This is a genomic window from Bdellovibrio bacteriovorus, from assembly GCF_041888015.1.
GTDB lineage: Bacteria > Bdellovibrionota > Bdellovibrionia > Bdellovibrionales > Bdellovibrionaceae > Bdellovibrio.
Window position 1 is genome coordinate 3,379,257 of the sequence record NZ_CP168968.1, and the last position, 112,661, is coordinate 3,491,917.

117 protein-coding genes and 1 riboswitch (1 of these 118 only partly in view) are annotated in these 112,661 nt (G+C 48.7%); of the genes, 59 read left to right on the forward strand and 58 right to left on the reverse strand.

Features of this window, described 5'->3' with window-relative positions:
• The 3 genes in view from ACES2G_RS16055 to ACES2G_RS16065 are tightly spaced (each overlapping or abutting the next) and all read right to left on the reverse strand, a layout consistent with a single transcriptional unit that may run on beyond the window.
• A protein-coding gene (locus ACES2G_RS16055) for a protein-glutamate O-methyltransferase CheR (protein WP_347358226.1) crosses the window boundary here: on the reverse strand, positions 1-257 show its 5' portion. It extends 613 nt beyond the left edge of the window; the window shows 257 of its 870 coding nt (coding positions 1-257); the start codon lies at positions 255-257; the stop codon falls past the left edge of the window.
• Positions 254-943 (reverse strand): chemotaxis protein CheW, encoded by a 690-nt coding sequence (locus ACES2G_RS16060; RefSeq protein WP_374001911.1) that lies wholly within the window; start codon positions 941-943, stop codon positions 254-256. The genes ACES2G_RS16055 and ACES2G_RS16060 overlap by 4 nt, the downstream gene beginning before the upstream one ends.
• Positions 826-2,265 (reverse strand): chemotaxis protein CheA, encoded by a 1,440-nt coding sequence (locus tag ACES2G_RS16065; RefSeq protein WP_374000748.1) that lies wholly within the window; start codon positions 2,263-2,265, stop codon positions 826-828. The genes ACES2G_RS16060 and ACES2G_RS16065 overlap by 118 nt, the downstream gene beginning before the upstream one ends.
• A gap of 269 nt (positions 2,266-2,534) precedes the next feature.
• Here ACES2G_RS16065 and ACES2G_RS16070 point away from each other — a divergent pair, with 269 nt between their 5' ends.
• Both ACES2G_RS16070 and ACES2G_RS16075 read left to right on the forward strand, forming a co-directional pair.
• Positions 2,535-3,032, forward strand: a complete 498-nt coding sequence (locus tag ACES2G_RS16070; protein ID WP_347358228.1) for a chemotaxis protein CheW — start codon at positions 2,535-2,537, stop codon at positions 3,030-3,032.
• Positions 3,033-3,265: 233 nt separating this feature from the next.
• Positions 3,266-3,670: a hypothetical protein gene (locus ACES2G_RS16075; protein WP_347358229.1), complete on the forward strand. Its 405-nt coding sequence runs from the start codon at positions 3,266-3,268 to the stop codon at positions 3,668-3,670.
• Positions 3,671-3,818: 148 nt separating this feature from the next.
• Here ACES2G_RS16075 and ACES2G_RS16080 read toward each other — a convergent pair whose 3' ends face one another.
• Positions 3,819-5,852 (reverse strand): transketolase C-terminal domain-containing protein, encoded by a 2,034-nt coding sequence (locus tag ACES2G_RS16080; protein WP_347358230.1) that lies wholly within the window; start codon positions 5,850-5,852, stop codon positions 3,819-3,821.
• A gap of 37 nt (positions 5,853-5,889) precedes the next feature.
• On the opposite strand from ACES2G_RS16080, the gene add reads away from it, so the two are divergent.
• From add to ACES2G_RS16115, 7 genes are all read left to right on the forward strand, one after another.
• Positions 5,890-6,915 (forward strand): adenosine deaminase, encoded by a 1,026-nt coding sequence (gene add, locus ACES2G_RS16085; RefSeq protein WP_374000749.1) that lies wholly within the window; start codon positions 5,890-5,892, stop codon positions 6,913-6,915.
• Complete coding sequence (locus ACES2G_RS16090; protein ID WP_374000750.1) at positions 6,912-7,490, forward strand: DUF6624 domain-containing protein; 579 nt, start codon at positions 6,912-6,914, stop codon at positions 7,488-7,490. The genes add and ACES2G_RS16090 overlap by 4 nt, the downstream gene beginning before the upstream one ends.
• Positions 7,490-9,229: a gamma-glutamyltransferase gene (ggt, locus tag ACES2G_RS16095; protein ID WP_347358233.1), complete on the forward strand. Its 1,740-nt coding sequence runs from the start codon at positions 7,490-7,492 to the stop codon at positions 9,227-9,229. The genes ACES2G_RS16090 and ggt overlap by 1 nt, the downstream gene beginning before the upstream one ends.
• A gap of 113 nt (positions 9,230-9,342) precedes the next feature.
• Complete coding sequence (locus ACES2G_RS16100) at positions 9,343-9,498, forward strand: hypothetical protein (RefSeq protein ID WP_347358234.1); 156 nt, start codon at positions 9,343-9,345, stop codon at positions 9,496-9,498.
• A 45-nt stretch (positions 9,499-9,543) separates the two neighbouring features.
• A complete protein-coding gene (gene pip / locus ACES2G_RS16105) occupies positions 9,544-10,491 on the forward strand; it encodes a prolyl aminopeptidase (RefSeq protein ID WP_347358235.1) in 948 nt (315 codons plus the stop codon).
• A gap of 135 nt (positions 10,492-10,626) precedes the next feature.
• The gene (locus tag ACES2G_RS16110; protein ID WP_347358236.1) at positions 10,627-11,451 is read left to right on the forward strand and encodes a trypsin-like serine protease; all 825 of its coding nucleotides are present in this window, start codon (positions 10,627-10,629) and stop codon (positions 11,449-11,451) included.
• Positions 11,452-11,537: 86 nt separating this feature from the next.
• Positions 11,538-12,380, forward strand: a complete 843-nt coding sequence (locus ACES2G_RS16115; protein ID WP_347358237.1) for a serine protease — start codon at positions 11,538-11,540, stop codon at positions 12,378-12,380.
• Here the strand turns inward: ACES2G_RS16115 and ACES2G_RS16120 are convergent.
• The 3 genes from ACES2G_RS16120 to ACES2G_RS16130 are packed head-to-tail and all read right to left on the reverse strand — an operon-like array spanning position 12,360 to position 15,501.
• On the reverse strand, positions 12,360-13,127 hold the full coding sequence (locus ACES2G_RS16120; RefSeq protein WP_374000751.1) for an alpha/beta fold hydrolase: 768 nt from the start codon (positions 13,125-13,127) through the stop codon (positions 12,360-12,362). The two genes, ACES2G_RS16115 and ACES2G_RS16120, sit on opposite strands and share 21 nt — an antisense overlap.
• Positions 13,115-14,695 (reverse strand): 2-succinyl-5-enolpyruvyl-6-hydroxy-3-cyclohexene-1-carboxylic-acid synthase, encoded by a 1,581-nt coding sequence (menD, locus tag ACES2G_RS16125; protein WP_347358239.1) that lies wholly within the window; start codon positions 14,693-14,695, stop codon positions 13,115-13,117. The genes ACES2G_RS16120 and menD overlap by 13 nt, the downstream gene beginning before the upstream one ends.
• Positions 14,692-15,501: a chorismate-binding protein gene (locus ACES2G_RS16130; RefSeq protein WP_347358240.1), complete on the reverse strand. Its 810-nt coding sequence runs from the start codon at positions 15,499-15,501 to the stop codon at positions 14,692-14,694. The genes menD and ACES2G_RS16130 overlap by 4 nt, the downstream gene beginning before the upstream one ends.
• A 347-nt stretch (positions 15,502-15,848) precedes the next feature.
• On the opposite strand from ACES2G_RS16130, the gene aroF reads away from it, so the two are divergent.
• Positions 15,849-16,682, forward strand: coding sequence for a 3-deoxy-7-phosphoheptulonate synthase (gene aroF / locus ACES2G_RS16135; protein WP_347358241.1), 834 nt, complete (start codon positions 15,849-15,851; stop codon positions 16,680-16,682).
• Positions 16,672-17,382: a bifunctional demethylmenaquinone methyltransferase/2-methoxy-6-polyprenyl-1,4-benzoquinol methylase UbiE gene (ubiE, locus tag ACES2G_RS16140; RefSeq protein ID WP_374000752.1), complete on the forward strand. Its 711-nt coding sequence runs from the start codon at positions 16,672-16,674 to the stop codon at positions 17,380-17,382. Before aroF ends, ubiE begins: the two co-directional genes overlap by 11 nt.
• Before the next feature lie 51 nt (positions 17,383-17,433).
• Here ubiE and ACES2G_RS16145 read toward each other — a convergent pair whose 3' ends face one another.
• The 10 genes from ACES2G_RS16145 to ung all read right to left on the reverse strand — a co-directional run bounded on the left by ACES2G_RS16145 (position 17,434) and on the right by ung (position 26,294).
• Positions 17,434-17,625: a hypothetical protein gene (locus ACES2G_RS16145; RefSeq protein WP_347358243.1), complete on the reverse strand. Its 192-nt coding sequence runs from the start codon at positions 17,623-17,625 to the stop codon at positions 17,434-17,436.
• A 56-nt stretch (positions 17,626-17,681) separates the two neighbouring features.
• Positions 17,682-18,587, reverse strand: a complete 906-nt coding sequence (locus ACES2G_RS16150) for a hypothetical protein (protein WP_374000754.1) — start codon at positions 18,585-18,587, stop codon at positions 17,682-17,684.
• A gap of 179 nt (positions 18,588-18,766) precedes the next feature.
• A complete protein-coding gene (locus ACES2G_RS16155; RefSeq protein WP_347358245.1) occupies positions 18,767-19,666 on the reverse strand; it encodes a 1,4-dihydroxy-2-naphthoyl-CoA synthase in 900 nt (299 codons plus the stop codon).
• A gap of 9 nt (positions 19,667-19,675) precedes the next feature.
• Entirely contained in the window at positions 19,676-20,704 is a 1,029-nt protein-coding gene (gene aroC, locus ACES2G_RS16160) for a chorismate synthase (RefSeq protein WP_347358246.1), read from the reverse strand.
• On the reverse strand, positions 20,701-22,521 hold the full coding sequence (locus tag ACES2G_RS16165; RefSeq protein ID WP_374000755.1) for a shikimate kinase: 1,821 nt from the start codon (positions 22,519-22,521) through the stop codon (positions 20,701-20,703). The genes aroC and ACES2G_RS16165 overlap by 4 nt, the downstream gene beginning before the upstream one ends.
• The gene (locus ACES2G_RS16170) at positions 22,518-23,693 is read right to left on the reverse strand and encodes a 3-phosphoshikimate 1-carboxyvinyltransferase (protein WP_374000757.1); all 1,176 of its coding nucleotides are present in this window, start codon (positions 23,691-23,693) and stop codon (positions 22,518-22,520) included. Before ACES2G_RS16170 ends, ACES2G_RS16165 begins: the two co-directional genes overlap by 4 nt.
• A complete protein-coding gene (locus ACES2G_RS16175) occupies positions 23,686-24,738 on the reverse strand; it encodes a hypothetical protein (RefSeq protein ID WP_374000759.1) in 1,053 nt (350 codons plus the stop codon). Before ACES2G_RS16175 ends, ACES2G_RS16170 begins: the two co-directional genes overlap by 8 nt.
• On the reverse strand, positions 24,738-25,154 hold the full coding sequence (locus ACES2G_RS16180) for a hypothetical protein (RefSeq protein WP_374000760.1): 417 nt from the start codon (positions 25,152-25,154) through the stop codon (positions 24,738-24,740). Before ACES2G_RS16180 ends, ACES2G_RS16175 begins: the two co-directional genes overlap by 1 nt.
• A 40-nt stretch (positions 25,155-25,194) precedes the next feature.
• On the reverse strand, positions 25,195-25,512 hold the full coding sequence (locus ACES2G_RS16185) for a hypothetical protein (protein WP_347358251.1): 318 nt from the start codon (positions 25,510-25,512) through the stop codon (positions 25,195-25,197).
• 83 nt (positions 25,513-25,595) lie between these two features.
• Positions 25,596-26,294, reverse strand: a complete 699-nt coding sequence (gene ung, locus ACES2G_RS16190) for a uracil-DNA glycosylase (RefSeq protein ID WP_347358252.1) — start codon at positions 26,292-26,294, stop codon at positions 25,596-25,598.
• A gap of 151 nt (positions 26,295-26,445) precedes the next feature.
• On the opposite strand from ung, the gene ACES2G_RS16195 reads away from it, so the two are divergent.
• Positions 26,446-26,847, forward strand: coding sequence for a hypothetical protein (locus tag ACES2G_RS16195; protein ID WP_347358253.1), 402 nt, complete (start codon positions 26,446-26,448; stop codon positions 26,845-26,847).
• 37 nt (positions 26,848-26,884) lie between these two features.
• Here the strand turns inward: ACES2G_RS16195 and ACES2G_RS16200 are convergent, their stop codons facing one another.
• On the reverse strand, positions 26,885-27,922 hold the full coding sequence (locus ACES2G_RS16200) for a RelA/SpoT domain-containing protein (RefSeq protein WP_347358254.1): 1,038 nt from the start codon (positions 27,920-27,922) through the stop codon (positions 26,885-26,887).
• Positions 27,923-28,188: 266 nt separating this feature from the next.
• Between ACES2G_RS16200 and ACES2G_RS16205 the strand changes: the two genes are divergently transcribed.
• The 4 genes from ACES2G_RS16205 to ACES2G_RS16220 all read left to right on the forward strand — a co-directional run bounded on the left by ACES2G_RS16205 (position 28,189) and on the right by ACES2G_RS16220 (position 32,124).
• A complete protein-coding gene (locus tag ACES2G_RS16205; RefSeq protein ID WP_347358255.1) occupies positions 28,189-29,145 on the forward strand; it encodes an aldo/keto reductase family protein in 957 nt (318 codons plus the stop codon).
• Between the two features lie 217 nt (positions 29,146-29,362).
• Complete coding sequence (locus tag ACES2G_RS16210) at positions 29,363-30,961, forward strand: methyl-accepting chemotaxis protein (protein WP_374000761.1); 1,599 nt, start codon at positions 29,363-29,365, stop codon at positions 30,959-30,961.
• Between the two features lie 94 nt (positions 30,962-31,055).
• Complete coding sequence (locus tag ACES2G_RS16215; RefSeq protein WP_374001912.1) at positions 31,056-31,424, forward strand: RHS repeat-associated core domain-containing protein; 369 nt, start codon at positions 31,056-31,058, stop codon at positions 31,422-31,424.
• Between the two features lie 88 nt (positions 31,425-31,512).
• Entirely contained in the window at positions 31,513-32,124 is a 612-nt protein-coding gene (locus ACES2G_RS16220; protein WP_347359565.1) for a hypothetical protein, read from the forward strand.
• 73 nt (positions 32,125-32,197) lie between these two features.
• On the opposite strand, the gene ACES2G_RS16225 is transcribed toward ACES2G_RS16220, so the two are convergent.
• On the reverse strand, positions 32,198-32,332 hold the full coding sequence (locus ACES2G_RS16225; protein WP_374000762.1) for a hypothetical protein: 135 nt from the start codon (positions 32,330-32,332) through the stop codon (positions 32,198-32,200).
• 145 nt (positions 32,333-32,477) lie between these two features.
• Between ACES2G_RS16225 and ACES2G_RS16230 the strand changes: the two genes are divergently transcribed.
• Together ACES2G_RS16230 and ACES2G_RS16235 are read left to right on the forward strand one after the other, a co-directional pair.
• The gene (locus tag ACES2G_RS16230; protein ID WP_347359567.1) at positions 32,478-33,011 is read left to right on the forward strand and encodes a hypothetical protein; all 534 of its coding nucleotides are present in this window, start codon (positions 32,478-32,480) and stop codon (positions 33,009-33,011) included.
• Positions 33,012-33,146: 135 nt separating this feature from the next.
• Positions 33,147-33,244: riboswitch (purine riboswitch) on the forward strand.
• Positions 33,236-34,105 (forward strand): endonuclease, encoded by an 870-nt coding sequence (locus tag ACES2G_RS16235; protein WP_347359568.1) that lies wholly within the window; start codon positions 33,236-33,238, stop codon positions 34,103-34,105. (Overlaps the previous riboswitch by 9 nt.)
• On the opposite strand, the gene ACES2G_RS16240 is transcribed toward ACES2G_RS16235, so the two are convergent.
• Positions 34,102-34,995, reverse strand: coding sequence for a M14 family zinc carboxypeptidase (locus tag ACES2G_RS16240; RefSeq protein ID WP_347359569.1), 894 nt, complete (start codon positions 34,993-34,995; stop codon positions 34,102-34,104). The genes ACES2G_RS16235 and ACES2G_RS16240 overlap by 4 nt on opposite strands.
• Positions 34,996-35,046: 51 nt before the next feature.
• Here ACES2G_RS16240 and ACES2G_RS16245 point away from each other — a divergent pair, with 51 nt between their 5' ends.
• From ACES2G_RS16245 to ACES2G_RS16275, 7 genes are all read left to right on the forward strand, one after another.
• The gene (locus ACES2G_RS16245; protein WP_347359570.1) at positions 35,047-35,385 is read left to right on the forward strand and encodes a hypothetical protein; all 339 of its coding nucleotides are present in this window, start codon (positions 35,047-35,049) and stop codon (positions 35,383-35,385) included.
• A gap of 106 nt (positions 35,386-35,491) precedes the next feature.
• Positions 35,492-35,836: a hypothetical protein gene (locus tag ACES2G_RS16250; RefSeq protein ID WP_347359571.1), complete on the forward strand. Its 345-nt coding sequence runs from the start codon at positions 35,492-35,494 to the stop codon at positions 35,834-35,836.
• A gap of 56 nt (positions 35,837-35,892) precedes the next feature.
• Positions 35,893-36,561, forward strand: coding sequence for a hypothetical protein (locus ACES2G_RS16255; RefSeq protein ID WP_374000763.1), 669 nt, complete (start codon positions 35,893-35,895; stop codon positions 36,559-36,561).
• Between the two features lie 189 nt (positions 36,562-36,750).
• Positions 36,751-37,401, forward strand: coding sequence for a transcriptional repressor LexA (lexA, locus tag ACES2G_RS16260; RefSeq protein WP_374001913.1), 651 nt, complete (start codon positions 36,751-36,753; stop codon positions 37,399-37,401).
• A gap of 153 nt (positions 37,402-37,554) precedes the next feature.
• Complete coding sequence (locus ACES2G_RS16265; protein ID WP_347359574.1) at positions 37,555-37,950, forward strand: hypothetical protein; 396 nt, start codon at positions 37,555-37,557, stop codon at positions 37,948-37,950.
• A gap of 80 nt (positions 37,951-38,030) precedes the next feature.
• Positions 38,031-38,528 carry a GAF domain-containing protein gene (locus tag ACES2G_RS16270; RefSeq protein WP_374000764.1) on the forward strand — a complete coding sequence of 166 codons (498 nt, stop codon included), beginning with the start codon at positions 38,031-38,033 and terminating at the stop codon, positions 38,526-38,528.
• 99 nt (positions 38,529-38,627) lie between these two features.
• Complete coding sequence (locus ACES2G_RS16275; RefSeq protein WP_347357294.1) at positions 38,628-39,212, forward strand: uracil-DNA glycosylase family protein; 585 nt, start codon at positions 38,628-38,630, stop codon at positions 39,210-39,212.
• A gap of 57 nt (positions 39,213-39,269) precedes the next feature.
• On the opposite strand, the gene ACES2G_RS16280 is transcribed toward ACES2G_RS16275, so the two are convergent.
• From ACES2G_RS16280 to ACES2G_RS16295, 4 genes are all read right to left on the reverse strand, one after another.
• On the reverse strand, positions 39,270-39,713 hold the full coding sequence (locus ACES2G_RS16280) for a hypothetical protein (RefSeq protein ID WP_374000765.1): 444 nt from the start codon (positions 39,711-39,713) through the stop codon (positions 39,270-39,272).
• Positions 39,714-40,047: 334 nt separating this feature from the next.
• A complete protein-coding gene (locus tag ACES2G_RS16285; RefSeq protein WP_347357297.1) occupies positions 40,048-40,416 on the reverse strand; it encodes a TraR/DksA family transcriptional regulator in 369 nt (122 codons plus the stop codon).
• Between the two features lie 472 nt (positions 40,417-40,888).
• Positions 40,889-41,233, reverse strand: a complete 345-nt coding sequence (locus tag ACES2G_RS16290) for a hypothetical protein (RefSeq protein WP_347357298.1) — start codon at positions 41,231-41,233, stop codon at positions 40,889-40,891.
• Between the two features lie 91 nt (positions 41,234-41,324).
• On the reverse strand, positions 41,325-41,933 hold the full coding sequence (locus ACES2G_RS16295) for a TetR/AcrR family transcriptional regulator (RefSeq protein WP_374000766.1): 609 nt from the start codon (positions 41,931-41,933) through the stop codon (positions 41,325-41,327).
• Between the two features lie 94 nt (positions 41,934-42,027).
• Between ACES2G_RS16295 and ACES2G_RS16300 the strand changes: the two genes are divergently transcribed.
• On the forward strand, positions 42,028-43,356 hold the full coding sequence (locus ACES2G_RS16300; protein WP_347357300.1) for a penicillin-binding transpeptidase domain-containing protein: 1,329 nt from the start codon (positions 42,028-42,030) through the stop codon (positions 43,354-43,356).
• On the opposite strand, the gene ACES2G_RS16305 is transcribed toward ACES2G_RS16300, so the two are convergent.
• On the reverse strand, positions 43,353-43,931 hold the full coding sequence (locus tag ACES2G_RS16305; protein WP_374000767.1) for an FxsA family protein: 579 nt from the start codon (positions 43,929-43,931) through the stop codon (positions 43,353-43,355). The two genes, ACES2G_RS16300 and ACES2G_RS16305, sit on opposite strands and share 4 nt — an antisense overlap.
• A 15-nt stretch (positions 43,932-43,946) precedes the next feature.
• Positions 43,947-44,717 carry an exodeoxyribonuclease III gene (locus ACES2G_RS16310; RefSeq protein WP_374000768.1) on the reverse strand — a complete coding sequence of 257 codons (771 nt, stop codon included), beginning with the start codon at positions 44,715-44,717 and terminating at the stop codon, positions 43,947-43,949.
• 61 nt (positions 44,718-44,778) lie between these two features.
• Here ACES2G_RS16310 and ACES2G_RS16315 point away from each other — a divergent pair, with 61 nt between their 5' ends.
• On the forward strand, positions 44,779-45,306 hold the full coding sequence (locus ACES2G_RS16315; RefSeq protein WP_347357304.1) for a peroxiredoxin: 528 nt from the start codon (positions 44,779-44,781) through the stop codon (positions 45,304-45,306).
• A gap of 2 nt (positions 45,307-45,308) precedes the next feature.
• Complete coding sequence (locus ACES2G_RS16320; protein ID WP_347357306.1) at positions 45,309-46,478, forward strand: hypothetical protein; 1,170 nt, start codon at positions 45,309-45,311, stop codon at positions 46,476-46,478.
• Here ACES2G_RS16320 and ACES2G_RS16325 read toward each other — a convergent pair.
• The gene (locus tag ACES2G_RS16325) at positions 46,473-47,159 is read right to left on the reverse strand and encodes a response regulator (RefSeq protein WP_347357307.1); all 687 of its coding nucleotides are present in this window, start codon (positions 47,157-47,159) and stop codon (positions 46,473-46,475) included. The genes ACES2G_RS16320 and ACES2G_RS16325 overlap by 6 nt on opposite strands.
• A 1-nt stretch (position 47,160) precedes the next feature.
• Positions 47,161-49,674: a response regulator gene (locus tag ACES2G_RS16330; protein WP_347357308.1), complete on the reverse strand. Its 2,514-nt coding sequence runs from the start codon at positions 49,672-49,674 to the stop codon at positions 47,161-47,163.
• A 145-nt stretch (positions 49,675-49,819) separates the two neighbouring features.
• Here ACES2G_RS16330 and ACES2G_RS16335 point away from each other — a divergent pair, with 145 nt between their 5' ends.
• Positions 49,820-50,356, forward strand: coding sequence for a putative glycolipid-binding domain-containing protein (locus tag ACES2G_RS16335; RefSeq protein WP_347357309.1), 537 nt, complete (start codon positions 49,820-49,822; stop codon positions 50,354-50,356).
• A 5-nt stretch (positions 50,357-50,361) separates the two neighbouring features.
• Here ACES2G_RS16335 and ACES2G_RS16340 read toward each other — a convergent pair whose 3' ends face one another.
• Positions 50,362-50,985: a hypothetical protein gene (locus ACES2G_RS16340; RefSeq protein WP_347357311.1), complete on the reverse strand. Its 624-nt coding sequence runs from the start codon at positions 50,983-50,985 to the stop codon at positions 50,362-50,364.
• A gap of 125 nt (positions 50,986-51,110) precedes the next feature.
• On the opposite strand from ACES2G_RS16340, the gene ACES2G_RS16345 reads away from it, so the two are divergent.
• Positions 51,111-52,967: a hypothetical protein gene (locus ACES2G_RS16345; RefSeq protein WP_347357312.1), complete on the forward strand. Its 1,857-nt coding sequence runs from the start codon at positions 51,111-51,113 to the stop codon at positions 52,965-52,967.
• 130 nt (positions 52,968-53,097) lie between these two features.
• Positions 53,098-54,357 (forward strand): U32 family peptidase C-terminal domain-containing protein, encoded by a 1,260-nt coding sequence (locus ACES2G_RS16350; protein WP_347357313.1) that lies wholly within the window; start codon positions 53,098-53,100, stop codon positions 54,355-54,357.
• Positions 54,358-54,396: 39 nt separating this feature from the next.
• Here the strand turns inward: ACES2G_RS16350 and ACES2G_RS16355 are convergent, their stop codons facing one another.
• The 3 genes from ACES2G_RS16355 to ACES2G_RS16365 all read right to left on the reverse strand — a co-directional run bounded on the left by ACES2G_RS16355 (position 54,397) and on the right by ACES2G_RS16365 (position 57,095).
• On the reverse strand, positions 54,397-54,807 hold the full coding sequence (locus ACES2G_RS16355) for a bacteriohemerythrin (RefSeq protein ID WP_347357315.1): 411 nt from the start codon (positions 54,805-54,807) through the stop codon (positions 54,397-54,399).
• Between the two features lie 90 nt (positions 54,808-54,897).
• Entirely contained in the window at positions 54,898-55,542 is a 645-nt protein-coding gene (locus ACES2G_RS16360) for a serine esterase (RefSeq protein WP_347357316.1), read from the reverse strand.
• Complete coding sequence (locus ACES2G_RS16365; protein WP_374000769.1) at positions 55,539-57,095, reverse strand: S41 family peptidase; 1,557 nt, start codon at positions 57,093-57,095, stop codon at positions 55,539-55,541. Before ACES2G_RS16365 ends, ACES2G_RS16360 begins: the two co-directional genes overlap by 4 nt.
• A 168-nt stretch (positions 57,096-57,263) precedes the next feature.
• Between ACES2G_RS16365 and rfaD the strand changes: the two genes are divergently transcribed.
• From rfaD to ACES2G_RS16380, 3 genes are read left to right on the forward strand one after another with little or no spacing between them, the layout of a single operon-like run.
• Positions 57,264-58,232, forward strand: a complete 969-nt coding sequence (gene rfaD, locus ACES2G_RS16370) for an ADP-glyceromanno-heptose 6-epimerase (RefSeq protein ID WP_374000770.1) — start codon at positions 57,264-57,266, stop codon at positions 58,230-58,232.
• Positions 58,233-58,246: 14 nt separating this feature from the next.
• Positions 58,247-59,989 carry an aromatic amino acid hydroxylase gene (locus tag ACES2G_RS16375; protein WP_347357319.1) on the forward strand — a complete coding sequence of 581 codons (1,743 nt, stop codon included), beginning with the start codon at positions 58,247-58,249 and terminating at the stop codon, positions 59,987-59,989.
• Positions 59,989-60,774, forward strand: a complete 786-nt coding sequence (locus ACES2G_RS16380) for an RNA methyltransferase (protein WP_374000771.1) — start codon at positions 59,989-59,991, stop codon at positions 60,772-60,774. Before ACES2G_RS16375 ends, ACES2G_RS16380 begins: the two co-directional genes overlap by 1 nt.
• A gap of 3 nt (positions 60,775-60,777) precedes the next feature.
• On the opposite strand, the gene ACES2G_RS16385 is transcribed toward ACES2G_RS16380, so the two are convergent.
• The 8 genes from ACES2G_RS16385 to ACES2G_RS16420 all read right to left on the reverse strand — a co-directional run bounded on the left by ACES2G_RS16385 (position 60,778) and on the right by ACES2G_RS16420 (position 67,522).
• Positions 60,778-61,026, reverse strand: a complete 249-nt coding sequence (locus ACES2G_RS16385) for a hypothetical protein (RefSeq protein ID WP_374000772.1) — start codon at positions 61,024-61,026, stop codon at positions 60,778-60,780.
• Positions 61,026-61,454 carry a hypothetical protein gene (locus ACES2G_RS16390; RefSeq protein WP_347357324.1) on the reverse strand — a complete coding sequence of 143 codons (429 nt, stop codon included), beginning with the start codon at positions 61,452-61,454 and terminating at the stop codon, positions 61,026-61,028. The genes ACES2G_RS16385 and ACES2G_RS16390 overlap by 1 nt, the downstream gene beginning before the upstream one ends.
• Positions 61,455-61,459: 5 nt before the next feature.
• On the reverse strand, positions 61,460-61,873 hold the full coding sequence (locus ACES2G_RS16395; RefSeq protein ID WP_347357326.1) for a PspC domain-containing protein: 414 nt from the start codon (positions 61,871-61,873) through the stop codon (positions 61,460-61,462).
• An 85-nt stretch (positions 61,874-61,958) separates the two neighbouring features.
• Positions 61,959-63,143 (reverse strand): bifunctional diaminohydroxyphosphoribosylaminopyrimidine deaminase/5-amino-6-(5-phosphoribosylamino)uracil reductase RibD, encoded by a 1,185-nt coding sequence (gene ribD / locus ACES2G_RS16400; RefSeq protein WP_347357327.1) that lies wholly within the window; start codon positions 63,141-63,143, stop codon positions 61,959-61,961.
• A gap of 7 nt (positions 63,144-63,150) precedes the next feature.
• On the reverse strand, positions 63,151-64,209 hold the full coding sequence (hppD, locus tag ACES2G_RS16405; protein WP_347357328.1) for a 4-hydroxyphenylpyruvate dioxygenase: 1,059 nt from the start codon (positions 64,207-64,209) through the stop codon (positions 63,151-63,153).
• A gap of 350 nt (positions 64,210-64,559) precedes the next feature.
• Positions 64,560-65,699, reverse strand: coding sequence for a hypothetical protein (locus ACES2G_RS16410; protein ID WP_374000773.1), 1,140 nt, complete (start codon positions 65,697-65,699; stop codon positions 64,560-64,562).
• Entirely contained in the window at positions 65,699-66,958 is a 1,260-nt protein-coding gene (locus ACES2G_RS16415; RefSeq protein WP_374000774.1) for a DEAD/DEAH box helicase, read from the reverse strand. Before ACES2G_RS16415 ends, ACES2G_RS16410 begins: the two co-directional genes overlap by 1 nt.
• Before the next feature lie 48 nt (positions 66,959-67,006).
• The gene (locus ACES2G_RS16420; protein ID WP_347357334.1) at positions 67,007-67,522 is read right to left on the reverse strand and encodes a hypothetical protein; all 516 of its coding nucleotides are present in this window, start codon (positions 67,520-67,522) and stop codon (positions 67,007-67,009) included.
• 145 nt (positions 67,523-67,667) lie between these two features.
• On the opposite strand from ACES2G_RS16420, the gene ACES2G_RS16425 reads away from it, so the two are divergent.
• The 4 genes from ACES2G_RS16425 (at position 67,668) to ACES2G_RS16440 (ending at position 72,707) form a co-directional block, all read left to right on the forward strand.
• Positions 67,668-69,656, forward strand: a complete 1,989-nt coding sequence (locus tag ACES2G_RS16425) for a M13 family metallopeptidase (protein ID WP_347357336.1) — start codon at positions 67,668-67,670, stop codon at positions 69,654-69,656.
• 122 nt (positions 69,657-69,778) lie between these two features.
• Positions 69,779-70,144: a rhodanese-like domain-containing protein gene (locus tag ACES2G_RS16430; protein ID WP_347357338.1), complete on the forward strand. Its 366-nt coding sequence runs from the start codon at positions 69,779-69,781 to the stop codon at positions 70,142-70,144.
• 11 nt (positions 70,145-70,155) lie between these two features.
• On the forward strand, positions 70,156-71,529 hold the full coding sequence (locus tag ACES2G_RS16435; RefSeq protein ID WP_347357340.1) for an HAD-IG family 5'-nucleotidase: 1,374 nt from the start codon (positions 70,156-70,158) through the stop codon (positions 71,527-71,529).
• A gap of 101 nt (positions 71,530-71,630) precedes the next feature.
• On the forward strand, positions 71,631-72,707 hold the full coding sequence (locus tag ACES2G_RS16440) for a hypothetical protein (protein WP_374000775.1): 1,077 nt from the start codon (positions 71,631-71,633) through the stop codon (positions 72,705-72,707).
• A gap of 2 nt (positions 72,708-72,709) precedes the next feature.
• On the opposite strand, the gene ACES2G_RS16445 is transcribed toward ACES2G_RS16440, so the two are convergent.
• The 5 genes from ACES2G_RS16445 to ACES2G_RS16465 form a co-directional block, all read right to left on the reverse strand.
• The gene (locus ACES2G_RS16445) at positions 72,710-73,420 is read right to left on the reverse strand and encodes an SDR family NAD(P)-dependent oxidoreductase (protein ID WP_347357344.1); all 711 of its coding nucleotides are present in this window, start codon (positions 73,418-73,420) and stop codon (positions 72,710-72,712) included.
• Between the two features lie 8 nt (positions 73,421-73,428).
• A complete protein-coding gene (locus tag ACES2G_RS16450; protein WP_374000776.1) occupies positions 73,429-73,992 on the reverse strand; it encodes a hypothetical protein in 564 nt (187 codons plus the stop codon).
• 30 nt (positions 73,993-74,022) lie between these two features.
• Complete coding sequence (locus tag ACES2G_RS16455) at positions 74,023-74,757, reverse strand: hypothetical protein (protein WP_347357348.1); 735 nt, start codon at positions 74,755-74,757, stop codon at positions 74,023-74,025.
• A gap of 79 nt (positions 74,758-74,836) precedes the next feature.
• The gene (locus ACES2G_RS16460; RefSeq protein ID WP_347357350.1) at positions 74,837-75,436 is read right to left on the reverse strand and encodes a mobile mystery protein B; all 600 of its coding nucleotides are present in this window, start codon (positions 75,434-75,436) and stop codon (positions 74,837-74,839) included.
• A complete protein-coding gene (locus ACES2G_RS16465; RefSeq protein ID WP_347357352.1) occupies positions 75,433-75,909 on the reverse strand; it encodes a mobile mystery protein A in 477 nt (158 codons plus the stop codon). Before ACES2G_RS16465 ends, ACES2G_RS16460 begins: the two co-directional genes overlap by 4 nt.
• A gap of 304 nt (positions 75,910-76,213) precedes the next feature.
• Between ACES2G_RS16465 and ACES2G_RS16470 the strand changes: the two genes are divergently transcribed.
• From ACES2G_RS16470 to ACES2G_RS16505, 8 genes are all read left to right on the forward strand, one after another.
• Positions 76,214-76,936 carry a DUF2520 domain-containing protein gene (locus tag ACES2G_RS16470; RefSeq protein WP_374000777.1) on the forward strand — a complete coding sequence of 241 codons (723 nt, stop codon included), beginning with the start codon at positions 76,214-76,216 and terminating at the stop codon, positions 76,934-76,936.
• Between the two features lie 6 nt (positions 76,937-76,942).
• Positions 76,943-77,734: a 3-methyl-2-oxobutanoate hydroxymethyltransferase gene (gene panB, locus ACES2G_RS16475; protein WP_347357356.1), complete on the forward strand. Its 792-nt coding sequence runs from the start codon at positions 76,943-76,945 to the stop codon at positions 77,732-77,734.
• Positions 77,731-78,486: a pantoate--beta-alanine ligase gene (gene panC, locus ACES2G_RS16480; protein WP_374000778.1), complete on the forward strand. Its 756-nt coding sequence runs from the start codon at positions 77,731-77,733 to the stop codon at positions 78,484-78,486. Before panB ends, panC begins: the two co-directional genes overlap by 4 nt.
• On the forward strand, positions 78,473-79,744 hold the full coding sequence (gene coaBC, locus ACES2G_RS16485) for a bifunctional phosphopantothenoylcysteine decarboxylase/phosphopantothenate--cysteine ligase CoaBC (protein WP_347357360.1): 1,272 nt from the start codon (positions 78,473-78,475) through the stop codon (positions 79,742-79,744). Before panC ends, coaBC begins: the two co-directional genes overlap by 14 nt.
• The gene (locus ACES2G_RS16490) at positions 79,741-80,511 is read left to right on the forward strand and encodes a type III pantothenate kinase (protein ID WP_374000779.1); all 771 of its coding nucleotides are present in this window, start codon (positions 79,741-79,743) and stop codon (positions 80,509-80,511) included. Before coaBC ends, ACES2G_RS16490 begins: the two co-directional genes overlap by 4 nt.
• 10 nt (positions 80,512-80,521) lie before the next feature.
• Complete coding sequence (gene panD / locus ACES2G_RS16495) at positions 80,522-80,896, forward strand: aspartate 1-decarboxylase (protein WP_347357364.1); 375 nt, start codon at positions 80,522-80,524, stop codon at positions 80,894-80,896.
• An 88-nt stretch (positions 80,897-80,984) separates the two neighbouring features.
• On the forward strand, positions 80,985-82,817 hold the full coding sequence (locus ACES2G_RS16500) for an ATP-binding cassette domain-containing protein (RefSeq protein ID WP_374000780.1): 1,833 nt from the start codon (positions 80,985-80,987) through the stop codon (positions 82,815-82,817).
• Positions 82,818-82,831: 14 nt separating this feature from the next.
• Positions 82,832-83,650, forward strand: a complete 819-nt coding sequence (locus tag ACES2G_RS16505; protein WP_347357368.1) for a DUF2799 domain-containing protein — start codon at positions 82,832-82,834, stop codon at positions 83,648-83,650.
• A gap of 9 nt (positions 83,651-83,659) precedes the next feature.
• Here ACES2G_RS16505 and ACES2G_RS16510 read toward each other — a convergent pair whose 3' ends face one another.
• Complete coding sequence (locus ACES2G_RS16510; RefSeq protein ID WP_347357370.1) at positions 83,660-85,144, reverse strand: hypothetical protein; 1,485 nt, start codon at positions 85,142-85,144, stop codon at positions 83,660-83,662.
• A 101-nt stretch (positions 85,145-85,245) separates the two neighbouring features.
• Positions 85,246-86,775, reverse strand: a complete 1,530-nt coding sequence (locus ACES2G_RS16515) for an ATP-binding cassette domain-containing protein (protein WP_347357372.1) — start codon at positions 86,773-86,775, stop codon at positions 85,246-85,248.
• A 198-nt stretch (positions 86,776-86,973) separates the two neighbouring features.
• On the opposite strand from ACES2G_RS16515, the gene ACES2G_RS16520 reads away from it, so the two are divergent.
• The 4 genes from ACES2G_RS16520 to ACES2G_RS16535 all read left to right on the forward strand — a co-directional run bounded on the left by ACES2G_RS16520 (position 86,974) and on the right by ACES2G_RS16535 (position 92,432).
• Positions 86,974-87,573, forward strand: coding sequence for an energy transducer TonB (locus ACES2G_RS16520; protein ID WP_347357374.1), 600 nt, complete (start codon positions 86,974-86,976; stop codon positions 87,571-87,573).
• Positions 87,574-87,598: 25 nt separating this feature from the next.
• Complete coding sequence (locus ACES2G_RS16525) at positions 87,599-89,425, forward strand: TonB-dependent receptor domain-containing protein (RefSeq protein ID WP_347357376.1); 1,827 nt, start codon at positions 87,599-87,601, stop codon at positions 89,423-89,425.
• Positions 89,426-89,544: 119 nt separating this feature from the next.
• Positions 89,545-90,696 carry a hypothetical protein gene (locus ACES2G_RS16530; RefSeq protein ID WP_347357378.1) on the forward strand — a complete coding sequence of 384 codons (1,152 nt, stop codon included), beginning with the start codon at positions 89,545-89,547 and terminating at the stop codon, positions 90,694-90,696.
• A 107-nt stretch (positions 90,697-90,803) separates the two neighbouring features.
• Complete coding sequence (locus ACES2G_RS16535; RefSeq protein ID WP_347357380.1) at positions 90,804-92,432, forward strand: lytic transglycosylase domain-containing protein; 1,629 nt, start codon at positions 90,804-90,806, stop codon at positions 92,430-92,432.
• Between the two features lie 76 nt (positions 92,433-92,508).
• On the opposite strand, the gene ACES2G_RS16540 is transcribed toward ACES2G_RS16535, so the two are convergent.
• Positions 92,509-93,126 (reverse strand): hypothetical protein, encoded by a 618-nt coding sequence (locus tag ACES2G_RS16540; protein WP_347357382.1) that lies wholly within the window; start codon positions 93,124-93,126, stop codon positions 92,509-92,511.
• A gap of 176 nt (positions 93,127-93,302) precedes the next feature.
• Between ACES2G_RS16540 and ACES2G_RS16545 the strand changes: the two genes are divergently transcribed.
• From ACES2G_RS16545 to ACES2G_RS16555, 3 genes are all read left to right on the forward strand, one after another.
• Positions 93,303-94,103, forward strand: coding sequence for a TIGR02147 family protein (locus tag ACES2G_RS16545; RefSeq protein ID WP_347357384.1), 801 nt, complete (start codon positions 93,303-93,305; stop codon positions 94,101-94,103).
• 62 nt (positions 94,104-94,165) lie between these two features.
• The gene (locus ACES2G_RS16550; protein WP_374000781.1) at positions 94,166-94,783 is read left to right on the forward strand and encodes a hypothetical protein; all 618 of its coding nucleotides are present in this window, start codon (positions 94,166-94,168) and stop codon (positions 94,781-94,783) included.
• 97 nt (positions 94,784-94,880) lie between these two features.
• Positions 94,881-95,450 carry a hypothetical protein gene (locus ACES2G_RS16555; protein WP_374000782.1) on the forward strand — a complete coding sequence of 190 codons (570 nt, stop codon included), beginning with the start codon at positions 94,881-94,883 and terminating at the stop codon, positions 95,448-95,450.
• Positions 95,451-95,466: 16 nt separating this feature from the next.
• Here the strand turns inward: ACES2G_RS16555 and ACES2G_RS16560 are convergent, their stop codons facing one another.
• Genes ACES2G_RS16560 through ACES2G_RS16585 form a run of 6 tightly spaced genes read right to left on the reverse strand, consistent with a single transcriptional unit; the run spans position 95,467 to position 101,314 of the window.
• Positions 95,467-96,408, reverse strand: a complete 942-nt coding sequence (locus ACES2G_RS16560) for a hydroxymethylglutaryl-CoA lyase (RefSeq protein WP_347357390.1) — start codon at positions 96,406-96,408, stop codon at positions 95,467-95,469.
• Between the two features lie 5 nt (positions 96,409-96,413).
• Positions 96,414-96,794 (reverse strand): biotin/lipoyl-containing protein, encoded by a 381-nt coding sequence (locus ACES2G_RS16565; protein WP_347357392.1) that lies wholly within the window; start codon positions 96,792-96,794, stop codon positions 96,414-96,416.
• A gap of 1 nt (position 96,795) precedes the next feature.
• Complete coding sequence (locus ACES2G_RS16570) at positions 96,796-98,274, reverse strand: acetyl/propionyl/methylcrotonyl-CoA carboxylase subunit alpha (RefSeq protein WP_374000784.1); 1,479 nt, start codon at positions 98,272-98,274, stop codon at positions 96,796-96,798.
• Positions 98,274-99,053, reverse strand: coding sequence for an enoyl-CoA hydratase-related protein (locus ACES2G_RS16575; RefSeq protein WP_347357396.1), 780 nt, complete (start codon positions 99,051-99,053; stop codon positions 98,274-98,276). Before ACES2G_RS16575 ends, ACES2G_RS16570 begins: the two co-directional genes overlap by 1 nt.
• A 2-nt stretch (positions 99,054-99,055) precedes the next feature.
• Positions 99,056-100,663: a carboxyl transferase domain-containing protein gene (locus ACES2G_RS16580; protein WP_347357398.1), complete on the reverse strand. Its 1,608-nt coding sequence runs from the start codon at positions 100,661-100,663 to the stop codon at positions 99,056-99,058.
• Positions 100,664-100,675: 12 nt separating this feature from the next.
• Positions 100,676-101,314 (reverse strand): DUF4442 domain-containing protein, encoded by a 639-nt coding sequence (locus ACES2G_RS16585; RefSeq protein WP_347357400.1) that lies wholly within the window; start codon positions 101,312-101,314, stop codon positions 100,676-100,678.
• A 102-nt stretch (positions 101,315-101,416) separates the two neighbouring features.
• Between ACES2G_RS16585 and ACES2G_RS16590 the strand changes: the two genes are divergently transcribed.
• The 6 genes from ACES2G_RS16590 to ACES2G_RS16615 all read left to right on the forward strand — a co-directional run bounded on the left by ACES2G_RS16590 (position 101,417) and on the right by ACES2G_RS16615 (position 105,797).
• On the forward strand, positions 101,417-101,905 hold the full coding sequence (locus tag ACES2G_RS16590) for a hypothetical protein (protein WP_347357402.1): 489 nt from the start codon (positions 101,417-101,419) through the stop codon (positions 101,903-101,905).
• Complete coding sequence (locus ACES2G_RS16595; RefSeq protein ID WP_374000787.1) at positions 101,905-102,942, forward strand: class I SAM-dependent methyltransferase; 1,038 nt, start codon at positions 101,905-101,907, stop codon at positions 102,940-102,942. Before ACES2G_RS16590 ends, ACES2G_RS16595 begins: the two co-directional genes overlap by 1 nt.
• Positions 102,943-103,030: 88 nt before the next feature.
• A complete protein-coding gene (locus tag ACES2G_RS16600; RefSeq protein ID WP_374000788.1) occupies positions 103,031-103,555 on the forward strand; it encodes a GNAT family N-acetyltransferase in 525 nt (174 codons plus the stop codon).
• Between the two features lie 48 nt (positions 103,556-103,603).
• Positions 103,604-104,410: an endonuclease/exonuclease/phosphatase family protein gene (locus ACES2G_RS16605; RefSeq protein ID WP_347357408.1), complete on the forward strand. Its 807-nt coding sequence runs from the start codon at positions 103,604-103,606 to the stop codon at positions 104,408-104,410.
• A 136-nt stretch (positions 104,411-104,546) separates the two neighbouring features.
• Positions 104,547-105,077: a hypothetical protein gene (locus ACES2G_RS16610; RefSeq protein WP_347357410.1), complete on the forward strand. Its 531-nt coding sequence runs from the start codon at positions 104,547-104,549 to the stop codon at positions 105,075-105,077.
• A gap of 99 nt (positions 105,078-105,176) precedes the next feature.
• On the forward strand, positions 105,177-105,797 hold the full coding sequence (locus ACES2G_RS16615; RefSeq protein WP_347357412.1) for a glutathione S-transferase family protein: 621 nt from the start codon (positions 105,177-105,179) through the stop codon (positions 105,795-105,797).
• A 41-nt stretch (positions 105,798-105,838) separates the two neighbouring features.
• On the opposite strand, the gene ACES2G_RS16620 is transcribed toward ACES2G_RS16615, so the two are convergent.
• From ACES2G_RS16620 to ACES2G_RS16635, 4 genes are all read right to left on the reverse strand, one after another.
• Positions 105,839-107,632, reverse strand: coding sequence for a M3 family oligoendopeptidase (locus tag ACES2G_RS16620; RefSeq protein WP_374000789.1), 1,794 nt, complete (start codon positions 107,630-107,632; stop codon positions 105,839-105,841).
• A gap of 64 nt (positions 107,633-107,696) precedes the next feature.
• A complete protein-coding gene (locus ACES2G_RS16625; protein WP_374000790.1) occupies positions 107,697-109,751 on the reverse strand; it encodes a phosphatidylserine/phosphatidylglycerophosphate/cardiolipin synthase family protein in 2,055 nt (684 codons plus the stop codon).
• Positions 109,748-110,950, reverse strand: coding sequence for a hypothetical protein (locus tag ACES2G_RS16630; protein WP_374000791.1), 1,203 nt, complete (start codon positions 110,948-110,950; stop codon positions 109,748-109,750). The genes ACES2G_RS16625 and ACES2G_RS16630 overlap by 4 nt, the downstream gene beginning before the upstream one ends.
• Before the next feature lie 11 nt (positions 110,951-110,961).
• On the reverse strand, positions 110,962-112,545 hold the full coding sequence (locus tag ACES2G_RS16635; RefSeq protein ID WP_374000792.1) for a YiiX/YebB-like N1pC/P60 family cysteine hydrolase: 1,584 nt from the start codon (positions 112,543-112,545) through the stop codon (positions 110,962-110,964).
• Positions 112,546-112,661 lie beyond the last annotated feature (116 nt).

Consider the following 112,661-nt stretch of genomic DNA (forward strand, 5'->3'; position numbering starts at 1 on the left):
ATGAACTCCGACGTCATCTCTGAGCCGCCCTTTTCTATCATGGACCAGTACTCTTCATAGCTTTTCAAAGAATGTCGACGCAATAGTTTCACAATACGATTGCGAATCAATGCATGGTTCTTCGGCGTCAATGGCAAGTCCACACCCGCCAGATTGTACATGCGCTCTGCAAACTTCAAAAACATCTTATCCGACAGCTTGATCTCTTCAAAATCATAAAGAGAGCCGACAATTTCATTCTTCTTTACAGCCGTCATGCCGCGATCTCCCGACCTTTAGATACATTACTTACCAACGCCCCTGGTTCCAAAATCAGAACCGTCTTACCGTCACCCAGAATCGCCGCACCGGCAACCTCTGGAATATCCTGACCGGTCGTGATCGGCTTAACAACCACCTGAGCCTGCCCCAGAACATCATCCACCGGGAAGGCCATCTGACCTGTCATGGATTCAATGATCACCAGCATAGTCTCTTCACGGCGAGCACTTAAAGAGTTCTCGCGACGTTGCGCCAGCTGTTCATCTTTCTTATTGAGGGACCAATTAATAGAACCCAATGTCTTGCTCACATCAATCACCGGCAACAAATGCCCACGGATGCTGGCCACTTTACCTGCGCCGGAAACATGCGTGTAGTCCTTTGGCAGGACGCGCACAATTTCACGGATAGAGTGAATTGGCAGAATATAGCGAGCGCCATCCAAAGCCACAATGATACCATCGGTGATTGCGGTGCTCAAAGGGATCGTCAGACGGAATGTGCTTCCCTGACCTGCTTTGGAATAGATGTTGATTTTACCATTGATCTTATCAAGATTCGATTTCACCACGTCCAAGCCCACGCCACGACCGGAAAGATCTGAAATCTTGTCCGCTGTCGAGAATCCCGGATAGAAGATATACTGGAAAACCTGTTCATCTGGAATGGACGCTGGATCCACACCTGCAGGCACAAAACCTCTCTCAATGGCTTTGCCAAAACTTTTTCACGGTTGATACCACCGCCATCATCCGAGATATCGATGATAACATTACCGCCGGATTGTTTGGCTGATACCACAACCTTGGCGGTTGCAGATTTTCCGCGTTCCTGGCGCAGTTCTTTCTTTTCCACACCATGGTCCATCGAGTTACGAACCAAGTGAACCAAAGGGTCACCCAAAAGTTCAAAGACGGTTCTTTCCACCTCTGTTTCTTCACCGATCAATTGCAAATCAACCGGCTTATCAAGGCTTAAGGAAACGTCACGCACGATACGTTGAATTTTAATGAACATGGATTTAAGCGGAGTCATGCGGATGCTCAAAGTTTTTTCGTAAAGCTCACGCACGGCTTTATCCAACTGATCCACGATCGCCTCCAGACGCAGATTCACACCACTGCGCACTGTTTCGTCATGAACCAACTGATTCTTCAGAACAACCAACTCACCCACCGCATCCAGAACGGAGTCCACACGACCGGTGTCCACTTTGATGGTGCTATTCAGATTCTTCGCACCCTTGCCATTCCCACCATTATTGCTGCCATTGGCCGTCGCCGCAGGGGCCGGAGTTGCCGGAGCCGAGGGCACCACTTTCAAAACAGGTGTCGGCGGTGCCGCCACCACAGGCTCTGCCGTCGCAACTGGCGCTGGCTGGGCGGATTTTTTTTCAGCTTCTTCTTTGGCGTAGTACTCTGCCTGATCTTCCGGCGACAATTGCGCCAGAAGCTCCGCCAGAAGATCGTGATTGGTCACATCGTCTTCCGCTGCCGGAGCTGCTGCTTCCGCCGTCGGTGTCTGAGTGAAGAAATCATCCGGCACGTCAATTTTTGGTTCATCAGCAGAAGGCGCTGGCTCTTGAGAATGTTTGGAAGCTTTCCCGGAAAGCTGTTCCGTCAGAGCAACCAGCTCTGTCTTCAATGCCGAAGGATCCCAAGGATTATTCTGCCCCTGCTGCAAGGATCCAATGCGATTTTTCAATTCATCCCCGGACTGCAATAGCAGGGAAATGACTGTGGAGTTCACCAGTTCCGGACGGGAACGCAATAAATCCAAAAGATCTTCCATCACGTGCGCGAATTTGCAAAGATCCGCAAGACCGACTGCCGCCGCTCCTCCTTTTACCGAGTGGGCCACCCGAAAAATGTCTGTCAGGTCTTTGACTGGATTTTCACTGTTTTCCAGTCGCATCATGTACTCTTCGTACTGTTCCAACATAAAAGCGGATTCGTTCAGGAAATCCATCTGTAGTTCTTCAAAAAAAGCATTATCACCGCTCATGGCCGCTCCAAATTAAGGTAAGAAAATCACACAGCTTTATCGGAGACTCCCCACGTCTTCTATTTACTCCCTTGGTCCAGAATGAGACTCTTTCCACCCCCAGTAAGAAAGTTGTCACGCCGAACAGGACTATTGACCCAGGATGAGTCATTCCGGACCTGAGAATAATATTTTTTACGTGCCCCCGAGAAATCCTCTTAAGTCGCCTGCCTTTTTTCGCGAAGAGAGAGAGGTCAATGTTTGTCTTACGACTTTGAAAGGCTATTAAAATGAGTGATGTATCCATGAAAGCAAAACCGGGCCAGTATCTGACTTTCCAGTTGATGGCTGAACAATATGGCGTGGCTATCGAAACAGTACGCGAGATCAACCAGTTTGGTGAGATCACACCGGTTCCAAGAACACCGGACTATGTAAAAGGTGTGATGAACTTGCGCGGTAAAATTATTCCAGTTGTAAATCTACGTATTAAATTCGGCATGCAGGCTCAAGACACAACTCGCGACACCTGCATTATCGTGATCGACACTTCCATCGGTCAGGTCGGCATGATCGTGGACTCTGTGAAAGAAGTTGTGGATCTTCAAGAATCACAAATCGAACCATCCCCGGTTCTGGGTAACGAACATGCCATGTCCTTCGTGCGTGGTATGGGTAAAGTGGATAACAAAGTGGTTATTCTGGTGGATATCGTTTCTGCGTTCTCTCAAGATCAAATGGGTCAAATTGCCCAGTTCTCTCACGCAGAAGAAGCAAAAGCGGCATAGGCCGCCTCCGATACAGGAAATTCCGCGAAAGCCTGCGCTACAAACGCAGGCTTTCTTTTTTAGTAAATCCAGTCACTTAGAACATCCACCCGCAGGGCTCAGGGCCTTCGCCACAGCCGAACCAACAGTGGAACCAGCGAAAAACTTCACGATTTATTCCGCTAACAGAATTATAAACAGACTTTTCGATCAAGTCTTGATAGGCAAGACCCATCAAACAAAGGACTTAGACGATGAAAACTGTATTTTTCGTGACTGCGATGCTTTTCTCCAGCCTTTCTTTTGCGGGCCAGAGAGTATTTGACTGCCAAGCTACCAAGCTTTCCAAAAACCCTGAAATCAATGCCGATTTCAATATCCTGAAAAATCCAACAGTTCTATTGATCGAAGATGCTAAGAACTGGTCTTTGAGCGTTGGCGATTATTCTGTATCCACTTTGGATATGAACGGCCCGGCCCTGGCAAGAGAATCCAGCGCGGCTTCTGACACTGAAGTTCGTTATGACTTCTGGGTTGAAGGTTCTTACGAGTTTGAATTGGTTATCAGCGTTGTGGACCACACAGCAAAAGTTTACTGGTGGGGTCTAGGCGAACAAACTGAAGTGGGTACATTTGCCTGCGAAGTTTCCGTTAAATAAGCCTGCGAACAGCAAATGATACTGAAAAAAGCCTTTGGAAGTCCCAAAGGCTTTTTTATTTCCTGACGTTGATTGGGTTGAACTTATTATGATAAAGCCCACAGCGTTTCCACTGTGGGCTTCAACATTACAAATTTTTAGGCGCTATTTACCACGCACCGCTTTTCTGGAAAAAGGACCCGGCTGTTTCCACGATGGCCGACGCATCGACCTTGTGTTTGCGATACAGATCCAAGGCCGTGTAAGCACTCTGACCGAACTCACCATGAACGCCCAGGCTTTTTGCTTTCAACGTCACATCAGCCGTCAACAAGGCATGGCACAATAACTGACCAAAGCCACCCAACAATTGGTGATCTTCCACCGTGATCAAGTGACCTTGAGTTTTATCCAAAGCCGCTTTGAAAGTCGCCACGTCCACATGATTCACGCAAGCCGCATTCACCACAACAGCACCAACACCTTTGGCTTCCAGATCTTTGGCCGCCAACAAAGCTTGAGGCACCAAGGAACCTGTTGTTGCAATCGTCACAGCTTTGGCCTTACCAGCTGTGGTATCCGCCAACACCTGGGCTTTTCTCAAATCATATGTGGCACCCGCGACGTAGGATTTAGGGAAGTTTTCACGTCCCAGGAAGAACACAGCTGAATGTGGAACTTTGCCTTCTTTGCGCGCTTTTGCGAAATTCTCGATCACAGAGTACATCAAAGCATCGGCTTCTTCACTGCATGACAAAGAGTAAACATCCACGTGAGGAATCGAAGAAGTCATCGCCACATAGCTCAAAGCCTGGTGGGAGGCTCCGTCGGCAGCATCCTGGAATCCTGTGTGAGAATAAACCGCGATGATCGGCGCTTCAGACAAAGCTCCCATTGTCAGAGGCAAAGCCCCTTTGGTCACACCAAACTGAGCAAAAGTATCCACAACCGGGATATAACCCAATTTAGAAAGACCCGCTGCCGTGGAAACCATATTGCTTTCCGCAATACCCACATCAAACGAAGCATCTGCAAATTCTTTACGGAAGCCCGCAACCCCTGTGGAACCTGGAAGATCCGACGTCACACTCAGAACTGGCAAACCCGCTTTACGCGCGCGAACCATCGCCGAAGAAATGCCAACTTGGATTTTCTCTCCAGAATCTTTCACGCCGCTGGCTTTGATATCCGCTTCCCATTTCAACAATTCAGAAATCCAAGTGTTGTAAACTTCCGGCAGTGCTGCACCATTGTAGATTTCACCCAGGAATGCAGGAAGCTCTGAGGGGCTTTTTAAAGGGAAGCCGTGACCGCCAGAAGCCGATTCTGCGGTTTTCTTAGTTCCGATACCTTTGACTGTTTTAGCGTGAATCACAACCGGCGCTTTGGGATTGGCTTTTGCCGTCTCAATCGCAGTGACCAAGGTGTCATAGCATTTTTGCAGATCATTGCCTTCAGGAAGGCTGATCACATTCCAGCCCAAATCTTTCAAGGATGCAAATGTCGGAGCCATGGAGAAAGATTCCGCATCAATACGACCTGATAGCTTTGTATTGTTATCACTGATGATCAGAACATAAGGACCCATCTTGCCGATTTTTGCCAAACCCGGAATAGCAGCGAAAGCCTCTTTCGCTTCACCTTCCATGCAGGCCCCGTCAGAAATCGTCGTCACCGTCACACGATTTTGACCGGACAAAGCTTCTCCCATTGCCACACCTTGTGTTTGTGGGAACGCGGACCCCAATGGACCGTTGGAGATGAACACACCTTCAGGGAAGCAATGAACTTCACCGTGTCCGGTCAGTCCGCTTTCAATGGAGCGGAACTTTTTCAGGCTGTCCAAAGTCAAACCCGCCATTTTGTAATTGGCTTTCAAAGCATACAGACCGTTTTCACAGTGACCGGCATCGTTCACGATATGGAACAAGTCATACCACTGTTTGCCTGCGCGGCTGGAAACATCAAACACGTGTCCATGCAATGCGGACATCAATTCCGCCAACGCTGCCGGACCACCATAGTGAGAAGCTGCTCCACCAAGGACGGCATTCATATCCATCAAAGAAACAAGGGCGCGTGTCGCGTTAGGATCGGCCACTGGAATCTGACGTCCGTCTTTGCTTTTTACAAAGCTTTTGAATTGAGGTTCTTGAGAAGGATTGCCTGCGAGTTTTGTTTTGATCTGAATAGGTTCTGTCATAGGATATAGTTTTACTGCTCACAGCGAGGAACTTCAAATGGAAAGGCTTTATTCTCACAATATTCGCGACATCCTAAAGGTGGATCTTCACCGCCATTTAGACTGCTCAGTGCGTTGGAGTACCATCTTGGAACTGGCCCCCCAGGAGGGAATCCCTTTAGCGCCGACATCGCAGGGACAAAAAGATCAATTTTTGATTACCGGCCCAATGAAAGATCTGGGATCTGTACTGAATAAATTCATGAACGCTCAAAAGGTTCTGGCCAGCGAAGAGATTCTGACTCGCATTGCCTACGAGGCCTGTGAGGACGCTTTCAACGACGGCGTGCGCCTTTTGGAGCTGCGTTATGCCCCGACTTTCATTGCGGATGGACATAAATCCCTGACTTTCGAAAAGATTCACCGCTCCCTTCTGAAGGGCATCGAGCAGGCACGCAAGCAGTTCCCTATGCTGATCGGTCTGATTTGCATTGTTCAAAGAATCAAGTCCTATGAAGTTGCGGAAAAAGTTGTGGATTTCGCTATTGACCACAAAGACAGCTTTTTGGCTCTGGATCTGGCGGATAACGAAGAGGGTTTTGATCCCAAGACTTTTGCGCCACTTTTCCAAAAGGCCAAGAAGGCCGGCCTGCGTATCACAGTTCATTCCGGCGAAACCCCGCAACCTCAATCCGCGTCCTGGGTGCGTGACAGTATTGAAATTCTCGGAGCCGAACGCATTGGTCACGGCATCCAGATTATCAACAACCCCGCTGTGCTTGAGTTTGTGAAAGACCGTCGTATTCCTTTGGAAATCTGCCCGATCAGCAACTATCTGACTCAGTCCTTCCCCACCTATGAAGCTCACCCGATTCGTCAGCTGATGAAGGCTGGTGTTTTGGTGACGATTAATTCCGATGATCCGGGTGTCTTTGCCACCTGCCTCAGTGACGACTACGAGGTTCTTCATCGCGTTCACGGCTTCACGGCTGCAGAATTCCATCGCTGCAATCAGATTGCCTTTGACGCCAGCTTCTTCCCGGATCGTGATAAAAACCGCCTGATGACGGAGTTCTTTGGATGACATACGCAGAAGAAATTCTTCACCTGATGAGAGAAGACGAAGCCGTGCGCGAAGTGCTGGCAAGTACAGGTGAACTCTTTCACGGCTATCACCCGCAGATGGAAAAAGTGCATCTGCGCAATGCTCAGCGCCTGCAGGAACTGATCGAAAAAAACGGATTCCCGACAATTCCCCTTGTGGGCGAAGAGGCCTGCACCGCAGCCTTAAGAATTATTCTGCATGCCATCAGCTGGCCTGAATTCATGCGCGCCCAAGAGCCCGCACTGACAGATCTTGCCAAAGCGGGCCAAGTTCCCAAATCCTATGTCGCCTTCTTGATTGATCGCATTCGTTTCTATGAAGGCCGCAAACAGATCTACGGCACCAATGCGGACTGGGATGAAAATGGCATCCTTCGCGTCACCGAAGTGGAAGATGAGCAAAATCTCAACTCTCGCCGGGCGGAAATGGGGTTGTCATCTCTAGAAACGCTGGTGATCACGCCCATGGATGGCGACTATCACCCGCCCGATCCAGCAAAACGACACAAAGAATACATTGAATGGACTCATAAAACAGGTTGGAGGAAATCCTGATGAAAACAACAAAACTGCTAATACTGTCACTTTCGGTTTTGACCCTCAGCTGTCAAAGCACGAAATCAACTCAAAGCCCGGTGATCCGCACTTCTCAGGAACGTCCGGACCACGCCACAGCAGAAGCTTACGGCACTCAGTTCGCCATCTCCACACAAGGTCGGTACTCCAGCCAAGCCGCTGAAAAAATGTTCGCCCTGGGTGGCAATATCATTGATGCGACTGTTGCGGCTTCTTTCACTGTTTCCGTCGAGCGCCCCCAGTCCACCGGTATCGGTGGTGGCGGCTTTATGATGTTCCACGAGGCGAAAACCGGTGATACCTATGCCATCGACTTCCGCGAAAGAGCACCGTTGAAAGCCACGCAAAACATGTACATCGGAAAAGACGGCAAGGCTGACTCCAAGCTTTCCCAAGACGGTATTTTGGCTGTCGCAGTTCCGGGAATGGTCGCAGGTCTTTTGGAAATACACAAAAGATTCGGCTCGTTACCTTTGAAAACCATTATGCAACCGGCTATTGAACTGGCAGAAAACGGCTTTGATATTTATCCGGAATTTCATCGAGCCTTACTGAATCGCGCCGATGTTCTTGCCAAAGATCCCGCAGCCAAGGCGGTCTTCCTGAATAAAGACGGCAAAGTTCCAGCCATCGGCACCAAGCTTGTGCAAAAGGACCTGGCGAAGACCTTAAAAATCATCGCTGAAAAAGGAAAAGATGGTTTCTACAAAGGCTCTGTTGCCAGCTCCATCTTGAAACTTTCCAAAGAGCGCAAAGGCCTTCTGACTCAAAAAGATTTCGACACCTACGAAGTCAAATTCCGAAAGCCTGTTGAAGGCAAAGTGGGCAAGTATGAGGTGATCTCCATGCCGCCACCAAGTTCCGGTGGTGTGCATGTGATTCAATTCCTCGATTTGCTTGAAGAAGACTCTTTGGCAAAAGCAGGGCCTCTTTCCACCAAGTCCATTCACCTAGCCGCTTCCGCATTGCAATCCGCTTTTGCAGACCGCGCTGTTTACCTGGGTGATCCTGACTTCGGCCATGTTCCCGTTGAAGGGTTGCTGTCTGAAGACTATCTGAAACAACGTCGCTCGCAGTTTGAAGAAAAACGCGCACGCAAGGCTTCAGAAGTTTATGGCGGCGATCCGCTGAAGTACGAATCCACCGACACCACTCACATGTCGTTGATCGACAATCAGGGGAACGCCGTGGCCTCCACACAAACGATCAATGGCTGGATGGGAGCTGCGATTGTGGCACCGGGAACCGGGATTGTGCTGAACAACGAAATGGATGACTTCGCAGCTCAAGTCGGTGCTGCCAATTTGTTTGGAGCTATCGGTGGCAAGCCTAATGCCATTGCTCCTCGCAAAACTCCGCTGAGCAGTATGTCGCCGACCATTTTGCTTGAAAACAATAAACCGGTGATGGCAGTGGGTGCACCAGGTGGAACTCGCATCATCAGTTGTGTGGCGCAGACAATTTTAAACTATGTGGAATTCAAACTTCCGCTGTATGACTCGGTGGCCATGGTTCGTTATCACCAGCAATGGCAGCCAGATGTTCTGTTCATTGATCCCCCAGGACCGAAACCTGAAGTTCTCAAAGAACTCAAAGCCATGGGCTATGACGTCCGCGTGGAACCAATTCCTTGTAACGTCATGGCTGTGACCAAAGAAGGTGACAAGCTGCATGGGGTGGCTGACCCCCGTGATATCGGCACCAGTATTGCCAAGTAAGCCCCAGGTTGGTCGGGGTTGATTCTCAACCCCTTCTCATCTTTTGATAATTACTCTCAATTAATGGATTCCTACCGCCATTTTCCCTTAAGCTTAAAAAGTGGGAGGTGCGTGTGTCAGCAGTTCAACTACGATCCAAGGAAGCCCTGAAGCTTCTTCAAGCTCTCTTGAACCAAACCAACAATCCCAAGGAACAATCCCGCCTGTGTTGCCGTGCGGGCCTTTGTCCTTTGCTTCTGAAGAATTCGGCTCCGCGCATTTTGACTTAAAGACCAATCTGCGAGAGGCTTTTCCTCTCTCACAGCGAGGTCTATATGCGCGAATTTTATCCAGCCATCGAGCCTTCTAACAAAGGCATGCTGAAAGTCTCTGATATCCACACCCTTTACTGGGAAGAATGCGGCAACCCGCAAGGTAAACCCGTTGTCTTCCTGCACGGGGGACCCGGTGGTGGCGTGGCTCCAGATCACCGTCGTTTCTTTGATCCGAAAGCCTATCGAATTATTTTGTTCGATCAGCGCGGCAGTGGTCAGTCCACTCCTTGCGCGGAACTGCGTGAAAATTCCACGTGGGATCTGGTGAAAGATATCGAAACCGTTCGTGAGATGTTGAAAATCGACAAGTGGGTGGTCTTCGGCGGAAGCTGGGGCTCCACGCTGGCTTTGACCTATGCGATCACTCACCCGGAACGCGTGAAAGCTTTGGTTCTGCGCGGGATCTTCTTGTGCCGTCCTTCTGAAATCAAATGGTTCTATCAAGAGGGCGCCTCCAACATCTTCCCGGATGTGTGGGATGAATACCTAAAGCCCATTCCTCAGAACGAGCGTCATGATTTGGTTGCGGCTTATTATAAACGCCTGACACACGAAAATGCAGACGTGCGCTTGGAAGCCGCCAAAGCGTGGAGCAAGTGGGAAGCCGCCACCTCCCGCCTGATCGTGGACCCGAAAGCTGTGGATGAATTCGACGATCCTGAATATGCCTTGAGCTTTGCCCGCATCGAATGCCATTACTTTACCAACAATGCATTCTTCAAAACCAACAACTGGATCCTGGAAAACGTGGATAAAATCCGTCACATCCCAGGGGTCATTGTTCAGGGCCGTTACGACGTCGTCTGTCCTGCAACTTCTGCCTGGGAGCTTCACAAGGCCTGGCCGGAAGCAAAATTTACAATCATTCCTGACTCCGGCCACGCAGCCGCAGAACCTGGAACGCGCTCAGCGCTTATTGAAGCCACGGACAGCTTCAAAAACCTGTAAGTCTTTCAAGCATATGGGGGATAAGTCCCCCTTATGTTTCTCATTAGCATTATCATCTTGTCATGTGGTGCCAAAATGGGGTTTATTCAGCCCACGAACTACAGATTTTGTAGGTCGTAATCCGGGGGGATTTTAGTGAAGCTGAATAAGTTGCTAATTTCGGGGATCATGACAAGCCTGGCACTGACTGCCTGCGCACCTCAAGCGAACAATTCCAGCGTAATCACAAATGGGGATGGAATCATCGGCGGCACAGAAGTTCAGGCCACCGATAAGATTCAAAACAGCATCGTCGCTGTTTACGACGCCTTCGAAGGCGAAATCTGCACCGGCTCTCTTCTTCCAAACAACATCGTTCTGACCGCCGCTCACTGCATCGGCTACTTCACTGAAGACATGTATGTCTTCTTCGGCACTGAAATCACAGCGCTCAGTGAACGACGTCAAGTGGACAAGGTCGAACTTTCCCCTTACTGGGAAAATCGCCAAAACGAAGAGTTCGACACTGGCGACATTGCCATGATTCATTTCGTTGGAAGCATCCCTGAAGGGTACAAACCTGTGACCTTCCTGCCAAACAAACGCAGCTTGAAGACAGGTATGGAAATCACCGTGGCTGGTTACGGCATCTCTAACGGTGTTACGGGTGATGGCGTGGGCCGCCTGCGCTCTACCAAAGTGACCATCAGCAATCTGAACTACAGCACTTCTGAATTCCTTATCGACCAAACCAAGGGCACAGGCGCCTGTCACGGTGATTCTGGTGGCCCGGCTTACGTTGAAATCAAAGGTGAGCTGTACCTGATGGGCGTCACCAGTCGTGGCGTGAAAGACGAAAACAACGATTGTTCACAGTTCTCTGCCTTCACCAGTACGCTGTACTACAAGACCTGGATCAATCGTATGGCCACCAAGCTATCCAAGTCCCTGGTCAACCCGGATCTGGCTCTGCAAAAATAAGCGTCTAATTTTTTCACAATCATCAAGGGCTGCTACTCAAAAAGCAGCCCTTTTGTTATTTCATGAGCCTATTTGACCGAGGGACTATGAAAGCGAAGTTGTACGTTGGCTCTTTGATCGTTTTAACATTGTCTGCCTGCGCAGAACCCCAGGACAGTTTTTCACCTGCACCTGAAGAAAATGCTATCGTCGGTGGTGCTAACACCAGCAAGAACGATACAATCTCCAACTATGTGGTGTTGATCTACGACAACCCAACAAAAACTTATTGCACTGGCACCTTGATCAAAAAAAATCTGATCCTGACAGCTGCCCACTGTGTGGGGGCGAAAGCTTCTGATCTTTCTTTGGCGTTCGGAATCAATCCCTTGAGTGGCAACTATGTCCTGCGCCAGGCCTACAAGACCGCCACGCACGATAAATACAAAAAGCAAAACTCTAAAGACCGTAACGACCTGGGCTTAATCTCGTTGAAAGAATCCCTGCCGTCGAATTACCGTCCGGTCGAGCTTCCCGACAGCACTTTCCCGCTGAAGAAAGGTCATGTCTTTACCGCAGCGGGGTACGGACGTATCTCTGGCAAACGCAGCACCCCGACTGACACTCAGGGTTCTGGCCAGCTTCGCAACGTGGACCTGACGATCAGTCAACTCAGCCAGGATGAAACTCAATTCTATATCGATCAAAGAAACGGCAAAGGCATCTGCAGCGGAGATTCCGGCGGTCCGGCCCTGATGAGATACCAAGGCAAAGACTATGTCGTGGGCGTGGCTTCTGCAGTCTCTTGGACCGTGCCTGACGAAGTCAAAGCTGACGAACGCAATCAGTACATCCAAAACAAGGATGTCTGTAAAGAAAAGTCCATCTACATGAATGTGAAAAACTTCCGCACCTGGATCGATACGGAATCAAAGAAGCTTTTGAACTAACTGACGAATACGTTCGCCCAGATCCTTGGGACTGTCGAACAAAACTCGATGGGATGAAGACGGAACCACTTCAAACTGGAAGCCATTCACTTCATCCTCAATACGCTTGGACATCTCTACAAACTTCTCATCCCGCTCGCCCACCAGCCAGATCAGTTTCTGAATCTGTTTGCCGATCAGCCCACGCATGTTCTTCTGCTGTGCCAGGGACCACTGGGTCAGTGCCAGACTTAAGGTTTCGCGGGAATACTCTCTCTCAGCACGCAGAGGCTCGGCCTCGCCACCACCAAACACGGGCTGGGCATTCCAATTGCGCAACACCATATCCCATGGAGCTTTCAAGAATTCTTCCGCCCAATAGGAATCATTCATCCAGCGCTGACGACGTTCTTCCGAAATCGGATCAAACGTCTCATGCACGTCATTAAAGCCGGGATTGGTGGAAATCAGTATCACCTTATAGAAGAGCGCTGGTTTCTTTTCCAACGCGTGCAGGGCCAGCCGGCCCCCCAATGAATACCCCACCAGGATGTTGCGATCTGCGGCAGAGCCGTGAGTCTCAACCCACTTGATGAAGTTCTCGGCCCAGCTTTCAAACGAGTTGCTGGGACCTAAAGAAAGATCTTTAAAATAATCAGGCGTATAAATTCGTAATCCTTCAGTTTGCGGAAGGTGCGCTTTTACCTGCGCCCAATCCGTCGGTCTTCCTAAGAAGCCATGAAGGAAAAAGAGATTCACTCTTTCCACAACGAGTCGTACTCCTTCCAGAATTCTTGGGTGTGATCCCAGTTCGGACAGAGCTCAATGATCTGGTGATCTGCAAAGTCCAACGTCACAGCCTCGTCTGGAATAGTATGCCACTTTTGATAGGACCAGTTCCACATCTTTGCCCATGAATCGAACGAAATCTGGTGTTTGTTTATGAAAATCTCTTTCTTAAACATACGGTGGAATATTTGCCCCCCACCGTTGTTGATCACAACAATGCGGAGTTTTTTCGCATCCATCTGGGAAGTTGCCCAAAGTGACGATAAATCATACAGCGCAGTTAAATCTCCAACAAGACACCAGTTTTCCAGCTCAGGATGCGCCCAACCCAGGAACGTGGAGATCTGCCCATCAATGCCATTGGCACCACGATTGGCCGCCACACGGGCTGGTGGGAAATCATGAGAAGAGCTGGAGTCCCATTCGCGAATAGGCAGCGAATTTCCCAGATAAACCGATGCACCTTTCATGCGTTTTGAAAGTGCATAAATCTGCCCTTGCTCAGAATCAGGATATTTTTCCAACAACTGACGAATTTGCAGAGCACGGGCGGAGTCCTCGATGCTGATCTTCACATTCTCGTGATGAGGATAGCTGAACTCCACCTGACTGAGCAGATCCAAAGAATTGCAGTGCTGTACCGGACGGCTTAAACCCGTAAAGTGATTGAAGCTGACCGAGAAGACCGGAAGGTTCTTGTATTTGGATTCCAGATCACGCCATACACGCGCGGTCGGAACTCCCCCGATGCGCAGAATGGAATCGCAGACTTCCATTTCCAGAATACGATGGATCATCTTTTCACCAGAACGGATTTCAATATCCTTGATATCCGGATGACCACGCAAACTGGAAATACCTTCACAATACACTGGTGCCTTGTACTGCTTCAGGAATTCCAGCACAGTGCCATACGCTTTTTCCGGCAGAATTCCCACGATCACCAACGGCTTGTGAGAATTGATAAACTCTTCCATTTCTTTCAAAGTTCCCAGAGGAATCTGCGCAGGCAGTTTGGTTCTTTCAGAAACGCTCGGAATATGAATGGCCGGCACCGGTCCGTCGATCAAAGGCTCTTCAAAGCTGACATTCACATGAATGGGCTTTTTCCAGGACAGGGACTTGAATGACAAGTGAGAGTTCTCACTGTCCAGATCCAAAGCCACTTCGTTGTAGTAAGAAAAAATACCGACTTGTTCAATTGTCTGCGGAGCACCCGAACCACGATAATGCTTCGGACGATCCGCCGTCACCATAATCAACGGCAGGGATGAATAAGTTCCTTCCACCGCCGCAGGCAATAGTTCCGCCACTGCAGTTCCAGAAGTTGTGATCACCGCCACCGGACGACGAGTGCTGGCGATGCGCCCCAATGCAAAGAAGCCCGCTGCGCGCTCTTCAAAGAAGGAATACACTTTCAGGTTTTTGCATTCATCCAGAATATGAACCATCGGGCTGTTACGGGCTCCGGCACACAGAATGAATTCTCTCACTCCGGTGTGAACCAGTTCCTGAATGACTTTTGCTGCTAGTTCCATGTTTGTCATACTTCAAGCCCCAATACTTTTTTCACGGACAGGCGCTTTTGATAAAGCTCCCGCCACTCTCGTTCCAATTCACTGGCTGCCACAACGCCGCAGCCGGAACCAATCATCGCAGAGTCTTTGCTCCACTGCAAATTGCGAATCGCAACAAGACACAGAGCCTCCTCAGCATTCATAAATGCAAAAGGCCCTCCGAAATGACGTCGCCCTTCCTGCCCCGGCAGACTTTGCATCCACAGATAACCTTGTGAACGCGGTGCCACCCCGAGCGCCGGAGTCGGATGCAGACTTTTCGCCAAAGCCACAAAATCCGGACGCTCATGACAATGAACCTGAAGATCGGTTTTTAAGTGGTAAAGAATCGGAAGTTCCAGAATGTAAGGCCCGTGAGCCTCCACTTTGCCCCACTGTCCCAGAAGTTTGGAAATATCCTCTGTCACCAGACGATGCTCCAGCATCTCTTTGGCGTCCTTCAGCAAAGATTCTCGCTCCGTGCTTTCACTTTTCGGGCAGGTCCCCGCCAAGGCCATCGTTTTCAAAGTTCCCTGCGAATAGTCGAAAAGAACTTCCGGAGTTGCTCCCAGCAGCCCTTCGCCCTCTTGCCAGAATCCGTAGACGTACAGAGTCGATGGCGCCTGCAACAGTTGCAAAATCATCTCAGCTCGATCACGGGCAGACACAGACTGCGCCGCACGCGCAAACACCGCAGGAACAGCCTTCTGAATTTCATTTTTCTGAATGCGTCCTTGAATCACTTGCAAAGCTTCTGCGAAATCCTCTTTGCGTGGCTCCGCCCATAACGCTTTCACTAAGGGCTCCGCAATAGGCGTCACCTGAGACAAGTAGGCCTCACAAATATGGCGCAGACTCTCTGAAGACAGCCTGTGGACGGCCTTTCCATGCCACAGTGCGGGCTTGGTCAAATCGTAGAAATCCGGGCAAAACACTGAAATTTCGACACTATTTGGGCTCTCGGCCGCTCGAAATGGGCCCTCAATGAGAATCCATTGGTTTCCATGTCGCAAGAGGGCCCCTGCCTCCAAAAAGTTTGTAATGCCTTCGAGCGTTATGCTATTCTGCCGTTCCACAAAAGGACCCTCTTTTTACGACTTTGAAGTTGTTAAAATGTGAACCAGGGTGAGAAGAAGTTCGTATTATGGAAACGCTAACTATGCAAACAAGTCCCTCAACCCAAATCGTCAATGTCGGCGGTTTTTCTATCGGGGGTCCTCAATTCACTGTGATCGCTGGCCCTTGCTCGATCGAAAGCCACGCTCAATTCCTGGAAACTGCTTCCGGAGTTAAAGCAGCAGGCGCACACTTGCTTCGCGGTGGTATCTGGAAAATGCGCACCTCTTCCAAAGCCTTCCAAGGTTTGGGTTCCGGATCTTTCGACATCGTGAAATCCGTTTGCAAAGAATTGAACATGAGCCTAGTGTCTGAAGTCACTGACGTCAGACAGATCGAAGAGATCTATGATCTTGTCGAGTGCTTCCAGGTTGGTTCCCGCAGCATGCAGAACTATGAACTTCTGAAAGAACTGGGCCGTCAAAAAAAGCCGGTTCTTTTGAAACGCGGTCTGGCTGCTTACATTGAAGAATGGATCAAAGCGGCTGAATACGTCACCAACGGTGGCAACCCGAACGTGATTCTGTGTGAGCGTGGTATCCGTACTTTTGAAACTTCCACTCGCAACACTTTGGATTTGAATGCCGTGGCATTTGCGAAAAGAAACACCAACCTTCCAGTGATCGTTGATCCATCCCATGCCGTGGGTATCCGCGCTTTGGTTCCGGATCTGGCTTACGCAGCAGCAGCTGTGGGTGCTGACGGTATCATCGTGGAAGTTCACCCGCGTCCCGAGGAAGCTCTTTCCGACGGTATGCAGGCACTGACTTTGAATGACTTCCAGATGATGATGCGCAAACTGGATAAGATCCTGACTGCGATTGACCGCCCTCTTCACAAGGTGACCGCTCATGCACACTAAGCACTCTCCAAATCCGGAAATCATCCGTTCCATGTTTTCAAAAGTGGCTGCCAACTATGACAAGGGCAATAATGTCCTTTCCATGGGGATTCACCACTTGTGGAGAAAGAAGCTAGTTAAATACAGCGGCGCTCAGGCTGGCCATCAGGTTTTGGACTGCGCAACTGGCACTGGCGACTTGGCTATTGAGTTCAAAAAAACTGTGGGCGCGGGTTCTGTGATCGGTACGGATTTCTGTGCAGAGATGATGATCCCAGCTCCGGGTAAAGCACAAGAGCGTGGCTTGGATATCAAGTTTGAACAAGCCGATGTGACTCAGCTTCAATATGCTGACAACAGCTTCGATGTTTGCAGCATCTCTTTCGGTATCCGCAACGTCGGCGATCCGGTGAAAGCGCTGAAAGAAATGGCGCGCGTGACTCGCCCGGGTGGCAAGGTTATGGTTTTGGAATTCGGCCAGGTCAGCATTCCTGTTTTCGGCGCGCTTTATAACTTCTATTCCCAGAACATCCTGCCAAAAATTGGCGGTTTGGTTACGGGTCAAAAAGAAGCTTATGAATACCTGCAAAAGTCCTCTGCCGCTTTCCCATGCAAAGAAGGCTTCCTGGATCTGATGAAAGAAAGTGGCGCTTACTCTGAGATGGAATACATCTCTTTGACAGGCGGAATCGCCTATATCTACAAAGGCACTGTGAAGTAATTCAGATCATGACATTTTAAAAATAAAAAAGACTCCGCAAGGAGTCTTTTTTTATGCCAGCATTCGACGCTGATCCAGTCTTGGCCCCGCATGAGGCGCCTGACCATTTTGTCTTAACACCTCATCATAACGCATAACTTGCGGCTGTGGAGGCGTTGGATCAGGAATATACTTCTTCGTCGGGCATCCCCAGAATGCCAAGCCCAGAACCGCCAGCAATACGAAGAAGAGTACGAGTTTCATGCCTCCATTGTCTCTCCGAGAGAGCAACAGAGGCAGATGTTTTCAAACACTGGATGTTACTTAAGACCAGCTTTGACCGGTGATGTATTAAGGCACAAGTTCTTAATCACAGTTGCCACTACTGTGCCATTTCCATCCTTCACGACAACATTCAGGTTCTCAATACATTCAGACACATCGTCAATTTGTCCTCCTGTACCTACCACCTGCAACGTCACCAAGCCCTTGCCTTCAGCATATTCCTGCATATATCCAGACAAAGAAACAGCTCCCAGCTCTGTCGCCGTGAATGTCAACCAGGATGCAGAATACGAAGGAGGAACTTCCATCACCTTATCGTATCCACCCTCTTTGGAGTAAATGGACAAAGCTCCCTTAGACATATCCAAAGTTGACTTAAAGGAATAGTAGTCTTGTCCGTTGACTTGCTCGTTTTCATTCTTATAGGTCACATTGCCGGAGAAGGCGATACTCGCATTAGCCCAGAAGCTGTCGGTATTGCTGTCCTTTGCCTGAAGAGTCGCATTAAATAGAGCACTACCACCGCCACCTTTCACTTGCACACAGTTGGTGGCCTTCAAAGAAGCGTCATCTAAGAAATGATCCTTGTCCAAATCCTCATTCCAAGCCTCTCTGTTAGCAGTCACGCAGCTATCGCCCGCTCTCATGTTAGAAAAATTCTTCAATATATTGCTGGAGCCCACGCTTACACGTGGCAGCTGAAAATCATTCACCATCGTCTGCACAGCAGTTTGTGTCGCAGCTTCGTCAGCAGTTCCGAGAATGGAACCTAAATCTGTAACCGAGCCACTGGCCTTGGTTGGAGGATTTGCAATTGTTGGATTGGGGCTAGCAACGTCGCCACTTACACTACCACCGCCGCCGCCGCCGCCACCGCCGGAGCATGCTGCGAGTGTCAGTACCAATGCTGAGAATAGAATCTTCGTCCATGTAGATTTCATTTATGTGGCTCCTTGCCTTATTGTTTACAAACAAAAGTTTACAATAATTATTTGGGTTCCTAAACTCAAGAAATCCTCAAATAAGGACCAGTTCCTTACAACACCTCTGGATCAAGATCTTGAAATAAAAAAGGGAGGATTTTCATCCTCCCTTACAAACTCATTTTTTCAAATCCCTCTTAGTAGTGCCAAGGGAACTTGGTGAAATCTTTCGGGCGTTTTTCCACGAAGGAGTTACGACCCTCGACAGCTTCTTCCGTCCCGTAAGCCAGGCGAGTCGCTTCACCAGCGAAAAGTTGCTGGCCGACCAGACCGTCATCGATCATGTTGAAACCATACTTCAGCATGCGCATCGCAGTTGGACTTTTGGAGTTCATTTCATAGGCCCATTCCAATGCGACTTTTTCAAGATCCTTGTGTGGAACCACGGCATTCACCATGCCCATATCAAAAGCTTCTTGAGCTGTATAGTTGCGACCCAGGAAGAAGATTTCACGCGCACGCTTTTGGCCCACCATGCGAGCCAGATAAGCGGAACCATAACCACTGTCGAAGCTGGCCACGTCAGGATCGGTCTGTTTGAAGATCGCATGTTCCTGGCTGGCAATCGTCATATCACATACCACGTGCAAGGAATGACCACCACCCACAGCCCAGCCCGGAACCACAGCCACAACTACTTTAGGCATAAAGCGAATCAGACGTTGAACTTCCAGAATGTGCAAACGCCCCAGACGAGCCAGATCCATTTTGCCTTGCGCTTCTTTTTCTTCGTATTTGTAACCGTCTTTACCACGAATGCGCTGATCGCCACCGGAACAGAACGCCCAACCACCATCTTTCGGAGATGGACCGTTGCCCGTGATCAACACCACACCCACGTCTGCGGTGATACGTGCATGCTCTAACGCCGTGTAAAGCTCGTCCACGGTTTGTGGGCGGAAGGCATTACGGACTTCAGGACGATTGAAAGCGATACGCACAGTCCCCTGGTCTTTAGCGCGGTGATAAGTGATATCTTTAAAGTCAAAACCAGGAACTTCTGTCCACCATTCGGGATTGAAAATATCTGAAACCATAATTACCTCTTATATTCTGTCTGTTTTAGACCACAAATAGTGATCTGCCAACACCAGCCATGTCATCGCTTCCAAAACCGGAATCGCGCGAGTCACAATGCATGGATCATGACGGCCCTTCTTAGCCACATCCAAGATGGAGCTGGTCGGCTTAAAGGACACTCTTAATAGGATACTTTCTCCGGTGGAAATGCCCCCACGGATGCCACCATATTGCGATCCTGCGCTATTTTGATGGAACTCGGTGCCCTTGACGTCAGAGGCTTCAAATCCCAGGCCCAACTCAAAACCATTGGTCGCGCCGACACTCAAAAAAGCCATCGCTAGATCAGATTTTAGCTTATGGAATACAGGCTGACCCAAGTAAGCGGGAGGATTCTGAATCAGAATCTCGGCAACACCGCCATGACTTTCACCGTTGTCTTGGGCTTTCTTCAAAAGCTCGCCCACCTCGGCATCGCGCGCAGAAGGAAAACGCGCCTGGAAAGAATCAATATCCTTATTCTGAACCTGCGCACGCTCTTCGGCTGTTAGGATGATCGGACCGATCTGCGATGCGTAGCCAATGACTTTGGTCGGCGCGCTGACATGTTTCATCATCATCTGCGCCACAGAACCTGCCATCACGCGGGACACGGTCTCACGCCCTGAAGAACGGCCACCCCCCCGATGATCACTATGACCAAACTTATTCTTCCACATATCATCGGCATGACCCGCACGTGCAGACACCTTGATAGCACTGTAATCCTGAGATCTTGCATCTTGATTACGCACAATGATCGCCATCGGCGTTCCCAAAGTTTTACCTTCAAAGACACCACTCAAAACCTCGGCCTGATCGCCTTCTTGGCGGCCCGACACGATCTGACCGGAACCATGATGACCCGGACGACGACGCTCCAATTCTTTGCGCAATAAAGCCTCATCGAACAGAACCCCGGCGGGACAACCATCAATCACCACGCCCAGTGCCGTTCCATGACTTTCACCAAATGTTGTAATTGCAAAGCGTGAACCGAACTGACTTGCACTCATGAATTTTCCTCAAGCTTTCGCCAAAATGCTCTTTGCCCTTGAGCTTGCGCTGTGAACATTACCAAACCAGATTGATAGTTTGCGCCACAGCGCTGAGCGTACTCACGCCCCATTGAATCTTCTTTATAATTTAAATCAAACACCATCGCCGGACTCCAGCCCGCTGGAGGCAGCATGGTTTCCTCAGATCTGGGGGCCGCCCAAATCACAATCTTGGGCTGTAAATCTTCGGAGACTTCGGAACCCTCTCTCGGCTTCCCGCTGCGTGACGAAAACTGCGTCGCATGAGGCAGCGCTTTTTCAATCATCTCCAGCACTCCGCCACCGCCCCAGACAAAAATTTCTTTCTGCAACGGCGCAATCATGCCGACCCCTTCGATCAGCTCCATAAAGCCCTGATCGTCTGTCGAGGTGCCAAACCAGCGCTTCGTCTTTTTATCAAAGTACAGTGTGTTCACAGCAGACAAAGTTTCGTGCTGACAGCTTTTCGCCGCGTTCTCTTTATGCGGGGAAGTGACCGCCGCATAAGAAAGACCCAAGGTCTGCAATATCGGAAACGCCTTGTCCCATTCATCCCGCGCAATCGCCACGGCAAAAACAGGCAAATTCATTTTATGGAAGAAATCAGAATGCTCCATCGGAGTATAACTGTGCACAACAGGGTCACCCAAAACCGCGGCAAAAGAGCGCGGCTTGTCCGGAGTCATCATCCAGGCCCACAAAGAAGGCTGGTCCCCCGAGGTTCCGTCACCCTCACGCCAGAAATTCAGCAACTGCTTGCCTTTTTGCAGACGACGATACCACTCCCATCGCCCCGTGCGGGAACGAGGCAGATAGCTGCGCCGAGCTTCGTCTTGCGCCTGCCACTGATGACCCACCAAAAGATCCCCAAAGCTTTCCACCAGTGGCGCATATTTCAAATGGGCCACCTGATTGGCAAAGACCTGCCATAGATCTTTCAACTTTTCTTCATGCAATGACAGAATGACCTTTGTGCCCGGAACTACGGACAGCAAAACTTCAGGGCTTCCCAATTCGATCGCCCAGTCCACCCAGGATACTTTCCTTAAAAGCTCCAACAAGGCTTGATCTGCCGGAAGATTTTCCCGAGCCACGCGGAATGAATAGATGAATTTTTCAGACGGCATCTCTGTCAGAACTTTTTGAATCTGCTCGAAGCTAAGAAGATCATCACGCAGCTCAAAAAGAGCCACGCCTTTTTTAGCAAAGCGGGTCTTAAAAAGGTCCCAGCGCTTTTCAGATTTAAAGATTTCCGAAGTCAAAGTCAGGCTGCCGGAAATATTCTGCAAATCATGAGTCAGAAGAGCTTTTTCAACTGCCATCGCATGATGGCGATTCTCAAAAAGACCCTCTGGCATTAAATACACTTCATCAGCATGCGCGCGATAATTTTCATCCCGCACCGCTGCTCTTTTTTGGAATTCTTCCAACGGTGACATTTCTGGATTTAAGCGCGGACGATTCAGGAAAATACGTCCATCCAGATCGGTCTGACGGCGCACCCACAAGACACGCACTGCCTCGGGAATCACACTCAGATCAAAACCCGCCCCCAGAACCAAGTACATTTCCTTGTGCGGCTTTTGCAGGGTTTCTAAAAACAACTGACGTTCCAATTCACGGAAATAGGTCTCCCCGTGCTCCATGAAAAGTTCCGGGATGGTCTTACCGATCTTTTCTTCGATCAATTCATCCAGATCAACGAATTCGACAGAAACATCACGCAAATAATTTTGCATTCGCTTCATCAGCTCGGTTTTTCCCGTTCCGCGATGGCCCACAACGACAGTAATCATGGTTTGATTCCTATCATGCCCCAGAACTCGGGGAAACTTTTATTGATGGCCTCGGGATGCTCAATCGTGACGTCGTGGCCTTTTAACTTCACTAAAGTGGCCGCCATCACCATACGATGATCCTGATCCGGATTAAAGACGACGCCCTTCTTCAAAGGCTGCTGAGGGTTCCCGCGAATGATCATGCCGTCTGGCAAAACCTCATGGGACACCCCGAGCTTTTCCAGAAGATCCGCCACTTTCGCAATGCGATTGGATTCTTTCGCCGCCAAATGAGGCGCATTGTACAGCTTGGATTCACCCTGGGCCCAACTGCACAGCACCGCCAGAACGGGGAATAAGTCTGGCGACTGAAATAAGTCACAATCCGTAGCGCGCAAAGTGGTGGAAGGATGAACACAAAGATTTTGCTCTTTGAATTCCCACGCAATATTCATGCGCTTGAAGATCTCCAAAAATACGAAATCTGGCTGAGAACTTTTTTGCGGGAAATTCTCTAAACAGGCCCCGCCGCTCAAAGCACCCGCTGCTGCCACGGTAAAAGCCGAACTCAGATCCGATTCAACACGGTATTCAAGCTTACTGATTCGCTGGCCCGCCGGAATCACATATTTATTCCCCTGCACCTGAAAACGCATGCCCAGCTCTTTGAGCATTTTCGCTGTCAGTTCGAAATAGGATTCGGAAACCTTGTCGCCAACCAGTTCAAATTCCAAATCAAAATCCAAAAGCCATGAATTCAGAATCAAGGCCGAAGCATACTGACTGGATTCAGAGGTATTCACCTTAATCGGAGTGCGTGGACGTTTCCAACCTTCGGAGACAATAAAAAGTTCGCGACCCTTGACCTGCGTTTGCACACCCAACTGAGACAGCAGATCAAAAAGCCCCTGCTGAGGCCTTTGCAACAAACGCGCTGTCGCTTCTAGCGTGTGCATTCCACGCACGCGAGAGGCTCTTAGCGCCATAAAACGGAAGGTAGTTCCACCTTCACCACAATCAATGCGGCTGCGGTCGCGGATATCCTTCAAACCTTCACGCATAAAGCGAACATCGTCGCAGTCTGCATGACCGTGCAGGTCCAAAACCGGAAAATAGCTTTTTACAATCAAAGCCCGGTTGAAAATGGATTTGGACCCCGGAATTTCTCCGCGAAAGCGATACTCAGTCATACAACTCATCTTCTTTTTGACGAACAATTTCCATCAGAATTTCATCCACCGGAACTTCGCGAATCACACATTGCCCCGGCTTCTTCAAAAATACAAAACGCAAGGTCGAAGCACCGGTTTTCTTTTTATCGCTCAAAAGCTGTCGGCGGAATTCCTTCAAAACAGATTCCTTGCTTTGTAATAGCTCATCACGAATCGGCGACAACAGATAACCCATCACAGGCGAAAGCATCAGCTTTTCATATTCTTTGGGTGTAATGATTTTCTTATGCAGACTAAAGCGCAAGGCAAAGTCCAGCCCGTAATTGATCGCAATACCGTGCGGAAGCTCAAAAGAAGACTCCAGCACATGCCCCACCGTGTGCCCCAGATTCAGAACATGACGATGACCTGATTTTTCTTCAGGATCTTTTGCCACCTCTTTGTATTTGGCATCAATAGACCGCGCCAGATACTTCCACAAGGTATCTGCATGCACTTCATATTCCCGAGAAAGGTCTTTCCACAAAGCACCACCAGAAATCAATGCGATTTTCAAAAGCTCTCCGAAACCCTCAAAAGCTCGCGCCTCGGGCTGCGACAGCAAAAGTGTGCGGGAAAGAATAATCTTTTCTGCCGGATAGAATGTTCCGATCTGATTTTTCGCAGATCCCACATTCAGGGCTGTCTTTCCACCATGAGCAGAATCAATTGCAGAAAGCCAGGTGCTTGGCAGGTGTACCAAGCGCACACCACGCTTGAGGATGCTGGCCACAAAACCACCAAAATCCCCAACGCTGCCGCCGCCCACAACCACCAAAGTCAAACGGCGAGCCGAAGCCCCTTCGCATAACCTCACAATCTTGGAAATGTGATTCGGGAACTGATCCACAGATTTCAGGGGCTCTCCCGCCTGAACCGGATAGCGCAGGGAGAACTGCTTCATCCATTTGCGGAAAGACGCCGACTTCTTCGGCAAAATATTATCGTGAATCAGAAGCAACTCGTCTCCCAGATCCGAGAGACGAGGCAGGTCCTTGATAAAGAGCAAAGAACTTTTTTTCATTATTTTTCTTCAGACAGGTGAGCTTTGGCTTTACCGTAAGAATCAGAAATCGCATCCCACGCCTTGCTCATACCCGCTTTCATCTCGCCCCAGGCCTTGCCAGAGCTCTTTTTCATTTTCGCCAGATCCTTTTTCATCTCTTCTTGTTTCTTTTCAAGAGCCTTGATCTGATCGTTCATTTCAGCTTTGGCTTCGCCGGTTTTCTTGGAAGCTTCCGCTTTCATTTCAGCGATTTCTTTTTTCATGGAGCCTAGCTTGGTTTCCATGTCTTTCTGGAATTCTTCTTTTTGTTCTTTGGAATATTCGGCCGCCGCAGAAGCGGCTTCCGCTGTTTTCTGCTTCACTTCTTCAGCAGAAGTTGCAAAGGTGTGAGAAGAAAATGAGATAAGTGCAAGAACTAGAACAAGACTGCGCATACTGGTCTCCTTAAGATGAAGACCAGTTTACAACGCGGGCTTATTTTACATCAACAATATTGAGCTGACCTTGCTCCGCAGTGACATCCACGGCCCGCTGGCTTTTCAGACTGGACTCAAGCTTTTTCAGAAGCTCGGCATAGTGCGGATTGCTTTTAGGAAGATAATACGAACCCTGATGCGTGCTAAGCATCACTTTGACGCCATCCTTATCACTGCGCAGTTTTTTAACCACGTCAGCAACCTTGACTGTTTCCACACTGGCGACAATTCGGATCGCCGGACCAGCCTCAGACCTTTGCGCTTGAGAGACCACCAACCCCAGGGAAATCATTGCCACCACAAGAAGCCACTTCATGATCCACTCCTTCTGATTAAGAGTTCTTCTTTAATCTTAGCCGGGCACGAATCACATAGCTAGAGCTTTTATACTGTTTTAAATTAAGACGGAGCCGTCAAGTCCCAGTCAATTTCACCCAGGCCTTTGGACTTCAGATAGGCATTGGTTTTCGAGAAGGGCTTGGTCCCAAAGAACCCACGATGCGCTGACAGTGGAGACGGATGCACAGCCTCCAACACCAGATGTTTCTTACGGTCCACGAAGGACGCTTTCTTCTGGGCATAGGAACCCCAAAGAATGAACACCAGATTTTCTTTTTCCTCATTCAAAACGTGGATGATCTTGTCGGTGAACTCTTCCCACCCTTTACCCTGGTGAGCAGCGGCCTTTCCATCTTCAACAGTCAGAACTGCATTCAACAGAAGAACACCTTGTTCAGCCCACTTGATCAACGAGCCACTTTTAGGAATTGGAAGCCCCAGGTCCCCATGCAGCTCTTTGTAGATATTCTGAAGCGATGGCGGAAAGCGAATGCCGTCACGGACAGAGAAACACAATCCATGCGCCTGTCCTGGACCATGATAGGGATCCTGCCCCACAATAACAACTCTGACCTTATCAAACGGCGTCAGATTCAGCGCTGCAAAGTATTCATCGCCACGGGGATAAATCGTCTTGCCTGTCTTGTATTCAGCAGCCAAAAAACTTTTCAGCTTCTTCATGCGGTCGGTTTCAAACTCAACATGAAGATGTTGCTTCCAAGATGAGTCTAATTTTATTTCGGATTTAATATTTTCCATGATCTCAATCTGACACAAGCCTATGGTCCAGGTTCGGGATTCTAATGCAAACCTATTCGATTTCAAATTATTTTTTAGATGCCAACCTTCTTGACCAGACAAAATTCGACCTCATTGTTACACTATAACTACGAGGAAAAGGAGGCCGCCTATGACGACCCTTCTCAACCCCACCATTGAGCTTATTGAACAAAATCCTGAGGTTAAGTCCTTTATCTACCAGCAGATCGCGGAGTTCGAGCACTTTGTAACTCCACAAACAGTGGTCGCTGTCGTAGCCCGGGACCCAAGAAAACTTGCGATCCAGTATGAAACAGAAGGTCGCGAGTTCACCCGGGAAGGACTGAAAAAGCTGTACCGCATTGCGATCGTTTTAAACGAAAGCGGTGCGAAGGCAGAAGCCGAGGGCGTTCACGAAGACATCTTTGAAGCCATTCTTATGGCCAAGCACAACTTGATGCAAAAATTGATTGCGATTCAAGATTCTGTCGTCAGCCAACAAGACCGAATTATCGAAATCAATCATTACTTGCAACATCCAGTTCTTCATTAAGATAATGGGGCTTCTGCAAGGAGGCCCCACAAACACATCAGAAGAACTTTCCCATCATGATAAGGGAAAGATTCTGCACCAATGTTTTTGTGTCCATGAAGTAGTTTGGATAACTCATTTCAAGTTTTTTCAAATCCCCCGTATTTACTAAGACAACATTAATCAGGGTGTCTTCAAAGTACTTTCTTTCCAGATCCAAATACGCCTGAACAGCAGCATCGAACTGACTTGCACCATAAGTTTCCAGTGAAATTGTATTTTCTCGGGAATTCAGCAAAATTAAACTATAATGACCTTTTCTACCCTTCGTGGAACTCTTTGAAATCGTTCTATAGGCGGCCGTGTACACACTGAGGTTTTCAATCACATGCAATTCACGGATCTCCTTTTGAACCTTCTCAATCAGCTCAGCCTTTGAAATCTCTTTATGTGCTTTTAACACCGGCTTGTTTTCCTTAATCGCAAATACTGAACTCAACAACGCAAAGAATTCTAACCATCTGCGATTGCCTTGACCGGACTTGAACGAACTGTTCTGAAGAGTTCCGAACACCTCAACACCCGTAGCCCAAATATGCTGCAACTGGGATCTGAACTGCAGCTCCAAAAAAAGACTTGGAGTTTTAGACAATTTGTACACCAGGTGAATACTGCGGTAGCCATCCGGCTTTGGGCTTTCAATATAATCATCAAGCGAAAACAGCGTGTGCTTAGACTTCGATCTCTTATACAAACGTAGCAATTCATACACTTCTTCTGTAGAATCCAAAATTGCCCTAAGGCCTCCAATATCCTGCATTGCAGACAATCTCATTGTTTTGTGATTTGAAAGCTTAAGCAGAATCGAAGGCGTTCTTTTTAATCGTTGCGCAGCAATCGCCCGATCACTGATTTTCTGAATTCGCTGTCGTAATACCGTCGCAAATGAATCCAATGGAATCGCATGGTAGGCACGCCAACTTGAAAGCACATCCAAAGCGCCTGCAATCTCTTCTTCCGACCCAGATTTGCTCTTTAGGAGTTCGCCCGCCCGATCAATCTTCGTCTTGCTATACTCAAGCTCAACAGATCCCACAAAATTCCAATTTTTAAGAGTTTAAATCTGTAACCTACTGATTTTACTGTATTTCAATTTTAGCCAAAACTCTAGTGGTATCTCTATAAATTGGTTAATTTTCCAAGTTTAACTTCCTAAGTATTTGTTTTTATTTAACTTTGAAATTTGAGATTGCCAAATACAGGACTTCTCGTCAGTCGGCAGTGCCAAGCGCCCAAAATCATTCATTCCTTGCAACAGGCATTTTCCACTTAAGATAATGGGGCTTCTGCAAGGAGGCCCTGATGTTCAATCCAAATATGCCTTACCGCAGCGTTGGCCGTTGCGGTTTAAAAATCGGTTCCTACTCTTTAGGTGGATGGACCACATTCGGTGGCACGGTGAAAGACTTCACTTCCGTCCGCAGCATCTTGCGCGTTGCCTATGAAGCCGGAATCAACTTCTTCGACATTGCCGACATTTACGCCAAAGGCGAATCCGAACGCATTATGGGCGGAGCCCTGAAGGACTTCCCTCGCCACGAACTGGTGATTTCATCCAAAGTATTTTGGCCGATGAGTGAAGACATCAACGACAAAGGACTTTCGCGCAAACACATTCTGGAATCTGTGAATAAGTCCTTACAACGCATCGGCACCGATTATCTGGACATCTACTTCTGCCATCGCTACGACCCGGAAACTCCTGTCGAGGAAACTGTGCGCATCATGGACGACCTGATTCATCACGGTAAAATTCTGTACTGGGGCACCAGCGAATGGACCGCCGAACAGATTCAAGAAGCCATGGATGTTTGCGACAAAGGTGGATACTACAAGCCCCAAGTTGAACAACCACAATACAATCTTTTGGTGCGCGATAAGTTTGAAACCAACGTGCAACCCAAAGCACAGCAACATGGAATGGGTTTAGTCACCTGGTCTCCGCTGGCATCTGGAATGCTGACAGGGAAATACGACAAAGGCGTCACAGAAGGTCGACTGTCCCGCATCGACTGGCTGAAAGATACTTTCTACACAGAAAAGAACAGCCAACGTGTATGGGAGCTAAAGAAAATTGCCGACCAACTGGAATGCAGCCGCACACAACTGGCCCTAGCCTGGACTGCCGCTCAAAACGGCGTCAGCAGCGTGATTCTGGGCGCCACCAGTATCGAACAACTGCAAGAGAATCTGGGAGCACTGAAAGTTGAAATCACTCCAGAGATCGACAAAGACATCAAAAAGATTTTTGCATACTAATGAAGCATCTAACACAAATGCTATAATACATATGTATTGAATGCGATGAAATACTCGGCAAGCTGAGCCTAGCTTGCCGGCAAATTTGAATAATATTATTATTCACCTATTTAGAAAACCCATAGCACTCCGATAGAAACCCCCAAGTTTACCGCAGAAATACACCGCTGGTTGAATTCTGCCGTCTGCGAAAAAATACACTTAGAGGGTTTTCGGAATGTTTGCAAAGCTGAGTCTCAAAGCGAAGATGTTAACTGGGTTTGTTGGAATCTCGATGTTACTGCTGGTTGTCGGCGGAATCGGCTGGTGGTCCAATAGCAATGTCGTTTCTATCTATAACGTGATCACAACCCAAAATCTGCCAAACGTGCAGGCCCTGGGCCGCATCCGTTATCGCGCTCAAGAGGTGAATCGCACCATGCTGCGTGCGGTGATGGCAAAGACCCCTGACGAATACTCTAGATATGTAGCGCAATTCAAAGAGTCTTTACAAATCTATAGCGACTTCACACAGAAATATTTGGAAACCCCTTTCCTTCCAGGCGAAGAAGCTCTTTTCAACAAAGTCGAAGAGGCTTGGAAGAGCTACGTTGCCGCTGGGGAACATGTGTTAAAGCTCGCCGAAAAGACCGAACAACATGCTGCAGCCCAAAACGCTTTGGATGAGCAAGTGCGTGATCTTCGCAACGCACACGTGGGAAGCCTTGATACTTTGCTGAAGTTCCACGAAGAAGAGGTCCGCAAAGCCAAAGCAAGCGCTGAGGCCACGTCTAGCCGCGGAGAAATGTTAGTCATCTTGACGATTTCCATTGGTTTCATCTTTGCCTCGGTCTTGGGTTTCCTGTTCGCCAATTCTTTGGCAGGGACTTTGGGCCGCATCAGTGGCGACATTTCTGGCGCTGCGGAACAGACCTCTTCTGCCGGAACACAGCTATCCGCGGCCAGTCAGCAATTGTCGTCTGGTTCCTCGGAAGCTGCCGCTTCTCTTGAGGAAACCGTTGCCTCTTTAGAAGAGCTTTCCAGTATGGTGAAACTCAATGCCGATCACGCCAAAGAGGCCAATGCCCTTTCTGCAAAATCACGTGATTCCGCCGAAGAAGGCGAGCGCGAGATCAACAAACTTATTGGCGCAATGGAAGACATTGCCAGCGGCTCTAAAAAGATCGAAGAAATTATCACGGTTATCGACGACATCGCCTTCCAAACAAACTTGCTGGCTCTGAATGCCGCGGTCGAAGCTGCCCGCGCTGGTGAGCAAGGCAAAGGTTTTGCCGTCGTCGCTGAAGCCGTCAGAAACCTGGCGCAACGAAGTGCCGCTGCTGCCAAAGACATCAACTCTTTGATCAAAGAGAACGTTTCAAAAAGTGAAAATGGGGCTCGTGTCGCAAGTCAAAGTGGTACAGTTCTGCATGACATCGTAATGTCTGTTAAAAAGGTGGCTGATCTGAACAATGAGATTTCCGTCGCCAGCCAAGAGCAATCCACGGGACTTGAGCAGATTTCCAAAGCGATGAATCAGTTGGACCAGGCGACTCAAGGCAATGCGGCGTCATCCGAAGAAGTCGCAGCTTCCTCTGAAGAAATGTCATCTCAAGCTGTATTGTTGGCGGATCTTGTGACAGATCTAAGATCCTTGGTAAACGGAGTCGGCGCGACCAAGCTTCGCGAGACTTCCCGACCAGTAAAGAAGCCCAAGCCGCCGGTCAAGGCGGCCTTCAAGCCAACGCTGGCGAAGCATCCTAAGAAGGAAGCAGAAGATATCCTGCCTCTTGAGGATTCAAAAGAACGTAAAATCGGAAATGTTTCTGGGTTTTAACAGGCCGTCGCACTAACGCTGTCGGGATTTTGGATTTGGCAAAGTCATCATTGACACCAATCAAGGATTCCAACCTTTTGGATTCGCGGGAGGAATTAGAGACCCAAATACCGGACTGCTAAAATTTGGAGCCAGAGATTATGGTCCAACTACAGGAAGATGGACCAGTAAAGATCCCACAAGGTTCAATGGTGGCGATACAAACCTGTACGGATATTCAGCTCACGATCCTGTAAATTGGATAGACTTTAGTGGAGAAACAAAAAATCGCCCCGGAAACCACAGAATTCCCGATGCTGGTGGCGGAGGAGGCGTCCGAGGCTCCCTTGTCTTACCAAAACCTCCTGCCAAGCCCCAAAACTGCCCTGGCAAGGGGTGGGAATGGAGAGGAAAAGCACCGGTTGGCTCTAATAAAGAGCTTGGTACAATAAGGCGACAAACCAGAGTTTACATCCGGATTTAAACCATCCAGCTCCAGTTGGACCTCATTGGGATTACCGGGGACCAGAAGGAGATTTTAGAATATTCCCCGACGGAAGGATCGAACCAAAATGATTACCATAGAAAAGAAGCAAGTACCTGAACCCTTCGGCAGCGAAAAGATTTTGGACGAGCTACTCTCTGGAGATGATCTGGCGCACGAGGTATATAAGCATACGCCTTCATTTGAGAAATTAGTTTTTACTTATGCACCCGAGAGTGCCACTGACAGTATGCTTGTAGAATTCGACAAAGGAGGACTTTGCATCTCAAAAAACAATGAAGTCCTGCCGTGGAAAGGACTATCGGATCTCGCTTTACAAAAAGAACTCTTCCATCAGTTAAATAAAAAGAGAGATCACTGGCTCATTCTTACCAATCCTCTGGTCAGATCTGGAGACCAGTGGCTTGAGCACCGAAAAAGCAAGATCGCAATATATCAGAATCAGATACTGCATATTTTAGAGAGCTCGGATACACAACAAATAGTAACTGCGCTCGAAGAAAGTGCAGCTACTATATCAGCAATAATATTCCTCTTAAAAGAAAGCCCACAGTATGCCGATGGGCACAAGTTGACAAAGTCGGAACTTAAAGCAGCCGCAGCCAATACTGTGGCGGTAATCAGCCGTGGACAATATGATGGAGAAAGTTTTTTAATTCAAAGACGATTGCCGTCTTGAAAAAACGAATAAGAGAGGCGTCCCTTCGGATACCTTTCTTATTCGTTCAAATCTCGCGTATCATTCGGAAGTTTTATTTGTTAACAACCTTCACTTGGATCTCACAAGTATTGAATTCGTTGTTGATAACAGTGTATGCGCCACTTTGATCGAAGGACATTTCACCATATACCTGCATTTCGTTGCCAGACGGAGTTCTCACAGCCATCTTTCACAATTTCCTAAGGAGATCCCCCTGTGTCTAACTAAATAGTGCCTATCCTATATCCGGTCCCGTATTTTTTTCACCCTTCACCCTCGCAAACCGACAGGGCTATGCCATTTGCTCACTTATGTAGTATCAACGTCGTCCTATGAAACATCTCATTCTCTCCATGGCCCTTTTCCTGACGACTCAAGCTCAGGCTCACGAGTGCGAAAAATTTCTGTCTTCTGGCTGGCATTCCGACAAAGGCTACGCTTGCACAATCAGTGCTGAAGAACTTCAGTCCCGCGAATTACACCGACTTGAAGTGTGTATAGGTAATGTTCCTTATCTGGATGGCCAGCGCTATGCCCATGCTGAACTAAAATGGATTCCGCTTTCTCAGTATAACAACCCTTACAACAAAGATGCCGGAATCAACGATACATTCTTTGACACCTTTTACACAGGTTTGGCTTTCGCCGGTCAGGAACTGCATGAGGATGCCAAGAGCTTGAAGATGCAATCCTTCTTCGAAGGATCTTCCCTGACTCACGATCCAGATATCCGATCCCAACTGGAACTAGACAAACGCTCCATGAAAGCCCGTCTTGTGGTTCAGTCGCGCGAAGCCGCTTTGGTTTTCCAGAACAAATGGGAAACTCGATGGGACCTTCAACTTCAGTGCGAAAAGATCCGCTAATTCCTTCCTTATTTGGGGTCGCTCCGGCCCCAGTTCCGACAATTCTTCTGTTTAAAATCACCATTGCGCCGCGCTAATTTGTTTGTAAACGGTTAGTTTTCATTAACTTCTTGCAAGGCGCAGATCTTTTGGAAATAACTTCACTGTGTTTTTCCCCGTATATGTTGCGAATAGGGCGCAGCGTTTCTACCAGGCACCTCAAATGCCTGACTATGGAGGTTTTAGTGAAGGCCACAGTGATTTCTCTTCTGGTTCTTGTTACGACACTTTGCGGACAGTTGGCTCAGGCCGCTCCCGCTTCGAATGAAGTCCCATATTATGGTGAACAATTCCACCGCGATCTGGGTTCCGGAATCTCCAACGACGACCTAAAAAAGAATATCAATTTCGTTCTTCGCAGCTTCCACCTTCGTGTGAATGGCAACTACGATCAAATCGTGAATGGCTGTAACGGCCAAAACTGCTATCAACACGTTTCCTTGGGTTATGATGGCGCCCGCACCTTCCTTCTAGGCAGCTTCTATCTGATCGACCAGGGCAACGGGGACTACGCAATCAAAGATGTTTATTGCGACAAGATCAGAACTTCCGATGACTTCCGCGGTGGTCACGCTCCTCACCCCGGCACAATCCCAGACGGGAATATCGTAAATACCGAGCACACCTGGCCACAAAGCCGCTTCTCTGGCCGCCACAACAAAAACATGCAAAAAGCCGACATGCACCACTTGTACCCGACAGATAATGAAATGAATTCTGTTCGTGGTAACAACCCCTTCGGCGAAGTCACTCAAGACAGAAAAACTTTGAAATGCAAAGTCTCCCGCTTCGGCCGTGGCGCCAATGGCAGCGGCGACGTGTTTGAACCACCGGCAAATCACCGTGGCAATGCGGCTCGCGCGTTGTTCTACTTCTCTGTTCGTTATGATCTTCCTATTGATTCCCGCCAAGAAGCGACTCTTCGTAAATGGTCCAAAGAAGACCCTATTGATGAAGAAGAATTGCAGCGTAATGCTGAGATTCACAAAATGCAGGGAAATAGAAATCCATTCATCGATTTCCCTGGTTTGGAAGATTCAATCAGCGATTTCTAGTGCTCAAGCGCTACAGGTAAAAAGCTAGTTGGAGAGGAGGCTGTTGAGGTCTCCTCTTTTTTTTGCTCTGCAGACGTCTCGTACTTCACAAGGGTTCCGATGATATCCTGAAGCTGATCAAATGGAGCCAGGTTCGGTGGAAGATTTTCCTTCAATTCCATTGTAAGTACCGGAGTCTGTCTTTCCACCCACATATACCGCCCCAGGCTTCCGGGATAGTTCCCTAGGGATCGCCATGGCAAATAGTCAAATTTCGGCGGCGATTTTACCTTTGGCCCGTCGTAATCCAACACCTTCAAGGGTGTATGAACAGACACGATAAAATCAGGCTGGAAGTCTTCAAGGTGCTTCAGAGCACACTTGGTTTCAGGTTCGCTGCCACCTTGATTGCCCGGGAAACGACGTGGATTGGAATTTGTTGATCGTCGCCATGCCGTCAAAGCACCCGCATCCCAATCTTTTGTTGGAAAGTTGCGATTGATATCAATCTTATTGGCGTTGTAGCGGGTTTTGTATTTCACACCGTCAGGATTCAACATCGGAATCACGCGCCAAGAGTTGCGTGGATCAATGCCTTCCAAGCGTTCCATCCAATAGCGGCCCACGGTTCCCGCCGGAGTTTCATCTCCGTGGATCAAACTGATGACCAAAACCTTCTTGGCCCCTGCGGTTGAAGACAACTTATCATAGTGATAAATAGGACGCCCCTCAGCGCTGACACACTGGGAATCAATTTGTACTTTGTCGCAAGCTTGCTTGAGAAGTTTGTCGTCCCACGCACCAGGAAACTTTTTAAGCTCGTTCATACATTCTTGCTGAAGATTGGGAAACTCAACGGCTTTCGCCCCCAATGACATCAACGTAATCGCGCTCAAGATAAATGCTTTCATAGGCCTCTTCACCACTTAGCTATTATCTCTGGGTCTTTTGATTCTCTCAAGATGAGAAAGTGGCTTTTTTTGAATCAAGGTGAGAATCCTTACAAATTGACTAAAGTCTTGCAGGCTTTCGTCCGTAAAAGAAAGGGTGTGACCATTAGGACTCAGTGTGGAGGCTGTATGATGAACAAGGGCAGTTTTAGTTTCGTGGCGATGCTGGTAATCAATCCCGTAGTGATACTTTTCTATCAGAATTGCTCGATGGCCCCGATCAGCCACGCTAAAAATACCACACCTGTCCCTGTGATCACCCGTCAAGTGGCCTCCGAGTCACAACCGGTTGTTGCCGACATCAAACCCGTGTGTAACGACGAAAAGAAGGAATGCCCACGTAACGAATAGTATTCATTATACGCATATCTGAATTCTTTATATGCCTTTTACTCATCATAGAGCCCTTGTTAGAACTGTTGGTTAAGAAGTAACAGTTCATGACAAGGAGGCTTCTATGAACAAAACTCTCGCAATACTTTTCTCTCTTTTTGCTTTCGCAGCTTCTCCGGCTCACGCCTTTCTTTCTGCTCAGGACGAAATCCAAATCCTAAAGACTTTGAATGAAGAGAACCTGAACCCCGGCGTTCACTTCGAGGACATCCGCTGTTCTCTTCGTAACCGCACTTGTCTGGTCAAAATGGAAATCCAAGAACACCGCAAGACGGGCTGCATGATTGAACGCATGACCGACTCTGGTGATCTATACACAGAACAAAAAGACCAGAAGGGGCATTCCCGCATGGTGCTTTCCCCTTATGCCGAAGAAACTTTGGCAGCTTGCTTGGCGGCCCAGCTTTAAAGCTGGACTTGCCGTTCCTTTGTCCACCTCCTAGCCTTTAAGACGCAGGAGGTTCCATGCTTAAGTACGTCAGCAGCGCATTGTTTGTTTGTCTTTTCTCTCTGTCCTCGGCCCACGCCGCCGATAAAATCAAAATGTATTTCAATAACGAAGAGCTTTCCAAGGTGATTGAGATTTACTCAAAGGCCTCAGGTCAGAAGTTCGTGCTTGATCCGGGAGTGCGTGGAAGGATCTCTATCTTCAATCAGGAACCTGTTGAACTGACTGAAGCTTTCAATCAACTATCCCTGGCGCTTTCCACGAATGGCTTTGCCATTTCCAAACAGGCCGATGTTATGATCGTAAAATCCGCACGCAACATTCAGCGTGACCTGATTGATGTGACGACAGAGGTTCCATCCGTGACTCCGCAAAGAATGGTGGCATGGATCGTGAAACTGAAAAACATCTCCGCGGAAGACGTCATGCGCGAAGTGCGCGTCCTTCCATCCCGCGATGGAGAGATGAATATCGTTTCTGGCACCAACCAGATCATCTTCACGGATTGGAGCAGCAACCTCGTCCGCATCTCTGAAATCCTGAAAGCCCTGGATAAGCCGGTCGACTCATCGACCAAAAAACTGATCGACACCGCCCGCAAGGATCGCCATGCTGCCCGTCGCCATAACACCCGTGAGGCTCAAGGCCCTGCCGAACCCCCTCCAGCACCCCCTAAAGGTCAATAAAAGCCTTTCTGGGCGCTAAAAAGATGAAGGACTGGCCCTTGGGCTGGTCCTTTCTTTTTTTTGAAAATAGGCTATTGACTTACATATAATTTACACTGTAAGTTCGTATGTAAGTTATGACAATGAAATCGCCCCTCCCCCCCACTGACGCCGAAAGAAAAATCCGTTCTCGAGTTTATCGAGGCGCACATCTTAAGCTCAGGAGTTTCACCGTCGTACCAAGAAATCAAAGATCACTTCGGTCTGGCTTCGTTCAATTCGGTTCAGAACTATCTGAAGCAATTGACGAACAAGGGATACATTTCCAATCCCCAGAACTTGAAGCGAGCTATTCAGGTGCTTCACTCTGCTTCGGCAGTGCAAGAGCATCTGCAATCGAAATCAGTCTCGACGAAGACAGGATCTCCTCGCACTCAGCTCCTCCAGGCTCGTGATGAGGTCCTGTCACTTCCCCTTCTTGGGAAAGTAGCGGCTGGTCAACCTATCGAAGCCATCAAACACGACGAGTTCGTGGACGTTCCCCCCTCCATGGTCAGAAATCCTTCTAAATCCTTTGCGCTGAAAGTGCAGGGCGATTCCATGATTGAAGACGGGATCTTTGATGAAGATATCATCCTGATTCAGAAACAAGATTCCGCCAATAACGGCGACATCATCGTGGCGACTGTAGATAATGAAGCCACCGTGAAACGCTTTTATCTGCGTCCCCGCCCGGAAACTGGGGTCGCAGATAAAATGGTGGAACTTCGCCCTTCCAACTCCACAATGAAATCCATGTGGTATTCCCCCGATGAGGTTGCAATCCGCGGTATCGTCGTGGGCTTAATCCGTAAGTTCTAATATTTGCCACGCCCTTCGTGGCACCCCCCTTGCTCTTTAGGTCCTCCGAGTAATCCAGATGGGATATACGCGGTCCGGACCAAGAATTCCGGCTTATTTTCTTAAGGCAAGTTCCGGATTCTTGGATTCGGGACAGAAATAAGGGGATTTAATATGAAAACGACAATCAAACTTTTAGGCGCAATGGCGGCAATGATGGCTCTTTCAGCTTGTGCTGGCGGCAAAGGTGGAGCTGATGTTCACACGGTGCCCACCCAAAATGTCAGCGTGGATGCCGCGGGTAATTGCAGTCCTGATTATGTTTCCAAGTACAATGACATGATTTACGAGGCAAGGCTCCTTGAAACACAGGCTTCTATGGCAACATCTCCGACTCAAGTTATTGGACAGCTTAAGGCACTGGATCTTGCCTGTCAGCGTTTCTTCGCCAAGCACGACAACGTCTCTTGCAAGGCAGAGCTTGACGGCAGAACATCCACCATCAAAAGCTCCAACCCAAAACCTGCCTGCAATAAAGCCAAAGAAATTCTAAAGGAAATCGGACATTAGATCTACACTCAATGGCCCACAATAACAGTGGGCCGACTCTTTTCATCCCGCCAGATGTTTTTTTGTGATAAGCTTCGTCCATGCAAAAAGTTTCCGCGATCAACTATTCTGACAAAGCCAAATTCTATAAAGAGCTTCTTTCCGAAGCTCAGGGGCTTTGTGAAAAAGAATGGTTTGTGAATCTGGCAAATTTCTCGGCTTTGCTAAAACAACACCTGCCCGATATCAACTGGGTGGGATTCTATTTACTTCATAATAACGAATTGCTTTTAAGCTCCTTCCAAGGACTTCCTGCTTGCACACGCATCGCCATCGGCAAAGGCGTCTGCGGAACAGCGGCGAAGACATTGCAAACGCAACTTATTGCCGACGTCGATCAGTTTCCTGGGCACATCGTGTGCGACAGCGCTTCGCGCTCGGAAATCGTGATTCCACTTATTCATAAGGGCCGTCTTCTGGGAGTCTTGGATATAGATGCGCCGATCCTGAGCCGCTTTGATAGCGAGGATCAAAAAGGTCTGGAGCAATTTGCTGATATCCTCATAAACGGCAGTCAGTGGCCTTCGACTTTTGCCTGACGATCCCGTGAACCCCGCCTTTAGTGCAAATTCACCGGGCCGGGCCCCTGTCAGGCACTGATCTCAGATATGCTGCTATTTGATGGCAGGGATAACTCGATGAGCGACGAACTTCTTAAAAAAATTCGCAATTGCAAACTGTGCAAAGCTCATCTGCCTTTGCCTCCCCGACCGATTCTGAATTTTTCCCCACAAGCACGCATCCTCATCACCGGACAAGCACCGGGAATTAAGGCTCATGATTCTCACACTCCCTGGAATGATGCCAGTGGGGATCGCCTGCGCGAATGGCTGGGGATTTCCAAAGAAGATTTCTATAATCCGGAAAAGGTCGCCATTGTTCCGATGGGCTTTTGTTATCCCGGCAAAGGAAAGTCCGGCGATCTGCCGCCTCGCCCTGAGTGCGCAAAAAAATGGATGGGTGAAGTTCTGGATCACTTGCCGAATATCGAGCTGCACCTGCTGATCGGAAACTATGCGATTCAGTACTTCCTGCCTTCTGCCGATACAGGACTGACAGAAGTCGTGCAAAACTGGAAGGAATATTCTCCGCACTTTATCCCTCTGCCTCACCCCTCCCCACGCAACAACTTGTGGTTAAGAAAGAATCCGTGGTTTGAAGCCGAAGTGGTGCCGGAAGCCAGAGAGCTGGTGCAAAAGGCTTTTGCCAAATACCGGAAATAAAAAAACCGCCATTTACAGGCGGTTTTTCAGTTCAATGACTCTATAAATAGATAAGAACTAGTACCAGTCGCTTGGACGCTCTTCGATTGGAGACAATCCAGAACCTTCAACATAAAGCACAACGCTGTTGGATTGCAAAGACGGGTGGAAAACTTGAACTGTGCAAGAGCTCCAGTCCTTGCCCGGAGTCCAAGCCACTTTCACTTCATAATCTTGTGTGAAAGTCTTGGTTGCAGAATCAAAAGAACTAGTCAGAAGAAGTACACGTTGAACATCACAAGTGAAACCATCTTGTTCAGCTGTCACAACTGCTTTTGGATCAATCAGGTTCAAAGCTTGGTTTTTAACAACCACGCGCAGGGAAACAATACCGTCCTGGTTGGAAGCATCAACGGCTTCAACAGCCACCGTACGACCATTTTTAACATCTACGTATTTATCACTCCAGGCTTGAGCAGAAGACGCGACCAACAATGCCGCCACAACAGAAAGAACTTTCATCGTTTAACTCCTTATTAATGACTTTTGAATGAGGCGCTTATAACACAGCCCCACCCCACCACCAACGCAATGAGTTAACTCATGGTAAATTTACAGGTATTCACAGAACAAACTTAGAAGGTCGATCAAAATAGCCCAGGCGCAAGGCGGAGGCAGCTCCCGCAGCGCAGGCGTGCTCCAAGCACGTCGAAGCGAGGACAGCCGCCGACAACGCAGTCGAATGGGCTATTTTCATCGACCGCCCCAAAAAACAAAGGGGATGCTGCACACTCGTGCCCATCCCCTTTTCCCCTCGAGAAATACTAAATCAAATATACTGTCGCTCAGACCGAAACTAGCGAGCGTAGCGTTTATTCATGGATTCGCGGATTTCAGCACCTTCGATGCTTAGGCGAGTCCATGGAATTGCCAGAAGTCTTTCTGGCTCGATAGCCTCTTCGGTTTCTTCGCAGTAACCGAAAGTTCCGCCCTCAATGCGAGCTAGAGCGCTTTCAACTTCCATCAATTGACCACGCATTCTTTCATGCATGCTGAGGAATTCCTGTTCCGCCAGTACACGAACGGTTTGATCCCCTTCGTCCCCGCCTTTTTCCTCATTCTGATCCAAGTTCAAACGAGCCTCTTTCACTCTGTTGAGGATATCTTGCTTCGTTTGCAAAAGTCTGTGTCTGCATTCGCTGACAAGCTTTTCAGAGATAGCCATATTGCCCCCTCGAGTTCCTTCCAGCTTAAGTGCCAATTTGGAACTGACCTATTAAGTTCTACACCTGTAAAATTTGCAAGTAAAAAATCTTACATTAACTTAAAATTAAATAAAGCGTTGTAAACCCTAACGATTCCCTGACTGCGGCCATGGAAGCGCCATAGCGGACAACCACAGACTTTCATTCTTAGGTCATCTTCTTACAATTATAACCTGAAGCTTGATTACATCCAGCCTCAATAGTGACGGTGCGTTATATTCTAGCCTTAAACTGAAAAGAAAAGAAAGAGTGCACCGACAAATGGCCCCTATTTTCTCAAACTGATTCAATGGAATTGCACTTTGACAGAGGCAAGATGGCCCGAAAGAAAAAGAAAAGGCGACCTACTTAGTTCGGTCGCCTTCGAGTTCAGGATGTGCTCTCCCCCGAGAAGCACACCCCACAGGATGTATTTATAGAATAACGTCTTAATTACTTAAGACAGGAAGCCACTCGCGCCAACAAATCCCCCGTGGCGTCGTTGAGCTGAGTAGCCATTTTTTTCCCCTGAACACCACGCTTGCGGAAAGCCTGCGCGGACTGATCCATATCTTTAGAAACGGCTTTGACGGTCATCCCCTGCGCCGACTTCACAGATACAGAGTATTCTTCCATAGAAGAAGCAAAGGTTTCGTGATTGCTTACAAGACTGGCCATGATCTGCTGTTGCGCCTGCTGCATGGCCTTCAATTCCGCTTTAAGCTCGGCACACTGACTTGCCGCCATGGAGTTGGAAGCAAAAAGAAGAACTGCAAAGAAGGAAGCAATCGTTTTCATGTCAGAGCCTTTCGTGTCGATGACTCTGACCTAAAGCAATGAGTCTGCCAGCTGAGAACGTCTTATATTCGTTCTCAGGTGACATTTTAGGCTAGGACTTTAGAAATTTTTCAAACTCGTTCTTGGTTTCGCCAGCTGTGTAAGGCAAAAGAAGGCGGGCCACATGGCGTTTACCGCGCTCAATACTGCGCTTGCCAGGCTGTTTTTCTGCGGATTCAAAGAACTGCAGGAAGGTGGTCGCCATCGCCAGAAGGGATTCGGCGATGTACTGCATTTCAGAGACTTCGTCGATCTTCATCATTTTGCCGTCCTTAACCCATTGGCGGTAAAGGATGACCATCAACTTCATCATTTTCTGGATATGGTTGCGCCACATCTTCGCCAACTGCGGATCCTTGCGGCGAAGGGCGTACATTTCGCGGTGGAAGAAGCGATAGCGCCAGTACAACTCGAAGTTGTCGCTGATGAAGGCCAAAGGCGTGTACTTCTTCGTGCGGCTCGGGCGCCAAACATCGTAGGTTTCTTTCGCCATTCTCTTAAACAGCTCGATCAAAATCTCTTCCTTATTGTCATAGTGAAAATAGAGGTTTCCAGGGCTGATATCCATGGCCTTGGCGATGTGGTTCGTGGTGATCGCGACAACACCGCTGCGATTGAAGAGTTCAATGGAGGTAACGAGAATGCGTTCTTTGGTCTTCATGTATATTAGTCTTTAGTCCAAGTCCCCTCGAGAGTCACGCAAGAATGCCCCGAAAAGCGCACCAGAATGGCATTTCCCGCGCCTTCTTCTGAGAATGCTCTTGAAAGCGTTAAAAAACTGGTGCTACCATAAAACAATGTCATCTAAAAACAAATCTAAGTTGCTAAAACTGCTCGTTTTTTCTGGAGCCAGCCTTGTAGGCCTGTATTCTCTTCTGGGTTTCACGTCCTCATCGGACAGTCAGGAAGCCCAAGCTCATCAGAAAATCCAATCTCAACTCGAACAGCGCACCCAGCTTGCAAAAGCCCTTGGTGAAAAGATTCGCGCTAATGATCTGCCGGAGTCGCTTAAACTCCCATGGAATGGCGACAGCCACGCCGTCAAGATCAGCTATACGATTGATGATTCCCTTCAGCGTGAAGCTGATCGCCTGCTCAAGGCCTACAAGCCTGATTACGGCGCGATCTTCATGATCGACGCCATGACGGGCGAGGTTCTGGCAATGTCCAGCTTCCAGCGTGACGATGCTCATGCTCCGAACTTGAATCTGCAGGCGACCTTCCCGGCGGCGTCCGTTTTCAAGGTCGTCACCGCCACTGCGGCAGTGGATAAAGCCGGCGTCAGCCCCGAACATAAGATCCGTTACAACGGCGGCGCTTACACGCTTTACAAGAAGAATGTTCTTTCTGACAAAGTGACCCGTTGGACCAACGTGATCACCCTGAAGGACGCCTTCGCCCGCTCTATTAACACGGCCTTTGGCCGCCTGAGCATCGAAAACCTGCATCCCGAAGATCTGAACGAATACGCCAACCGCTTTATGTTCAATCAGGAGATCCCGGCGGACTTCCCGGTTGAAATGGGTGTGGCCTATGTTCCTCCGGGCAAAGGCTTTGAGATGGCGGAAGTGGCTTCCGGCTACAACAAAACCAACCGCATGAGCCCGGTTCAGGGTGCCATGATCGCAGCCTCTGTTGCCAATGACGGCCAGGTCGTAGTTCCTTATCTGATTCGCAATATGACAGATGAAAAGGGCGAGTCCTTGTACGAAGGCTCGACTTTAAATAACGGCCACATCATGACCAAAGAATCCGCTGCGAAAGTGCGTGAGCTGATGGAAAGAACTGTGATTGCAGGAACTTCCCGCCGCTCATTCCGTCCGATCACCAAAGACCGCAAATTCCGTGAAATTGAAATGGGTGGTAAAACAGGTCACCTGACAGGTGATAACCCTCGCGGTCGTACCGACTGGTTCGTGGGCTACGCCTTGGATGGCGAACGCAAAATTGCAGTTGCCGCTATCACGGTGAACAAGAAATTCTGGACAGTAAAATCCGCTCACTTGGGACAGTCCATGTTCCGCAAATACTTCGGCCCGGTGGTTTCCAACCCAACCAAAGCTGGCCGAGTGGTGTCCCGCTAATCTTTCTTATCGGTGTTGCTGGTATCGTGTGTGATCTCAAGAGGGGTCACATCCAGCACTTCGGCGTTGATCTCGCGCTCTTCACGCACTTCTTCAAAGCCGGTTCCGTTGTTGCGGAAGTCATAGTAACGGAATCCACCCGCATTGCCCGGACCGCCCCCCGTACCCATTCCCGCACCAAAACCGAAAGGACCACCGAAGTTAAAGACTCGGGCTGATCCTTGCGCCATTTTCTTAGCCATATAGAACTTAAATCTCCAGATCGCGAAGTGACGAAGACCCGGCAGGAACAATACCACAGCCGCCACTCGCGCAAAGAACGACGGGATCACAAACAACAGCCCCGAAATAAAGATCGCACCAGAATGCAAAATTTTATTGGCTGGCAACTGCCCGCGCATCATCGAGGTCTGCAGGTTCATCATAGCCAGACGGCCGACGATTGCCACGATCACAAAGCCCAGCAGACAAGGCAGCAGATACAAACCCAGCGTATTCAGAAATCCCCACTCCTGAACTGCTAAAATGAAAATCACCAGCTCAGCAATCAGAAAAGGAAATGGAATCATCAACATGGGGACTCCTTCGAATTAGAAATCAAATGTGGCCACGACCGGGCAGTGGTCAGAGCCCTCAACTTGTTCGAGAATATCTGCTGAAGACAGATATTTCTCAAGACCTTTTGAAATACAAACATAGTCAATGCGCCAGCCACGATTGGCGATGCGTCCGTAAGTGCGCATATCCCACCAGGAATAACGCTTTGCTTCGGTGGGCTTGAAATAACGGAAGGTGTCGATAAAGCCCAGATCCAGGAACTGATCAAACCAAACCCGCTCTTCTGGCAAGAAGCCACTTTCTTTCGACAGACGAATCGGATCAAAAACATCGATATTTTCGTGGGCCACATTATAGTCCCCAACCACAATCACCTGACGGCCGGTCTGCAGTTTTTCCTTCAGATGAATATTCAGATCTTTCAGAAACTGCTGTTTGAAGTTGTGGCGCTCCTGGCCCGAACCGCCATTGGGGAAGTAAATATTGTAAAGATCAAATTCACCGTGGTCGGTCATCACAATGCGTCCCTCGGACTCATAGTCAGGTATCGCGTTAAAATGATACTGCACCTGTGCCGGTGGCGCGTGCGTGAATGTGGCCACACCCGAGTAACCTTTGCGTTGGGCCGAAGACCAGTAGGAGTGCTCCCAACGAAGAGTGCGAGTCTCTGTTTCAACCTGATCAATGTGAGCTTTTGTTTCCTGAACACAGAAAACATCCGGTTTTTCCGTATTCAGAAAATCCATCAGTCCCTTCTTGTAACAAGCTCTAATTCCATTCACATTCCAAGAGATGATTTTCACAGTTTCTCCTTGCCTTTTAAGGCCCACCAAAGGCATCAATTAATAGCAAGGAGACCTCTTTATGCCAATGATTAATCAACCCGCTCCGCAATTCACAACACAAGCTGTTTTTGACGGTGGCGAAGTTCGAGATATTTCCCTTACTGACTTCAAAGGAAAATGGGTTGTCCTGTTCTTCTACCCTTTGGATTTCACTTTCGTCTGCCCGACAGAATTGACTCAGTTCCGTGAACATCTGAAGTCTTTCCAGCAGGCTGGTGCCACTGTTATTGGCTGCAGTGTGGACTCTGTTCATTCTCACAAACGCTGGTTGCGCGATGATCTGGGCAATCTGGGGTATCCTTTGATGGCAGATCTGACCAAACGTATCGCGCGTGACTATGGGGTTCTGTTTGAAGACCGTGGCATCGCAACTCGTGGGACATTCATCATCGATCCAGAACAAAAAATTCAGTACATGGGCATCCACAACACTTCTGTTGGTCGCGACGCCAAAGAAATTCTGCGCGTTCTTCAGGGCTGCCAAAGCGGTGAGCTTTGCCAGGCCGGCTGGAAAGCCGGTGATGATCACATCACACCGTTGAAGTAGTCATGAATCTGAAAGCTGATTTCATCCAACAGCTTCGTTCTTCCTACAAGGGGCTTACCAACGAGCCCCTTGAAGATCTTGTTTCTGAAAACTTGATCTCTCCTTTTGCCGTCACCTTGCCCGAAGCGATCCTAAAAAAAGCGGAAAAGATTGTTTCCCTTCTGTTCCAACTGCGCGAACAGTCCTCTTACCTGAAGCACTATGAAAATCTTATTGCCGAAAAAGGTCTTAAAGACCCGGGCAACAAGTCCATCATGATGAGCTATGATTTTCACCTGGACGAGCATCAAAATCTGAAGCTCATCGAGGTGAACACCAACGCGGCCTTCCTGATTCTGGGTTATGAAATGTACCAGATGAAAGGACATCCCCTGCCAGTTGCGGATTTCTCACGCGACGAAATCCGCAAAATGGTTGAAACAGAGATGTCTTTGCAGGGAAAAACCGCAACAGCACCGTTCAAGGTGGCTATCACTGATGAAGCCCCTTCCGAGCAACGTTTGTTTGCAGAGTTCCTGGCCTATAACGAGCTTTTCAAATCCTATGGTTGGGATTCCCGCATTGTAGATTACCGTGACCTGTTTAAGGAATTCTCTCCGGACTTTATCTACAATCGCTATACCGACTTCTTCCTGACCGAGCCATCCAGCTCGGTTCTGCGTGAGAAGTTCCTGAATGGTGACGTCTGCCTGTCCCCGAATCCCTTTGAGTACCTGATGCTGGCTGATAAGCAGCGTTTGATTGACTGGGGTGTTCCTGGATTCCTGGAATCTCAAGGGTTGTCAGGCTCGGATCTGGAACTGATCCGCACATCCATTCCTGAGTCCTATGATGTCTGTGAATCCAAAGCGACTGAGATCTGGGCTGAACGTAAAAAGTTCTTCTTTAAACCCAAGAATGCCTTCGGTTCCAAGCAATCTTACAGGGGTTCTTCCATCAGTCGCAGTGCTTTTGATAAAATCGTGGGTCACGATATGATTGCCCAGGAATTTATTCCGGCTCCGGAACAGACCTTTGAAACTCCCGAAGGCCCACAGGCCTTCAAATATGATTTACGCTGTTATGCTTATCAGGGGCGCATGCAACTGGTTCTGGCTCGGCTGTATCAGGGGCAAGTTACAAACTTGCGCACACCTTACGGCGGATTCGCCACAGTTGTTAAAGGCTCATAGTTTTTTTGAACGAATCCAAAGACGCAACGGAGTCAGCTCTTTTTCCGTCAATCCGACAAAATGAACCTGAATACGGAAGAATGTCTCCGTCGCTGTTTTAGTTTCCTCACATGCCGTGATTCGTAAAGGCATTTTACTGATACCGATATCATCATACAAACTGCTGGAAAGACGCAGCACCATACCCAACGGCATCGGCACGTTGGACTTAATCACCATTCCCAACTCAGAAACAGTCATGATCTCGGTCTTGGTCTCCCATTCTGCCTTCACATAGACAGGAGCCTCCACGAAGTGAGCCGTGTCCTTTTCACTTTTTGCCAACAGGTTTTTAATTTTAGCCAGCAGCAATTCCGGATCAATGGGCTTAACCACATAATCATTGGCGCCAGACTCAATACCTTTTTCAACATCCGCCTTTTCGCGTTTTCCCGTCAGAAGAATCACCGGCATTTTGGCAATCTGCGGATTATTGCGAACTGTGCGAATCAAGGCATAACCTGTGGCCCCACCAGGCATGATGGCATCGGTGATCATCAAATCAAACGGTTCATTGGTCAGGCGATCCAAAGCATCAATAGAATTCGTGCAAGACGTGACAAGATGGTTATCCTTCAGAAGCAAAGCCTCCAAGGTCAGCAGGACACTTTTTTGATCATCCACGATCAGTATCTTTGCCATATCACGCCGCCTTCATCTTGGCAGAATAAAGTTTCAGTTCCGACAGACTTTCAAAAAACTTTCTTTCAACCTGCTTTAACAGGAACTCTGCTTCATGAAAGTCCTGGTTATCTTCAAGCTTTTGACAAAGCTCCGCCACATTTTTCGCACCCAAGGTGGCCGCACTGGATTTCAGCGCATGAGCTGCTTCTGAAACTCGGTCTCGACTCAACTCGTTGATGCCCTCGCGAATTTCATGCAGCAGCGCCGGACCGGATTGCTCCAGATCCTCGATCAGAACCTCAGTCAGACTGCGATCCTGGGACATCAGATCTTTGATATTCTGCAAAGCCTTCAGATCCAAAGTCTTTTCCGCTGGTTTCATCCAGCGATGTAAAACCTCGATCAGTCTATGAAGCTCTAAAGGCTTCGTCAAAAAGTCATCCATCCCCGCTTCAAGGCACGACTTGCGTTCACCACTGGTGCCTTCCGCCGTCAGCGCTATCACCGGGGTTTTGCGGGCTTTCGTGTTTTCCTGCAAACGCAGCTGCTGTGTGGCCTGATAGCCATTCAGAACTGGCATTTGGCAATCCATAAAGACCAGGTCATAATCCCGTTCCTGAAGCTTCTGTAAAGCGACCTCACCGTTATTGGCAATATCCACGGTCAGCCCCAGCTTGCGCAGATAGGATTCAGCCACACGCTGATTCACGATTTGATCTTCCGCCACAAGCACATGGCCACTGAAGATCCTGGCAAAACGAATCTCTGAGGATTGAGGCAGCTCATCCCCATCACACATTGGCAACTCCACCTGGAACCAGAAATTCGAACCCACCCCAGGAACACTCTCGACGCCAATATGACCACCCATCAAATCTACAAGTTGTCGGCAAATAGACAGCCCCAGACCTGTGCCACCGAATTTCATCCCGGCCCCTGCCTGGAAGTATTTCTGGAAGAGGGACTTCTTTTCATGCTCTTGCAAGCCCTGGCCCGTATCTTTGATTTCAAACAGTAAGGCTGTTTTACCATCGCTGTCACCGCGACTGGAAATCTCGATACGCACAAATCCTTTTTCTGTAAACTTCACCGCATTTCCGATCAGATTCACCAGAATCTGGCGCAGTCTTCCAGAATCTGCCTTATAGTGCCAGGCCATCTTGCCATCAAAGCGACACTCAAGGCCGATGTTCTTTTCCGCCGTGGCTGGCTTGAACATTTCCAGCACATCTTCCACCAAAAATTGTAAATCCAGAGGTTGCGGATCCAGACGAATCTTCCCCGCCTCAATTTTGGAGTGATCCAAAAGATCATTAATCAGCATCAACAGCGATTCAGCAGAACGCTTGATATTTCCAACATAATCCTGCTGTTCTGGGTCCAGGCGAGTATCACGCAAAAGAGTCGTCATCCCGATCACACCATTCATAGGCGTGCGAATTTCGTGGCTCATGGCCGCCAGGAAGTCTGATTTCTTTTGGGATGCCTCGACCGCGGCTTCGCGGGCTCGGACCCACTCCTGTTCGACCAACTTGCGACGGCTGACATCCTTAAAGACGATCAAGGCCCCTGAAATGCCGCCGTCAATATCATTCAATGGACGACTGCTTAAGGAAATATAGATTCCTTCTGGATGCTCTTGATTCTGGACAAAAATTTCCAGATCATCCACGCGATCGCCACTCAAGGCGCGATACAGCGGCAATTCTTTTCGCGTGTATGTGCGGCCCTGTTCAGGGTTGTAGAACCCCAGTGCTTCCACACTGGACTCCGTCGCAATTTCCTTAATTTTTGAACCGATAATTCTTTGTGCAGCTGCATTGTAATGCGTGAACCAGCCGTTCTGATCCACGACGATCAAAGCCTCACTCATACTGTTCAGAATCGTATCCAGCAGAATGGACTTACCTTCCAAATTCTCGATATGCTGCACCTGCTGACGGTGTTCCGTTCGTTGCAGCAGACGGCTGATCAAAATAAGAAAAATCGCAGCTCCCAATGCCCACAGAAACTTCAAACCCTGCGGTGTTGGCTTAAACTGCAGCGGTGCCGACGCGGCTTTCATCTCGATCAACTGATGCTGAATCTGGTATTGGGTTAGCTCCAAAGACTCTTCGGCCCGTGCGGGACTGCGGCCCGGGCTCATCAATTGGTTATTGGCCGTTTCAATATGACGACGAATCATGTGGCCCAACTTCACGGCTTCGGCCTGCACCGCAGGTTCCTGTCTGGTTGCCATGGATAAACGGGCCAGTTGTCCATTCAGAGACGAAATACTTTGATTGTACTCTTTGAGATCCACAGGATTTCGCGATTTTAGAAAAGCGTTTTGAAAGTGATCTGCGCGGCTCAGAACCTTTTCCACGTTATTCAGAACTTCGCTAAGCTCGGTCGTGGGACGTTCGGAATATTGGATCAGCTGCAGCAGCTCGGGTCGCTGAAACGTCAGATAGCCCAAGGCAAGCAAACCCAGCAGGCCTAATTCGACCCCAAAACGAGCAAGCAATGTCCTTAAAAGTGAAGCAGACCCCATAAGCTACTAAACCCCTTATTTACTTATCGGAGAGGATATCTCAGCATGAAGCAAAAATCTGAGCTGTCCAAAACATGATCATTTCCACGAAAATTTAGGACCGGTAATCCAAGTCCAGTATGTTATGATCCTTTGTGAGGTGAAAATGCATTTGCAGGACGTTGTCTGGGAATCCCTTCAGGGACCGGGCTTTGAGCATTTGGTGCTGAAAAAATCAGGTGAAAATATTTTCGCTGATTCCTTATTGGTATACCCCGATGCCAGCGGCAAACTGCAACGAATCAAATACAGCATCACAATGGATGATTCCTACAGTGTGCAAAACTATCACGTCCAGTCATTGACTGATCCGGCTAAAAAGTTAGGGACGTCTGATCTGATTGAGTCTTTGTTCGTCGATATCTATCCGTCCCCGTTCACCAACACTCTGCCCATTCAGTGGATGCGCTCACAGTTCCTGCAGGTTTACGAAATAGAAGTCACCTGGGTCGATGTCCTTCAATTCAAGACAAAGACCGCCACACAACGCTATACGGAGCTTAAGGTCGGCCCTGAGCAAAGCCTCTATCGCTTTGAATCCATCGACGGCAAAACAAAAGAGGTCCACTTTAGCGCGGACCTCACTGTAGATAAAGACTGTCTGGTTCTGGAATACCCCGGCTATTTCCGCCGAAGATTGTAATCGACCTAAGGCCTGAAAGGCACGGCATCATAGCGAACTGACAGATACTGGGAGGTCTCACCCTCTTTTTTCACCAGCATCAGTTCAAATTCGGTGTGGGATCTTTGGTAGATCTTGTACTGAGCCCCGCTGGATTCCAGCCACTCTTCCAAATTTTCGTTCTGTGGCATCGCTGCACTCTTAAGATTCCAGAAGGAAAAGCGTTGAGCTTCTGTCAAAAGCTGGAACTGCCAAAGGCTCTGACCCACACGATGCTTCTTGTGAGTGTCGATCAAAGTCGGTGCCAGCAAGGAAAACCTCTGGCCAAGGTCCTGAGAAACGTTGCCACAAAGGATTTGGCCCGACACGGAGGCCTTCATAAAAGACTGATAGCCATGCAAACGCGTCTTTTCGGCTCCAGAAGTGCTTTCCACATAGTATTCCACATCACGCGCCACCAAAACCGTCTCTGGCAAGCGTTTCAGGGAACCCACGAACTCACTGCGAAGCTCGGTCAGGAACTCGGGGCGGTTGTCACAAGCAGGGGCTGTCATGAATTGGGGGCGCAGAAGCTTACCCGGAGCTTCCCCTTTGAAGGCGAACGATGTCGTTGAGATCAGCACTAGAAGTAAAAAGCCAGATGTCTTCATTGTTTCCCCTTATTATGTCCAGTCTAGTATTCGGAAGAACTTTTTTAGGGCTTAATATTAAAGTGCAGGCCAGTCGTGCCGATATGAAGAGTGTCTCATTTTTCTACAAGGATGGTGGAAGCAACATGACGATGAAACATAGTGGCGCTCGAAAGTTACAGCAACTGACGAACTTCTATTCGTCTTTCGATCAACTCAACGGCGTGCATCCTTGGATGGATGCAGTCAAAGACGGGTTTGTTTCCTACAAAGTTCGTGAACTCAACACTGGCAAAGTCGCCTACTTCAACTTCATTCTTGCAAAAGAAATGGGATTGATTCCGCCGGATCATCCTCATCAAATGAGCGAAGACCTGCAGCAAAAACTTATCGACACCTTTTCTTTGCAGATCATCAATGAATATGACGAACTGACTCATCGTCGCATTGACCCAGCCACCATCCGTCCTCACGAATACATGGCCACTCGCTACCTGCAGCTGCAACACAGCAACAAACAAGGTAAAACTTCCGGCGACGGTCGCGGTATCTGGAATGGAACTGTCTATCACCGCGGCACGACTTGGGATGTTTCCAGCCGAGGCACGGGTGTGACCTGCCTTGCCCCCGGGGCAGTTCAGGCACAAAAGCCCCTAAAAACCGGCGGAACCGAATTCGGCTACGGCTGCGGCCTAGCGGAAATTGATGAACTCTTAGGAGCTTCGATTCTGGCTGAAGTCATGCATTTACAGGGCATCGGAACTGAACGCATGCTGTGCGTGATTGACCTTGGCAAAGGTTATGGCATTGGTATTCGGGCCGCGCAAAATCTGATTCGCCCCGCCCATCTGTTTTTGTATCTGAAACAAGAGCGCTGGGACAATCTGAAGGCCGCCACCGACTATTTGATTGACCGTCAAGTGGACAACAAAGTTTGGAATATCAAATCCAAAGGTGCCGCCAAATACGATGAAATGCTGACCGCCATTTCCAAATCCTTCGGTGAGTTCACCGCCATTCTGGATACCGACTATATTTTTGCCTGGTTGGACTGGGATGGTGACAACGTTCTGGCTGATGCGGGCATCATTGACTATGGCAGCGTTCGTCAGTTCGGTATTCGCCACGACAAATACCGCTATGATGACGTGGAAAGATTCTCGACCAATTTAAATGAACAAAAACAAAAGGCCCGACTGATTGTGCAAGTCTTTGCACAAATGGCCGACTATCTGAAAACCAAAAAGAAGAAAACTTTGCGCGAGTTTGCCCAGCATCCAGCTGTTCAGAACTTCAACAAGGTGTTCGAGCAAAAACGGGCCGAGCGCCTGCTCTATCGTATGGGCTTTAACGAAACCCAGCGCAGCCATATCATGGCCCAAGACGGATTGTTCGAACGCTTCGACAAAGAGTTCTCGTTCTTTGAAAGAGCCAAAGTCAGTGGCAACACTGAAAAGGTCGCCGATGGTGTCAATCATCCAGCCCTGTACAATATGCGCACTATCATGAAGAGCTACCCGCGCTTCCTGATGGAAAGCCCTCTGCCATTTGAAAAACGCTGGATGACGGAAAACAGCTTCTTTAAGGCGGTCTTGTCAGGTTTTGCCAAGTCCCGCGACGCCCGCATGGGTGAAAAACAACGTCGCCATATCGCCGCCTTCCAAAACGTCTATCGTGAACTGGTGGAAGCAGCCTCTGGGCGCAACAAACCAGAACATGTTCTAAAAGGAATCTGTGAGCGCGCTGAAAAGCTGAACTCTGACAAACGCATCACCGGAAATGCCCTGATCGAGATGGTTGAAGAAATCATCACGGAAAAGAAAAAGGGCCTTCCGATGGAACAAATTCAGAAAATTGTCGACAAGCTGGTCTATGAACAAAACGGCATGCCGGAAATCCCGGTCAGCCGCTTCTATCGGGATCAACTGGCGACTCCGGCTGTTAAAATGGATCTATATGCCAAGCTCTTAAGCCTGGTGGAAGAGCACAAAGAATCTATCTAAGTAAGTAAAAAGGACCTGGCTGAAAAGCCCGGTCCTCAACCCCAGGGTTGTATTTTACATCCCCTCCGTTGAGTTCATGTCATGAAAGGATTAGAACCTCCCCTCTACTTAATACTTAAAAGGGGTTGGAATGAGTCCGGAACTTCTGATGCCAGCAGGCTCTCTTGAAAAATTGAAATACGCCTATAACTTCGGCGCTGACGCGGTTTACGTCGGAGTTCCCCTTTTCAGCTTACGAGCCCGCGAAAACGAAATGACTTTTGAAGACCTGGAAAAAGGAATTCAATATGCGCGTGAAAACGGAAAGCAGATCTACGTCACCGCCAATATCTTTGCCCGCAATCTGAAGCTGAAATCCTTCCGCGAGAACTTCAAGAAATGGGTGAATCTTAAACCGGACGCTTTCATCATGAGCGATCCTGGTCTGATGATGATCGCCAAAGAAGTTGATCCCGACGTCAATATTCACCTGAGCGTTCAATCCAACTGTATGAACTGGCAAAGTGTGAAGTTCTGGCAACAGCAAGGCGCTACCCGCATCATCCTAAGCCGCGAATTGCGCCTGGAGGAAATCAAAGAGATCCACGAACGCGTGCCAGACATCGAGCTGGAGGCTTTCGTCCACGGATCAATCTGTATTGCCTATTCCGGCCGCTGCCTGCTGTCGCACTATATGAGCTATCGTGATGCCAATCAGGGTGTCTGCGATAATAGCTGTCGCTACGGCTACAACATCTATAAGGCCGACACAAACAAGGAAGAAGAATTCTATCTGGAAGACCTGCGCAATAAAGGTGAGTTCTATCAAATCGACGAGGATGAACACGGCACCTACATTATGAATGCCAAAGATCTTTGCGTGATCGAACACCTGCGCGAACTGCGCGATGCGGGCGTGTGTTCCTTCAAGGTCGAAGGGCGCACAAAGTCCATCTACTATGCGGCCATGGTTTCACGCATCTATCGCAAAGCCATCGATGACATGATGGCAGGGCGTGATTTCGACCGCAATCTTCTTCTGGAACTGGATAAGATCGCCAATCGCGGATACCACAAAGGTTTCGTGGCCGGAAATCTAAGCCATCATTCTCAGGAATATCGCCACTCGACCTCCAGAAATTACAGTCAGAAATTTGCGGGTATTGTTTTAGGCGAATCTGATCAGCCCGGATTTGTAAAGATCGAGGCTCGCCATCGCCTGCGTCCCGAAGAAGAAGTTGAAGTGATCTCTCCAGATGGCATCCAAAAAGCGGTGATCGGAAAAATCATCAATGACAAATACGAAAGTGTCCCACAGGCCGGAGGCGGCGGACTGGTCTATCACGTTGAACTTCCCATTAAACCTCAGGCAAACTCCCTGATCAGTCTGCTGGAAAAAGGCGGCTTCTAAAAAGATAAAGCACCCTGCGGGGTGCTTCTACTATTCTGTCTATGCCGACTTCTTAACCGCGATTTCGCCGTACTTGGTATCAATGCCCATGATATGTGCGGTTAGCCACGTTTTCAAAAAATGTAAAAAGGTCGGTGATAAGACATCTGCCTTCTCGAAATCCGCCTGATGCCCTTTCAATCGCTCGATCAGCTCCCGATGGATTTTCTTGTGAACTTCCGCATGAGAGTATGGCAGCGTATCGAAAAATTCTTCCTCGTGTTCAATGTGAGTGACTGTCCAACTGACCAGTTCACGCACAATAGCAACTAACTCGTTTTTGTCGGCTTTGTTTTCATTGCGGTCATAAAGTCGGTTCATAATTTCGATAAGCTTTTTGTGCTCTTCATCCATGGCATCAACCTGTGTTGTCAGGCGACTTTGATCCCACTTAAAGAAAGGTTCCGACATTTTCCACCCCTCGGCCCGTTTGTTAAATATTCGTAACGTTAACTCATCGGAGAGGTGGAAATTGGCCTACATGACGGCTGTCATGACCTGCTAGTTTTTTCGAAGATCTGACAATTGGTCGCGAACCCAGCGTCTAATAATGGGATATTCTTCGTCTTTCAAAGAGTGATCTTTTTCCATCTCAACCCACTGGACCTTCAACCCGGCGTCTTTCAGCTTGTCGACTCCATATTTAGTTTCTTCCAAAGGAAGAATGTCATCTTGATGACCATGGGTAAACAGCCACGGAGTCTGTTTAGCTTCCAAAGACAGGTTGTTACGCCAACGCGGATAGAAATTAAAGTATCCACTGATGCCGACCACACCACCCAGTTTTTTAGGATAATTCAGGCCCACATCCGCACTGATCAAACAACCTTGAGAAAATCCAAATAAGAAAATCTTGCGGCTGTCCCAGCCTTGGTTTTCCAGATCATTCAGCAGATCAAAAAGTTTTTCACGAATCTTAAGAACGCCATTTCCCTGGAACGGCGGCTCCCCATACCAGGTATAGCCATCCAGAAACTTTCTTGGAGCGTTCAGCAGCAGATAGTTCATTTCTGGCAAACCCATTTCTTCATCAAAAGAGAAAAACGGACGAATGCTATCCCCGCGACCATGCAGAACAATCATCAGAAAGTCTGACTTCTTTTTTGCGGGAATAAATTTATGTTTAAAAAGGGGTGTCGTAATCATAGCCCTGCCCTAGCCACTGCTTTTGTGCAAAATAAAACCTGACGTGCTTTTGTCATCTGCATATCGTCGGAAGACAAAGCGTCTTCCATTTCCAGGCAATCACCCGTGGCAAAAGCCTTCCCCAACATGCGAACCTGTCTTTCAGGAGCCCGCAACGGGTGGATAAACTGTTCTGCCTCACGTACCACTGAGATCTCTTCAAAATTCACAGCCACATCGGGCTCAAGACCCTTCATCTGCGGAGATCTTCCGGATGGGAGGTAATAGAATCCCTTTGTTTCAAACAGTGCGATCTTTTTATTCTGCGACCAGTATTCGCCTTCCTGGAAAGAACCTTTTCCGAAAGTTCTTTCCCCCACCAGCACCGCACGATTCAGGTCACGCAAAGCTCCGGCAACGATTTCAGAAGCGCTGGCCGAAGCCGCGTTGATCAAGACTGCCATCGGCAGATCAAAACGCTTTTCTTCGCCACCATAGTATTCTTCAGACTTTTTGCTCGGGTCCAGATAACGAACTTCAAAGATTTTTTCATCTGGTCCCACGAACAAGCTGGCAATGCAGGCGGCTTCTTCCATCTGACCGCCCGGATTATCACGCAGATCCAACAGCAAACCACGCACGTGGGACTCTTTCAGAATATCCAGGGACTCTTTCACCTTCTCACACGCGCCACGGGCAAACTTATTGATGCCCACAACAGCAATCGGCTTAATTCCTTCAATCACACGTGTTGAAACTGTGGCGATCGTTATTTCCTGACGACGCAGACGGAACTTAAGCTCTTCACCATCTCGCAAAACACGAACCTTGGCCACTTCACCGACTTCACCCTTCAAAAGTTCCGACACACGCGCCTGCAAAAGACCTTTAACTTCAAAGCCATTCACAGACAGCAGAACATCGCCTTTTTGCAGACCCGCCAACTTGGCCGGGCTGCCTTCTGTCAATTTGCGGATAACATATCTGCCATTGGCTGTGCCCAGGGAAATACCCAAACTGACAGAACGACTGTCAGCACGGGAAATCACTTCCTGGAACTGGGAAACTGGCATGAAGTAAGTGTGAGGATCGCGGAAGACAGAAATAAAGCCATTCAATCCCAGGCCGACCATCATCGCCCGTTGAGACTCAGGAATATGTTTTTCCTGCAGCTCTTGCCAGGCCTTCAAGAAAGAGATCTTTACGGCCTTTGCTGTATTTTCCGCAAAGAACTTCTGCCACGGTTCAAGCTGCTTTTTCTCAGAACTCATGTCGGCGGACAAAGACTCATGCACGGGCACCAGCTCACCATTCAGTCCCAAACTCAGGTTGTAGCGGTTGGCAACAGTCAAAACGGAATTAGCACAGGCCAGGAAGTAGCGCTGCGAGCTGCTGCAAGTCTGATCCTGCAAAAGGTCTTCAAGGGCCGCAGGGCCCAAACCCGTTTCCGCCCAATAGTTTTCTGTGGATTTGACCTTACTGGCTTCAGAGCCGGAGACACGCCAAAGATACAGGCTGGCCCCCAAAACCAATACAGAAAGTGAGATTATAAAGAACCTTGGTGAACTGAGCACTAAAAGCCTCCGACCCGTCGGATTTCCTAGAGCAACGGGCATGCCCACTCAGATCGAATTGGTTGCAGCTCGGCGGTGTATTTTGGAAGTTTTTTCCTGTTCGCCAAGGCCCTAAACAACGCCCCCGGCCTTGAGCTTTCCCAGGGCCTGTAATACCTTAAAATCACTATGATTATCGTAACAGGTGCAAATGGTTTTATTGGCAGTGTAATGGTGTGGGAGCTCAACCAAAAAGGGTTCACCGACGTGGTCGCAGTGGACTCTGTGGGTCTTAGCGAACGCAACCTTCTTCGCAAGCAGAAGATTTCCAAATTCCTGCTGAAGGACGAGCTTTGGCCCTTCCTTGAAACTGATGACGCCAAAAAGAAAGTCACCTGGATTATTCACATGGGAGCTTGTTCTTCCACGACAGAAACCAACAAAGACTTCCTTTGGGAAAATAACACTTATTACACGCAAAGAATCTTTGAATGGTGTGCAGAGCATGGCAAGTCCATGATCTATGCTTCCAGTGCAGCGACTTATGGCGCTGGCGAACTGGGCTTTGACGACACTACAGATCCGGAAAAACTTCGCCCGCTGAATTTGTACGGCGAATCCAAAGTTTTGTTCGACCGCTGGGCCGTGAAACAGACAAAAACTCCGCCGCACTGGTACGGTTTGAAATTCTTCAACGTCTTTGGCCCGAATGAATATCACAAAGGTGCGATGTCCAGCGTGGCATTCAAAGCCTACAACCAGATCAAAGACACTGGCGCATTGGGCTTGTTCAAATCCGCTGATCCAAAATACAAAGACGGCGAATTCATGCGCGACTTCGTGTACGTGAAAGACGTCACTGGCTGGATGGCCGAATTGATGGATAAGAAACCGACCAACGGCATTTACAACATGGGCTTCGGAAAACCGCGCACCTGGCTGGATCTGGCTGGGGGCGTGTTTAAAGCCATGGGCCAGGACATGAAGATCAACTGGCTGGAAATGCCGGAAAATATTCGCGGGCAATACCAGTATTTCACAGAAGCAAAAACTGACAAATGGTTGGCAGCAGGAATGAGCGCGGCGAAATGGCCTTTGGAAAAAGCCGTGGCCGACTATGTTCAGAACTATCTGTCCAAAGAAGACAAAGACATCTAAGAGAGCGTAAATTCATGGAGACGGACTTTCTACCGCCACACTTAAGAAAATACGTCGTAGAACAACACTACGAAAAATACACAGCTATTGATCAGGCCGTCTGGCGCTATATTCTGCGCCAGTTAAAAGCCTTCCTCTCCAAGCACGCGCATGAGTGCTACGTGGAAGGTCTTGCTAAAACCGGTATTGATATAGAGCGCATTCCACGTATTGAAGACGTCAGCAAAAAGCTCAAGGATTTCGGCTGGAGAGCCCTGCCTGTCAGCGGCTTCATTCCCCCAGCAGCCTTCATGGAGCTGCAATCTTTGGGCGTTCTTCCGATCGCCTCTGACATGCGCACTTTGGATCATCTGCTTTACACCCCGGCCCCGGACATTGTTCACGAAGCCGCGGGGCACGCTCCAATTCTGATTCATCCGGAGTTTTCCGATTACCTGCGCCGATATGCCCAGGTGGCGAAGAAAGCGATCATCAGCAAAGAAGATCTGGATCTTTACGAAGCCATCCGTGATCTGTCTGACATCAAAGAAAATCCAACCTCCACACCAGAACAAGTGAAGGCCGCGGAAGAGCATCTGGAAAAAGTGGGTAAAAGCATTTCCCACATCTCCGAAGCTTCCGAACTGTCACGCATGAACTGGTGGACAGCGGAGTACGGCCTTATTGGTGACTTGAACAGTCCCAAGATCTTTGGCGCTGGCCTGCTTTCCAGCGTCGGCGAATCCAAATGGTGCTTGAGTGCCAAGGTTCAAAAGATTCCGCTGACTGTTGACTGCATCAAAACCAGTTACGACATCACAGAACCACAACCCCAATTGTTCGTGGCAACAGATTTCAAAAATCTGGTGCAAGTCTTGGACGAAATGGCCGATCAAATGGCCTTCCGCATGGGCGGTCTTCAAGGTCTGCGCAAAGCGATTCAGGCTGAATCCGCCAACACAGCGGAACTTAATTCAGGCATTCAGATTTCCGGTCAAATTGTGGAAGCGATCACTGATTCCACAGGTGCGGTGGCGTACTTGCGCTTGCAAGGACCTTCGCAGTTGTCTTATCAAGATGCAGAACTATCTGGTCATGATAAAACATATCACGCCCATGGATTTGGAACTCCTGTCGGCTTCCTGAAGTCTCATCCGGGCAAATGTCCGTCCACTTTCACTGACGCCGAATGGATGTCTTTGGATGTGGTTCCGGGAAACACCGTGCATCTGGAATATGCTTCCGGCGTGCTGGTCACGGGTAAAGTTCAATCCCGCACAGTTCGCGACGGAAAAACAATTCTGCTCAGTCTGACCCATGCGTCTGCGAATTTCGGGGACCGTGTTTTGTTTGCTCCTGAATGGGGCACGTTTGATATGGCCGTTGGTTCGAGTGTGACTTCAGTCTTCGGTGGCCCCGCAGACCGTGAAGCCTATGGCGAAACCACGGACTTCGTCGCTAAACGTGTGCCGGCTCCGAAGTATTCTGACCTTGAACTTAAACGTCAGGGACTTTATGCAGCTTTGAGAAAGGCTCGCGAAGACAAACTTCAGGATGATACTTTGACAGCGACTTTGGAAAAGCTTCTGACCGAACACAAAACAGTGGCTCCGCAAGACTGGTTGTTGTATTTGGAAGCTCTGGAGCTGGTATTGTCACGAGCTCCTCAGTCTTCACTGAAAACCCAGCTTGAAAAAGATCTGTCCCAACTTGCCTCCAAAGACGAGAAAACAAGTGGCCTGATCGCTGATGGTTTGGTACTGGCGGGAGCCCTTTAATGAAACGTCCTTTTGAAGTTCGCATTGTTCTGGTTCGCACCATCTATGAGCGCAACATCGGCGCGACTTCCAGAGCCATGAGCAATATGGGTGCCGAAAAGTTGATTCTGCTCGACCCCCAATGTGAACTGACCTACGAAGCCCAACAGGCGGCGGCGACCGGGCAAACCGGTTTACAGAACCGCACTGTGTACAGCTCGTGGGAAGACTTCCTGGCAAAAGAGCCCGAAAGCATCAAGGTGGCCTTCACTGCCCGTGATGGCAAGGGTCGCCAGGTGCGTGATATGGAAGAGGTCTTTCAGGACATCGCCACCAAATCCCCACAGTTCCAAATTCAAAGTGAAGTTCCTTACGTTGTGCATCTGATTTTCGGTCCGGAAGACTGGGGTCTTGCCGGAGAAGATCTGGAACTGGCCAACTTCTGCGCCTGTATTCCGACCTTTGGTGAAAACTGGAGTTTGAATCTGGCTCAAGCCACACTGCTGGGCATGTTCGGCCTGCGACGCGCCTGGGGCGGAGATCGCACCAAGCTTGATGGCGGCAAAATTCGCAGAGCTCCCCAGGGTATTGAGGGCATCAATCCTGAACTGACTCTGAAAACCTGGCTTGAAGAAATGGGTTTTGATCTGACTCGCCAAAGAAAGATCAACGTCTTCACCGTTCTTCGCCGTATGCTTTTGCAAAACACACCGACGAAGAAGGAACTGGTTATTTTAGAAACCGTTCTTCAGCAGAGCATCCGTAAATTGCGTGAATGGAAAGAGTTCCAGAAGCGCGATCAATAGCCTCTATGGGTTTTTGCACGAGCGGATCTTCATCAGCTTCGAATCAAAAGTAAATTCGATCACTTCCTGGGTCTTTAGCGCTTTTTGCAGACAGCGATAGTCCGCCCCTTTATCAACTTCCAAAGGGGTTGATACCGTGGCCATCGTCACCAGATAGTTATTTTTCAAAGGATTCTTTTGCAGACTCAGGACCTTACCCGTAAAAGCAAAGTCCGCCATCGCCATCAAAGGAAGAAGCAACCACCACCCCATTAGGATGTCAGAAGCTCCTCGTTCAAACGATCTTCCTGCGCACGGATAGATCTCAATTTCTTATCCAACTTTTGCAGAGCTTGCGCCATGCTTTGTCCCAGATCATGAAGTTCGTTGATACGATTCATGGTCTCGTCTTCCTGGCCTCCCACCAAACGCAAGCTTTCCAGCTTGGCGGAGTTCAGATCAATCTCTTTGGACAAAGATTCCATCTTTTGATTGAGTTTCTTGCGATCTTCAACCAGAGCCTTGGTCATTTCACGGATCTGATCCAGATCCAGAACTTCCAGTTGGCCTGTGGAGAAAGCATCTTGTGAATCTTGCGGTTTCGCTGCGACTTCATTGTCTTCGCCCTGGAAAGCTTCCAAAAACAAAGACCATTCGTTTTTAAGGGATTTTACGATCGACCTACTACTGTCATCACCCATAAATATTAAAATACTCCTGCGCTCTTTGAGCGACTTGCGGATTCATCGGCCTTGGGAATTAAGAAGTAACAAAGGCCATATCCCAGAATTGCGGTTCCGAAGGTGATCAGCAATGACAGGACAAACCCTGCTCTCACAACACCCACCTCAATCTGGTATCGTTTAGCTATTCTAGCACAGACTCCAAGGAGCTTTCTATCTAGAGCTTGGTCCAGTCTATCGACGCGGGGCAAACAGACTGCCAGGATCAAATAAAACACGATACCAGTTCCGAACCATAGAACTGCAACCAGCCAAATGACGCGCAGTATCCATGTTTCAATACCCAAAGCGTCGCCCAAACCCTTACAAACGCCAGCTAACGCCCCTTTGTCAGAGCGAACCCAACGATAGTCCAGTTTCTGTGCGGTTTGTTCCATCGAACCTCCCAATAGCGGTCATTTTCCCCAAAAGGATCTTTTTAGCATCTTTGCCGAGCTTGCACTATTAAAAGTACGGAAGGGATTAAAAGGTCCCCGTAATCATGAAATCGTTACCGAAAGTCAGGTAACGAGGATTGTGAATCTGAATCTTGTCCACCATAGCGTTAATCCGAATGGTTTCCGTCCAGGAACGCGAGCCCCCAGAACCCATAATGATTGGAGCCTGGAACATATAAATACGATTTACCAGAGATTCCTTGATAAAGGAGCTTGCCGTAAAGGCTCCGCCCTCCACCATCACGGATCGAATGCTTTTAGCATAAAGCTTTGCCAGCAAATCCTGCAAATCCAGATCGCCGCCCACGCGGGTCTTCACATACACCACCTGCGGAGCTTTCGCCAAAGACTGACGGAGTTCTTCAACCTTTTCCTGAAGCTCTTCAGCCACACACCAGAAAACATCTGCCGGGTCATGAACATCGGCCAGCTTCAAGTGAGCAAACTTCGGAAGCAGATCCGCTTCACCGTCGATCACAACAACCTTGTTCTTTTTGCTGATCGTGGAATGGCGAATATTCAAAGACGGATTATCGAATTCAATTGTGCCTTTTCCGACTAAAATGGCATCGTGGCAAGCGCGGATATAATGCACATATTCCCGGGATTCAGGCCCCGTGATCCACTGGCTTTCACCGGACTTCAAGGCCACCTGACCATCCAGGCTTGAAGCCATCTTCAAAGAAACAAAAACTTTTTTCTGACGGAAGTTCCAAAGAAAGGCTTCGCAAACTTCTTCCAAAGCCAACTTCAGACGCGCATCCTGAACGGAATCGGCCGAGGCAAAAACTTCGGCTTCAATTCCCGCCTGACGAAGAATCTCGGCGCCCTGACCCGCAACCAAAGGGTTGGGATCAATCAAACCGAAAGTGACTTTTTTAAGAGGTAATTTGGCCATCATCTTTGCACAAGAAGGGGTTTTTCCTTCGTGTGCACAAGGTTCTAAAGTAACAAAGGCATGCGCACCTTTGAGCTGTTCAGGTTTAAGGTCCTTGAAGGCATTCACTTCCGCATGAGGGCCGCCGTAAAATTCATGGTGCCCGGCAGACAGAAAACCGCCTTGTGCATCCAGAACCACCGCCCCCACCAAAGGGTTTGGACTGACTCGCGTCGCTCCTTTGTAAGCCTCACTGATAGCCAGCCTCATGGCTTCTTCAGCCGAAAGTTTGGAACCCAGTGCAGGAACAGGAACAGAGCGAATCATATCCATAAATCACCTATGTCAAATAACCGCGTTCACGTTGGTCGCGCTCAATAGCATCGAACAAAGCCTGGAAGTTTCCATCACCGAAACCATCGTGGCCTTTACGCTGAATCAATTCATAGAAGATCGGACCGAAAGTGTTTTTGGTGAAGATCTGAAGCAGGTAACGACCTTCTTTGTCACCATCCACCAAAATCGCATTTTTTTCCAGGCGGGAAATATCTTCGGACACACCCGGCACGCGCTCTGGAATCATCTCATAGTAAGCATGCGGAGGAGGCGTCAGGAACTGAATGTCGCTGCTTTTCAAAGATTCCAAAGAATAGTTGATATCATTTGTCAGCAAAGCAATGTGCTGGATACCGGAACCTTTATATTCATCCAGGTACTCCTGGATTTGGGACTTGTCTTCGGTAGGTTCATTGATAGGCACAGAGAATTTTCCACACGGAGATCTCATCGCACGAGATAGCAGACCTGTTTTGCTTCCACGGATATCGAAGAATTTTGCCTCATAGAAGCCGAAAACATCTTCATAGAACTTCTGCCACTTATTCATTTCGCCTTTAGGCACATTGTTCGTGAAGTGATCCACTACAGTGAACCCAACACCTTGTGGCGCTTTATCTTCGGCTTTTACCTGGAAGATTTCATTATACAGCTTATCGTGATTTTTCTGATCCATGAAATAGATCAAAGAGTCACCAATGCCATAGATAGCCGGGAATGGTGTCGCGCCTTTTTGATGATCGTTGCCGTCATACGGACGAGCGCCACGCGCCACTGCTGTTTTGAAGGCATGTTCAGCATCGATCACGCGGAAACCAGTTGCGCATACACATGGACCGTGAAGCTTGGCAAAATCTGTCGCGAAAGTTTGAGGCTCACAGTTCAAAATGAAGTTGATGTCACCTTGACGGAAAAGTTTGATATTCTTGCCATGAACTTGGCCAACTTCTTTGAAAGCATAACGCTTGAAAACTTGTTCAAAGAAATGTGCATCAGGGCCGGAATATTCGATGAAATCAACCCCATTGAGTCCAATAGGATTTTGCTCTGTGATTTGAGCCATGAGTCCTCCATATTTACTTTTATGGTGCAGACAGTAGCCCTATTTTTAAGCTTATTCAAGCATGATTAAATTTAGGAAATTCAAATGCTTAGCCCCCTTTTGTTACATTTGATCCATATAACAGGATCATCTATGCGGGGGATGTTCGTATTTCCAAAAACAACCGATACTAAACATATCGTGGTTTCTCGCAATAACAGCTGCCACTCGGAACCGACTTCAACCAAGAGGAATATCATGGAGAAAGCGCCACAAAAAAAACTATCGCCCTGGTTCTATGTGGCGCTAGTTGTGCAGACGCTGCTGATTATTCTGGTCATCGGCATGCTGCGCGACCTGATGTGGATTCTTTAATAAGCCACATTACTTGAGAACATAAAGCCGTAACTTGAATAGTCCAAAGGACCATTGGCTTCTTTCGGCACTGAGGTCATGTAGTAACCTCCCAAAATCAACTCACTTCGTCCACTGACAAAAGCAATCCCGGCACTACTTAAATGGTTGCTGGAGTTTGCAAGGGCACTATGACTGTACCCCGCCATCGGCTGCCAAGTTTCAAAACTTTTATTTCTCCATCCGACCGAGTAGATAAAAAAGCCATCCTCTTTCTCCACTTTTCCATCCGCATCTTTCATAGAGGACTCTGATGTGTAGGTCACATCGACAAAAAGATCATTCCCAGCTATGAGATTAAATCCGTTGGCAATGCGCAGATAGTACGGAGAATCTCCGACCGGCTGGTATGAGACCGTCTCTTCATTTACTGTAGTTGGAGTCGCCACATAGTGAATGGCCGAGTAGTCGACCGCCTTTGACTCCAGCATCACGGGCATAAACTGAGCTGAGGCTCCGAGCGTCCAATTCGCCGTGGGCTTCACCTGCAATCCCGGCAGGACAAAGATGCCCTTCAACTTATTTTCTGTTTCCGTAAACATTGTCGCATAAAGATTTCCCCCAGTTCGAAGCTTGTTATAGGAATGAGATCTGGAATTTCCCACTTGCAGCCCTGAAGAAATACCCCAGGCAAAACTTTCGCTGCGGGAAGAACCAAAGGCCGCCCCGACCTTAAGAACCTGACTGTCAAGACTGGTCAAAGCGGCATTTTCATAGACTCCAACCTGAGTGTTCACCGCGCCGCTAAGGCTCAACATCATCGGGCTCGCAACAAAAACAGCCGCTGTCCCCCAAGACGTCGGATAGATTCCCGATGCCATAAGAGGTCGCACGGAATAATCCCCAGGGCTTAAATCATTGCTGCCGCTTCTCATCTCATGATTGGTCAAGGCTGTTCCACTTACGGAAAGTGAAAGTTTGTTGGTCGAGCGAAATCCCAAACCCGCAGGATTATACAAAGCATTTCCCGGCGACGCCTCCATCGCACCACCGGCGTTCCCCATAAAGGCTTCTCGATGCCCCGCTGGCAGAGGAAAATAAATGGCATGGGATACAGACGACAATACCGTAACTAAGACCGCACTCAACAAACGCATTACAAACCTTCAAATTGCTTATAGAACTGCAAAACTTTTGGATCGACGATGATAGAACGTGGATTCCAACCAATCAGATGCAGACCTTCGGCGCTTCGTAAACGACTCAAAGCCACATACGCCTGCCCGGGCTCCCACAACTGACTAAGATCACACCACAGATCATCCAAGGTCGCACCCTGGCTTTTGTGGATGGTGGTAGCATAAGCCAATGTCAGAGGGAACTGTTCCACCTGCGCCATGACCATGCCTTCCGCGTCCTGCAAGGCAAACGAAGACTTCGACACCTGCACTTCACGCCCCCGATCCTTGCGAACCGTGATCTGATCTGAAGTAATATCCGTCACCATCCCACGCGTCCCATTCACCCAGCGGCGTTGTGGATCATTTTGCAAAAACATCACCTGACAACCGATTTTCAAAATCAACTTTTCCGCAATGGGCGAAGCTTTTTTCAACATCTGAATATGGCGCTCGGATCCGGTATACACCGACTCGATAACCACTTCTTCCTCATCAATTTCGTACAGCTTCTTTTCGTTGAACTTTTCGGCGTTAATCTTGCGCGGAAACAGACGTGTCCCCGGATCATCTTCATCGTGAGTCTGAACGTGATCATTCAAAAATTCACGCACACGCTCGGTGACCTGCCCGTGACGAACGTCACTGAGAACATCCAAAAACAAATTATCCGAAACCCGCTGGTTGTGCGAAAGAATTGCCGTTTGAAAACCACTGGCTTCCCAAACACCATTCAGGAAACACCAGTCGCAGGCTCCACTTTGGGTGACCGGAGGCAGCTGGGCGAAATCACCCACTGTAATGACGCGCATGCCTCCCCAGGGAAGTTTGGACTCGCGGGCTCTTTGCGAAAGCGCTTCGGCAATCATCAGGGCCTGACCGGGGATCATGGAAATCTCATCAATAATCACGCCTTCCACTTTTCTTAAGCGTGACATCAGGCGCTTGTCTTTGGAGGCGCGCTCATAGGTCGCATCCGCACCGCCCTCCATGATTCCCAGCCCAAAGAAGCTGTGAAAGGTTCGTCCGCCAAGCAATACAGCGGCGGCTCCGGTACTGGCAAGAATAGGCATTTCTTTGGGATCAAGTTCACGCATGAACTGGCGGATCAAAAAACTTTTCCCGCTGCCAGCCCCGCCAGTCAGAAAGACGTTTTCTCCGGAACGTAAAAGATCCAAAGCGGCGGATTGTTCAGGTGATAAATCGATAGAAGCATTTGCCATGAATGGAACGATCATGCCACCGCAGGATCGTTCCAAGCAAATAAAATTCAGACGGATGCTGAATTAGCGAGAGAACTTACCATAAAGATTGATATCGTTTTGAACGTAATCACAAACTTCTCTTGGCGGGAAGCTAGGTCCACCACCTTCCCAACGGCAACGTCTTTCCATATAACGACGCTCCAACAGGGACAGACGAATGCTGCGATAGTCTTTACTGAAAGACAGCTGAACTTCACGCCCATCAATCATACAAAGACCCGGATCAAAATAGAATCCAACACTTTCAACCGCTCCTTTGCGAGTCACATAGGCCCACTTCAGATTATTGACGGAAGAACGACACTGAGTTGCCAACAGGCTGTCGCCACGGGAATCTTTATAAAGAAGCAACGGCTTATTGCCCTCAAAGGTGATCGTTAATTGACCGGAACGCCCCTCGAAAGATCCGTGGTAAACGCCCTCAAGCTGCTTTGCACGAGCAAGGTATTCATCAGGAACTTCGCCATTTTCAATTTTCACAGTCTTACAGGCTGTCAAAGCCATTGTTGCCACAAGCAACATCAGAAAACGTTTCATCTTTCCCCCTTTATAGGTCTGGTTTACCTCTGGCCTCTTGTCTTGCCAACTTCGTTCTTATTAACGCCGCCGATCAAATGCTTCTATTGCATCCTATTGCCGGGTACCATTGAAATTCGAAAAAATTAACAAAGGATTGTTGCTGATGATGAAACTCTTACTCCCCGCTTTGTTGACTCTTCCCTTGATGGCCGCAGCCCAGAAGGCACCGGCACCCAGCTCTGAAATTCCGAAAAAGCGCGAGTTTCCTCTGAACACCAAACTCAATCCCTGTGATGATTTCCACAAGTATGTCTGCTCCAAGGCAGAAAGTTCTTTCAAACTGCGCGAAGATCGCAGCCGCCATCTTTTCGCCTTCAGTGACTCGCGCGAGCGCCTTCTTGAAACACAGATGAAATTCATGAAGGAACTGCCAAACAAGAAAAACCTTGATCCGCGCACAGAGCAGGCCCGTGATTTCTACATGGCATGCATGAACTCGACCGCCAAGGCCAAAGCCGAAAAGGCCAATGTCAAAGCGGTGCTTGCCGAGGTCGCCAAAATTAAAACCACCGAAGAACTGGTGGAGTACGCGCACGGCAATTTGCCCCAGGGCAAAGAAGGGCTGATTCGCCTTTGGCCCTCCAATAATCTGGATGATCCTAAAAAGAACGACGCCATGATTCAAGCCAGCCTGATGGATCTTCCCGATCACAAGTACTATGAACAAGAAGCCCTGATGAAGGATTATGAAAACATTCTGCTTCAGTTCTTCCAGGCCATCGAACCCAAAATAAAAAAAGCGGATGCCCAAGCCCGCGCTCAGGCACTTGTCGCCCTTGAAAAAGATTTTGTAAAAATCTATCCGGTGACAGCCGTGCGCCACCAGCGCTGGAGCGAAAAGCGTATCGCCACACAAAAAGAAACGGCCGCAAAGTATCCAAATCTGAAATTAAATCTGCTGTTCAAGAATATTCCAGAGACTCTGCTGGTCAGTACGCCAATTCCAGAATCCCTGGAATTCCTGAACGCCGAGATCCCCAAACGTCCTTTGCAAGTCTGGAAGGATTTTATTTTAACTCGCTCTCTGCCAGACACCATGGACGACGGCTATCCAAAGATGTTCAAGGCCTTCTTTGACTTTGAAAAAAAGTACTTCGGCGGCCCCACAGTACGCCCCGTGCGTCAGGAGCGCTGTACGTCAGCCGTCAGCGGAACGTTCTCAAAAGAACTGGATGCCACTTTGATTGATCAGGTGTTCCCAAACTTCGATGAAAGCAAAGTGAACGAAGTCGCTTCGCGCATTCGCGCCAGCATTTTACAGGGACTGGAAAAGAACAAGTGGCTCTCGAAAGATGCCAAAAAAGAAGCCCTGGCTAAAATCCGCGTGGCACGCCTGCAACTGGTCAAGCCTCACAACGAACGCGAATGGGACTTCCTGCCGCAAAAATCCTATTCCAAAACGGATGCCATCCAGAATCGCAATTTGCGCCGCCAAGCTCGCTGGGAAAAATCCATGCAGGAAATGCGTGAGCCCGCAAACCTGGATGCCTGGGGCATGAGCCCGCTGACGGTGAATGCTTACTACAGCCCTAACGAAAACAAATTCGTCTTGCCGATCGGGATCTTGCAATACCCGTTCTATGATAAGGATGGATCTGTGATCGAAAACCTGGGCGCAGTGGGGGCCGTCGTTGGCCATGAATTGGGTCACGGCATTGATGACAGCGGATCTAAATACGACTCTGAAGGGCGCCTGCGCCAGTGGATGACCACCAAAGACATTATGGAATTCAATCTGCGCGGCCAGAAAATGATCGATCAATTTAATCGAATCAACCATGACGGAAAGCTGACTTTGGGTGAAAACGTCGCGGACCTGGTCGGCGTGACCTTTGCCTACAACGCGGCCTTCCCCGATGGCAAAGGTTCAGAAAAGGACAAAAAGGATTTCTTCGTGGCTTATGGCCGTCTATGGTGTGAAGTGATCCGCCCGGACAACGCAGCCCTGCTGCGCAAGACGGACCCCCACTCCTCCGGTCCGGCCCGCATTAATGAGCAAATAAAACAACAGCCTGCCTTCGCGGAAACCTTCCAGTGCAAGCCGGGCGACAAAATGACTTTGCCTCCGAATGAGCGAGTCCAAATCTGGTAGAATTCACGGTCCTAAGCCATCTTAGGACCCCAAATTCGCCCTGCGCCGAGCCGGACTGGTTCTTGCTGTATTTTCCGGCAGATGCTATGGTTAGAGTCTTGGCTCTGGTGCCGGAGGAATTCATGACAGTGAAATATGTCAGCTTCGAATCAAAAACTGAGAATCCTCACTATGAGGGTGTTTACGATATCGGTCCCGCAGAACTTCTGAAAAAGAAGACTGACGTGGTGATGATCGACGTTCGTCAACCCGAAGAATATGTGGGCGAACTGGGTCATGTCGAAGGTTCCTCTTTGATGGTTTTGGACACTCTCCCTGAGCAACTAGGCTCCCTGCCAAAGGATAAGACGGTTGTCTTTATCTGCCGCAGTGGAGGCCGCTCTGCCAAAGCCACTGCTTTTGCCAAAATGAATGGATTTGAAGAAGTGTTTAATATGCAAGGGGGCATGCTTCTTTGGAATGACCTGCAGCTCCCTGTTGAAAGATAAGAAACGAAAATATGCCTGGAAAAGTATTTGTTAACAGAACGTTGAATTTGAAAAAAATCCGCTACATCGGCGTGGACATGGACCACACTCTGGTTCGCTATAACAGCGAAAACTTCGAGCGCCTGTCCCACACCACGATGATCGACAAGCTGGTAAAACGCGGCTATCCGGAAACTTTGCGCAAGCTGGTTTTCGATTATAACTTCGCGATCCGCGGTCTTGTTATCGACCGTAAAATGGGAAATCTTCTGAAGCTGAACCGCTACACAGCGATTCGCGCCAGCTACCATGGCTTGAAGCCTTTGGATTTCAAAAGCCATCAGAAGCTTTACAAGTCCACTTACATTGATTTGTCCAACTCAGACTATTTGGCGGTGGACACATCCTTCTCTATCTCTTTGGCGAACTTGATTGCCCAGATCGTGGAATTGAAAGATTCCGACACGACCAACAAGTATCCGGAATACGCGCAGATCGCCGATGACGTTTTGGATGCTTTGGATGAAGCCCACCGTGATGGCTCTTTGAAAGACGTGGTGAAACAGAATCTGGATCACTACATCATCAAAGATCCGACGCTGGTGACCACGTTGGAAAAATTCCGTCGTCACGGCAAAAAGATCTTTGTGCTGACAAACTCGGATTTCCACTACACTAAGCTTTTGCTGGACTATGCAATTCAACCATTCCTGAAAGAGCACAAGTCCTGGGCGGATCTGTTTGAGTTCGTGATCACTTTTGCCTCCAAGCCAAAGTTCTTCTACGAAAATCAAAAGTACCTGATCGTAAATCCGGCAGATGGTTCCATGACCAACATGGAAGGCAAGCTGACTCCGGGAATCTATCAAGGTGGTAACGCCAAAAAATTCACGTCCGACCTGGGTCTTGACGGGGATGATATTCTTTACGTCGGGGATCATATCTACGGCGACATCCTTCGCTTGAAAAAGGATTGTAACTGGAGAACCGCAATGGTGATCGAAGAGCTGGATGTTGAAGTTGAAAACAACAAACAGGCCGAACCGATCAATCAGGAAATCGAGACTCTGATGAAAAAGAAAGAGCCTCTGGAAGACGAGCTGACGGACATCATGACTCGCAAGATTGAAAAAGAAGTTCCTGCCAATGAGCCGCAGATCGAAACTTTGCAAAAAACAATCTCCGAAATTGATGCGCAGATCAGCCAGTTGATCAAAAAACAACAGGCCATGTACAACGGCAACTGGGGTCAACTGATGAGAGCCGGAAACGAAGAAAGCTACTTCGCTTACCAATTGGACCGCTATGCCTGCGTTTACATGCAGAAGCTGAGCGACCTGATGGATCTTTCCCCGCGCACTTACTTCAGAGCGCCTCGTCGTCCTCTGGCCCACGAGATCTTCTAAGAAGCCTTCAAAGGCCATCCCCCCAAGGATGGCCTTTTTTTATTCCTTTTTCCTCGGGCCGAATTTACCATTTGCACATGAAAATAAATGCGAAAGTCTCATTGGCTTTTTTCTTTGCCTGCTTCACATCTCTGCCCGCCCTTGCGCAAAGCCTGCCCGTCGGTCTTTATGAAGGCATGATGGCCAATACGGGTGTGGCCACCACAAGATCCAAAGCAGCTTCCTATTACAATCCCAGTCTTCTGCGCCAAAGACAGGACAACGCCTTTAGTCTGAATGGCAACTCGATTGGCTCTATCAATTCCAAAAGCGAAGGCTCAACGTTTTCATCATCTCTGGGACTGGCCCCTTCTTATCTGAGCAATCTCGTGGTGGGTGACGCCCTCGTGCATGAGTTCTTTGTCGCCAACACCCTGCAAGGTCTGTTTTCCTGGGAATCAAAAAAAAATGAAAACTCTTTTGATGCCGAAGCCAATATCAGCCGCATGATATCCGGCTATTCCATGGCCTTTAAATCCATCCCCTTTGCCATCCAGTTTTTGGCCCGCTATTCAGAGGTCAAAACATTCGGTGTCAGCGAAAGCTCCTATCCTGCGCAGGATATTTATGTCGTTTCCAGAACAAAATCCGAATACAAAAACCTGAATGTGGGACTGGGACTTTCGACTCATTTTCAATTTGATCACTACACCTTTGGCGTAAACTTCAACTCTCGAGGATTGTCTTTGTACAACCACAACAAGGGCTCTTCCAAAATCTTTACTCATGGTCAGCCAAATCCGGGGGACTTCACCGTCAGCGAAGATAACAACGCAAGAGCCACTGTCACGAACGAAGAAGGCAAACTTCTTGTCGGACATGGCTTCAAAATAGGCCACCACGAATTTTTAACTGATTCCGTATTTATTGAAGAGTCCGCCAACCTGGATCGCTACACTTTTGCACAGAGCTTTGGCTATCGCTACGGAGCTTCGGACGGACATCAGCTTCTGTGTGGTTTGTCTCATCGCTTCGGCGCAGACGTGGACTACTTTGGTCAGAACTTCAACACGTCGGTGGGATATTCTTGGAAAACGCGAGCCTTGCGTTCAGCGATTGGCCTTTACTATGGTAAAGAAAACACCACGATTGAAAGCTCCACGGCCGGTGTCATCTTTGGCAGCGAGTACGAATACTAGTTCTACCAGCTTAGCGCTTCGCCATCACGGAAGAAGCCACCGTTCGGACCGCCCTTGGGAAGAGTGGCTGCCCACAAAATTCCTTTGATCCCCTGTTCAACAGAGCGATCCGCATTCGGACCGCCCATATCCGTGCGCACCCAACCCGGGGAAACAGAGTTCACACAGATATCCTCGCCCTGCACTTCAGAAGCGAAAAGATTCGTGACCATGTTCAACGCAGTTTTGGAAATACGATAAGAGGCTGAGGCATTCTGCTTTTCTGAAAGCTGAGCCATGCCACTGGAAACATTCACAATGCGACCATAGCCTTCTTGCTTCATCAATGGGAAGATCTTTTGGGTCAACAGGAATGGCCCCATGGCGTTGGTGGCGAAAGATTTTTGCAACGTGGATGCCTTGGTCTTAAAGAGGGATGAGTTTCCACCGTCCTCGCTGTCAATCAAGATACCAGCGTTATTCACCAGCACATCAACAAATCCGTACTCACGTTTGATCGTTTCAACAAAGTCGCTGATGCTCTTTTCCTGAGAAACATCCAGCTTCATCGGAACCACATCCAGCCCTTTCATGGTCAGGGCATTCAGGGTCTTCTGCGCCTTGTCGGGATTTCGCATCGCCATCAGAACTTTAAAACCTCGTTGCGCCATGGCTTCGCTTAAAGCCAGACCCAAACCACGATTTGCACCGGTAATGACAGCGATCTTTTTCATGCGAGCTCCTATTGCGGACGAGGTGGCACTGGCATTTCAGCCGCCGGGAACAATTCGTTCGTCACCCAGTTTCTTTGCACGATCACGCACTCAGAAGAAATCACACGCCATTTTTCAATCGGGAAGTGATAGATGCTTTCCACCCAGCCCCAACCGTTCCACTCGATGCTGCGACGATAACGATAACCACCATTTCCATCACGCACTGATCTTGTTTCACGGTGGAAGGTCAAAAGAGGATAATGAAGCTTCAAAGTTCCTTCGGTTGTCAGCTTGGCCTGCGCAGGCTCATCGAATACACAACCATAGTAGCCATCAATACTGCGCAAGCGGCCTTGTAAGGTTTCACCCGGTTGAACATCCCTGCGCACCGGCATGTAGAATTCAAAGAAATAATCTGATGGAGCTCCGTTGGGATAGTAGCTGCGTGTGTTTAAGGTCAACTTTCCATTGAACTCAACAAAGCGAACGATCTGATTGCCATCGGCAGTTTGCCAAGGCTGTTCCATCACGCTGCGAGCTTCAGCAGAAAAACCCGCCAAGAGTCCCAAAATTACCAATAACGCTTTCATACTCTTTCCCTTTCAGCTAACGCGAGCTTATTAACGGGGGCTGGCGTTGCGGTTCAGTAGGATGATGTAGTCTTTGCCGCCGGATTGTTCCATCATTCCTGAATACTTATTTTCTTCAAACTTCTTACGATAGGTTTTGCGAGCGATTTCGCGCACCATACAACCCAAGTGACCCGTGCCCGCCAGATCACGTCCTGCATCCAGTTCACACAACGGTTGGAAGCCCTCTTCCTGTTCGCGGGTGACTGGGAACTTCATGACAGAAAAACTTGCAACGTCGATCTTGAATTCTTCTTTCAGACGCTGGGCCGGGCCTTTCTTCACAAGTTGCGAAGAATAGATATAAGGAACGATCGCGGCAACTCTCAATCCTTGAGCTTGCGCATTCTTAATGCCCTCAACGAAGCGATCCATTTCATTTTGGATATCCAGGCGCATATTAGAAGCAAACAGCTCCACAAACGGAAGCTGCGGATCCACCACAATCACATCGTACTTGGAACCTTGTTCCTGGTTGGCCTCCATAAAGCCTCTCCATAACTCCAGGTCCTCAATCTGATTTGGTGTCACACCCAATAAAACCACCGGAGAACTTTTGATCTCCAGACGAAGGCGCTCATAAACGCCCTTACCCAATTTTTCAGGAATATCGACCTGCGAGAATTTGATCTTCGGAATGGATCTTTCCTGAATCTGAAAGTTCATGGAAAAGAACACACCCAATGCAACCACGGCGACAGCGCCAACCCAATATAAGTACTTCATAGCTGCGACCATCCTGCATTTCACAGGCTGAGTCCAGCGCCGCGCAACGCAGCAACCAGGGAGTTTTCTGAGAGAGATCTTATGATCGTACGAACTCTAAAAGTTCCTTGTAGTTCCGACTGTCTGCCAGACGCAGACTGCGAATATAGCGAGCCCGGGCTTCGCCATGTTCCCCCAAGGTCCCCATATTCAAATTGCTGCCCCAAGTGAACCGTTCATGCCCCAAAGAAAACAGCAACACATCGGCCATCACCCGTGCCCAACGACCATTACCGTTTGGAAACGGATGAATCCAAACCAAGCGGTGATGAAAGCGCGCGGCGATCTCATCCATCGGATAAGTTTCATGAGTCACCTGGTACTGGATATCACTGAGCAGCTTATTAATCTCTGCCGGAACCTGGAACCATTCAATGCCGATGGACTTATTGGAGGTGCGATAGGTGCCAGCCCACTTCCACACCAGACCAAACATCTCCCGATGCAGCTCGCGAAGGAATTTTTCTGTCAGGACATTCTTTCTTTTGCGACTGAAAGCCCACTGCTCACCACGCAGAATGTTGTCCTGCTCAACGGCATTGAGCTCTTTCTGTGTCGAAATATAAGTCGGCACCAGTCCAGCCAGTTCGTTCGGATTCAGCGGCGTTGCCCCCGGTGGATATTCAAGTTGAAAACTCATGGCTTCTTCCTCCACAGGCGGTTGTCGAGTTTATTCTTCAGCTCTGTCGCCAGTTCGGCAAAATGCAGATCCGTCTCTGCCTTGCCCGCGCGCTGCTGCTCAAGCTCCATAGTGTGCAATGTCTTACCCAGAATTTTTTCTGCAGCCACTTTGGATTGTTCATCCACCAGTTTTTCCAAGCTGTCTTTGGGGACCAGAGCGTACACCAGCTCACACCCCATCGCATGAGCCGCTCTTTGCAAAGTTTCAAGCGTGACTTTCTTTTCAACTTCACGCTGCTCCAACACACTCACTCCGGACTGCTGAATCCCCATGCGCTCTGCCAGTTGTTGCGAAGTCATTCCCAAAGATTCACGAATGGCTTTCACCCACCCCGATTTGGGGTTGATCGTGGTGCGTGCGGATCGAAAAGACTTCAGCTTTTCATCCAAGCTGCGTCGCTGCGTTTTGACTAAGGCTTTGTTTGTTCTCATGGTTTTTATTATATCTTATAATAGATTAAAAAGACATCTATAGATCTACTATAAGATATTAAAAATACACTTTATCATCTACTATAGAATATAATATCCACCAAAAAACTACGAAAAACCTTTTAATTTAAAGTATTTACTCAAACCCAGTCTCATTCTTAGGACAATAACCTTCAGAAATCATAGGCTTACGTCGGTGCCGGTTCGGACTCCGAGGCTTTGTTTGATTGCTATCTGTTAGAATTATGTTAGGTTGCGGCTATTACAGAGGACTTGATCCCTTAAAAGACAGGTACCGAACTATATGAATGCGACTACGACGTTATCTTATTCTTATCTTATTATTGGTGCAGGCCGTGTCGCCCGACATCTCGCACACTATTTTCAACTACTAAACTTGAACTTTACCACCTGGGATCGCAACCAGAGTGACTCTGATTTTCAAAGCAAAGCCGCCACCGCCACCCATATTCTTGTGGCGATCAGTGATTCGGCGCTGGAAACCTTCTACAGCGAATACCTTAAAAACTTTGACGACAAAGTGCTGGTGCATTTTTCGGGAGCTCTCTACTTCAAAGGCATGATTGCCGCTCATCCCCTGATGACCTTCGGGACCGATCTCTATGATCTGAAATCCTACCAGCAGATTCATTTTGCCCTGACCGGATGTGATGAACTGAATGAAGCTCTGCCTGGACTTCCCAATCCTTTCTCGGCCGTGTTTGCTTTTGAAAAAGCCCGCTATCATGCCCTGTGTGTTCTGGGTGGAAACTTCACCACTTTGCTGATTGCCAAGATGCTGGAAGGTTTTGCCGAGATGAAAATACCCATGAGCGCGGCAAAACCTTATATTGAAAAGGTTATTGAAAACACCCTGGCAAATCCGGACGAGGCCTTCACCGGCCCGCTAGCGCGAAAAGATGTCGTGACTGTAGAAAAGAATCTGCAAGCTTTGAACAACGATCCTTATCAGGCAATTTACAAAGCCTTCCTCGAGACCCTTTGGCCCGAGTATCCACGAAAGTGAGGTCTTATGAAAACCATCCTTGATTTCCACGACAAGAAAGTGAAAAAGCAAAAGATCTCGATGATCACCTGCTATGACTATACTTTCGCGCGCATTCTGGCGGAAAGTGATATCGACTGCCTGTTGGTCGGTGATTCTTTGGCCATGGTGATGCACGGACACAAGACCACTTTGAATGCCTCGGTGGATATGATGGCCTTGCACACGGAAGCGGTGGTTCGCGGTGCTGGAGAAAAATTTGTGGTCGCGGATCTTCCGTTTTTGAGCTATCGCAAAGGCCTGACGGCCAACATGAACTATGTTGAAAAAATCATGAAAGCCGGGGCTCACGCCGTAAAACTTGAAGGCGGCGCTGGCAACATTGAACTGGTTCGCCATCTGGTGGATTCCGGTGTGCCGGTGATGGCGCATTTGGGATTGACTCCACAGTCCGTAAACCAACTCGGCGGCTTTAAAGTTCAAGGCCGTGATGAAAAAGCCCAGAAGGTCATCAAAGAACACGCCTTGCAATTACAAGATGCTGGTGCTTTTTCAGTCGTGCTGGAATGTGTTCCATCCAAACTGGCCAAAGACATCACAGCTTCTCTGGAAATTCCAACGATCGGAATCGGTGCGGGCTCTGACTGTGACGGTCAGGTTCTGGTCTTGCAAGACATGCTGGGTATGAACCAGGGCTTTAAGCCCAAGTTTGTTAAAACGTTCTTCAATGGCTTTGATGCTATGAAAGATGCTTTTAATCTGTATCACAAAGAAGTCACAGAGGGCGCTTTCCCGACAGAGAAAGAGAGCTACTCATGACGGTCGTCCTTAGATCACCCCAAGAGCTCCGCTCTTGGAGAAAACAACAAAAAGGATCTGTGGGTTTCGTACCCACCATGGGCGCTTTACACTCCGGACATGAAGAACTGCTGAAGCAAGCCCGCAGAAACAACGATGTGGTCGTGCTGTCCATTTTTGTGAACCCCACCCAGTTCAACGACCCCAAGGATCTGGAAAAGTATCCGAAAACCTGGGACGCCGATCTGGCCATGGCTGAAGCCAACAAAGTCGATGCGATCTTTTATCCGCGCTACGATGAAATGTATCCCGACAGCTATCGTTACAAAGTGACTGAAAACAGTTATTCCAATCTTTTGGATGGAGCCCATCGCCCCGGCCACTTCGACGGAGTTTTGTCCGTCGTTATGAAGTTATTTAATGTCGTTGCTCCCACACGTGCCTACTTTGGCGAAAAAGATTTCCAGCAAATGACGTTGATTCAGGGAATGGTGGAAAGCTTCTTTATGGATCTGGAAGTTGTTCCCGTCCCCACCGTGCGCGAAGAGGATGGGCTGGCGAAAAGTTCTCGCAATGTACGCCTGACTTCAACAGAGCGCATGCAAGCCCCGGCCATTTACAAAGCCATCACTGAAAGCCAGACAGCGGATGAAGCTGCAGAAAGACTGACGGCTCAAGGATTTATCGTGGACTACGTAACGGATGTGGGAACCCGCCGCTTCGTTGCTGCCAGACTCGGGGACGTGAGGTTGATTGACAATGTCCAAATCTAAAATCCTCTTTATGATGACAGGCTCCATTGCCTGTTACAAAGCCTGCCACGTGATTTCCCGCCTGGTGCAAAACAACTGCGACGTGCAGGTTGTTGCCTCTCCATCAGCGTTGAAATTTGTCGGCAATGCCACCCTGGAAGGTCTGACCGGGCGCCCGGTGATCAGCGACATGTATGCCACAGGCAACGTTATGGATCATATTCACCTGATGAGATGGGCCGATTTGATTCTGGTCGCTCCGGCCACAGCCAACTTCCTGAATAAAGCGGCCCAGGGTGTTGGTGATGATTTACTGCAAACTCTGTTCTTGGCTCATGACTTCAAAAAGCCTTTTCTGATTGCTCCGGCGATGAACACCAGCATGTACCTGCATCCGGTCACACAAAAATCCCTGACGGCGTTAAAGGAAATGAACCTGCAGATTCTGGATACCGCCTCCGGAATTCTGGCTTGCGGAGAAGAAGGCTGGGGAAAACTGCTGGAACCAGATTTGATCCTGAAAATGACCCTGGAAGCCCTTCATCAAACGCCCACTGCCAACAATGGCACTGCGGAAGCTCCAAAATCAACAGCTCTTTCCAAAGTGAAAGTTCTGGTTACTGCGGGTGGCACTCAAGAACCCATCGACACTGTTCGTGTGATCAGCAATCTTAGCTCCGGTCGCACCGGCATTGCGCTGGCGGAATATATGACTGAAATGGGTTTTGATGTGACCTTGTTGCAGGCCCATGGATCTGCAAAGTCAGAACATGTAAAACGTCGTGATGTCTTCGTCAGCTTTGCGACCTTGGATGAAAAAATAAAACACTACCTTTCCACCGAAAACTTCACCCACGTGATTCATGCCGCCGCGGTAAGTGATTATTCCGTGGATACCATCGAAGTCGATGGACAGAACTATCGTCCGTTTGAAGTGAAAAAAGTCAGCTCGGATGCGGATTCCATGCACATTCATCTGAAACGAAATCACAAGATCGTGGATCGCCTGAAAGACTATTCACAAAACAAAGACCTGAAAGTGATTGCCTTTAAGCTGACCAGCCATGCCAGCCCGGAACAACGAACCGCTGCGGTGGAAAAGCTCTTTGCCAATTCCAAAGCAGATTTCGTGGTTCACAATGACTTAAGCGAAATTGATATTGTTAAACGGACTCACAAGTTCACTCTGTACAATCACCAGGGCTATGTCGCTTGTGACAGTTTAGACCAGCTAACCAGTGAACTGATTCGCGTTCTTATGCCAAAGGATACTCTATGATTTTATGTCTTGATGTGGGGAACACCCAAATCTATGCCGGACTCTTTGAACAGGATAAAATGGTTTTATCCTTCCGCAAGAACTCCAAAAGCGGAGCTTCTTCCGATGAAACCGGCATTTTCCTGCGCACCGCAATTCGCGAAAACGGTTTTGATCCTGCCAGGATCACCCAAATCGCTATCTGCAGTGTGGTTCCCGAAGTGGTTTACTCTCTTCGTGGTGCCTGCATGAAATATTTCAACATCAATCCGTTCATCCTGCAGGCGGGAGTCAAAACCGGCCTGAAGATCAAGTACCGCAATCCTTTGGAAGTGGGTGCCGATCGTATTGCAAACTCCATTGCGGCGACTCACCTGTATCCGGGAAAGAATCTGATCCTGGTGGATCTGGGTACAGCTACAACTTTCTGCGCAGTCACCAAGGATAAGGACTATCTGGGGGGCTCCATCGTGGCAGGCCTTCGCCTTTGTATGGAGGCGCTGGAAAGCAAAACCGCAAAACTTCCTTCCGTGGAAATTGTTTCCATGCATGAGGCTTTGGGACGCTCCACCATCGAAAGCATTCAGTCGGGTCTTTATTATGGCCACTTGGGAACCATCAAGGAACTGACCGAAAGAATCACCAAAGAATGCTTCCAGGGTGAAAAGCCCATGGTGGTCGGCACCGGTGGTTTTGCTTATTTATTTGAAAAAGAAAAAGTTTTTGATGAGATTGTGCCTGATCTTGTACTCAAGGGCATGCTGATCGCGCTTCAACATAACGCTTAAGGAATACTTTATGAATATCTCAATGCTTAGAACCAAAATCCATCGTGCGACTGTGACCGGAGCGGATCTGAATTATGAAGGCTCTGTGAGCATCTGCCCGGACCTGATCAAGGCATCAGGCTTGCTGATCAACGAACGCGTTGATATCTATAACTGCAACAATGGCGCTCGCTTTTCCACCTACGTGATCAAAGGAAAAAAAGGCGAGATCTGCCTGAATGGGGCGGCTGCCCGTCACGTGCAAAAAGGCGATCTGGTGATTATCTGTTCATACTGCGGCCTGAGCTTGGAAGAAGGCAAAAAACATGAGCCCACAGTGGTTTTCGTGAATGCTAAAAACAAAGTCTCTGAAAAGCGCAAAGAAGACCGCAAAAACAATAAGTAGTTAGAAACCCCACGCCAGAATGGACTTTCTCCATTCTGGCGACTGCGCAGCTTGACCATGTCGCAAAATTCCTTCAGTTTAGCCCTATATGGGTATCACGCTTTTACAACTGCAATCCGGCCACAAGGCTTTTGGTTCCAAGGTTCTTTTTGATGATGCAACGTTTGCCATCAATGAGGGCGAACATGTTGGTGTTATTGGTCCAAACGGTGCTGGCAAATCCACACTCTTTAAAATTCTGGTCGATCAGGAACATCTTGATGAAGGGCTTGTCACCAAGTCCCAGCAACTGCGCCTGGGTTATCTGGAACAGGAAGCTGACTGGAATGTGGATCAGAAGGTGGAAGAATACCTGGAAAAGAACTGTATCAAACCTCTCTGGGAGCTGAAACAGTTTGGTCTAAAGCTTGGACTGACAGAAGCCCATTTTCAATCTCATCTAAAACAGGTAAGTGGAGGCTACCGCATGCGCGTAAAGCTTTTGTTCCTGATCGGACAAGAGCCAAACCTGCTGCTGCTGGATGAGCCGACGAATTTTTTGGATTTGGAAACTTTGCTGGTGTTGGAAAACTTCCTGCAGGAATTCAAAGGTGCTTTTCTGTTGATTTCGCATGACCGCGAATTTCTGCGTCGTGTGACAGATCATATCCTTGAAGTCGAATCCGGCGACATTGTGAAGTTCCCGGGCAGCCTGGACGATTATTTCGAGCAAAAACAAATGCTCGGCGAAATTCTGCAAAAGCAGATTCTGAGTCAACAGGCCAAACGCAAATCCATCATGGACTTCGTCACCCGCTTCGGGGCCAAAGCCACCAAAGCCCGTCAGGCGCAAAGCCGTCTGAAAGCTTTGGAGAAGATGGAAGTCATTGAAATGAAGGCGGCACCGACGCATTCCCATATTCATATTCCCCCGGCGGTTCCCACTGGAAAAACGATTCTGGAAGTGGAACATGTCGATTGCGGATACGGTGAAAAAGTCATCCTGAAGGATGTTTCCGTGCGCCTAGAACGCGGAAATCACTTGGGTATTGTCGGACTCAACGGAGCTGGGAAATCCACTTTGCTGAAATCTCTGGGGGAACAGATTCCCTTGGTGAAAGGCTCCATCAAGTGGGGTCATCAAGTCAGTTTCTCGTATTTTGCACAACATACTCCTGAGTCCCTGAATCCCGAGCACTCCGTTTTGGAGGCCATGGCTTCGGCGGCTCACAAGGAAGTCACGCAACAAGATGTTCTGAACATTGCCGGAAGTTTGCTGTTCTCTGGGGACAACGTTCACAAGAAGGTCAAAGTGCTGTCCGGCGGTGAAAAATCCCGTGTGGCCTTGGGACAGATTCTTTTGCAAAAGTCGCCTTTACTGCTGCTGGATGAACCGACGAATCATCTGGATTTTGACACAGTCGAAGCTCTGACCACTGCCCTGGAAAGGTACGAAGGCACCATTATCACCGTCAGCCACGATCGTGGATTTATCGGCCGTGTCGCCAACAAGATCCTGGAAGTGAATAATGGCAAGCTGACTTTGTATCCGGGCACGTATGATGAGTATGTCTGGAGCTTGCAAAAAGGCTTCCTGGCCGAGCGTCAGGATGAAGAAACAAACCCGACGCAAAGGGTAATTTCCGCCAAAGAGACGGACAGTCCGAAGTTCAACTACAAAGAAGAGCGCAAACGCATTGAAACGCAGATTAAAAAGGCCCAAAAGCTGATTGAAGACTGCGATAAGAAGATTGCCGATCTTTCCAAAAAAAGAGATTCTATAAATGAAACTTTGATGACTGCCACTGGCGACAAAGCCTCCGGCCTGTCCAAAGAACTGTATGAGATCAGCGGCGCGATCGAAGATCTGGAATCAACGATGTTACAAGCCATGGAAGATCAGCAGAATTTTGAAGTCGAGCTTAAAGGCTTGATTGGCTAACTAAGGAGTCTGTTTTGAAATCCGTTTCCAAATCACTACTTTTCGTTTTGACGTTGTCTCTTGTTGGCTGCACCAGCTATTTCAAGAGAAAAAGCTGTGAAGAAATCAACTGGTTTGAACACGGACAAAAGGTCGCCATGCGCGGCCAGTGGCTCAATGCCGACAACACTCTGAATGAATGCCGCAAGGTTGAGGCTGAAATTCAGGAATCACAACTGGATCGTGGATTCAAAAGTGGTGTCGAGAAGTACTGTATTGGCGCTAACAGCTATCTGCTTGGAAAAAGTGGTGATCTGTTTTCCCGCGACATCTGCGAAGGTCCACAGATCAATGTATTAATCTCTGAACATCAAAGAGGGATTCGTGACTATTGCGCGAAATCCAACGGTTTTACAGCCGGGACCTCGGGCAAACGCTATCAGAATGTTTGCCCAAAGGAACTAGAGCCCTCTTTCCTGCCCGAGTATCGCAAAGGTCGCCGCAAATATGTTCAGTCCCTGATCGACAGCAAAGACAAACAAGTTCGCAGCATCGACATGGATATCACTGCAAAAAGAAATTCTTTGTCTTTCGCCAAAGGATCTTTGCATATGCTGGAATCTCAGAAAACCAATCTGGAGCATCAGAAAAACTCAGCTCTGAGTTCGAAACAATCTTATCTGGTGACCCATTTCGAGGCCCAGATCCAGTCTTTGGATTCGGACCTTTCCATAAAGCGTTCGGAAGTTTCTAATCTGGAAAACGACATCCGTTCATTGGAAAGCAACCGTGACAAGCTCAACAGCGAAATCACCAGCTTCCGTGAAGAGCTGCCCAGCCTGGAACAACCCTAGAAGACGAAGTCAGTTTGGAATGCGGAACCACTCGATAGCATCGATGCTGGCTTTAGGCTGATAAGCATTGGCCTGTTCACTCCAGTGAACTTCCATCCAGCCCAGACTCTTAAACGAAGAGCTTTCGACATCGCGTTTTTGAATAAACTCAAAGACATTGGAAACTTGTTCCAGCTCAGCGCGCTTCATCAGCAATGAAGGCAAGTGGAACTGCACAAAAGCGGTTCCTTTATTCTGGGCACCAAAGCCCTCTGCACCTTCTTGAAGATAGCGGGTATAGTGAATCTCTTTATCGAGATCGCAGTGATCCACCACCAGCAACTTCTCTGTTTCATCGGCATAGTCCATCACATAACTGAAGTTATAGCCGCCGCATTTTTCCACGATTGTGCGTGTGGATTTGATCTCGCCAAAGGATTTCACCGGGATTGGATACTTGGATGGAAGCATCCAAAGATTTTCATCATCACGCAAAGCAATCTGAATCTTCGGTTGAGCTTTGGCAATCTTCATGAACTGCTTTAGCACCGCTGATTTTTCGGTCAGATCACCGTGAGCAATAAACAACACATCAAAGGACGCCTCGGCAAAGGCATCCTGGAAGCCATTGCCGCGCAGTTCATTGGTAAAGTTCGCCACAAAGACGCGATGACTTTCCGAATCCTTGATGGCCTTGGTCTTAGAGACAAACATATTCACATTCTTAATGGCCTCCGCAGCCTTCAGCAACGTCGTGGTTCTTTCTCCCACAAAGGCACCACCCACAATCGGCAGCGGCTCTGAATGCTCCGAACGAAGCAAGGTCGGAATCATGCGGTAGAAATCAAAACGCTCTTTCATGGAAAGGCCGCGATAAGCATTCACCCAACTGGTCACCAGTAAAGGACGAAGACTCATTTCCACGACCTGATCTGCCAGAATCTGATTGGCTTCCTCTTTATCCTGACACAAACCAAAATGTTCAGACTGCTTCCACGAGGAATCACAGTAAGCCGGAACCGACTTCAGCACATAGGGCCACTTTACTTTGCGCAAAGCTGTTTTTAGGTGAGTATTCGGATCACCAATATCCAAATCCCCCAGATCCAAATAGACAAGGAAGTCTGTGAAGACCTCCTCCATCAAAGCCTGTTGAGCAAAGAAACCGTCATTGCGTTCCCGGTACCAGGCTTTTGCCAACGCCTTTTCCAGATGACCCGGAGCCGCCAGTAGCTTTTCACCAATAAAGATATGATGTCCCCGCACTTTAAACAGATACGGGCGATCCTCCATAATGGTCAGCTGAATCTTTCTTTCAAAGGGCTCAATGCTTTCCAAAAGGCGCTCGGTCTTTTGAATTCTGTAGGTCAGATCCCGGCTTTGTTCACTGAAGTAAGTGCTAAAGGGTGTTTCCTTGTTCACAGCACAACGATAAATGGTGTCCGTGGATTGAACTCCCAGCCTGTCGATTCTTTCGACAACCTTGGATTCAATACAGAGCGGCCTTCTTGTCATCTGAACGACAAAAAGGCTAAGTAGGCCAAAACACAGGAAACTGAGGGCGGTCAACCAACGAGCTATCATAGCAATCCAGACAGATTGCAAAGGCCGGGCCTTTAGCGCAGCTCTATTCGAGAACTCACCTCCACCGCCTCCAAGAACCTTTCATCATGTGACACCACCACAAGAGCCCCCTTAAAATCGAGCAGTGCTGTTTCCAAAACCTGCAAGCTGTCCAGATCCAGATTATTTGTCGGTTCATCCAGAATCAGGAACTGGGCCTCAGGGTCCGACAAGAAAATCTTCGCCAAGGCCGCTTTCAGCTTTTCGCCACCGCTCAGATCCCGAACCAGCCTGTTCACCATCTCTCCCATAAATTGAAAACGAGCCAATTGGTTTCGCAACTGAACGGGGTCTCGCTGACTCTGCTCCAGAACATTTTCCAGGACAGACATATCCGGATTCAACAAAGAATACTGTTGATCCAATAAACGCACTTTCACGTCACCCAGACGACAAACACCCGTGCTGACAGCCAAAGACATCTGCCCCATCAAGGCTTTGATCAACGAACTTTTGCCCGATCCATTACGCCCCATCAAAGCCCATCGCTGAGGACCACGCAAGGTCAGGGTCAGAGGCTCGGCCCAAAGAAAATGTTCCTGATTTTCATAGCGCAGATTGAAATCCTGAAGTTCAAAAATCAGTTTTCCTTCCGGAACCGCCGTACCAGTCAAATCCAGACCCAGATTGGTTTCCATCTTCTGCGACTGGATCAAGGCGCCCAGCTCCTCTTGTTTTTGTTCGACACGCTTTTCCTCGCGGGCCTGAATTTTTCCATGAGTTTCCTGTGCCCGCCGCTTCAATCCACCAACCAGAATTCGCGGCAGCCCCCCTTTATCAGCCAAAGCCTGCCCTGCGCGCATGCGCTTTTCCTGGGTTCGCAACTTTTCCTGATGTTCCCGTTCGACCTTCTTTTTGTCCCGGCGAGCCCGGTCAATCTTGTTCGCCAGCAGTTCACGTTCGGCATATTTCTGTTCTTCATACGCTGAATACGAGCCACCATAACTTTGCAAGCCCTGGCTGGAAAGCTCCCAAATGCCGTCGACTTCTTCCAGCAGTTCCCGATCATGACTGATCACCAGTAACGAGCCCGCATATCGACGTACAAATTCACGGATCACTGCACGCGCCTCGCGGTCCAAGTTGTTGGTGGGCTCATCCAGAATCAGAAGACCGGCCCCTCGCGAAAGAGCTTCAGCAATACGCACCCGTGTCCACTCTCCCCCGCTCAATTCTGCCAGGGGTTTTTCCAATGAAATGTTTTGCAGCAGTGGTCCCCAAACAGAAGCGTCCGCCAAAGGACTGTCCCATAAGGCCATGAGATACTCTGCCACCGTGGCCTGCGAGCATTCCTGCATCTGCGCGAGATACACCACGGCCTGATCCACCAAGAGTTCCCCCTGGGTGGCTGCCAAATTTCCTGAAATAATTTTCGCCAGCGTGCTTTTGCCAACTCCATTGGGGCCCACCAAAGCACAGCGCTGAAAGTTCCATGTAAATGAAATATCTGAGAAGAGCTTTTCCCCACGAGGAAGCTCGTAACTCAAGGACCTCGCGGTCACCTGAAATAAATGATTTTGCATATTAAAATATCCGTCCATAGCCCGGAAGGGCATCAGAGTGTTCTTAGAAAAAGAATAAGATGACGGATTTAATTTCTCATAGACGTCGGGTTTAGCGCCCGACTTACATAGAATACTACAACTTATTCCAACCCACAAGCCCCCTAACAAAAGCCCGGCATATTGACTTAGAAGGAATTTATGAGAAGTTCATAGGGCTTGAAGATCTTGATTGCCTGTATCTTATTCTCAATTGTCTTGCACTTGCTGGCCCTGGGGACCTTGAGCCTTTCCACGCCCTCTTCTCAGACTGAGATTGGCGAGATTGTGGATCTTACTGTTGTCAGTCCGACGACAGCCCTGGCTCCTGCCAACAAAGTAGTTTCACCCAAGATGGCGGCACTCCCGCCCCAAGCTTCTCCAAGTTCTGCAACCACAGCCACCGCCTCTTCTGATAATTCCGCGGATCAGACCTCCTCAGAGAACTCTGGCGGATCTGAGAGCTTCGGTGATGATTCCCTCCCCGTTGTAGGCTGGAGTGAAATCACACGTCTGCCAAAAGTAAAACGAGAAGTCAAAGCCCAGTATCCGGCCGAAGCAAAGACGGCGGGTGTTGACGGCCCAGTTCTGCTGGAGATTTTGATCGACCGCGAAGGCCAGGTACGACAAGTCAAGGTTATCAGTGGTCCCGGCCATGGCTTGAATGAATCCGCCGTGGCAGCCTTGAAGAATTTCGAGTTTCAACCAGCTTTCAAAGGCAAGGAATCAGTTGCCGTTAAGATCCGTTACACCTATAGATTTAAGTTGGAAGTAAATTAAGTCTGTACGTCTAAAGGAATACAACGTGAAATATTCTGTTCTTCTTGCCAGCCTGCTTGTGGCGACTGTGGCTTCTGCTCAGGAAGCTATCCCCAGCTTTGAAACCGTGGTTGAGGATGTTGTGTTTAACACATCCAACAAAGTCATCATCGACGAAAAAACCATCAAAGAATCCCGCGCACCCAATATCACCAGTCTGCTTTCCAGTCAGGCCAACGTCACTGTTGTGAGCACGGCCTTCCAGCCAAACTCTATTTTTATCCGCGGTGGCGATTCCAGCCATGTGATGATCATCGTTGATGGTGTGCCCTTCTATGATGCTTCAACAATCCAAAGAACCTTCAACCTGAATTCTCTGGATATTAAATCGGTTCGCCGCATTGAAATCATCAAAGGGGGCCAGACCGTCCTTTATGGCGGCCAGGCACTCAGCGGCGTTATCAAGATCGACACCATTCCTCAGGAATTCAAAACCAAAACAGGTCTGCAGGTTCAGGCCGGAACTCAGAACTTCCGCGATGTGACGGCGGTCCACACGGAAGCACTGGATGAAACCCACGCTTTCCTGATGCGCGGACACGGCTCCTGGAAGGACTCCCGGTCTCCGGTTGAAGACTCTGACAAAAGCTATGCACAGAATAATTGGAACGGCGATGCGGCCTATGCCTGGAAAGGCTCTGTGGAAGGCCATGTGAAAGGCAGCTTCCTTCAGGATCTCAATAATTCTCCAGGTTCGGACCGTGCCTCCAACAGAATTTATGACACCGAAGGCTTTGAAACCTATACCCGTCAGACTGCGGCCTCCGCTCATTTGAAATTCAATGATATCGCCTGGGAACCACGCTTGGCCATGAGCATGCAAAACAGTCTGCGCAAATACGACTGGCCCAAAACAACTCCACCGGACGTGAATAATCCCACAGGCACGGATCAGCGCTATGGCGCTAATCTAAAAACAGCACGCGTGGACTTCACTCCGTACAAGGGTGAACAGCTGTCCGTCAATGGCGGCTTAAGCTACATCTACGAGGACTTCGTTTACAGAAACAAAGGCACGGAAACGGTCAACAAGTTCAGCGAGCAAAGAGGTCTGTTCTTAAAGACGGATTACACCTGGACACCGGGCTTTTCATTGGCTGTGGGTGGCCGTCTTGAAAACTGGGACGACCAGGACCCGGTATCCACTTATCAACTGGGTTTGGCTCTGTTTGAAAGAACCAAATTGGAAGTGGCTTCCGGTTACAAGATTCCATCTTTATTCCAGCTCTTTTCTTCTTATGGAAATCCGGATTTGAAAACAGAGAAAGCGACCCAATACAGCCTGATGCAGGAATGGGCCGTTTCAGAAAAGCAAAACCTGTCTGTGACTTTATTCTATGCAGAATTCACAGACCTCTTGCAGATCACGGGTTCTTTCCCGACTATGAAATACAATAACGTCTCCAAGTCCAAAACTCGCGGTGTGGATGTGACCTACACTTTGCGTCCGTTCGAGAATGGAACTTTGATTGCCACCTATGGCTATCAAGAACCTCGTGACATCGACAACGATCGTTGGTTGTTGCGTCGCCCACTGGTGAATGGAAGCCTTAAGTATCTGCACACTCTGGAAAAACACACCGGTTCACTTGAGTTCATTGGCGCTGGCACCCGCACAGACAATGGTTTCCAGTCCGCTCCGACTGTATTGCCAGGTTATGTGACTACCAATGCAGCATATTCTTACGCTTGGACTCCGGATCGCACCGTGTTCACACGTTTGAACAATCTAACCAACAACCGCTACCAAGAGACCTACAGCTACCTGGCGGACGGCTTCAACGCCTCTGTAGGAGCGGAATTCTGGTTCTAGACCTAAGAACAGCGCAAGGGATTCCCACGTCCCTTGCGAACCTCCCGGAACAGGACCAAGTCGTCATTTGACATAAACTGGCCTTACTTATCAGAGTGTTTTTCATTTACATTGAAACAATGAGATCCATTTTACTTGGGGCCTTGGTTTTCTCTCTCCACTCGGTTTGTGGTGCAGCTTCTGATACAGAAGCCGTAATGCCTATTGGGGCTTTACCCAAGAATTCCTCTGTGACCCTGAAGCCCGTAAATGAAAACACCCGCTACGTCAGTCCTCAGTATGAAAGCGGCAGTGGCTTCCTTAAAAAAGTGGACAACAACAGTCTTTACCAAGTCACTGAAATCAAAGGCACCGACAATTCCTCGGACAGTGCCGATCTTCAGGCCTTGGCGAAAAATTCCAATCTCGTCGTTCAACAAGCAGACCTTACCACCGAATCCGCAACCTGTTCCGGTTCAGGCTCAACCACCAATTGCACCCTGAACACAGACGTTCCCGCGTACAAGACCGGCAGCTTCAATCTGATTGAATGGTTCCTGGGGCTATTCGGTCTTGGTTCGCAAAAGTCCACGGCTCCTGCCACCAAAGGGGTCGAGGTCAATGAATCCGTCGCCATGGCCGAAGCCATGACCGAAAAGATTGAAAAAACAAATAAAACACTCAACCCCAAAAGTGCTGAAAACTGTGATGAGAAAAACTTCCCGACCGCCCTTCAGAACGACAAGACTTTAAGTTGTGGACTGAAACAGGCCATGGAAGCTCTGAAGAAAAATAAAGACAAAGTCAAAGGCGATGTCTTTATCTTCAATGACTTCTCCAATGGTGGAGTCATGGGGAAAATGTGGATTCTCAACGCCGATGGCTCCATGGCGTCCGTGCTGGATAAGAATCCTCTCTGGGTTTCACGCGGCGAAGGTGGCTTTGGCAATGGCCGAGGCTCACTGAAAACTCCTAACGGCGCCATTATGACAAAAGCCTACAGTCCTCCTCGCGGCGGAAATATTCGCGACGGCATTGAGCTTGTGGGCCTTGAACCTGAAAATCAGGATATTCACGGTCGCGGCGTCCTGCTGCACGGATGGGACCCTTATACTCCCACTCAAGGTTGCTTGGGGGTCGCAGGGACTCTGGATACAAGAGCTCGCGGGAAAGCCACCTTAGGCTCTGCTCCTCCCTATCTGGATCAACTTAAAAGTGGTGTCCTGAAAAACGGGGGCACCATGATCTATAACTTCACTCCTTCCAAAGTGAAAGCCTGCCAAGGCTCCTAAATTCGATCTCAAACTGAGACATTTAATCCACACCTAAACAGGATCTCATTTTCTTTTGCTTAGGCATCAAAGGGTACGCTTAGTGCAATTACCCCAAAGCAAGAGATATGAAAAAAAACCGGTTCTCAACTTTATTAATGATTTCAAGCTCCGTAACCCTGATTGGGGTGATGGCGGGCTGCTATTTCGATGCCAGTTTTGGGCACATGCTACAAAATGTACAGGCCAGCCCTTCCCCGGTGTCTTTGGAACATAAAGAGGCGGCCGAGTTGTTTATTCAACTCAATGAAAAGCACAACTTCTTCGCGGCCCGCTATAAGGGCTGCCATATCGAACGCAATGAGGTTCTGTGCAAAAGCTTCTATAAGGACAAGGACGCCTCTGAAAAACAAAAAGATCTGCGCCTGAAGGCCCCTGAAGCCGTAAAGCTTGTTCGTCAGAAGAAGTGGGATAAAATCGTCAACGCCAGCGCTTCTGAAGGTATCAAGACCATTGCTCGCCTGAGTGTGAAAGAACGCCAGCAGCTTTCTGAACAGATCACAAAAAAATCAGTCTGCGTGTCGCCGCACGTGATTGCTGCTCTGGCATTTAAGCTGGAAGAAAAACTTCCAGATCAAAAAGTTCTGGCTGAAACGCGCGCCCTTTATGCACGGGCCATGGACTGCGGTTCCGACAAAGAAATCAGCGAACTGGGACTGTATCGTGGTGGACTGATGGAAGTCTGGCAGAATCAACCAGAATCCGCGACCCGCTTCCTGAAAAAGCTTTCTGAAGTTTCCAAAGATGTGGCTCTGACCTCTCGGGCGCAGTTCTGGATTAATCATAATGAGCGCGAACAAGGAAACAAAGTTTCTGAAGGCGCGATGGAAGATCACTTCACCAACTTCCCGTTGAGCTATCACATCCTGACGGACTATGCGACCATGGAAGACGGGCCTTATCAAAAGGTCTCTGAACTTCGTGACCAACGCGTCCAAACACGCAGCTCTTATGAGGATCTCAATGGCGCTATCCAATTGGTTGAACACTTCCTGGAGCAGCAAAAAGAAAGTCTGGCCAAAAGGACCTTGGAGTTTATCGACTACGCAGAACTTGCAGAGGCCGAACCTGGCTTCCAGCTTTATGTAGCCACCTTGCTGGCAAAGTTTGAGGACATGAACCATCAGCGCTTTACCGTGCTGAGCCGTCTGTTCCAAAGACACCCGCAATACAAGACATTGAAGAATCTTTCCTACTATTACCCGCTGGCGTTCTCGGATCTGGTGATGAAACATCATCGCGATCAGGACCCGTTCCTGCTGATCTCTTTGATGAGACAGGAAAGTTCCTTTAATCCGAATACCAAAAGCCCCGTCGGGGCTGCCGGCCTAATGCAACTGATGCCTCGCACAGCCAGCGACCTGCGCCGTCGTGCTGTTTCGGACAAAGAGCTTTTTGACCCCGCCACCAATATTCAATTGGGGGCCCGCTATTTCGCGGCCTTGGTCAAAGAATACAAGAATGATCATATGAAAGCTCTGGCCTCATACAATGCGGGCTCGGGAAATGTCAGAAAATGGATGAAGCGTTATCCGGTTGATAATCCGCTGCTGTTTGTGGATTTGATCCCTTTTGACGAAACCCGCGAGTATGTTGCAGGCATTCTTAGAAATCAGTACTGGTATTCCAAACTCTATCCAGAATTGGCTATGCAAACCGAGATCGCTGGGCAAGTCTCTGCAAGACGGGACAAGTAATCCCCTTCACACTCTGAAAAATAAAAAAGGCACCCGAAGGTGCCTTTTTTCATTAAGATCAATGCAATATCAGAACTTAGTGTGTTGTCACGGAAGTGACATTCAAACCGTTCAGGCCCGCTTCAACCTGCAGATACAAACGGAAAGAACCTGTCGTATTGTAACCCAAGCTGGTTGCTTCCCCACCTTCTGTTGAATACATAACATGACTTCTCAAGGAAACATCAAGTTGTAGAACTGTACGACCATCACGCTTCAATTGCTCTTGCTGTTGTTTATTCATGAAATCAACAGAGCGCACATCAATCGCCACATTCTTATCCAATGGAACCAAGCGGTAATTCTGCCAAGCAGAGTCCACCAACAGAACCTCTGGAGCCAAGCCTTTTACAGAATAAACTTTGTTATCCAAACCAACTACGGAAGAACTCAGGAATTGCTCAGAGGAAATGCTCTTCCAACCTTGAGCCGTGCACTTTACAAAACTTGGGTTAAGGAACAAACGAGTCTCGCCGTTTCCAAGATTCAAAGCCTGAACACCCTCAAGAACAAAGCCCTTCTTGTTCAAATCTTTATCTTCATTGCAATAAACAGACATGCCATCAAAAACCTTACGCGTTTCAACTGCATCAGCAAAAGCCCAGCCTGCAGACAAAACAAGAGACAGGAACAAACTCGCAGAAACTTTCAACATAAACCCTCCGAAATTTTGATTGGCCTCTTCTACACCAAAAAGATGACAATCGGGTAAGGAAAATCGAACTTTTTTGGGCTCGCCGTTTCGGGGGAAACAGCCGCTCTGTCTAGTTTTCCTGTGGCTCGGCACTAAAGACTACAAAAGGCACCCCCACCCCGCGTACAGTTGATGTTATGGAACTTTCGGAAGCCAACCAGCACGTCCTATCTTTGATTAAAAGCCATCTGGCGAATGTTCAAACCCGCAATCCTCAATTCTCATTAAGATCTTTTGCCAAAAAAGTAGGGGTCAGCGCTTCAACCCTTTCTCAGGCGCTGCACGGCAAAAGGGTGATGAACAAATCGACCGTAAAAAAAGTTCTTACCGAAATCGCCCCCACCGACACCAAGGCTTGGGAATGCCTGGAGGCCTTTAAGGATTTCTATCCCTCCAGTAAAACCATGCCCCAGGAGATCCTTTCAAAGCGCATCCCTGAAGACGAGCTGATGTTCTTTAAAAAGTGGTATCATCTGGCAATGGTGACCTTCTTCGATTCCAGTCACTATGATGGCAGCGTGCAAAGCATCTCCCAATACTTTGGAATTTCCTTTGCCGAAGCCCAAGAGGCCGTGGATCGCCTGAAAAGACTTGGTATCGTCGAAGAACATAAAGAGCGTCTTCGCAATACCGCCCAGTTCTACTTTACTGACCGTTCTCGACTTGCTGAAAGCATTCATGCCAGCAAAACCCAGGCACTCAAGAACGCCGTTCAAGCTCTGGAAAGCCAGACGGCCAAAGAAAGCTCTGACTTCAGCATGATGTTCACAGTCTTTGACCCAAGCCTGGTACCGGAAGCTATCGAGTATATCGATAAAATGAAAAAGGGCTTCGCCAAAAAGTTCAAAGGCAAAGGTGATAAAAGCGCCGTCTATCAGCTCTCGATTCAACTTCTGCCTTGTGGTGGCACGTCCCCCGAGCTCAGTACCTTGGAATAGATAAATAATATAAAGTTTACAACGAATCGGGACCTTCCTATCCTCTGCCAAGGAGGATTGCGGTGAAACTCATTGTCTCTGTCTTGCTAGGATTTGTTTTTTGCTCTGTCGCAAGAGCCGACTGGAAGGTGGGACTTCAGGTTGGATATAGTCCCAACTACCTTGTCACCCTTGACGGAACAGGTGTGAACAATGGGACACCCTATTCAGCCAAATATAATATGGAATACGACGGGTCTGCCGAGTTCGGAATCAATCTTTGGAATGCCAGTCCGCACTCGTGGGGATTTATCTCTGGCTTCCACTATGGGGCGGAAAGAAAACTTAATAAAATATCCGTTAATGGCATCTCGATCCCGGTTTCCTCCTCTGACACCTCCAAATATCAGACTCATTTTCTTTACGCCGGAACCCTGTACCGCTGGGAATCCTTCTACATTCCTCTGGCCATCACCTATGGAATGACAAAATTCACATCGGCCTCCAGCCTGCAATCCCTGGAAGTAAAAAATGGAGTCGGAGCTCTTTTGGGGCTGGGCTGGTTCTTCACTGACAACTTCGCCATCGAGTACATTGGCCGCTCCACCACCACAGAGCTCAATATGAGCACCAGTACCGGCAATGAAAAAACCAAGGGTGTCATCAGCTCTGCGCTGCTGAATTTGAAGTTCTTCTTCTAGGATACAAACATACCAAAGTACAGTTGGCAGACCTCTTTGGACCTTGGACTGTCAACTCCCCCCACTCCTGTCCGATAAGCCTCATATAGGAGTCCGTATGCGCAGTTCAATCTTACTCTCTCTCTTCGTCCTGTTGGCATCAAGCATAGCCACTGCTCGCTCTTTTACTCTGACTAAGGGTTCTGGATATTCGGTAGAGCCTCTTTACGGTTATGAAACGGTTTATCGCTCTTATCCCAAAGGTCACCTCGCCACACGCACCATGTATGGTTTGCGCCTGACTGCTGGGAAAGACATCCTGTCTGCCGAAGCGGAATACACACGCGCTTCTGATACTGAAACCTATTCCACCGCTCCAGAAAAAATTTATCACCAAGATGACAAATACAAACTGGGCGTCCGTTCCACCTATCGCTTCAACAACTATTTCTTCTCAACCGGCCGCTTGGGCGCGCAAGCGACTCAAGGCAAAGAAGAAACCACTTCTGGCGGTGTGGTAACCACGAAAGAAAAAGAACTGAAGTACGATCCGTATGCCGGTATCAATCTGGGTATTCGCTTGGGAGTATTTTCTTTGAATGCCGGAACGACCATGGTCTTTAAGGACTATTCAGACATGTCCAAGAATGAGTTCCAGCACACGCTGTCTTTTGGGGTGGGTTATTAAGAAAAAAGCCAAGGTGTTAGACCTTGGCCTGAACTTTCCCTAGCGGCTTCAGCATGCCGACTTTACCCACTTTCGAAGGAAGTGGGTGTTGAATTTTCTCTGCCATCCACGGATTGATCTCAATCAGCTTATCCAGATTCAGACCCGTCTTCACGCCCAGGCCATGGAACATGTACACCACATCTTCAGTGGCTACGTTGCCAGTCGCACCCGGAGCATACGGGCAACCGCCCAAACCCCCAAGGCTGGTATCAAAAACCGTGATTCCCAGTTTGTACGCCGCCAGAATGTTGGCCAAAGCCTGCCCACGCGTATCATGAAAATGGCCCGCCAGCTTTTTAGCCGGAACGACCTTTTTAAGCTTACGGAAAAGAGACTCCACCTGCCCCACATCAGCCACCCCAATGGTGTCGCCGATGGAAAGCTCGTAAACACCCAGCTTGTGCATGCGTTGGGCTAGTTTCACAACTTTAGCTTCTGAAACTTTTCCTTCAAAAGGGCAACCAAAGCATGTCGACAGATAACCACGAACTTTAATTTTATGCTTTTTCGCCAAAGCCATCACGGGCTCAAAACGTTTGAAGCTTTCATCGATGGAACAGTTGATATTTTTTAAAGAGAACGACTCCGAACACGCGGCAAAGATCGCCACTTCTTTCACACCGCTGGCAATGGCATCCAGCATGCCACGCTCGTTGGGAACCAAAACCGAAAACTCGGTCTTTTTCGGGATCGCCTTGGACTTAACCAAGGCAAAAGCCTTCTGCACCACTTCCGTCGTGCCTGCCATCTGCGGCACCCACGTCGGGGACACAAAAGCGCCGATTTCAACACGCTTTGTTCCGGCTGCAATCAATCGTCTTGCGAATTCCGCGCGAGTCTCGGCATCCAGAACGGTTTTTTCGTTCTGCAGACCATCTCTTAATCCCATTTCCACAATAACAACTGACTTTTTCATAGCGCTTACTTATCGGATGCTGGTTTAATTTTCACAAGAGCTTTACCCAAGGCCACCTGATCACCTACAGCACAATTGATGCTATCGACAGTGCCGGCGATCTCGGCCTTTAAAGTGTACTCCATTTTCATGGCTTCCATCACCAGAACCGCCTGGCCTGGCTCAATCGCTGCCCCGACTGTCACCAAAAGCTTCGTGATTTTACCCGGCATAGGCGCCATGACCTGGTCTGAAGATCCCCCGGCCCCGCCCTTTTTACGGGACTTTCGACCAGTGGAAACATCCTGAGTGAAAACGCGGCCATTATAGTGAACCCACAACGTGCCTTGGATCAATTGCGCCTGCGCTTTGTGATCAACGCCGTCGATACGTACTTTCACTTCCATCTTAGATACCTCTCCAGTAAGATGCCCATGGGGATGAGGATGTCGTGCTTGCGCCATTCGCCCCACCACGCAACTGCAATAGCGCCCCGGCAGCCACTGTTTTTTCAATATCGGTCAACGTCGGCTCTTTCAAAGATTCGCCGAAGTAGGTTTCAATAAATCTTGTCGTCATCGTGCCCATGACAAATTCTTTGTGTGACAGAATCTCGATCAGATACGGAATGTTGGTGTGAACACCAAACACCACGGAATCCTTTAACACACGAATCATTTTTTGAATCGCGCGCGGACGGCTTTCATCCCAGACAATCACTTTCGCAATCATCGGATCATAGAAAGGCGTGATCGTGTCGTTGGCATCAAAGCCGTACTCATAACGACGGCCCGGGCCTTCCGGCCATTCCACATGCCCCAAAAGACCTGTGGAGGGAACACCACCCAAGAAAGGATTTTCAGCATAGATACGGCACTCGATGGAATGACCACGAGGAACACGAATTTGCTTGGCATCGTGAACATAATCCCCTTGAGCCGTCAGGATCTGCATTTTTACCAGATCCACACCAAGAACTTCTTCAGTCACCGGGTGTTCCACCTGCAAACGGGTGTTCACCTCTAGCAAATAAAATTCCCCGTCTTGCAGAAGGAATTCCACGGTGCCCGCACCCTTGTATTTACCCAAAGTGGCAATCGCACAAGCCGCTTCACCCATACGGCGGCGCAATTCGTCAGTCAAAGAAGGTGATGTCGCTTCTTCGATAATCTTTTGGTGACGTCGCTGAACCGAACATTCACGGTCAAAGAAATGCTGAACATTTCCAGTGCTGTCGCCAAAGACCTGGAATTCGATGTGCTTGGCACGATCCAGATATTTTTCCAGGAAGACTTTCGGTGAACCAAACGCGGATTGACCTTCACGCTGCGCGGACTCAATCAATTCGCGGGCATCAGTGGAAGACTTCAAAAGCTTCATTCCACGGCCACCACCACCGGCGGCCGCTTTCACGATCACCGGATAGCCGATTTTCTCAGCCTGCTGAATCAGATGCTCCACGTCCTGATTTTCACCCTGATAACCTGGCACCAAGGGAAGACCGGCTTGTTTGGCCAGCTCTTTACAGTGAACCTTGTCGCCCAAAGCGCGGATGGCTTCCGGGGATGGACCGATGAACGTCAAGCCCGCTTTCCCCACAGCCTCAGCGAAATCCGCATTTTCAGACAGGAAACCAAAGCCCGGATGAATCGCTTGCGCGCCACCGGCCAGAGCCCCATTGATATTGGCCTGAATATTCAGATAACTTTCTGCCGTCGGCGCCGGACCGATACAAATAGTTTTGGTCGCCATTCTGAACGCGCGGGAATTAATATCCGCTTCTGAATGCAAAAGAACGGTTTCAATTCCCATCTCTTCGCAGGCTTTGATAATACGAACAGCCACTTCACCACGGTTGGCAATGGCAATACGAGTGAACTTTTTCATTAGGAAAGTCTCCATGCGGGCTCACGTTTTTCCAGGAAAGATTTCAAACCTTCCTGTCCCTCAGCACTGGCACGACGTTCAGCAATCACTGTTGTCGTGCGACCGCGCTGCTCAGCCCAGCTCAAGGTATCTAGATCATTAAGAAGTTTTTTGGTTTCACGAACGGCTTCCGGCCCGCATTGCATATAGTTGTGCAAAACCTTCTGCAAAACAGTGTGCCCTTCGCCTGCTGCCACCACCTCGGTCACAAGACCGGCCTGGTGAGCCACGTGGGCGTTAAAGACAACCCCGGAAAGCATCAAAGGCCGAACTTTTCCAGCCACGGCTTTCTTATTCACAAAGGCACTGATCACCGCCGGAGCAATGCCCAGCTTCACTTCACTGAAGCAGAACTGTGTATTATCTTCAGCGATCACTTCATCACAAACAGCCACCAGCCCCAAGGCGCCACCGAAGGCTGCCCCATGAACCATCCCAATCACGGGAAGACTGCACTGGGCGATGGCTTCAAACATGCCGTAAAGTTTTAAAGAATCTTCGCGATTCTGGTCGAAAGAAAAATTCACCATCTCTTTCATCCAGTTCAGATCCGCACCGGCGCAGAAGACTTTGCCTTCGCCTTGCAGAACCACCGCACGCAGATCCTTGCGAGCCTCCAAATCCGTGAAGATCTGAGTCAGCTCTGCAATCATCTCGGGATTGAAAGAGTTGCGAACTTCCGGCCTATGAAGCTTGACGTAGGCCACCTGATTCATTTCTGTAACTACAACAAAAGACATAATTACATCCTGAAGACGCCCTGAGTTTTTTCACCCCAGGACTTGTTAAGACTTGCCGAAATTCCCAAAGCCAGAACCCTGCGGGTGTCAGCCGGATCAATGATCCCGTCATCCCACAAGCGCGCTGAGGAATAATAACAAGCGCTTTCTTTTTCATATTTTTCCAAAGTCGGACGTTTAAACTCTGCTTGTTCTTCCGGCGACATGGTTTGTTTTTTTGCTGCCATCTGATCCATTTTCACAGTCAGAAGAACATTCGCCGCCTGCTCGCCACCCATCACGCTGATTTTGGCATTCGGCCACATCCACAACTGACGAGGCTGGAAGGCGCGACCGCACATCCCGTAATTTCCAGCACCATAAGAACCACCGATCACGACTGTGAACTTCGGCACATGGGCATTGGAAACCGCCATCACCATTTTAGCACCGTGTTTCGCGATACCTTCATTTTCGTATTTCTTACCGACCATGAAGCCTGTGATGTTTTGCAGGAAGATCAAAGGCACTTCACGCTGTTCGCACAGCTCGATAAAGTGCGCAGCCTTCAGAGAACTTTCGCTGAACAAAACACCGTTGTTCGCGATAATCCCGACAGGCATGCCCCAGATGTGGGCAAAGCCTGTCACCAAAGTTTTTCCGTACAGAGGTTTGAATTCATGGAAACGGGAACCATCCACGATACGCGCAATCACTTCGCGTACATCAAATGGAACACGGTTGTCTTTAGGAATGATGCCGTAAAGTTCTTTTTGGTCAAACAACGGTTCTTCCACCGGAAGGGTTTTCAACTGTACTGCGCGCTTGTGATTCAAGTGCGCCACGATGGAGCGAGTGATTTCAATCGCATGTTCATCGTCTTCGGCAAAGTGATCGGTCACACCCGAGGTTTCACAGTGAACTTGCGCCCCACCCAGCTCCTGAGCATCGACAACTTCCCCGGTTGCGGCTTTGACCAAAGGAGGTCCCCCCAGGAAGATAGTCCCATTTTCTTTCACGATCACAGTCTCATCACTCATCGCCGGAACGTAAGCCCCACCGGCAGTGCAAGACCCCATCACCACCGCAATTTGCGGAATGTTGGCGGCAGACATGCGGGCTTGGTTGTAGAAGATTCTGCCGAAATGATCGCGATCCGGGAACACATCCGCCTGCATCGGCAGGAAGGCACCACCGGAATCGACAAGGTAAATACATGGCAGACCGTTTTCAAAAGCGATTTCCTGCGCACGCAGATGCTTTTTCACCGTCATCGGGAAGTAAGTTCCGCCCTTCACAGTGGCGTCGTTGGCAACAATCACACATTCCGTTCCGTGGATCACACCGATCCCCGTCACTACTCCCGCGCCCGGAGCCTGGCCTTCATACATATCCCAAGCAGCCAAAGTCGAAAACTCAAGGAAGGCCGTACCGCCATCCACCAGCGCCTCGATACGTTCGCGCGCCGTCATTTTGCCGCGGGATTTGTGTTTTTTGGTGGCATCTTCGCCACCGCCTTGTTTCACCAGATTCACACGCTCGCGCCATTCGTTCACGATGGAAAGCATCGCTTCGCGGTTAAGTTTGAAATCTGGGGAACTGGAATCAATTTGTGTCTCTAAAATTTCCATAGAACCTTGCGCTTATTCTTCCACGCCCGAGCTCAAAGCTGGCGTGTGTTTAAAACTCATTTGCAAACGGAACTCTGCCACGGCTTGATCATTGCTATCAAAGACCTTCAGCTCGGCATCAGCTTTGGATTCACGACGATCACGGATTTCTGCCAAGACCACTTCGCGAGTGGTTTCAGGCAATTCCATACGGATACGGCATTCATCGCTGGTGACTTTGAAAAACTCGGACTCCAAACGGGACACATGAATATCGAATGTTCCCATAGGAGCATGACGAGCCCACAAAAGCTTCGCCGCCTCGATCGCTGCCGTCGTCAAAGCCCCTTCGTGCAAAGTTTTGACTTCGTTCAAATTGCGAGTGCGAGCGGGAACTGCCATTTCAACTTGCGTGTCTGATAAGCGAGAGATTCTCAAGCCCATTCCAGCAGAAAAAGGACGAACAATATCAAGCGCATAGCTAAGCGCAGCATGAGAAGCCTTTGGTGAGACCTCTTCCAAAAGTGCTGCCAGGTCAGCGGCACTCAGGCGAATACCCCGATCTTCCAATTGGGATTTGAGTCCATCCTTTGCGTTTTGTAGCTGCTGACGCAGGTTTTGCTCCAGCTCAATCCCCTTCGACATTAAGATTGTCAGCCATTGTTGGTTCATGAGATACCCTCTCTGTACGAGTGTTGAAAAAAACGGAATATCATGCTCGGATAAGGATGTCAGTTTTATCACACTGAGTAAACCGAGAGAGGACCCCTAGAGATGAAGAAAATTGTAAGCCTGGTTATTTTCATTGCTGCCCTTGTTTGGACATGGAATGTGATCCACACCTCCCAGGCTGTAGGATTCGAGACGCACTCCGGCATTCAGACTAAATTGGCGGACCTTATCACTCAGACCCTGACTAGCAAAAGACCCCACGCCAAAGACCTGGCTATCACTCGTTTGTGGACTGAAACCTTGAGCGACAACAAAGTTCGCGCCGTATTTGCTTACAAATTCACTGACGTTGCCGAAGATGGCGAATCCATGGAACAGGTCATCGAAGGTGAGGCCGTTCTTTACCGTGATATTTCCGATCAGGAAAACGTGGACAAATGGGTTCTTCAATCCGTGAAAACCACCAACGACATTGTTATTTTCACTGAAGGTTCCACAATCACTCCGGGTGCGGAAGAAGTTCCAGCAGAAGCTGCTCCAACAGCGACTCCGACTGCGACTCCTGCACCAACTGCAACTCCGGCAAAATAATGCCTATCCCTAATCAGTTCCTTCAGATTGACGAAGAGGGCATCCCCCTGAGCCGCGAAGTTCGCATTCAGGACCCTCTGGTGGGACAGGAAATCCTGCAAAATCTGAAGGTTCATGAGGGTGGAACCCTGCTATCCACCTTCGGCGGAATCCCTGTCATCGTTGAAGCCTTCGACGAACCTTATGTCGCCTCTCAAGTTCATTTAAAAAACGATAAAACCTGGGAAATCCAACTTCCGTTCGGCGTGCATTATGCCTTTGAACTGGAATCGCTGTCTTTGGATGAGTGGGACCGTTTCCACGGCTACACTTCCAACAAAGTTCCCTTCGTCATGTCCCGAAAAGCCCAAGCCAGTTTCTTTAACTTGCTAGAGGAATTCGGCGACGACTTTATCGAATTTAACGGCAATACCTACGACATTCCCACCTATTGGTCTTCGAACAAAGACGTCGAAAAAGAATCCTACTGGAGCCAGATCTATCAGCAAGAGGCCAACCCCGGATGGAATCTGGGAGAGCCCGCTGAAGCCTTAAAAGACATGCTTCCCCGACTGAAAATCGCCCGTTCCCGCGTGCTGGTTTTAGGTTGTGGCGAAGGCCACGATGCCGCGCTCTTCGCGGCGGCTGGTCACTTTGTCACAGCGGTGGATATCTCTCCTTTGGCTTTGGAACGCGCGCGCAAACTTTACGGCCACATGCCGAATATGACTTTTGTGGAAGCCGATCTTTTCAAGCTGCCTGCAGATTTCCATCAATCTTTCGACGTTGTGTTTGAGCACACCTGTTATTGCGCGATCAATCCGGAACGACGCCAGGAACTGGTCAAAATCTGGAATCGCCTTTTGGTTTCGGGTGGCCATTTGATGGGTGTCTTCTTCACCTTTGAAAAACGTCAGGGGCCTCCCTACGGCGGCACCGAGTGGGAACTGCGCCAACGCCTGAAGTCCTCCTATCTACCAATCTTCTGGGGTCGCTGGCAAAAATCAGTTCCACGCCGCCAAGGCAAAGAGCTTTTCATCTACGCAAAAAAAACCTAAAAGGTACCTGCTCACTTTTGCAGAAGCAGCGCGCTCAACGCCACGCTTCTGCAAAAGTGAGCAGGTACCTTTGGCCTTTGGAGTGGTTATGCATATTGAATTTACACAGGCTGATGACAGTCATGTTGAAGATTTGGTTGAGCTGGTTAATTCTGCTTATCGTGGGGATAGTTCCAAGGTGGGGTGGACGACCGAGGCTGATTTGTTGGATGGTCAACGTGTTGATGCCCAGGGCATTCAGGCGCTGATCGACAAAGAAGAGTCTGTGATTTTGGTTGCTGAAGATGATGACACCGGGGATCTGCTCGGCTGTGTTCACGTCGAAAAACAAGGCACAAAAATGTATCTGGGCATGTTAACTGTGTCCCCCGAGTTGCAATCAAAGGGCCTCGGCAAGATGCTCTTGAGCGAAGCAGAAGCTCTTGCAGAATTCTGGGATTGTAATACCATTTTCATGACAGTGATTTCAATTCGCGCAGAGCTGATCGCCTGGTATGCAAAGCACGGTTTCAAGGACACTAAAGAAACCAAACCTTTCCCCTATGGTGACGAACGCTTTGGTATTCCGAAAGTGGAAGGATTGCAGTTCACTGTGCTGGAGAAAAAACTTTAAAAGAATACAAAGCCTCTCACTGAAGAGAGGCCTCCTTAAGGAGCCGCTATGATCAAGGGATTGATCCTCGTTCTGTCTCTGTTCGCCTCTTCCATTGCCTTTTCCAATGAAGAAAAAAATGAAATTCCGGACGACAAAGACGTCCATACACAGTTTGGAACCTGCCATCAGGAATTCCTGCCGGCCAACTTCAATCTTTTCGTCTGGAATATCAAAAAAGCGGAAGCCCGCGATTCCTGGGCCCGCGACTTTGAATTCTTCGTTCCTAAGTCCGACATTGTTCTGATTCAGGAAGGCATGATTGATTCCTACATGCCCAAAGTTCTGCAACGCCAGAAAAACTTCTGCTGGGACTTTGTCACCAGCTTCATTGAAAAAGACGGCGACCAAACCGGCGTGGTCAACGGTTCTTACGCGGGCCCGATGATGGTGCACTTCCTGCGCAGCCCGGGCCGCGAACCAGTGATCAAAACCCCAAAAATGGTGCTGGTCACAGAATACGCGCTGGCCAACAGCTCTGACACATTATGGGTTGCCAATATCCACGGGCTTAACTTCGTCACCGACCGCCTGAACAAAGAGCAAATCGAGCAAGTGGCCTCCTTCCTGAAAAGACACCAAGGCCCTCTGATCTTTGCCGGGGACTTCAATTCCTGGAACAAGAACCGTTTGGCTTATCTGGATGAAATCCTGGGCCGTCTGCAAATGCACAAACTGGCATTTGCCAATGATAACCGCAGGTTCAAGTTGGACCATATCTACGTACGCGGCCTGGCCCCCATCTCCACCAAGCTTCACAACGACATTGAAACCTCTGATCACAAGCCACTTTCCGCTGTTTTCCGTCTGAAATAGTTCCCATCAATGCCATCGAACAGAGGGACCACCCCCCTGTTCGGTGATGATTCATTTTCCGTATAATAAGTTCTTTTCTATGTATTAAAAATTCTCTCGGTTTCGGCGCATATTCTCCTCATCAGGGGAGGTATAAATGTCTTTGAAAACTGCACTCACAGCACTTTTGGGGTTTATGGTTTCCTCTACGGCTTTGGCGGATCAGATGGGTCCCAACGGCGACAAATTCTACGAAGAAGCCGCTCATTATGAACATGCCTGCCAGGCAAGTCCTTGCAAGTCCGGCTATTCCAATCAAGTCGTGTACAGCCAAAAACAAAGACTGAACAAACTGTCCGAAGATACCCGCGCGGCCCTGAAAGCCGTTGCCCTGGATCAGGCTCAAGTTTGGGGCGACACTATTTTGGAAGGTGACTATCACGCAGCTGGCCGCACTCGTTTGGACGAGGTTCTGGCATTCTACAAAGACTCCCGCCTGATCGGCTATAAAATCAAATACTCTGAAAAGGCTTGGTATGTTGGCGACTGCGACTTCAACGGCAAACGCGAATCCTTAAAGGGTTGCAAAGCAGGCCGTATCATCGAAGGCAGCTACGTTTCCTCTGATTACCAGACCTACTTCAGTGATGAGGAACGTTACGCAGAGTTTTCTTTTATCAACGAATAAGTTCTAAGTTATAGTCGCCCTACGGCGATAGTATCTGAAACGACGGAACACTCCTTAGTCTATAAGACCTATCAAGCCCCAAGAAGAAAGGTTTTATTTATGATTAAGATTTATGGCTCCCCACTTTCAAGTGCTGGTCGTTGTTACTGGATGATGGAAGAGCTGGGACTGTCCTACGAACAAGTCCCTTTGAACATGCGCGAACAGCAGCACAAGTCCGAAGACTTTCTGAAAATCAATCCCAACGGAAAAATCCCAGCTATCATTGATGGCGAATACGTGCTTTGGGAATCCATGGCGATCACCAATTATCTGGCAAAAAAACACAACAGTCCTTTGGCGCCACAAAACCTTGATGAAGAAGGTCACATCCTGCAATGGAGCTTCTGGGCCCTGGTGGATCTGCAAAAACCTGCGATTGACTGGTTGATTCAGGAACTCTTTGTCCCAGCAGAACACAAGAATCCAAAAGTGATCGAAGACGCCAAAAAACACCTGCCTCGGTATCTGAATACCCTGGAATCAGGATTGAACAGCAAAAATTATTTGGTGGGCGATCGCTTTACCGTGGCGGACCTAAACGTCGCCTCTGTCGTCGGCATTCTACATGCTTTGCAGTACGACCTTTCAATCTATCCGAACATCTCCAAATGGAGCAAAACCTGTCACAGTCGCCCAGCCAGCCTGAAGGTTCAGGCCATGCGCGCAGCAAAGCACTAGAAATAAAAAGAGCGCACATCTCTGTGCGCTCTTTCGTTTTCCTAACTTAAAGCCAGCTTTTCAAAGTCTGAAATTTTCCTGTTAATCACCGCAATAGACTTCTTCCAGAACTCAGGACGACGAATGTCTTCCCCTAGATGTTTTTGCACCAGATCTTCCGCGCTCATACGACCCGTGTCGCGCAAGATATTGATATAAGTTTTCATGAAGTCCTTACCCAATTCCTGGCGGCGGGCATAAACACTCATGCTGAACAGATATCCAAACGTGTACGGATAGTTATAGAAGCTGATTCCGGACATCGCGAAATGTAACTTCGTCGCCCAGAACATTTTGTCGTTGGCACTCAACGTGGGCCCATACCATTTCGTCCAAGCCTCGTCCGTCAACTGAGTCAGCTCATCCGAGCTGACGGTGCGCTTTTCACGCTTATCATAGAAACTCTTCTCGAAATCAAATCTTGCCGGGATGTTTAAAAGGAAGCTGGCCGCTCCTTCAATCTCGCCCCAGGCAAATTCAATTTTCTCTTCACGTGTCTGAGCCTTTTCCAAGAGCACATCGTGCAACAGAGTCTCAGAAAAAATACTTGCTGTTTCTGCCAAAGTCATCGGATAGCGAGTCTGTGCGCGAGGCATATCCCGCATCACCCAGGAATGATAAGCATGTCCCAGCTCATGGGCTAAAGTTGAAATATCACTGTTTGAACCCATATAAGTCATGAACACACGCGGCTCACGGCGCTTCTGGAAACCTGTGCAGTAAGCTCCATTGCGTTTGTTCGGCAGAACACGGGCCTCGATCCAGGATTTATCCGCCATCATGCCCACAAAGTCTGACATCGAGGAGTCCGCCTGAGCAAAAGCCTCTTTGATCATGCCAAGACCCTCTTCATAAGAACGTTCTTTCTTAGAGGCAGAAATCGGACTTTGCGCCAACAAATCCCACGGGTCCAGCACCTTTTTACCCATCAACTTAGCCATAGCCAATGGGGCTTTACGGGACTGCTCCACATTGTCGTAACAAGCTGACAACATGGCTTCCAACGTATCACGCGTGATACGGCTGTAGAACAAAGACTGATCCAGATAATGTGTCTTCTCTGTGTGTGAACGCTTTTTGTTTTCTTCATGGCGCCAGCCTGCCAACGCATTTAAAATGGCGGCCGCTGATTCCTTATGCACGGTCCAGGCTTGCTGAATAGAAGACCAGGCCACGCGACGGGTGCTTTCTTCCTGGCTGCGGGTCAGAGCCGCGGCCTGTGCCAAGCCCACCGTTTCTGTACGATCCGGGTACTTCAGCTCGCAGCGCATGGAGCCGCTCAGTTTTCCATAGAGTTCTCCCCATGCATGAAGCCCCGGGGTCGAAATGGCCTGCAACAGGGTTTCTTCGCCGTCAGAAAGCATGAAAGGCTTCAAGCTTCTTTTTTCCGCCCACAGGAAGTCACTGGCAACCAGCTCGGGATGACTTAAGATCTTCTTCAGTGTTTCATCAGAACAGGCTTTAACAAAGTTATTCACCGGAACCAGTGCCTGGAACATCCGCGACATCAGATCGCTGACTTCTGACTTTTTCGCCTGCGCTTCATTCAAAGAGCTGTCCACCGACAGGTGGCACATCAGGTAAGTGCTCATATTCGCAAGCAGCACCTGCGCCTGATCCGCACTGACCAGAATTTTTTGGATTGATTCTACTTGCGCATCTAAAGGCTCGCGCAAAGCTTTGACGTCTTTTTCAATCTGATCGACCTGAGATTTAGTCAGATCAAATTCATTTTGAAATTCAACGGAGTTATAAGATGGGTATTCTGATTCAATATTCCAAGCCATTTTTTCCATGGCTGAAATCATACCTTAAAAAACAAAAAAGCCGAAGTTTTGCTTCGGCCTTTTCTTTCAAATCTTATCTTTTTTCGATGTCATCTTTAGCCCGAAGCAATGTCGCACCCAGGTCATTGATAATCTTGCTCACTTCCGGCGACAGAGTCTTGCCAGAAAGCTGCAGTTGCAAGCGTTCAGTTTCATAGAATGGTCCGACCTGCTTGTCATCACCCCAAGCCTGGGTGAACTCCTCTTCAAATCCACCGATCACTTTCTGATCGAAGATTTGTGCACCAAATTCACGGAAGCTGCCCTGCAACGTGTCCGGATTCAGGTTGGAAGAACCCACCAACATCACCTTCCCATCCACAGAAGTGATCTTACGGTGATTTTCCTGGTGATATCCTTGCGTCTTGCCATTCGGGAAACGTGCTTCAATGCCCAAAGTACGACGAGCTTTGACCTCAACCCCGTGACGCAACATCTGATCCAGGAACAGCGTATTCGGCAAGCCGCCCATCGCAAAGTTTCCATTATGATCGGCTAGAATACGAATTTTCAAACCCGGAACCTGTGCCTTACGCTTCATCAACGCATCGTTGATGTATTTATCGTAAATGAACAGATGCTCCATATAGATATGGCTTTCCGCTTTGGAAATCATATCCACCAGCATGTTGCGCGTGTCTTTGATCTTTGCATCCACGTTGGCTTCAGCCAGACGCACAGGCTGATTTCCCACAGCCGGGAAAGTCATGCGCTTCAACTTAAACCAGGACAGGATCTGATCGCGATTCTTCAGATAGGCCTCGTTAGAATAGCCTTGTTCCTTGTAATAGAACCACTTTCTTTCATTCACATCCGTCGTCAATGCCGCATCCACGTCATCATAGTACGCCGCTTGCACCAAAGCGGCTGCCGGGCCTTTTACGTACAAAGCGTTGTCATAGTAGTAGCCACCACTATGATCCGACCAGTTTTTGGAACCGAAGTACGCCTGAGGCGCATCGGATTCCGCATCCACAACGATCACCTTACTGTGGTCGATCTTGGATTCGTAGTAGGTGTTGCGCTTTTCAAGGGCTTTAAATGTTTCTTCCGTCTTAGGAACCAGATTTGTGATTCCAAACGGAATACCTGGAGGATGGCGCTGGATATTGGCCTGCAACAAGTACACAGACCCTTTCAAGCCCGGATCCGTCGCCGCCCGATTTTTGATATACTCAAAGATCGGCATCATCTCGTCCTTCATATTGTAGTTGGTGGCATAGTCATGCAACATCAACACTTTGAAGTTCGGATTGGCTTTCTTCTTGATCACGGCCTGATCCAAAAGGAACTTGCTTAAAGTTCCCCCCATGGTCCCCCCAAACAGGAAGATATCAATAAAGATGGATTCTTTGGATGACAAGATCATGTCACGGATTTTCGCAAACATAGGATCTTTGAAAGACGGATGTCCTTCATCATCTTTATGCAACGGCATCTTCATATACGGCTGATTGAAGTCCAGCTTGCCACCGGCAAAGATCACGCGGTCATTGAACCACTGAATTCTTTCCGGAGATATCTCATTATGACTGACCAGCTCCACCACGTTACCAGGCACGAAGCCCCCGGCTACCAATGAATAGTCATCCATCTCCGGGAAACGACGTTGCAGATTCTCTGTCAGCTCAACACTGTTCAGGCTTAAGTTGCGTGCCGACGACCATGTGGTCATCAAACCGCGAGCTGCCGCCTGGGCAGCCTTGTCCTTTTTCAAAGGATGATCCGCATAATCTCGCAGTGCCTGCAAACGGGTTTGCAACCAGTACTGCAAAATCTTGGATTCATTCACAGAACTTTTCTTTACAAACTTCCAGTACACCAAAGGCAGAAGAATCTTTTCCGGAACCTGGCCCTCATATGTCTTCACGAAGGCACGAGCCCGGCTTTGTTCTGCCGTTGGCAACTTTTTAATTTCACTCAGCAAGGTCTCAACACGACGGCAGGCCTCTGCCCCAAACATCATGTCGTGATTGGATTTATAAAAATCCATCGCAACAATGCGTTCTTTCAAAGAAATACCCGGAGTCTGTGCCAAAGACACAGAACCCATCATCAGGGAGGTCAGTATCAACGCGGCCTTCTTCACAGAACACCTCCATGCACCAGAGAATTCAGATTCAGATATTTTTCCATGGAGCTTTCGCACTTCTTCAGATAGTTGCGGCTGGCATTCGACAATGCCTGCTGCTCGTCTGAGGAGTTCTCCGTATGGAAGCGGGTGTTGTACTCCACCAGATCCACTCTGGTACGGCTGCGGTCCAATTCACGTTCTTTCAAGTCATAAACAATCTTGTTCAGGTTGAAAATGACCTGACCAGAGGAATTTCTTTTTTCCTCCACACGGAAGGACCCTGTCGGAATGGATTTTCCGGTTTCTTCATACGTGTCTGGCATAAGCTCTCTGCGACCTTCGTTATGAGAAGCCAAAATACCCGGGAAGATTTCCAAAGTTTCTTCTGTCGGGATCAGGTCTTTCAGGTTGAAGTTCTTATATAAGTCCACCGTGTAAAACAGTGGAACCCCAGGGCCCGCAGATTTCGCAGTCAGTGTGAAGCCCTCGCAAACCGCCGGCTGTTGCGGCACATGATTGGAGCGATAGTACCGGCGATAGCGTACAAAACCCTTCACGCCGTATTTCTTGATGCTCGGAACACCAATACCGATATCCATGATCTCAATATAAATAGTCATGGAGCCGCCAATATAGTCCGCGCCACCTTTGGTCACAGGAACATAGGCTGAATTATTATAAACCGTCCCCGTGGCTGTGCCTTTTTCCAACTGATCCCACTTGGAGCTCAGTCTGCCGGTTTCACTCAAACGAACCAGCTGATTACTGTTCAGTTCTGCCGAATAGTCATTCTTCTGATTCGGTTCCGGATTGAACATCAGATCGACCTGCAATCCAGTGTTGATGATCTTATAAAACCGCATCGTCTTCACAAAGTTTTCAATCAAAGCGTCTTTGATGTTACCTGCAGCAAGCTTCGCCAAGCCCTGCTCCGGAGCATCCGACCCCAGCGTCTTGATTAAAGACTCGTTCAAAGCCTTGCGTGCCGTTTTGGACAGATACTTCTGATCGCCATTGGTGTGAAAGTGGACCGACATTTTATGACGGTACGAATTCAACGGGGAATCCCCGCCCAACAGGTCACCCAGGGCCTGCGCCTCACCGTCAGTGATAATTTGTTTCACGCTGGCGGGTTGGCGAACCTCTTTGTGAGTACAATGCACAGCCGCCAGGGCCACGCAGGCAATCGCTGCTGATTTGATCATCAACTTCATATAGTCACATCCTAAAGATTCTGGAATTTTCTGAATTCTGCATAATGCGAATCATCCGCCTTCAGCAGCAAACCCAATGAGTATGGCAAATCCTTGTAAACACGTTTGCCGTCGTAATACATGATCACCGGCTCAAAGATTCTTTGGTTACCGATCGCCAACTGAGCGACATTGTCTGGGCTGATCGTGTAACGGCGCAAAGTTTCTTCCAGCGGCCATTTCACGTCTTTGTAAACCACATAGGCAATTTCAGAGCAGACAATACGGGTGTGCGTGTGCACGTCAAAATTAAAGTCGTATTCTTTCCCAATCTGGGCAATCGCCTGAAGAATCGCTTCACGACGATATTCGTCAGTAATATTAGAACGGGTATCGCGGACAACCAGGAAGTCGTCAATATTCAGGAAATGCTCCAAGGTATTCAGCTCGACCCCCGGACGCAAAGCTTCGACGATGCGGTGACCAGAACGGATCTTTGTCTGAATATTCGCGGGGATTTTGTCCCATACTTTCAATTCTTTCAGCTGCTCTTCCGTACCCAGCCAGATCGCGACGTGACCGTAATGGCCCGGAATCATTTTATCTGTCAGACGGAAAGGAGTTTTTTCCATCAGGATATCCAACGGTTTCATCTCTGCGACCAAAGATCGCTTTTCTGATTCCGGCATATTGATCAAATAACCTTTGCGGGTTTCAACCAGACCGACCATGTTGCCAAAGCCCATACTGACACCATAGGACACAGAACGGGCACCACGTTTTCCACGCAAGGTCAGACGATTCCACAAGTTGGCAATAGCATCCTTAAATCCACTGCTGTCAGTGCCATTTTTCACAGCCAGATACCAGATGCTTGATTGAGTCAGAGCATACAGTTGGCTTTCCTCTGGGCTGGTTGGAATACCTTTAGAACGGCGCCATGCCATCACCGAGTCGATGAATTCGATAGCTCTTTCCATTTGTTGACGACGGGATATGGAGGAATAAGAATCCGCCAAAGTCTGCAAGGCACGCTTTTGAGCCACGTCATAGTTTAGAACATAGCGCATGGAGGCGTTGTCATTGAACGGCTGAATCGCCACCAGATAGTTATCCATCAGCATCAACGCCGAAGCCAATGCCATGTGCATACGGAAGACCTGCTTTTCACCCTGAGCATCCTTAGGGTCGATATTCAGAACTTTGTATTCCTCATAGATATCTTTGCGAACATTCCGGGATTTTCTTTCAATCTTGGTGCCCTGATAGGGAGCCAGCTTCACCCGATTCATACCGGAAAAATATTCACCTTCCGTGATCGCCAGATCCAATAGTTTTTGACGGGTTTGCAAATATTCCGCGCCCATCGAGCGCACCCACTCACCTTCAGAGCGGCTCAGGCTGATGTCCCCGGTTTGACCCAGTTTCTTTTCATCGGCAAAACGCAAAGCCGTCGATCTGAATGTCAAAGCTTCAGACAACAACACTTGCAAATCATAGTATTGAGGATCGACATAGTACGCTGCTGCGGGAGCTCTCTCACTTGAGGATTTAAATGATGAGCACGCGCCAACAAAGGTTGTGACCAGACACAACGCCAGCAATCTAGAAAACATGGGATTTCCCTCCATGTTGCCAGAATAAACTAAAGATACCTCACAACCTGAATTGAACTTGTTGGGAGACAATGAATCTAGTCCTGCGTACCAGTGCGAAAAGGCACCAAATCTCC

What these genes read in the sequence shown, in the direction of transcription:
- ACES2G_RS16375 (WP_347357319.1), top strand. Translation starts at nt 58,247, where the DNA reads ATGGAGACGGACTTTCTACCGCCACACTTAAGAAAATACGTCGTAGAA.
- ACES2G_RS16165 (WP_374000755.1), bottom strand. Translation starts at nt 22,521, where the DNA reads ATGATTACTGTCGTTGTGGGCCATCGCGGAACGGGAAAAACCGAGCTG.
- ACES2G_RS16170 (WP_374000757.1), bottom strand. Translation starts at nt 23,693, where the DNA reads ATGACTGAGTATCGCTTTCGCGGAGAAATTCCGGGGTCCAAATCCATT.
- ACES2G_RS16325 (WP_347357307.1), bottom strand. Translation starts at nt 47,159, where the DNA reads ATGGCAAAGATACTGATCGTGGATGATCAAAAAAGTGTCCTGCTGACC.
- ACES2G_RS16580 (WP_347357398.1), bottom strand. Translation starts at nt 100,663, where the DNA reads ATGGAAATTTTAGAGACACAAATTGATTCCAGTTCCCCAGATTTCAAA.
- ACES2G_RS16145 (WP_347358243.1), bottom strand. Translation starts at nt 17,625, where the DNA reads ATGAAACTCGTACTCTTCTTCGTATTGCTGGCGGTTCTGGGCTTGGCA.
- ACES2G_RS16255 (WP_374000763.1), top strand. Translation starts at nt 35,893, where the DNA reads ATGCTTAAGTACGTCAGCAGCGCATTGTTTGTTTGTCTTTTCTCTCTG.
- ACES2G_RS16600 (WP_374000788.1), top strand. Translation starts at nt 103,031, where the DNA reads ATGCATATTGAATTTACACAGGCTGATGACAGTCATGTTGAAGATTTG.
- ACES2G_RS16555 (WP_374000782.1), top strand. Translation starts at nt 94,881, where the DNA reads ATGCGCAGTTCAATCTTACTCTCTCTCTTCGTCCTGTTGGCATCAAGC.
- add (WP_374000749.1), top strand. Translation starts at nt 5,890, where the DNA reads ATGGAAAGGCTTTATTCTCACAATATTCGCGACATCCTAAAGGTGGAT.
- ACES2G_RS16595 (WP_374000787.1), top strand. Translation starts at nt 101,905, where the DNA reads ATGCCTATCCCTAATCAGTTCCTTCAGATTGACGAAGAGGGCATCCCC.
- ACES2G_RS16075 (WP_347358229.1), top strand. Translation starts at nt 3,266, where the DNA reads ATGAAAACTGTATTTTTCGTGACTGCGATGCTTTTCTCCAGCCTTTCT.
- ACES2G_RS16350 (WP_347357313.1), top strand. Translation starts at nt 53,098, where the DNA reads ATGAGTCCGGAACTTCTGATGCCAGCAGGCTCTCTTGAAAAATTGAAA.
- ACES2G_RS16245 (WP_347359570.1), top strand. Translation starts at nt 35,047, where the DNA reads ATGAGAAAGTGGCTTTTTTTGAATCAAGGTGAGAATCCTTACAAATTG.
- ACES2G_RS16410 (WP_374000773.1), bottom strand. Translation starts at nt 65,699, where the DNA reads ATGCGTTTGTTGAGTGCGGTCTTAGTTACGGTATTGTCGTCTGTATCC.
- ung (WP_347358252.1), bottom strand. Translation starts at nt 26,294, where the DNA reads ATGGAAAATATTAAATCCGAAATAAAATTAGACTCATCTTGGAAGCAA.
- ACES2G_RS16470 (WP_374000777.1), top strand. Translation starts at nt 76,214, where the DNA reads ATGAATGCGACTACGACGTTATCTTATTCTTATCTTATTATTGGTGCA.
- panD (WP_347357364.1), top strand. Translation starts at nt 80,522, where the DNA reads ATGAATATCTCAATGCTTAGAACCAAAATCCATCGTGCGACTGTGACC.
- ACES2G_RS16545 (WP_347357384.1), top strand. Translation starts at nt 93,303, where the DNA reads ATGGAACTTTCGGAAGCCAACCAGCACGTCCTATCTTTGATTAAAAGC.
- ACES2G_RS16575 (WP_347357396.1), bottom strand. Translation starts at nt 99,053, where the DNA reads ATGTCTTTTGTTGTAGTTACAGAAATGAATCAGGTGGCCTACGTCAAG.
- ACES2G_RS16065 (WP_374000748.1), bottom strand. Translation starts at nt 2,265, where the DNA reads ATGAGCGGTGATAATGCTTTTTTTGAAGAACTACAGATGGATTTCCTG.
- ACES2G_RS16610 (WP_347357410.1), top strand. Translation starts at nt 104,547, where the DNA reads ATGTCTTTGAAAACTGCACTCACAGCACTTTTGGGGTTTATGGTTTCC.
- ACES2G_RS16390 (WP_347357324.1), bottom strand. Translation starts at nt 61,454, where the DNA reads ATGGGTGATGACAGTAGTAGGTCGATCGTAAAATCCCTTAAAAACGAA.
- ACES2G_RS16080 (WP_347358230.1), bottom strand. Translation starts at nt 5,852, where the DNA reads ATGACAGAACCTATTCAGATCAAAACAAAACTCGCAGGCAATCCTTCT.
- ACES2G_RS16395 (WP_347357326.1), bottom strand. Translation starts at nt 61,873, where the DNA reads ATGGAACAAACCGCACAGAAACTGGACTATCGTTGGGTTCGCTCTGAC.
- ACES2G_RS16230 (WP_347359567.1), top strand. Translation starts at nt 32,478, where the DNA reads ATGAAACATCTCATTCTCTCCATGGCCCTTTTCCTGACGACTCAAGCT.
- ACES2G_RS16340 (WP_347357311.1), bottom strand. Translation starts at nt 50,985, where the DNA reads ATGAAGACATCTGGCTTTTTACTTCTAGTGCTGATCTCAACGACATCG.
- ACES2G_RS16195 (WP_347358253.1), top strand. Translation starts at nt 26,446, where the DNA reads ATGACGACCCTTCTCAACCCCACCATTGAGCTTATTGAACAAAATCCT.
- ACES2G_RS16320 (WP_347357306.1), top strand. Translation starts at nt 45,309, where the DNA reads ATGAATCTGAAAGCTGATTTCATCCAACAGCTTCGTTCTTCCTACAAG.
- ACES2G_RS16335 (WP_347357309.1), top strand. Translation starts at nt 49,820, where the DNA reads ATGCATTTGCAGGACGTTGTCTGGGAATCCCTTCAGGGACCGGGCTTT.
- ACES2G_RS16070 (WP_347358228.1), top strand. Translation starts at nt 2,535, where the DNA reads ATGAGTGATGTATCCATGAAAGCAAAACCGGGCCAGTATCTGACTTTC.
- ACES2G_RS16615 (WP_347357412.1), top strand. Translation starts at nt 105,177, where the DNA reads ATGATTAAGATTTATGGCTCCCCACTTTCAAGTGCTGGTCGTTGTTAC.
- panB (WP_347357356.1), top strand. Translation starts at nt 76,943, where the DNA reads ATGAAAACCATCCTTGATTTCCACGACAAGAAAGTGAAAAAGCAAAAG.
- ACES2G_RS16415 (WP_374000774.1), bottom strand. Translation starts at nt 66,958, where the DNA reads ATGATCGTTCCATTCATGGCAAATGCTTCTATCGATTTATCACCTGAA.
- ACES2G_RS16285 (WP_347357297.1), bottom strand. Translation starts at nt 40,416, where the DNA reads ATGGCTATCTCTGAAAAGCTTGTCAGCGAATGCAGACACAGACTTTTG.
- ACES2G_RS16225 (WP_374000762.1), bottom strand. Translation starts at nt 32,332, where the DNA reads ATGGCTGTGAGAACTCCGTCTGGCAACGAAATGCAGGTATATGGTGAA.
- ACES2G_RS16385 (WP_374000772.1), bottom strand. Translation starts at nt 61,026, where the DNA reads ATGGGGTGGTGGTTGCTTCTTCCTTTGATGGCGATGGCGGACTTTGCT.
- ACES2G_RS16280 (WP_374000765.1), bottom strand. Translation starts at nt 39,713, where the DNA reads ATGAAAGTTCTTTCTGTTGTGGCGGCATTGTTGGTCGCGTCTTCTGCT.
- ggt (WP_347358233.1), top strand. Translation starts at nt 7,490, where the DNA reads ATGAAAACAACAAAACTGCTAATACTGTCACTTTCGGTTTTGACCCTC.
- hppD (WP_347357328.1), bottom strand. Translation starts at nt 64,209, where the DNA reads ATGGCTCAAATCACAGAGCAAAATCCTATTGGACTCAATGGGGTTGAT.
- ACES2G_RS16425 (WP_347357336.1), top strand. Translation starts at nt 67,668, where the DNA reads ATGATGAAACTCTTACTCCCCGCTTTGTTGACTCTTCCCTTGATGGCC.
- ACES2G_RS16380 (WP_374000771.1), top strand. Translation starts at nt 59,989, where the DNA reads ATGAAACGTCCTTTTGAAGTTCGCATTGTTCTGGTTCGCACCATCTAT.
- ACES2G_RS16430 (WP_347357338.1), top strand. Translation starts at nt 69,779, where the DNA reads ATGACAGTGAAATATGTCAGCTTCGAATCAAAAACTGAGAATCCTCAC.
- ACES2G_RS16515 (WP_347357372.1), bottom strand. Translation starts at nt 86,775, where the DNA reads ATGCAAAATCATTTATTTCAGGTGACCGCGAGGTCCTTGAGTTACGAG.
- ACES2G_RS16265 (WP_347359574.1), top strand. Translation starts at nt 37,555, where the DNA reads ATGAAAACGACAATCAAACTTTTAGGCGCAATGGCGGCAATGATGGCT.
- ACES2G_RS16360 (WP_347357316.1), bottom strand. Translation starts at nt 55,542, where the DNA reads ATGATTACGACACCCCTTTTTAAACATAAATTTATTCCCGCAAAAAAG.
- ACES2G_RS16455 (WP_347357348.1), bottom strand. Translation starts at nt 74,757, where the DNA reads ATGAAGTACTTATATTGGGTTGGCGCTGTCGCCGTGGTTGCATTGGGT.
- ACES2G_RS16605 (WP_347357408.1), top strand. Translation starts at nt 103,604, where the DNA reads ATGATCAAGGGATTGATCCTCGTTCTGTCTCTGTTCGCCTCTTCCATT.
- aroC (WP_347358246.1), bottom strand. Translation starts at nt 20,704, where the DNA reads ATGAGTGCAAGTCAGTTCGGTTCACGCTTTGCAATTACAACATTTGGT.
- ACES2G_RS16630 (WP_374000791.1), bottom strand. Translation starts at nt 110,950, where the DNA reads ATGAAGTTGATGATCAAATCAGCAGCGATTGCCTGCGTGGCCCTGGCG.
- ACES2G_RS16500 (WP_374000780.1), top strand. Translation starts at nt 80,985, where the DNA reads ATGGGTATCACGCTTTTACAACTGCAATCCGGCCACAAGGCTTTTGGT.
- rfaD (WP_374000770.1), top strand. Translation starts at nt 57,264, where the DNA reads ATGATTATCGTAACAGGTGCAAATGGTTTTATTGGCAGTGTAATGGTG.
- ACES2G_RS16315 (WP_347357304.1), top strand. Translation starts at nt 44,779, where the DNA reads ATGCCAATGATTAATCAACCCGCTCCGCAATTCACAACACAAGCTGTT.
- ACES2G_RS16175 (WP_374000759.1), bottom strand. Translation starts at nt 24,738, where the DNA reads ATGAAAAAAAGTTCTTTGCTCTTTATCAAGGACCTGCCTCGTCTCTCG.
- ACES2G_RS16180 (WP_374000760.1), bottom strand. Translation starts at nt 25,154, where the DNA reads ATGCGCAGTCTTGTTCTAGTTCTTGCACTTATCTCATTTTCTTCTCAC.
- ACES2G_RS16460 (WP_347357350.1), bottom strand. Translation starts at nt 75,436, where the DNA reads ATGAGTTTTCAACTTGAATATCCACCGGGGGCAACGCCGCTGAATCCG.
- menD (WP_347358239.1), bottom strand. Translation starts at nt 14,695, where the DNA reads ATGACAAACATGGAACTAGCAGCAAAAGTCATTCAGGAACTGGTTCAC.
- ACES2G_RS16210 (WP_374000761.1), top strand. Translation starts at nt 29,363, where the DNA reads ATGTTTGCAAAGCTGAGTCTCAAAGCGAAGATGTTAACTGGGTTTGTT.
- ACES2G_RS16330 (WP_347357308.1), bottom strand. Translation starts at nt 49,674, where the DNA reads ATGGGGTCTGCTTCACTTTTAAGGACATTGCTTGCTCGTTTTGGGGTC.
- ACES2G_RS16355 (WP_347357315.1), bottom strand. Translation starts at nt 54,807, where the DNA reads ATGTCGGAACCTTTCTTTAAGTGGGATCAAAGTCGCCTGACAACACAG.
- ACES2G_RS16155 (WP_347358245.1), bottom strand. Translation starts at nt 19,666, where the DNA reads ATGGTTTCAGATATTTTCAATCCCGAATGGTGGACAGAAGTTCCTGGT.
- ACES2G_RS16560 (WP_347357390.1), bottom strand. Translation starts at nt 96,408, where the DNA reads ATGAAAAAGTCAGTTGTTATTGTGGAAATGGGATTAAGAGATGGTCTG.
- ACES2G_RS16570 (WP_374000784.1), bottom strand. Translation starts at nt 98,274, where the DNA reads ATGAAAAAGTTCACTCGTATTGCCATTGCCAACCGTGGTGAAGTGGCT.
- ACES2G_RS16540 (WP_347357382.1), bottom strand. Translation starts at nt 93,126, where the DNA reads ATGTTGAAAGTTTCTGCGAGTTTGTTCCTGTCTCTTGTTTTGTCTGCA.
- ACES2G_RS16535 (WP_347357380.1), top strand. Translation starts at nt 90,804, where the DNA reads ATGAAAAAAAACCGGTTCTCAACTTTATTAATGATTTCAAGCTCCGTA.
- ACES2G_RS16445 (WP_347357344.1), bottom strand. Translation starts at nt 73,420, where the DNA reads ATGAAAAAGATCGCTGTCATTACCGGTGCAAATCGTGGTTTGGGTCTG.
- ACES2G_RS16295 (WP_374000766.1), bottom strand. Translation starts at nt 41,933, where the DNA reads ATGAAGACCAAAGAACGCATTCTCGTTACCTCCATTGAACTCTTCAAT.
- ACES2G_RS16240 (WP_347359569.1), bottom strand. Translation starts at nt 34,995, where the DNA reads ATGAAAGCATTTATCTTGAGCGCGATTACGTTGATGTCATTGGGGGCG.
- ACES2G_RS16530 (WP_347357378.1), top strand. Translation starts at nt 89,545, where the DNA reads ATGAGATCCATTTTACTTGGGGCCTTGGTTTTCTCTCTCCACTCGGTT.
- ACES2G_RS16115 (WP_347358237.1), top strand. Translation starts at nt 11,538, where the DNA reads ATGAAAGCGAAGTTGTACGTTGGCTCTTTGATCGTTTTAACATTGTCT.
- ACES2G_RS16620 (WP_374000789.1), bottom strand. Translation starts at nt 107,632, where the DNA reads ATGGAAAAAATGGCTTGGAATATTGAATCAGAATACCCATCTTATAAC.
- ACES2G_RS16275 (WP_347357294.1), top strand. Translation starts at nt 38,628, where the DNA reads ATGAGCGACGAACTTCTTAAAAAAATTCGCAATTGCAAACTGTGCAAA.
- ACES2G_RS16250 (WP_347359571.1), top strand. Translation starts at nt 35,492, where the DNA reads ATGAACAAAACTCTCGCAATACTTTTCTCTCTTTTTGCTTTCGCAGCT.
- ACES2G_RS16090 (WP_374000750.1), top strand. Translation starts at nt 6,912, where the DNA reads ATGACATACGCAGAAGAAATTCTTCACCTGATGAGAGAAGACGAAGCC.
- ACES2G_RS16150 (WP_374000754.1), bottom strand. Translation starts at nt 18,587, where the DNA reads ATGAAATCTACATGGACGAAGATTCTATTCTCAGCATTGGTACTGACA.
- ACES2G_RS16465 (WP_347357352.1), bottom strand. Translation starts at nt 75,909, where the DNA reads ATGAGAACAAACAAAGCCTTAGTCAAAACGCAGCGACGCAGCTTGGAT.
- ACES2G_RS16490 (WP_374000779.1), top strand. Translation starts at nt 79,741, where the DNA reads ATGATTTTATGTCTTGATGTGGGGAACACCCAAATCTATGCCGGACTC.
- ACES2G_RS16585 (WP_347357400.1), bottom strand. Translation starts at nt 101,314, where the DNA reads ATGAACCAACAATGGCTGACAATCTTAATGTCGAAGGGGATTGAGCTG.
- ACES2G_RS16565 (WP_347357392.1), bottom strand. Translation starts at nt 96,794, where the DNA reads ATGGAAGTGAAAGTACGTATCGACGGCGTTGATCACAAAGCGCAGGCG.
- ACES2G_RS16435 (WP_347357340.1), top strand. Translation starts at nt 70,156, where the DNA reads ATGCCTGGAAAAGTATTTGTTAACAGAACGTTGAATTTGAAAAAAATC.
- ACES2G_RS16300 (WP_347357300.1), top strand. Translation starts at nt 42,028, where the DNA reads ATGCTCTTGAAAGCGTTAAAAAACTGGTGCTACCATAAAACAATGTCA.
- pip (WP_347358235.1), top strand. Translation starts at nt 9,544, where the DNA reads ATGCGCGAATTTTATCCAGCCATCGAGCCTTCTAACAAAGGCATGCTG.
- ribD (WP_347357327.1), bottom strand. Translation starts at nt 63,143, where the DNA reads ATGGATATGATTCGCTCTGTTCCTGTTCCTGCACTGGGTTCCAAACTT.
- coaBC (WP_347357360.1), top strand. Translation starts at nt 78,473, where the DNA reads ATGTCCAAATCTAAAATCCTCTTTATGATGACAGGCTCCATTGCCTGT.
- ubiE (WP_374000752.1), top strand. Translation starts at nt 16,672, where the DNA reads ATGCACACTAAGCACTCTCCAAATCCGGAAATCATCCGTTCCATGTTT.
- ACES2G_RS16270 (WP_374000764.1), top strand. Translation starts at nt 38,031, where the DNA reads ATGCAAAAAGTTTCCGCGATCAACTATTCTGACAAAGCCAAATTCTAT.
- ACES2G_RS16450 (WP_374000776.1), bottom strand. Translation starts at nt 73,992, where the DNA reads ATGAAAGCGTTATTGGTAATTTTGGGACTCTTGGCGGGTTTTTCTGCT.
- ACES2G_RS16305 (WP_374000767.1), bottom strand. Translation starts at nt 43,931, where the DNA reads ATGTTGATGATTCCATTTCCTTTTCTGATTGCTGAGCTGGTGATTTTC.
- ACES2G_RS16205 (WP_347358255.1), top strand. Translation starts at nt 28,189, where the DNA reads ATGTTCAATCCAAATATGCCTTACCGCAGCGTTGGCCGTTGCGGTTTA.
- ACES2G_RS16635 (WP_374000792.1), bottom strand. Translation starts at nt 112,545, where the DNA reads ATGTTTTCTAGATTGCTGGCGTTGTGTCTGGTCACAACCTTTGTTGGC.
- aroF (WP_347358241.1), top strand. Translation starts at nt 15,849, where the DNA reads ATGGAAACGCTAACTATGCAAACAAGTCCCTCAACCCAAATCGTCAAT.
- ACES2G_RS16185 (WP_347358251.1), bottom strand. Translation starts at nt 25,512, where the DNA reads ATGAAGTGGCTTCTTGTGGTGGCAATGATTTCCCTGGGGTTGGTGGTC.
- ACES2G_RS16345 (WP_347357312.1), top strand. Translation starts at nt 51,111, where the DNA reads ATGACGATGAAACATAGTGGCGCTCGAAAGTTACAGCAACTGACGAAC.
- panC (WP_374000778.1), top strand. Translation starts at nt 77,731, where the DNA reads ATGACGGTCGTCCTTAGATCACCCCAAGAGCTCCGCTCTTGGAGAAAA.
- ACES2G_RS16420 (WP_347357334.1), bottom strand. Translation starts at nt 67,522, where the DNA reads ATGAAACGTTTTCTGATGTTGCTTGTGGCAACAATGGCTTTGACAGCC.
- ACES2G_RS16590 (WP_347357402.1), top strand. Translation starts at nt 101,417, where the DNA reads ATGAAGAAAATTGTAAGCCTGGTTATTTTCATTGCTGCCCTTGTTTGG.
- ACES2G_RS16510 (WP_347357370.1), bottom strand. Translation starts at nt 85,144, where the DNA reads ATGACAAGAAGGCCGCTCTGTATTGAATCCAAGGTTGTCGAAAGAATC.
- ACES2G_RS16220 (WP_347359565.1), top strand. Translation starts at nt 31,513, where the DNA reads ATGATTACCATAGAAAAGAAGCAAGTACCTGAACCCTTCGGCAGCGAA.
- ACES2G_RS16290 (WP_347357298.1), bottom strand. Translation starts at nt 41,233, where the DNA reads ATGAAAACGATTGCTTCCTTCTTTGCAGTTCTTCTTTTTGCTTCCAAC.